104 protein-coding genes, 1 tRNA gene, 3 pseudogenes and 1 riboswitch (2 of these 109 only partly in view) are annotated in these 115,343 nt (G+C 39.5%); of the genes and pseudogenes, 13 read left to right on the top strand and 95 right to left on the bottom strand.

The annotated features are described in order from the left end of the window. Both QUF94_RS22235 and QUF94_RS22240 read left to right on the top strand, forming a co-directional pair. Positions 1-830, top strand: the 3' portion of a protein-coding gene (locus QUF94_RS22235; RefSeq protein WP_289317755.1) for a cytochrome P450. The gene continues 571 nt to the left of window position 1, outside the view; only the last 830 of its 1,401 coding nucleotides appear in the window; its start codon lies off the left edge, out of view; its stop codon occupies positions 828-830. Between the two features lie 97 nt (positions 831-927). Beyond that, the gene (locus QUF94_RS22240; protein WP_289317756.1) at positions 928-1,101 is read left to right on the top strand and encodes a hypothetical protein; all 174 of its coding nucleotides are present in this window, start codon (positions 928-930) and stop codon (positions 1,099-1,101) included. Between the two features lie 73 nt (positions 1,102-1,174). Here the strand turns inward: QUF94_RS22240 and QUF94_RS22245 are convergent. After that, positions 1,175-1,264, bottom strand: a pseudogene (locus QUF94_RS22245) (YjcZ family sporulation protein); the annotation flags it as partial. Positions 1,265-1,688: 424 nt separating this feature from the next. Between QUF94_RS22245 and QUF94_RS22250 the strand changes: the two are divergent. From QUF94_RS22250 to QUF94_RS22260, 3 genes are all read left to right on the top strand, one after another. Continuing rightward, on the top strand, positions 1,689-3,020 hold the full coding sequence (locus QUF94_RS22250; protein ID WP_289317757.1) for an amino acid permease: 1,332 nt from the start codon (positions 1,689-1,691) through the stop codon (positions 3,018-3,020). Between the two features lie 376 nt (positions 3,021-3,396). Next, a complete protein-coding gene (locus QUF94_RS22255; RefSeq protein WP_289317758.1) occupies positions 3,397-4,074 on the top strand; it encodes a FadR/GntR family transcriptional regulator in 678 nt (225 codons plus the stop codon). A 56-nt stretch (positions 4,075-4,130) separates the two neighbouring features. Beyond that, entirely contained in the window at positions 4,131-5,315 is a 1,185-nt protein-coding gene (locus QUF94_RS22260) for a CynX/NimT family MFS transporter (RefSeq protein ID WP_289318473.1), read from the top strand. Between the two features lie 750 nt (positions 5,316-6,065). Here the strand turns inward: QUF94_RS22260 and QUF94_RS22265 are convergent. The 20 genes from QUF94_RS22265 to QUF94_RS22360 all read right to left on the bottom strand — a co-directional run bounded on the left by QUF94_RS22265 (position 6,066) and on the right by QUF94_RS22360 (position 29,516). Continuing rightward, entirely contained in the window at positions 6,066-7,592 is a 1,527-nt protein-coding gene (locus QUF94_RS22265; RefSeq protein WP_289317759.1) for a BglG family transcription antiterminator, read from the bottom strand. Positions 7,593-8,417: 825 nt separating this feature from the next. Further along, complete coding sequence (locus QUF94_RS22270) at positions 8,418-8,630, bottom strand: hypothetical protein (protein ID WP_289317760.1); 213 nt, start codon at positions 8,628-8,630, stop codon at positions 8,418-8,420. A gap of 74 nt (positions 8,631-8,704) precedes the next feature. Continuing rightward, the gene (locus tag QUF94_RS22275) at positions 8,705-8,884 is read right to left on the bottom strand and encodes a hypothetical protein (protein WP_289317761.1); all 180 of its coding nucleotides are present in this window, start codon (positions 8,882-8,884) and stop codon (positions 8,705-8,707) included. 126 nt (positions 8,885-9,010) lie between these two features. Further along, the gene (locus QUF94_RS22280) at positions 9,011-10,171 is read right to left on the bottom strand and encodes a DegT/DnrJ/EryC1/StrS family aminotransferase (RefSeq protein ID WP_289317762.1); all 1,161 of its coding nucleotides are present in this window, start codon (positions 10,169-10,171) and stop codon (positions 9,011-9,013) included. Positions 10,172-10,183: 12 nt separating this feature from the next. Further along, a complete protein-coding gene (locus QUF94_RS22285; RefSeq protein WP_289317763.1) occupies positions 10,184-10,807 on the bottom strand; it encodes an acetyltransferase in 624 nt (207 codons plus the stop codon). A 140-nt stretch (positions 10,808-10,947) separates the two neighbouring features. Next, on the bottom strand, positions 10,948-11,532 hold the full coding sequence (locus QUF94_RS22290; protein WP_289317764.1) for a sugar transferase: 585 nt from the start codon (positions 11,530-11,532) through the stop codon (positions 10,948-10,950). A 226-nt stretch (positions 11,533-11,758) separates the two neighbouring features. Continuing rightward, complete coding sequence (locus tag QUF94_RS22295; RefSeq protein ID WP_289317765.1) at positions 11,759-13,570, bottom strand: polysaccharide biosynthesis protein; 1,812 nt, start codon at positions 13,568-13,570, stop codon at positions 11,759-11,761. Between the two features lie 26 nt (positions 13,571-13,596). Continuing rightward, a complete protein-coding gene (locus tag QUF94_RS22300; protein ID WP_289317766.1) occupies positions 13,597-14,328 on the bottom strand; it encodes a tyrosine-protein phosphatase in 732 nt (243 codons plus the stop codon). Between the two features lie 57 nt (positions 14,329-14,385). Next, positions 14,386-15,027, bottom strand: a complete 642-nt coding sequence (locus QUF94_RS22305) for a CpsD/CapB family tyrosine-protein kinase (RefSeq protein ID WP_289317767.1) — start codon at positions 15,025-15,027, stop codon at positions 14,386-14,388. A gap of 89 nt (positions 15,028-15,116) precedes the next feature. Then, positions 15,117-15,812, bottom strand: a complete 696-nt coding sequence (locus QUF94_RS22310; RefSeq protein ID WP_289317768.1) for a YveK family protein — start codon at positions 15,810-15,812, stop codon at positions 15,117-15,119. Between the two features lie 59 nt (positions 15,813-15,871). Beyond that, positions 15,872-17,227, bottom strand: a complete 1,356-nt coding sequence (locus tag QUF94_RS22315) for a nucleotide sugar dehydrogenase (RefSeq protein ID WP_289317769.1) — start codon at positions 17,225-17,227, stop codon at positions 15,872-15,874. Between the two features lie 635 nt (positions 17,228-17,862). Continuing rightward, a complete protein-coding gene (locus QUF94_RS22320; RefSeq protein WP_289317770.1) occupies positions 17,863-18,375 on the bottom strand; it encodes a DUF4352 domain-containing protein in 513 nt (170 codons plus the stop codon). A gap of 210 nt (positions 18,376-18,585) precedes the next feature. After that, entirely contained in the window at positions 18,586-21,594 is a 3,009-nt protein-coding gene (locus tag QUF94_RS22325) for a toxin Cry1Ac domain D-VI-related protein (protein WP_289317771.1), read from the bottom strand. Positions 21,595-23,027: 1,433 nt separating this feature from the next. Then, positions 23,028-23,582 carry a hypothetical protein gene (locus QUF94_RS22330; protein WP_289317772.1) on the bottom strand — a complete coding sequence of 185 codons (555 nt, stop codon included), beginning with the start codon at positions 23,580-23,582 and terminating at the stop codon, positions 23,028-23,030. A gap of 19 nt (positions 23,583-23,601) precedes the next feature. Continuing rightward, positions 23,602-24,750: a galactonate dehydratase gene (gene dgoD / locus QUF94_RS22335; protein WP_289317773.1), complete on the bottom strand. Its 1,149-nt coding sequence runs from the start codon at positions 24,748-24,750 to the stop codon at positions 23,602-23,604. A 33-nt stretch (positions 24,751-24,783) separates the two neighbouring features. Next, positions 24,784-25,410: a bifunctional 4-hydroxy-2-oxoglutarate aldolase/2-dehydro-3-deoxy-phosphogluconate aldolase gene (locus QUF94_RS22340; protein ID WP_289317774.1), complete on the bottom strand. Its 627-nt coding sequence runs from the start codon at positions 25,408-25,410 to the stop codon at positions 24,784-24,786. 23 nt (positions 25,411-25,433) lie between these two features. After that, positions 25,434-26,387, bottom strand: coding sequence for a sugar kinase (locus tag QUF94_RS22345; protein ID WP_289317775.1), 954 nt, complete (start codon positions 26,385-26,387; stop codon positions 25,434-25,436). Between the two features lie 17 nt (positions 26,388-26,404). After that, positions 26,405-27,169 carry an IclR family transcriptional regulator gene (locus QUF94_RS22350; RefSeq protein WP_289317776.1) on the bottom strand — a complete coding sequence of 255 codons (765 nt, stop codon included), beginning with the start codon at positions 27,167-27,169 and terminating at the stop codon, positions 26,405-26,407. Positions 27,170-27,686: 517 nt separating this feature from the next. Then, complete coding sequence (yhbH, locus tag QUF94_RS22355; protein WP_289317777.1) at positions 27,687-28,856, bottom strand: sporulation protein YhbH; 1,170 nt, start codon at positions 28,854-28,856, stop codon at positions 27,687-27,689. A gap of 480 nt (positions 28,857-29,336) precedes the next feature. Further along, positions 29,337-29,516, bottom strand: a complete 180-nt coding sequence (locus QUF94_RS22360) for a hypothetical protein (RefSeq protein WP_289317778.1) — start codon at positions 29,514-29,516, stop codon at positions 29,337-29,339. A 116-nt stretch (positions 29,517-29,632) separates the two neighbouring features. Here QUF94_RS22360 and QUF94_RS22365 point away from each other — a divergent pair, with 116 nt between their 5' ends. After that, positions 29,633-29,842, top strand: coding sequence for a hypothetical protein (locus QUF94_RS22365; protein WP_289317779.1), 210 nt, complete (start codon positions 29,633-29,635; stop codon positions 29,840-29,842). A gap of 183 nt (positions 29,843-30,025) precedes the next feature. Here the strand turns inward: QUF94_RS22365 and QUF94_RS22370 are convergent, their stop codons facing one another. The 4 genes from QUF94_RS22370 to QUF94_RS22385 form a co-directional block, all read right to left on the bottom strand. Continuing rightward, positions 30,026-30,577: a GNAT family N-acetyltransferase gene (locus tag QUF94_RS22370; protein ID WP_289317780.1), complete on the bottom strand. Its 552-nt coding sequence runs from the start codon at positions 30,575-30,577 to the stop codon at positions 30,026-30,028. A 215-nt stretch (positions 30,578-30,792) separates the two neighbouring features. Further along, positions 30,793-32,688, bottom strand: coding sequence for a PrkA family serine protein kinase (locus tag QUF94_RS22375; RefSeq protein WP_289317781.1), 1,896 nt, complete (start codon positions 32,686-32,688; stop codon positions 30,793-30,795). A 540-nt stretch (positions 32,689-33,228) separates the two neighbouring features. Continuing rightward, positions 33,229-34,863, bottom strand: a complete 1,635-nt coding sequence (locus tag QUF94_RS22380; RefSeq protein WP_289317782.1) for a glutamate/serine transporter AimA — start codon at positions 34,861-34,863, stop codon at positions 33,229-33,231. 171 nt (positions 34,864-35,034) lie between these two features. After that, positions 35,035-36,024 carry a glutaminase gene (locus QUF94_RS22385; RefSeq protein WP_289318474.1) on the bottom strand — a complete coding sequence of 330 codons (990 nt, stop codon included), beginning with the start codon at positions 36,022-36,024 and terminating at the stop codon, positions 35,035-35,037. Between the two features lie 384 nt (positions 36,025-36,408). Between QUF94_RS22385 and QUF94_RS22390 the strand changes: the two genes are divergently transcribed. After that, a complete protein-coding gene (locus QUF94_RS22390; RefSeq protein WP_289318475.1) occupies positions 36,409-37,671 on the top strand; it encodes a sensor histidine kinase in 1,263 nt (420 codons plus the stop codon). A gap of 4 nt (positions 37,672-37,675) precedes the next feature. Further along, positions 37,676-38,623, top strand: a complete 948-nt coding sequence (locus QUF94_RS22395; protein ID WP_289317783.1) for a response regulator — start codon at positions 37,676-37,678, stop codon at positions 38,621-38,623. A gap of 84 nt (positions 38,624-38,707) precedes the next feature. On the opposite strand, the gene QUF94_RS22400 is transcribed toward QUF94_RS22395, so the two are convergent. The 8 genes from QUF94_RS22400 to queG all read right to left on the bottom strand — a co-directional run bounded on the left by QUF94_RS22400 (position 38,708) and on the right by queG (position 46,396). Beyond that, complete coding sequence (locus tag QUF94_RS22400) at positions 38,708-39,655, bottom strand: FecCD family ABC transporter permease (RefSeq protein WP_353957690.1); 948 nt, start codon at positions 39,653-39,655, stop codon at positions 38,708-38,710. 56 nt (positions 39,656-39,711) lie between these two features. Further along, entirely contained in the window at positions 39,712-40,722 is a 1,011-nt protein-coding gene (locus QUF94_RS22405) for a FecCD family ABC transporter permease (protein ID WP_289317785.1), read from the bottom strand. Between the two features lie 67 nt (positions 40,723-40,789). Further along, on the bottom strand, positions 40,790-41,710 hold the full coding sequence (locus QUF94_RS22410; protein WP_289317786.1) for an iron-hydroxamate ABC transporter substrate-binding protein: 921 nt from the start codon (positions 41,708-41,710) through the stop codon (positions 40,790-40,792). Beyond that, positions 41,661-42,509, bottom strand: a complete 849-nt coding sequence (locus QUF94_RS22415; RefSeq protein WP_289317787.1) for an ABC transporter ATP-binding protein — start codon at positions 42,507-42,509, stop codon at positions 41,661-41,663. Before QUF94_RS22415 ends, QUF94_RS22410 begins: the two co-directional genes overlap by 50 nt. Before the next feature lie 298 nt (positions 42,510-42,807). Then, positions 42,808-43,557: an oxygen-insensitive NADPH nitroreductase gene (gene nfsA, locus QUF94_RS22420; protein ID WP_289317788.1), complete on the bottom strand. Its 750-nt coding sequence runs from the start codon at positions 43,555-43,557 to the stop codon at positions 42,808-42,810. Positions 43,558-43,647: 90 nt separating this feature from the next. Further along, positions 43,648-44,136, bottom strand: coding sequence for a tRNA (uridine(34)/cytosine(34)/5-carboxymethylaminomethyluridine(34)-2'-O)-methyltransferase TrmL (gene trmL / locus QUF94_RS22425; protein ID WP_289317789.1), 489 nt, complete (start codon positions 44,134-44,136; stop codon positions 43,648-43,650). 67 nt (positions 44,137-44,203) lie between these two features. Continuing rightward, positions 44,204-45,061, bottom strand: a complete 858-nt coding sequence (locus QUF94_RS22430; RefSeq protein ID WP_289317790.1) for an amidase domain-containing protein — start codon at positions 45,059-45,061, stop codon at positions 44,204-44,206. Between the two features lie 195 nt (positions 45,062-45,256). Next, a complete protein-coding gene (gene queG / locus QUF94_RS22435) occupies positions 45,257-46,396 on the bottom strand; it encodes a tRNA epoxyqueuosine(34) reductase QueG (RefSeq protein WP_289317791.1) in 1,140 nt (379 codons plus the stop codon). A 106-nt stretch (positions 46,397-46,502) separates the two neighbouring features. Here queG and QUF94_RS22440 point away from each other — a divergent pair, with 106 nt between their 5' ends. Beyond that, complete coding sequence (locus QUF94_RS22440) at positions 46,503-47,171, top strand: B3/B4 domain-containing protein (protein ID WP_289317792.1); 669 nt, start codon at positions 46,503-46,505, stop codon at positions 47,169-47,171. Between the two features lie 223 nt (positions 47,172-47,394). Here the strand turns inward: QUF94_RS22440 and tsaA are convergent, their stop codons facing one another. The 6 genes from tsaA to mgtE form a co-directional block, all read right to left on the bottom strand. Beyond that, positions 47,395-47,865 (bottom strand): tRNA (N6-threonylcarbamoyladenosine(37)-N6)-methyltransferase TrmO, encoded by a 471-nt coding sequence (gene tsaA, locus QUF94_RS22445; protein WP_289317793.1) that lies wholly within the window; start codon positions 47,863-47,865, stop codon positions 47,395-47,397. A 429-nt stretch (positions 47,866-48,294) separates the two neighbouring features. Next, positions 48,295-48,368 (bottom strand) — tRNA-Gly (locus tag QUF94_RS22450). A 184-nt stretch (positions 48,369-48,552) separates the two neighbouring features. Beyond that, a complete protein-coding gene (locus QUF94_RS22455; RefSeq protein ID WP_289317794.1) occupies positions 48,553-48,966 on the bottom strand; it encodes a YbjN domain-containing protein in 414 nt (137 codons plus the stop codon). Between the two features lie 166 nt (positions 48,967-49,132). Continuing rightward, positions 49,133-51,085: an FUSC family protein gene (locus tag QUF94_RS22460; protein ID WP_289317795.1), complete on the bottom strand. Its 1,953-nt coding sequence runs from the start codon at positions 51,083-51,085 to the stop codon at positions 49,133-49,135. A gap of 482 nt (positions 51,086-51,567) precedes the next feature. Continuing rightward, entirely contained in the window at positions 51,568-52,596 is a 1,029-nt protein-coding gene (locus QUF94_RS22465) for an NADP-dependent oxidoreductase (RefSeq protein ID WP_289317796.1), read from the bottom strand. 565 nt (positions 52,597-53,161) lie between these two features. Further along, positions 53,162-54,517 carry a magnesium transporter gene (gene mgtE / locus QUF94_RS22470; protein ID WP_289317797.1) on the bottom strand — a complete coding sequence of 452 codons (1,356 nt, stop codon included), beginning with the start codon at positions 54,515-54,517 and terminating at the stop codon, positions 53,162-53,164. Between the two features lie 251 nt (positions 54,518-54,768). Then, a riboswitch (M-box (ykoK) riboswitch) is annotated at positions 54,769-54,934 on the bottom strand. Between the two features lie 1,735 nt (positions 54,935-56,669). Here mgtE and QUF94_RS22475 point away from each other — a divergent pair. Continuing rightward, positions 56,670-56,798, top strand: a complete 129-nt coding sequence (locus QUF94_RS22475; protein ID WP_255256698.1) for a hypothetical protein — start codon at positions 56,670-56,672, stop codon at positions 56,796-56,798. Here QUF94_RS22475 and QUF94_RS22480 read toward each other — a convergent pair. The 12 genes from QUF94_RS22480 to QUF94_RS22535 form a co-directional block, all read right to left on the bottom strand. Next, complete coding sequence (locus tag QUF94_RS22480) at positions 56,785-56,925, bottom strand: hypothetical protein (protein ID WP_289317798.1); 141 nt, start codon at positions 56,923-56,925, stop codon at positions 56,785-56,787. The two genes, QUF94_RS22475 and QUF94_RS22480, sit on opposite strands and share 14 nt — an antisense overlap. A gap of 222 nt (positions 56,926-57,147) precedes the next feature. After that, positions 57,148-58,635 (bottom strand): sodium:solute symporter family protein, encoded by a 1,488-nt coding sequence (locus QUF94_RS22485; RefSeq protein WP_289317799.1) that lies wholly within the window; start codon positions 58,633-58,635, stop codon positions 57,148-57,150. Then, entirely contained in the window at positions 58,632-58,832 is a 201-nt protein-coding gene (locus QUF94_RS22490) for a DUF3311 domain-containing protein (RefSeq protein ID WP_289317800.1), read from the bottom strand. The genes QUF94_RS22485 and QUF94_RS22490 overlap by 4 nt, the downstream gene beginning before the upstream one ends. 12 nt (positions 58,833-58,844) lie before the next feature. Next, positions 58,845-60,032 (bottom strand): M20 family metallopeptidase, encoded by a 1,188-nt coding sequence (locus QUF94_RS22495; protein WP_289317801.1) that lies wholly within the window; start codon positions 60,030-60,032, stop codon positions 58,845-58,847. A gap of 219 nt (positions 60,033-60,251) precedes the next feature. Beyond that, positions 60,252-61,550 carry a helix-turn-helix domain-containing protein gene (locus QUF94_RS22500; RefSeq protein ID WP_289318476.1) on the bottom strand — a complete coding sequence of 433 codons (1,299 nt, stop codon included), beginning with the start codon at positions 61,548-61,550 and terminating at the stop codon, positions 60,252-60,254. Positions 61,551-61,952: 402 nt separating this feature from the next. After that, positions 61,953-62,774, bottom strand: coding sequence for a nickel import ATP-binding protein NikE (gene nikE / locus QUF94_RS22505; RefSeq protein WP_289317802.1), 822 nt, complete (start codon positions 62,772-62,774; stop codon positions 61,953-61,955). A 33-nt stretch (positions 62,775-62,807) separates the two neighbouring features. Continuing rightward, positions 62,808-63,635, bottom strand: coding sequence for a nickel import ATP-binding protein NikD (nikD, locus tag QUF94_RS22510; protein ID WP_289317803.1), 828 nt, complete (start codon positions 63,633-63,635; stop codon positions 62,808-62,810). A gap of 18 nt (positions 63,636-63,653) precedes the next feature. Next, on the bottom strand, positions 63,654-64,484 hold the full coding sequence (nikC, locus tag QUF94_RS22515) for a nickel ABC transporter permease subunit NikC (protein ID WP_289317804.1): 831 nt from the start codon (positions 64,482-64,484) through the stop codon (positions 63,654-63,656). Beyond that, positions 64,481-65,425 (bottom strand): nickel ABC transporter permease subunit NikB, encoded by a 945-nt coding sequence (gene nikB, locus QUF94_RS22520; protein ID WP_289317805.1) that lies wholly within the window; start codon positions 65,423-65,425, stop codon positions 64,481-64,483. Before nikB ends, nikC begins: the two co-directional genes overlap by 4 nt. Positions 65,426-65,445: 20 nt before the next feature. Continuing rightward, positions 65,446-67,068, bottom strand: a complete 1,623-nt coding sequence (nikA, locus tag QUF94_RS22525) for a nickel ABC transporter substrate-binding protein (protein WP_289317806.1) — start codon at positions 67,066-67,068, stop codon at positions 65,446-65,448. 102 nt (positions 67,069-67,170) lie between these two features. After that, a complete protein-coding gene (locus tag QUF94_RS22530) occupies positions 67,171-67,299 on the bottom strand; it encodes a hypothetical protein (protein WP_289317807.1) in 129 nt (42 codons plus the stop codon). Positions 67,300-67,594: 295 nt separating this feature from the next. After that, the gene (locus QUF94_RS22535; RefSeq protein WP_483313669.1) at positions 67,595-68,653 is read right to left on the bottom strand and encodes an alkene reductase; all 1,059 of its coding nucleotides are present in this window, start codon (positions 68,651-68,653) and stop codon (positions 67,595-67,597) included. A 254-nt stretch (positions 68,654-68,907) separates the two neighbouring features. Between QUF94_RS22535 and QUF94_RS22540 the strand changes: the two genes are divergently transcribed. Then, positions 68,908-69,762 (top strand): alpha/beta fold hydrolase, encoded by an 855-nt coding sequence (locus tag QUF94_RS22540; RefSeq protein ID WP_289317808.1) that lies wholly within the window; start codon positions 68,908-68,910, stop codon positions 69,760-69,762. 125 nt (positions 69,763-69,887) lie between these two features. On the opposite strand, the gene QUF94_RS22545 is transcribed toward QUF94_RS22540, so the two are convergent. From QUF94_RS22545 to speB, 15 genes are all read right to left on the bottom strand, one after another. Continuing rightward, a complete protein-coding gene (locus QUF94_RS22545; protein WP_289317809.1) occupies positions 69,888-71,315 on the bottom strand; it encodes an MDR family MFS transporter in 1,428 nt (475 codons plus the stop codon). 61 nt (positions 71,316-71,376) lie between these two features. Further along, positions 71,377-71,949, bottom strand: coding sequence for a TetR/AcrR family transcriptional regulator (locus QUF94_RS22550; RefSeq protein ID WP_289317810.1), 573 nt, complete (start codon positions 71,947-71,949; stop codon positions 71,377-71,379). A gap of 247 nt (positions 71,950-72,196) precedes the next feature. After that, on the bottom strand, positions 72,197-72,289 hold the full coding sequence (locus QUF94_RS28915) for a putative holin-like toxin (protein ID WP_220126990.1): 93 nt from the start codon (positions 72,287-72,289) through the stop codon (positions 72,197-72,199). Positions 72,290-72,623: 334 nt separating this feature from the next. Further along, positions 72,624-73,601, bottom strand: coding sequence for a 5-oxoprolinase subunit C family protein (locus tag QUF94_RS22555; RefSeq protein WP_289317811.1), 978 nt, complete (start codon positions 73,599-73,601; stop codon positions 72,624-72,626). Beyond that, complete coding sequence (locus QUF94_RS22560; RefSeq protein ID WP_289317812.1) at positions 73,602-74,477, bottom strand: 5-oxoprolinase subunit B family protein; 876 nt, start codon at positions 74,475-74,477, stop codon at positions 73,602-73,604. Between the two features lie 18 nt (positions 74,478-74,495). After that, positions 74,496-76,550: a sigma-54 interaction domain-containing protein gene (locus tag QUF94_RS22565; RefSeq protein ID WP_289317813.1), complete on the bottom strand. Its 2,055-nt coding sequence runs from the start codon at positions 76,548-76,550 to the stop codon at positions 74,496-74,498. Positions 76,551-76,902: 352 nt separating this feature from the next. Beyond that, positions 76,903-77,670 carry a LamB/YcsF family protein gene (locus QUF94_RS22570; RefSeq protein WP_289317814.1) on the bottom strand — a complete coding sequence of 256 codons (768 nt, stop codon included), beginning with the start codon at positions 77,668-77,670 and terminating at the stop codon, positions 76,903-76,905. A 5-nt stretch (positions 77,671-77,675) separates the two neighbouring features. Further along, the gene (locus tag QUF94_RS22575) at positions 77,676-79,031 is read right to left on the bottom strand and encodes an acetyl-CoA carboxylase biotin carboxylase subunit (protein WP_289317815.1); all 1,356 of its coding nucleotides are present in this window, start codon (positions 79,029-79,031) and stop codon (positions 77,676-77,678) included. A gap of 34 nt (positions 79,032-79,065) precedes the next feature. Then, positions 79,066-79,311, bottom strand: a complete 246-nt coding sequence (locus tag QUF94_RS22580; protein ID WP_289317816.1) for an acetyl-CoA carboxylase — start codon at positions 79,309-79,311, stop codon at positions 79,066-79,068. After that, complete coding sequence (locus tag QUF94_RS22585) at positions 79,304-80,302, bottom strand: 5-oxoprolinase subunit C family protein (RefSeq protein ID WP_289317817.1); 999 nt, start codon at positions 80,300-80,302, stop codon at positions 79,304-79,306. The genes QUF94_RS22580 and QUF94_RS22585 overlap by 8 nt, the downstream gene beginning before the upstream one ends. Next, a complete protein-coding gene (locus QUF94_RS22590) occupies positions 80,299-81,168 on the bottom strand; it encodes a 5-oxoprolinase subunit B family protein (protein ID WP_289317818.1) in 870 nt (289 codons plus the stop codon). The genes QUF94_RS22585 and QUF94_RS22590 overlap by 4 nt, the downstream gene beginning before the upstream one ends. Positions 81,169-81,479: 311 nt before the next feature. Continuing rightward, positions 81,480-82,469, bottom strand: coding sequence for a D-2-hydroxyacid dehydrogenase (locus tag QUF94_RS22595; RefSeq protein ID WP_289317819.1), 990 nt, complete (start codon positions 82,467-82,469; stop codon positions 81,480-81,482). Positions 82,470-82,533: 64 nt separating this feature from the next. Then, positions 82,534-83,379 (bottom strand): class II aldolase/adducin family protein, encoded by an 846-nt coding sequence (locus tag QUF94_RS22600; protein ID WP_289317820.1) that lies wholly within the window; start codon positions 83,377-83,379, stop codon positions 82,534-82,536. Beyond that, positions 83,339-84,778 carry a sodium:solute symporter family protein gene (locus QUF94_RS22605; RefSeq protein WP_289317821.1) on the bottom strand — a complete coding sequence of 480 codons (1,440 nt, stop codon included), beginning with the start codon at positions 84,776-84,778 and terminating at the stop codon, positions 83,339-83,341. Before QUF94_RS22605 ends, QUF94_RS22600 begins: the two co-directional genes overlap by 41 nt. Positions 84,779-84,875: 97 nt before the next feature. Beyond that, the gene (gene speB, locus QUF94_RS22610; RefSeq protein WP_289317822.1) at positions 84,876-85,874 is read right to left on the bottom strand and encodes an agmatinase; all 999 of its coding nucleotides are present in this window, start codon (positions 85,872-85,874) and stop codon (positions 84,876-84,878) included. A 333-nt stretch (positions 85,875-86,207) separates the two neighbouring features. Between speB and QUF94_RS22615 the strand changes: the two genes are divergently transcribed. Next, positions 86,208-87,599 (top strand): sigma-54 interaction domain-containing protein, encoded by a 1,392-nt coding sequence (locus QUF94_RS22615; RefSeq protein ID WP_289318477.1) that lies wholly within the window; start codon positions 86,208-86,210, stop codon positions 87,597-87,599. 48 nt (positions 87,600-87,647) lie between these two features. Here QUF94_RS22615 and QUF94_RS22620 read toward each other — a convergent pair whose 3' ends face one another. From QUF94_RS22620 to QUF94_RS22705, 18 genes and pseudogenes are all read right to left on the bottom strand, one after another. Beyond that, the gene (locus QUF94_RS22620) at positions 87,648-87,770 is read right to left on the bottom strand and encodes a hypothetical protein (RefSeq protein ID WP_289317823.1); all 123 of its coding nucleotides are present in this window, start codon (positions 87,768-87,770) and stop codon (positions 87,648-87,650) included. Positions 87,771-87,870: 100 nt separating this feature from the next. Continuing rightward, positions 87,871-88,304 (bottom strand): annotated as a pseudogene (locus tag QUF94_RS22625) (BclA C-terminal domain-containing protein); the annotation flags it as partial. 129 nt (positions 88,305-88,433) lie between these two features. Then, positions 88,434-89,450, bottom strand: a complete 1,017-nt coding sequence (locus QUF94_RS22630) for a LacI family DNA-binding transcriptional regulator (protein ID WP_289317824.1) — start codon at positions 89,448-89,450, stop codon at positions 88,434-88,436. A 70-nt stretch (positions 89,451-89,520) separates the two neighbouring features. Then, positions 89,521-90,474 (bottom strand): sugar phosphate isomerase/epimerase family protein, encoded by a 954-nt coding sequence (locus tag QUF94_RS22635; RefSeq protein WP_289317825.1) that lies wholly within the window; start codon positions 90,472-90,474, stop codon positions 89,521-89,523. Between the two features lie 23 nt (positions 90,475-90,497). Continuing rightward, positions 90,498-91,706: an MFS transporter gene (locus QUF94_RS22640; protein WP_289317826.1), complete on the bottom strand. Its 1,209-nt coding sequence runs from the start codon at positions 91,704-91,706 to the stop codon at positions 90,498-90,500. Positions 91,707-91,814: 108 nt separating this feature from the next. Then, a complete protein-coding gene (gene fba / locus QUF94_RS22645) occupies positions 91,815-92,669 on the bottom strand; it encodes a class II fructose-1,6-bisphosphate aldolase (protein WP_289317827.1) in 855 nt (284 codons plus the stop codon). A 40-nt stretch (positions 92,670-92,709) separates the two neighbouring features. Then, the gene (gene iolI / locus QUF94_RS22650) at positions 92,710-93,555 is read right to left on the bottom strand and encodes a 2-keto-myo-inositol isomerase (protein WP_289317828.1); all 846 of its coding nucleotides are present in this window, start codon (positions 93,553-93,555) and stop codon (positions 92,710-92,712) included. 4 nt (positions 93,556-93,559) lie between these two features. After that, positions 93,560-94,438 (bottom strand): sugar phosphate isomerase/epimerase family protein, encoded by an 879-nt coding sequence (locus QUF94_RS22655; RefSeq protein ID WP_053533868.1) that lies wholly within the window; start codon positions 94,436-94,438, stop codon positions 93,560-93,562. 47 nt (positions 94,439-94,485) lie between these two features. Then, positions 94,486-95,517 carry a bifunctional inositol 2-dehydrogenase/D-chiro-inositol 1-dehydrogenase gene (iolG, locus tag QUF94_RS22660; RefSeq protein ID WP_289317829.1) on the bottom strand — a complete coding sequence of 344 codons (1,032 nt, stop codon included), beginning with the start codon at positions 95,515-95,517 and terminating at the stop codon, positions 94,486-94,488. A 48-nt stretch (positions 95,518-95,565) separates the two neighbouring features. After that, positions 95,566-96,978, bottom strand: a complete 1,413-nt coding sequence (locus QUF94_RS22665; protein WP_483313670.1) for a sugar porter family MFS transporter — start codon at positions 96,976-96,978, stop codon at positions 95,566-95,568. 22 nt (positions 96,979-97,000) lie between these two features. Further along, the gene (gene iolE / locus QUF94_RS22670; protein WP_289317831.1) at positions 97,001-97,888 is read right to left on the bottom strand and encodes a myo-inosose-2 dehydratase; all 888 of its coding nucleotides are present in this window, start codon (positions 97,886-97,888) and stop codon (positions 97,001-97,003) included. A 17-nt stretch (positions 97,889-97,905) separates the two neighbouring features. After that, entirely contained in the window at positions 97,906-99,816 is a 1,911-nt protein-coding gene (iolD, locus tag QUF94_RS22675; protein WP_289317832.1) for a 3D-(3,5/4)-trihydroxycyclohexane-1,2-dione acylhydrolase (decyclizing), read from the bottom strand. A 32-nt stretch (positions 99,817-99,848) separates the two neighbouring features. Next, on the bottom strand, positions 99,849-100,826 hold the full coding sequence (gene iolC, locus QUF94_RS22680; RefSeq protein ID WP_289317833.1) for a 5-dehydro-2-deoxygluconokinase: 978 nt from the start codon (positions 100,824-100,826) through the stop codon (positions 99,849-99,851). Between the two features lie 22 nt (positions 100,827-100,848). Beyond that, positions 100,849-101,664, bottom strand: coding sequence for a 5-deoxy-glucuronate isomerase (iolB, locus tag QUF94_RS22685; protein WP_289317834.1), 816 nt, complete (start codon positions 101,662-101,664; stop codon positions 100,849-100,851). Positions 101,665-101,735: 71 nt separating this feature from the next. Next, on the bottom strand, positions 101,736-103,205 hold the full coding sequence (locus QUF94_RS22690; RefSeq protein WP_289317835.1) for a CoA-acylating methylmalonate-semialdehyde dehydrogenase: 1,470 nt from the start codon (positions 103,203-103,205) through the stop codon (positions 101,736-101,738). Between the two features lie 975 nt (positions 103,206-104,180). Beyond that, positions 104,181-104,500 (bottom strand): annotated as a pseudogene (locus tag QUF94_RS22695) (antibiotic biosynthesis monooxygenase). Positions 104,501-104,679: 179 nt separating this feature from the next. Further along, positions 104,680-104,808 carry a hypothetical protein gene (locus tag QUF94_RS22700; RefSeq protein WP_260359184.1) on the bottom strand — a complete coding sequence of 43 codons (129 nt, stop codon included), beginning with the start codon at positions 104,806-104,808 and terminating at the stop codon, positions 104,680-104,682. A gap of 291 nt (positions 104,809-105,099) precedes the next feature. Continuing rightward, complete coding sequence (locus QUF94_RS22705) at positions 105,100-105,279, bottom strand: IDEAL domain-containing protein (RefSeq protein ID WP_289317836.1); 180 nt, start codon at positions 105,277-105,279, stop codon at positions 105,100-105,102. A 440-nt stretch (positions 105,280-105,719) separates the two neighbouring features. Here QUF94_RS22705 and QUF94_RS22710 point away from each other — a divergent pair, with 440 nt between their 5' ends. Further along, positions 105,720-107,018, top strand: coding sequence for an MFS transporter (locus QUF94_RS22710; protein ID WP_289317837.1), 1,299 nt, complete (start codon positions 105,720-105,722; stop codon positions 107,016-107,018). Positions 107,019-107,107: 89 nt separating this feature from the next. Here QUF94_RS22710 and QUF94_RS22715 read toward each other — a convergent pair whose 3' ends face one another. From QUF94_RS22715 to QUF94_RS22765, 11 genes are all read right to left on the bottom strand, one after another. Further along, positions 107,108-107,803 (bottom strand): YjjG family noncanonical pyrimidine nucleotidase, encoded by a 696-nt coding sequence (locus QUF94_RS22715; protein WP_289317838.1) that lies wholly within the window; start codon positions 107,801-107,803, stop codon positions 107,108-107,110. Positions 107,804-107,900: 97 nt separating this feature from the next. Beyond that, the gene (locus QUF94_RS22720) at positions 107,901-108,032 is read right to left on the bottom strand and encodes a hypothetical protein (protein ID WP_289317839.1); all 132 of its coding nucleotides are present in this window, start codon (positions 108,030-108,032) and stop codon (positions 107,901-107,903) included. Between the two features lie 37 nt (positions 108,033-108,069). Further along, positions 108,070-108,789 carry an anti-sigma factor gene (locus QUF94_RS22725; RefSeq protein WP_289317840.1) on the bottom strand — a complete coding sequence of 240 codons (720 nt, stop codon included), beginning with the start codon at positions 108,787-108,789 and terminating at the stop codon, positions 108,070-108,072. Next, entirely contained in the window at positions 108,790-109,344 is a 555-nt protein-coding gene (locus QUF94_RS22730; RefSeq protein WP_289318478.1) for an RNA polymerase sigma factor, read from the bottom strand. Between the two features lie 78 nt (positions 109,345-109,422). Continuing rightward, positions 109,423-109,893, bottom strand: a complete 471-nt coding sequence (locus tag QUF94_RS22735; protein WP_289317841.1) for a COG4315 family predicted lipoprotein — start codon at positions 109,891-109,893, stop codon at positions 109,423-109,425. Between the two features lie 21 nt (positions 109,894-109,914). After that, positions 109,915-110,652 carry an extracellular solute-binding protein gene (locus QUF94_RS22740; RefSeq protein WP_483313695.1) on the bottom strand — a complete coding sequence of 246 codons (738 nt, stop codon included), beginning with the start codon at positions 110,650-110,652 and terminating at the stop codon, positions 109,915-109,917. Positions 110,653-110,995: 343 nt separating this feature from the next. Continuing rightward, the gene (locus QUF94_RS22745) at positions 110,996-112,099 is read right to left on the bottom strand and encodes a GerAB/ArcD/ProY family transporter (protein ID WP_289317843.1); all 1,104 of its coding nucleotides are present in this window, start codon (positions 112,097-112,099) and stop codon (positions 110,996-110,998) included. 189 nt (positions 112,100-112,288) lie between these two features. Further along, positions 112,289-113,389, bottom strand: coding sequence for a GerAB/ArcD/ProY family transporter (locus QUF94_RS22750; protein WP_289317844.1), 1,101 nt, complete (start codon positions 113,387-113,389; stop codon positions 112,289-112,291). A 57-nt stretch (positions 113,390-113,446) separates the two neighbouring features. Further along, complete coding sequence (locus QUF94_RS22755) at positions 113,447-113,650, bottom strand: hypothetical protein (RefSeq protein WP_202315416.1); 204 nt, start codon at positions 113,648-113,650, stop codon at positions 113,447-113,449. A gap of 14 nt (positions 113,651-113,664) precedes the next feature. Continuing rightward, positions 113,665-114,915, bottom strand: coding sequence for a Ger(x)C family spore germination protein (locus tag QUF94_RS22760; protein WP_289317845.1), 1,251 nt, complete (start codon positions 114,913-114,915; stop codon positions 113,665-113,667). Further along, positions 114,912-115,343, bottom strand: partial view of a spore germination protein gene (locus QUF94_RS22765; protein ID WP_483313671.1) — the 3' portion only. The gene runs 1,161 nt beyond the window's last position; 432 of the gene's 1,593 nt are visible here — the last part of the coding sequence; its start codon lies beyond the right edge, outside the window; its stop codon occupies positions 114,912-114,914. The genes QUF94_RS22760 and QUF94_RS22765 overlap by 4 nt, the downstream gene beginning before the upstream one ends.

Here is a 115,343-nt window from a genome sequence, read left to right on the forward strand (position 1 = left end):
TCCGTATGCCATTATGGGTGCCAACTAAAATCAACCGTCAATATAAAAAGGCGATACAAAGACTTGATAAAGTGATTTATGGAATTATTGAAAAACGGAAGAACGATACAGGAAAACACGAAGACATGCTTGGAATCTTGATCGATGCCCGAGATGCCGAAGACGGATTAGGAATGACAAACCATCAGGTACGTGATGAGTTAATGACTATTTTTCTTGCCGGTCATGAAACTACAGCAAATGCTCTTTCTTGGGCACTGTACGCACTTTCACAGCATCCTGAAGTTCAAACTAAACTCTTCTATGAAGTGGATAGCATAATTGGTGCCCGGAAACCCGAGCCTGACGATTTCATGAAATTACAATATACTCAAAAGATCATTCATGAAACACTTCGCATGTACCCGCCACTTTATATCTTATCCCGGGATGTGTCGGAGGATGTTGTAATAGGAGGATTTCACTTTAAAAAAGGCGAGATGATCCTAATAAGTTCTTATTTGATGCAGCATAATCAAGAGTATTTTGATCAACCTGAATCTTTTATTCCTGAACGATTTGATAACAACTATTTGAAAAGCCTGCCTGCGTTCGCTTACTTTCCCTTTGGCGGAGGGCCGCGGGTTTGTATTGGCAATCATTTTGCCATGATGGAAGCGGTGCTTGTCCTGGCCTGCATTGCTCAACGATATAGGATTAAGATTGCACCTGACCATCATGAAGTAATCCCCCTTCCGTCCCTTACGCTCAGACCTAAGAGTGGGTTGCGCATGGTAGTAGAAGAAAGAAATGCAGAATCCTTCGAACCCGGAGCATCCTTCATCAAATGAATATGAATTATCCCCCATGAACAAGACATTCATATCAGTAAAGCCTAGGAATAACTCCTTTATGAGACTGGCCCTTTTTGAAAGGAGGGAAGAAAAAATGTATATGCTCCATTCACCAAGGATGGGTATCATCCACACTGAATTACAATATTTAGGGATGGCCTCGCAGGTATATACCGGTTATTTGGAATTTCTAAGGGAAATTGAACCGGTACAAGAAACCGAAAACCTACAGCCGCTTCCTCTCCCCTTTTTATATGAGAACGGGTAGTCTCATTAGCTAGCCTGCTCCAACACCTTATATGTCATAGAAAAACCGACCTATCAATGTCGGTTTTTTGTATTCAGCAGTATGTTTCCATAACCCGGGCACCGCCCGCAACCAAAAGGATAAACAAAACGACTATAAAGGCGAAATCTCCGCCAAATAGAAAACCGCAATCACAGCCTTACATATATGAACATTTCCTAATTCGTTTTTATAGAAGGACTTGAACTGGTTAAAACATCTTATTCACCATCAAACAAAATGACAGTAATCATGCAATATAACGCAATTTTGTTTGCTCGTGGCACTTGTTTAATTCAATCATTTAACTTCCGATCATTTTTTATTAAATGCCTACATCTCTTCAGGTTAATTTTTCATAAAATCCAAATACTTTTAAGATAATAAAGGAAATTCTTTCTTTACTGTTAAAAAATAATTTTCCGTTCCCCTGCTTAAATTGACATTTTCCCGAATCGTGATATATTAATATAGTACTTTAGTGCGTAAAAGCGTTCATTAACAGAAGAACTTTTAATTTTACTGAAATTAACATTTTATTAAAATAGCGAAAGAAAGGCATGAATAAAATGGAAAAGACTCATCAAGATTTAAAAAAGGGTTTATTGCCTAGGCATGTCCAGTTTATTGCTTTAGCCGGAATGATAGGGACAGGGATTTTTAAGGGGAGTTCAGATACATTAAATATGGCAGGTCCAAGTGTCGTGATAGCCTATTTAATAGGGGGACTTTTGTTATTTATTGTAATGGCGGCACTAGGAGAGATGGCTACCGCTTTTCCTAATTTGAATGTACAGCATCTCATAAATAAAGCTTTTGGGTTTCAACTATCCTTCATTGTCGGATGGCTCTATTGGTTTAACTGGATTATCGTGATCATTGTAGAAATAGTCGCAGCCGGGAGCTTTCTACAATATTGGTTTCCTTCAATACCATTATGGCTGTTAAGTATACTTTGCGCTTCAGTAATAATAGGAATAAATTTGTTTCAAGTAAAATACTATGGTGAACTCGAGTTTTGGTTTGCAGGTATAAAAATAATAACTTTAATTGCTTTTATTATTTTAGGAGCTTTGATCATGTTAGGACTTTTTCCTAGTTCGGCTTCTTTTTCTAATTACACGGAACATGGGGGCTTTTTCCCCAATGGAATTGACGGAATGTTAAGTGCACTTTTGGTTGTAATGTTTTCATATGGGGGTGCAGAATTAATAGGTGTAGCCGTCACGGAAACAAAAGATAGTCAGCGAGTCATACCAAAAATCATTAAAGGAACTGTATGGCGGGTGATTCTTTTTTATGTCTTCCCAATATTTATTATTTGCGGGGTTATACCTTGGAACCAAGTAAGCACTGAAGTAAGTCCTTTCGTACAGGTTTTCAGCTTATCAGGTCTTCCCGGAGCAGCTGATATTATGAATTTCGTCCTTTTAACAGCTGTCTTATCAGCTGCAAATTCAGGGATATACGCTACCTCAAGGACACTGTTTACTCTTTCCCAGAACGGCGAAGCCCCTAAGGCATTTTTAAGGACAACTAAAAAGGGAATCCCGCTTAATGGTATATTTTTAACTACATTATGTATATTGGCTGGTGTGTTTTTATCATATTTGACACCTGATCTGATATTAAGCTACCTTATGGCCATCCCTGGCTTCACAGTTTTATTATTATGGATCAGTATTTGTTCCGCACAATTGAAGCTGCGTAAACAATACAAAGGCAAATCAGGTTTCCGAGTAAAATGGTACCCATATACAACCATATTAGCTATCACAGCCTTGAGCATCATCTTTTTAGCATTCATCTTTAATAAGCAAAACATAATCGGGACCACTGTATGTCTTGTAACTTTGGGAATATTTATCCTTCTCTCTTTTATTGTCAAACAAAAAAAATAGAAATATTATTAAAATCCCCGAATCTTATTATCTGGGATTTCAGACTGTAGGCAAACTCGATAAAATCGAGTTTGCCTACAGTTTTTTTAAAGTTTGTACAATTTGGACGTTGATTGGAACTACAGGCACTCGCTTTCCGCGAGCTAGACGAGACCCTGCAAGCGCTTGCGTCGAGGAGGCTTGGCAGACAGTCGGCGGATTTCTGAAATCAACTGGCATTTTTTCTATTGTCCTAATAAGACCTTTTGTCCTTTAAGCAGCTAAAGTTAAGGATGGAAATAAAATTGGTTAAAAATACTCCCTATGCTCCATTTTCAACATACATATGTTAAAATAACCAATGAACCAATCATCCTACAAATTTGAGGTGTAAATATTGACCATATCTAAAACAAATCGCTTATCACTTGTAGAGCAAGTGGTTTCCCAAATTGAATCCTTAATCCAATCAGGCGAATGGCAAATTGGAAAGCAGATTCCACCTGAAATGGATTTGATCCAACAGTTCGATGTAAGCAGAAATACATTAAGAGAAGCTGTACGATCACTTGTTTATGCTGGTCTTTTAGTAACGAAACAAGGAAAGGGGACATTTGTAAGGTCATCAAGTACCTTGGGGGCTGCATTGCAAAGAAGGATTCAGCAGTCAAGTTTATTGGAAACATTAGAGGTCCGTCATGCCCTTGAAAGAGAGGGAGCCCAGTTAGCGGCATTAAGACGGAACCAAGAAGATATAGAACGATTGCGGTTTTATATAAAAGCATGCTGTGAAGCTGCTGAAGCAAAGGATATCAAGGCTTACGAAGAAGCGGATATACAGTTACATAAATCGATTATGGGTTCATCACATAATGATTTATTGATTGATTTATACGAACATATGGAAGACTCCCTGCATGATTCCATCCATCAGATAGTCGAGATGAGTTCTGATGCGAACCTTCATTTGAACATTCATTGTAACCTAGTAGATGCCATCATCGAACAAGATGTGAACCGGGCAATCGAAACAGTGAATGAATACATTGCACAATTCAAGAAATCTTTAGAGTAAGTAAGGAGGAGATTATGGGCATTCATCAAGCGGCAAATCAACTAGAACAAACCAAAATGGATATTAAACCCAGATTTGGACTACTCATCATCGGGATCATTCTCCTTGGGGCCAATCTAAGGGCTCCCTTAACATCGGTTGGCCCCCTTGTCACTTCGATCCGTGATAATTTGGGGATATCCAATACACTATCAGGTTCATTAACGACATTACCTTTGCTTTCTTTCGCATTACTATCTCCATTTGCACCTAGGATAGCACGGCGTTTTGGAATGGAGCTCACCCTTTTCCTATCTTTGATATTATTAACTATCGGGATTGGGATACGCTCCGTTGGCGGAGTGCAGACATTGTTCATAGGGACCATTTTAATCGGGTTAGCCATCGCAATCGGCAATGTATTGTTGCCCAGTCTGATTAAACATAACTTTGCCAGGAATATCGGTTTGATGACAGGGACTTATGCAGTGTCCATGAATTTATGTGGCGCAATAGGTTCCGGGATCAGCATTCCCATTGCTTCTTCATCAGGATTGGGATGGGCTGGTGCCCTTGGATGTTGGGGGATTTTATCTCTTATTACAATTTTCTTTTGGATGCCGCAATTAAGACGGCCATTCAAGTCAGGTAAGGATGTACAAACGGCTCAAAAGTTTAAAAAGATTAACTTATGGCGTTCTGGTTTAGCCTGGCAGATCACTTTTTTCATGGGATTGCAATCGTTTATCTTCTATACAGTCATTACCTGGATGCCGGAAATCCTGGAGCAAAAAGGCCTTAACGCTGATGAAGCTGGTTGGATGCTATCCATCATGCAGCTTGCCGTCATTCCTATAACATTCATTGTGCCCATTTTAGCTGGCCGCTTACAAAGTCAGCGTCTGTTAGTGGTCCCACCTGTCATCTTCCTTATTACAGGGATATTCGGCATATTGTACGGCAGTACTCTATTCATCCCGGTATGCATGATATTGATCGGGATTGGAGTCGGTACCATATTCAGTTTATCCATGATGTTCTTTAGTCTTCGAACACAAAATACCCATGAAGCTACAGAATTATCAGGAATGGCTCAATCATTCGGGTACCTCTTATCTGCCATTGGACCAATTTTATTCGGATTGCTTCATGACGTTACACACAGCTGGACAATTCCCTTATTAATGTTGGTAGTAATATCTGCACTTATATTTATTGTTGGAATGCGTGCAGGGAAAAATGAATATGTTACAACTCAATAAATTTCGTTAAAACAACCTTAAAAAAAGAGAACTGTCACACATTATTTGAACAGTATAAAAAGTTCCTAAAGGAAATGGCCCAGGTATTGTACCTGGGCCATTTCCTTTAGAAAGCCCCTGATAGCGACGGTGGTTCAAACTCTTTCCTCCGTTACAGCATTGCACTACAGGTTCATGATTTGCTGCCAAATCGTTAAAGTGACCACATCAATAAAGAGACCCAACCTTTCAACGGACACCCAGCATTTTGATCTAAAATTACACTTGTGGATGACCTTAGCAAATATGTTGGAAATATCACTAACCCTTTTAGGTCCGAATATTTAATTAAAGAAGGAATGCAGCCTATAGTTGAGCTTATTTTACCATTTAACATCATTTCCAAAATTCAAGCTGGGAAGTAGGGAAATGTTTTCGATTCGTTCACTTTCTGATCTCAGATATCGCTTCCGTGATAAAGGTATCAAAGGGTATCCATTCGTGTTTTAAAATTTTGAAAATAAGAGAATGATCTGTGGTTTAAATTGGGAAGTGAATGCTTGGCGTTTTCGCTTTGGTCATTTGGTGCTCCCTTATCTATTGTAAATGATATCAACCCTTAAACTTCTGTCAGATAAGTAATGCTTTTCACCTTCCCCCTTTGGAGAAAAAAGAATGACCAAGGCTTAATGACGAGGTAGTTTATTAGCTGCATATTACTGTTCAGGGGTAAAAGGACATAGTGATGAAATTAAATGTTGAAGACTAACCTCAATCAATATCTTCTTCAAATGGATATAAGATATTAGGGTTTAAACCATACCTATCAATAAAATTCTTTCGAGTGAACATCTTAATTTCTTTTAATTCGGAAGGAGTTGGAAATGAAGAAACTTTATAAACAGGAATGTGCTCAATATTAATTAACTGCCCTAAATCCGTGGTTATTAAAATATCAAAACCATTTTTTCTGAAAAGTGAATCTATATCGGAAAAATCCATTACATAAATATTAAGCTGGTTCCCAAAATGATGTTTTAATACCTCACGAATATAATCCTTCTCTACATATGAACGACAAATTAACGCTGTCTCTATAACCATCTGGTTTTTTTTTCTTAAGATTGAAGCTTGGACCAACATGAATATTTCTAATACTTCTATATTTTCAAAAGAAATAGTAAATTCTCCCGAGATATATTTTGCTATTTCTTCAATAATTCCGAATAACGTGTTTTTTTCAAAATAAGGAACGAATTGTAAAATATTATTTATTCTAGTATCTGTTTTTAATTGAAAATCAAAGGAGATCCCTCGAAGAGTTTGCGCAAATTCATACATGAAAATATCGTCCTGAGAAACATCCAACCCAATTTTTTTAGATAAATTACTTAGAAATTGACTTAAAGGCTTACCGCTATCCGAATTAAGTTTGGAACGAATGTACCGAAGCTCTTGGGTACGGTTTAAAGACATTTCTTCGCTCATTAGATATAAAGAAAGAAATAAAATTTCTCGAATCTGTTTCTCCCTATTTGGACATTTTTCCATGAACTTGAAAAGTTTCTTTGATATTTCAAATGCTTTGGATGTTTCATTTTCATCGATTACCACTTTTGGGAATGTCACAAAACTATTATGTGTTATGCGAATGTTAGAGATATGAAGGATTATCGCTAGCCTTTGTATTGCACCCATATGCAAAGAAGTTGAATGTTCCTTCAATAGCTCCAATAGAGTGTCTTGAAACTCCTTAAGATCAAAAGATGTAATAAAGTCATTCAAATTGCCCGACATATACTCTACATACTGCATGATGAATCGCCTAACCTTTTTTTCATCCCCAACAATTTTAAACGGACTATTCGATAATTGAACTTCGGCACTTTTTAATACTTCTTCTATTTTCTCTAACTGGCGGTACACTGTGGAGCGACTAATATGTACTTTTTGAGTAATGTATTTTATCGTTACTCCATTGTTAAAAAGAATTAATTCCAAGGTTTGAAAATAGGTATTTTCGCTTTTAAGATGAAACCAAAGTTCTTCCAAGGTGCCGTTTTTAGGTTTCAATAATCTTACGCCCTGAACTTCATTCTTTTCAATTTTCCATTCAGGTGGAAGATTGGAACTCATATGTAATATATCCCGCCATAAAGTGCTTTTCGAATAACCTGTTTTTTTTGATAGTTCGTTTAAACTACACCAGTTATCCTCATAAAATAAATGATACAGCAGTTTTGAATAACGGTCATTAAATCGATTCATACAATCACCTTTAACTTTATTGATTTTCATATATTCTTATTATAACTATCGATACATACGATTGAGTATTAATACCTAATTTTTATAAACCCCACACATATTTTCAAAATAACAGAAAACACACACTACTTACTACCCAAATTTACCATAACTTTATTCCAGCGTCGTTTCATATACGGTACAGGAAAATCAATTTTTGAAACTTATCCGGGCTTGGAATCCCATATAGGTATCAGTAAAACACTCTTTCCAGTTGATAACCTGCTCGAAATTGACTCACTTTTAGATATTTTTGAGCAAAAGCATGACATCGAATACTATCCCAAGCTCTGTACAGTTAAGGAATTAGAAAGGTAATGAAAATATCCTATTACGAATAGTGGTTATATATAATTGGGATTAGTAATAAAATTCCAAACTAGCAATGAAGCATTTCATTTTAGAAACCATCTATTTTGCAAAATTTACATACAATGGATCTTTTTTAAAATATCTGTATGTTCTTGACAAAAAAACATCCTTCTTTTATCGAGGATTTGTAGAGTGACACTATTAAAAGAAATGCAGTTCCTCCTGGTGAAAATTATTTTGAGGGAGAAGAATATGATTATGCACAGGTTAAATTCCCCATCAAGATTCAATAAAATATCGATAGAAACATAGTCTTTTTATGACCCTATAGTTGATGCGGGTAAGTCATAACATTGGAATAAGCCTAATTAAAGCGGTGAATAGATAAAAAACAAAGGAAAGAAAAAGACTGTGGAGAGTTTCCCGACAGCCTGACCAACATCCGGAGTGGTGTGTCAATTTCTATTCTATTTTAGAAACAAGAAAATAAAATACAACCCTTACTCATCGATAGTCATAATGGGGCACTTTTTGTGAATTCTCTGCATAATCAGGATTTGTCTTCTTCAGATGAGATATATGTGCCAATTCGAATTTCCCATGCTTACAATCAAGTGAAAGAAGCTCGACTTTTAAATCATTTCTATAGATGTAAATAATTTTATATTCACTTGATTTATAATTCACTTTATCACCGATCTTCATAGGCACGCTCATTTCTATCATAGATTTAAACAGGCTTCCAAAAATGAAACCTTTTTTCCGAAGGAAAAGATAATATCAGGGACTATTTATCCAGAATCTTCATTATTGAAAACGATGGTATGAAGCTCTATGGCTTTTATATTTTCAACTAGTCTTTTTCTTGTTTTTTCAATCTCTCTGCAATTCAAACCATTTCGTTTATGTTTATTGGATAAACAAACTAACTTGTCGATATCTTGATAAATCTGTTTAAAAGTAATTCTCATATTTTGTTTGGCCTCCTTTTCATTGTAAGGAAGTTTAAATACTATTAAAGCGGGCTTAGTTTATCTCAATGTAAAATGTATGTCACGGTCCTCTAATGATTTGACTCGTATGACACGACGAAAAACTCATCGAGCTATTTTGGACGGTTCAATTACTTCCTTTACGATTTTCACAACCCGCTCTTGATCTTCTAATGTCATGCTGGAACCGGATGGTAAACATAGACCTTGTTCAAATAACATAGTTGAAATGCTTTTATCGCCGCTTTCTGTAAAAAATGCTGCATCTTTAAAGATGGGCTGTAAATGTAATGGTTTCCAGACAGGCCTTGATTCAATATTTCTTGCTTCTAACGCATTAATCACATCACTGTAACGTACTCCAGTGATTTTGTCGTCTATTGTTAAGGCCGTCAGCCAGCGATTCCCCATCGTATCTTTTAGCTCTGGCATAAAGGTGATGCCAGCTATGTTTGCCAACGACTTTTTATACCGATCAAAGATTTTTCTCCGTGCTTTTACACGCTCATCCAATACATCCAATTGGGCACGACCAATTCCAGCTAGAATGTTACTTAAACGATAGTTATATCCAATTGCGCTATGCTGATAGTGAATGGCTGGGTCACGTGCTTGAGTAGATAGATAGAGAGCTTTATGCAAAAATTCTTCGTTATTTGAAACAAGCATACCCCCACCAGAAGTTGTAATGATTTTATTTCCATTCAACGAATAAATCCCTATATCACCAAACGCTCCTGTTTGCTTCCCCTTATACGTACTACCAAGGGATTCTGCGGCATCCTCAATCAAAGCAACTTTATATTTCCTGCAAATGTTCTTGATTTCATCCACCTTTGCACTCTGACCAAATAGATGCACTAAAATGACAGCCTTTGGAGTTTCCCGTTTTTTCCTAGCGTCTTCAAAAGCCATTTCCAATGCTTTAGGAGACATATTCCAAGTATCTGATTCAGAATCGATAAAGACAGGCTTCGCCCCTTGATATACGATAGGATTTGCACTGGCTATAAAAGTTAATGAAGAACAGAATACGGTATCACCACTGGTGACTCCCAATACTTGCAATGCCAAATGAATGGCTGCTGTCCCTGAACTTACTGCCAATGCCCCTTTAGTGCCTGCATATTTGGCAAATCCTTCTTCCAAAGCATTTACGTTCGGTCCTAGAGGCGCAATCCAATTTGTCTCGAACGCTTGGCTAACGTACATTTGTTCATTCCCACTCATATGAGGAGGCGAAAGATACAATCTTTTATACTCCATCCCACACACTCCTTATTTTATTATCCTTGCTGGGGACCCCACAGCGATAGATGCATGAGGAATGTCTTTAATAACGGTCGATCCGGCCCCAATCGTACACCATACACCTATCGTGATGTTTGGTATGACGGTGGATCCAGCTCCTATCATGGTTCCAGTTCCGATCCTGACAGCTCCAGTCAGGGTTGCACTAGGAGCTATATGGATAAAGTCATTAAGCTGAGTATCATGCTCAATGACAGAAGACGTATTAACGATGACGTGATTCCCCACTCTCGCGCCCGCGTTCAAGACGACATTCGGCATAATGACTGTTCCTTTTCCTATCGATACATTTTTACCCACTACAGCAGTGGGGTGAATGACTGTCTCATAATCCATTACATCCAAATTCAGCTCGTTTACGATTTTTAACCTTAAATCATTCCTGCCTATCGCAATAATTACCTTACATTCAAAATGGATACACAAGCTTTTAGTGCATAAGATGGGGCCAAGATATATATTTCCCTTTTTTTTCAGCACTTCGTATTGGTCATCCAAAATAGCCATGAGCCGATACTCACCCGTTGCTTCAATAATATCTTGCACAACTTTTGAGTGCCCACCTGCACCGATTATTACGATTTTCTTCAATTTAAATCACTTCTCACTTATCTAGTTTAGTGTTTCTTTAAGAAAAGTATCTACAGGAGTTAGAGGTTTACTGGTGTTCCCTCCAAGTTCAATACATTTGAATTATTTTGGTATATGGTCAATCAACTTCATTCATCCTATTATCCAACAAATTTTCGGGTTGTCACATGCCCTTCTTGGGTAATGGCTTCTTGTTTACATACCTTAATCAATGTAAGATATATGATCTTCATATCCAGTAAAAAGGATTGATTTTCTACGTACCAGACATCAAGCTCAAACTTTTTCTCCCACGAGATTGCATTGCGGCCATTCACTTGTGCCCAACCTGTCATTCCTGGACGGACATCATGCCTCCTTGCTTGTTCGGCAGTGTATAATGGGAGATATTCCATTAATAACGGCCGTGGACCTACAAAACTCACATCGCCTTTGATAACATTAATCAACTGTGGCAATTCATCTAAACTTAATTTTCTAAGTAATTTCCCAAAATCGGTTAATCTCTTCTCATCAGGAACCAAATCCCCTTTTTCATCTTTTTCATCTGTCATCGTTCTAAACTTGTACAGATAAAATGATTTACCATTAAGGCCTGGGCGCTCCTGCTTAAAAATAACAGGGGAACCTAATTTCAAACGGATGAGGATGACGATAAGCAGCATAAGAAGTGAACTGGATATGAGCGCCAGACAAGATATCAATAATTCAAAAGCCCGTTTCATTTTTTCCTCCTAAATCATCATTGTGGATCGTTACAAGTAAACAAGGGAAATCTCAGATAGCATTACAGCATTTAATTGCTACTCTTATCGCATTTCCAATCGTTTTTTCTATTATTCTTCATTTCTCTTCACTTCTATTACATTCATTGGATAACAAGGTTGCTAGAATGTTAACACTCGCCTTACCTTCTCTAGTAATTGCTAATCATCGGGATATGAGTCATTGTCACGGAACGGGAATTTTGTTATTCGTCCTATAATTTGCTAAATTCAACACTCTTTCTTTTAACGTTTCTTCGCTCAAGACATCGTATGTTGTGATAATATCCTTTATTGCATTCCAATTTACCTCTCTTGGTTTCCCAATATGAATTTTTGGATAGATCTGATTTAAATAAACCTCATCTTCCCCAAGTAGTTCTTCGTATAATTTTTCACCTGGCCGAATTCCAGTATAGGTAATCCCAATGTCTTCAACATTGTAACCTGACAGTTGGATGAGCTTTTTAGCAAAATCGACAATTTTGACAGGTTCACCCATATCAAGTACAAATACCTCTCCGCCTTTGGCCAGAACCCCTGCCTGAATGACTAATCTAGAAGCTTCGGGAATGGTCATGAAATAGCGAATCATGTCCGGATGAGTAATTGTCAAAGGTCCCCCTTTTTTTATTTGTTTTTTGAAGAGTGGGATGACGCTGCCATTACTGCCAAGGACATTTCCAAATCGGACCGTTACAAATTTTGTATGACTCGACAAACTCTTATGCTGGATCATCATCTCTGCTAAACATTTAGAGGCACCCATTATACTTGTCGGATTTACGGCTTTATCCGAGGAAACCATGACAAAAATATTCACCATGCCAGCCTCCGATGCCTCCGCAACATTAATCGTGCCTATGATGTTATTTTTCACCGCTTCTTTAGGGTTGGATTCCATAAGTGGCACATGTTTATGGGCGGCTGCATGATAGACGATGTTAGGACGATGTTGATCGATGACCTGAAACATCCTCCTGCGGTCCTGAATATCTGCAATTTCAGTCACAATCTCAATTGTACTTGCATAGGCCTCCAGCAACTCCAACTCAATCGCGTAAATGCTGTTTTCACCATGTCCAAGCAATATAATTTTAGCTGGATTATATTTCATGACTTGACGGCAGATTTCTGAGCCAATTGAACCGCCCGCACCTGTTACTAAAATAGTACTCTCAACAATCTTTTCCGAAATACCTTTATCATCAAGTTGAACGGGTGAGCGCCCCAATAAGTCCTCCATCTGGATATCTTGCAATTCATTAATAGGAACCTTTCCCTGAACAATCGCTTCAAGGCTAGGGACAATTTGAGTCTTTACACAAGTTTTGGTGCATTCTGTAAAAATTGAATCTATTTCCTCCCTTTTCAAAGAAGGAATCGCAATGACGATATGCTCGATCTTATATTCCTCAACCACTTGAGAAATATGTTTTGTTACTGCTACTACTGGTATGTTGAAGATTTCTAAACTTAGCTTCGTTTTATCATCATCAACGAATGCAACTGGGACTAATTCTATATTGCTGGATTTTAACAACTGACTAGTTATCATCGTCCCAGCAGATCCGGCTCCAACGATCAACGTTCTTTTTTTATTCGGTGATTGCTTAATGTATCGATCAAAATAAACCCTCCATGCCAAACGTGAGCACCCGATCATGGCCATATAAAGGATCCATGTAATGAAAAGTTCTCTTATATATAGAAAATCGGTAAAGTACAGCTGAAAGAAGGTAGTAATGGTAATAGCAAATGCAGTCACTTTGAATATATTAAACATTTCCCTGATACTGGCGTATTCCCAAGCCTTTTTATACTGTTTCAAATAAGCAGTAAAGAAATAATGACACACAAGCAAAATAAGCGTACTATTCAGTGCAAAAGCCGGTATTTCATCATATGGATGTAATAACCAATAACTTGAAAATACAGCTATCACAACAATCATGGCGTCCAGTATGACTAATGTGAAAAGCCGGTTATAATATGTCAAATCTACTTCTCCTCATATAAATATTTTTAATCAAACAAGAGTTCCTTAACTTTCATCCCGTACAAAACATTCTCGGCATTTTCATTAAAGGCCTTCACTACTTCTTGTCCAAAATTCTTTTCAATCATCTTCTGTGCTTCCATGATTTGAAAACCTCTGTTTCCAACATTATGAGCATCTGAAGCAATAAAATGAGTAAGACCTGAGTGAACTAAAAATTTTGAAAATCTTTTTGTTCTCCATCCGAATTTACCTGTGATGCTCCCTGCTGTTATTTGTGAATACGCCCCCTTCCAAATTAGTTCTTTTAGAAGTCGCGGATTTTTTAATATTTCCATATTCCGCTCTGGATGAGCAATGATCGGTGTCATTCTTTTCATTTGAAGATCATAGATTAATCGTTCCGTATATCTTGGCACATGGTTTGAAGGAAGTTCGAGAAGGATGTACTGCGAACCATTCAAGCCCATGATTTTATTATTATCATAATCATCCATAAGTTCATCGGATATCCTGATTTCCTGCCCAGGCCATACTTTTAGCGGGATATTCAGATCATCAAGTACTCGGTTTATTTTTCTAGTTTCCTCCAAGACTTTTTCTTTATCATTTTCATATATCCCCCTATTATAATGAGGGGTTGCAATGATATTGGTGATTCCTTGTTCTACGGCTTTTCTCGCCATTTCTATACTTTCCTGGATATTTCCAGCCCCATCATCGATATCGGGTAAAATGTGACTATGAATATCAATCATTGGTATCCCCTCTTTGGCCTAACTACTAATGCTAAATCAAATTCCAAACTGCTTATTTTATTTACCATAGTAGTAGTATTCGTCAGGATGTTTTTGTTTTTTCTTATTTAGGATTCCGCCTAAAAGCTTTGCATTGGCATTTTCAAGTAATTCCTTCGCTTTTTTTGCTTGCTGTATTTCAGTACTTCCGCTGCTAACCACTAAAACGGCTCCGTCTGTCATATTCGCTAGTATTTGAGCATCTGTAACAGCATTAACAGGCGGCGTATCCAGAATAACCAAATCATAATTCATCTTTACTTCATCCAACAATGTCACCATTCCGTTTGACCCAAGCAATTCCGATGGATTAGGAGGAATGGGTCCACTTGTCAACACATCTAAATTTGGGTATATGGAAGGTTGTACAGCATCATGTAATTTGTTTTGCTTTGATATGACATTCGTTAACCCCAGGTAGTTCTCCATGTTAAAGTTAGTATGAACACTGGGCTTTCTCAAATCCGCATCTATGATGAGGATACGTTTCCCTTGCTGTGCAAAAACTGCTGCGACATTAATTGAAGTGGTTGATTTTCCTTCACCTGCGTTTGCTGAGGTGAAAATCATGGATCTTATGTCTTTTTCCACAGCGGAAAATTGAAGATTCGTTCGGATCGTCCTATACTGCTCTACAACCGGAGATTTCGATTTCAACATAGAAATACTGCTCCTTTTCTTAATCTCCGTCATTTTATGCCGTTCATTGCGTGTCAAGCTTTTCACCTCTTGAGGTTGTGATTATCAATCTATTTTTTTCGTTTTTTTTTATTTTCCATTAAATTAACGATGCCTAGCATCGGCATCTTTAAATGATCTTCAATATCAGATTCAACCTTGATTGTATTGTCTAAAAATTCGATCAAGAATGTAAGAACTAAACTTATAACCAACCCTGCAAAACATGCGAAGATCATATTCGTGATCGGATTCGGTTTTATGGGTGAGGAATTATCTCCTATAGTTGCATTGGATAAGACATTGACATTATCCACATTCATTAGCGCTTTTATTTCATCTTGGAAGATGTCCGTAATTGTACTGGCGACATTTACAGCAAGTTTAGGGTCCGTGCTTTCAACTTTAATGGTAAATATTTGTGAATTACCCTTACTGACGATTTCGATTTGTTCCGATAACGCTGAATTTGAAATGTCAAGATTCAGTCGATTTTTTACTTTTTCCAACATCATTGGACTTTTGATGATCTCTCCGTAAGTCTCAATCAATTGAATATTGGTTTGAATCTCACCTATATTGTAAAGTTCTGTACTTTCCTTGGTTTGATTGACCAAGATTTGTGTAGAAGCTTGGTAAACAGGTGAAAGAATAAAAAAGCTAACGATACCCGTTATTGCCGTAATAAGGGTTGTGATGATGAAAATGAGTGCCATGCGCTTTTTTACCATTTGAAAAATATCGTTTAAATTGAGTGTCCCACTCATTCAATCAACTCCAATCCATCCTTAAACCTTTTTCGTTTGTTCACATATTTTTTTTATGCCTATAATTTTGCAACCTTATCGGACAGCAGACCATTTTCCTCCATCACATTTTTGGAATCGAATATTAATGACGCATTATCATGGACACTTTTCCAGTCAAAACAATTATGTGGTGTTCCAATGACAACAATATCGGCTCTTTGAAGAATGGCAGCATCGTATTTTGCCACCGGTTGGATTTGATCATTGATCCGGATTTCCTTTGCATAGGGTTCGATGACAGTTAGTTTCTGGACTTTATTTTGTAACCTTTCAAGTAAGCGAACGACCGGGCTCTCCCTTAAATCACCAATATCACTTTTATAAGAAGCACCTAAAACCACAACATGTGAGTGTTTCATAAGCTTGTCTTTGGCTGCAAGCAGTTCAAGTATGCGGTTATATGAATAGTGAACCATCCCGTCATTAATATCCCCTGCCAGTTCAATCATTTTTGTTCGATGACCATGTTCTTTTGCTTTATAGAGCAAGTAGTAGGGATCGACCGGTATACAGTGTCCCCCTACACCAATACCTGGGGTGAATTTCATGAACCCGTATGGTTTCGAGGAAGCTGCATTGATCGTATCCCATATATCAATTTCCAATTCTTTGCACAGAACTGTCAATTCATTGACCAAAGCCATGTTAATCCACCGGAATGTGTTTTCAAAGATTTTGCTTAATTCTGCAACGCGGATCCCTTTTACACGATGGGCGTTTTTCCCGATAAACATGCATGCTAATTCTGTACAGTTTTCCGTTATCCCCCCGACAACCTTTGGAGTGTTGCTTAAGTTGAATTTTTTATTTCCTGGATCAATTCTTTCAGGCGAATAAGCTACAAAAAGGTTATCCCCAATCACATATCCTCTATCTGTTAATGGTGTACAGATATATTCTTCTGTCGTTCCTGGATACGTTGTACTTTCTAAAATAACCATTGTTCCTTCCTTCACATGTTCAGCTACAGCTTTTCCTACATCTTTCACATACGAAATATCAGGTTCTTTCAAATTATTGACAGGGGTCGGGACACAAATCAAAAGAACATCCATCTCTCCAACCTGCTTCATATCCATTGTTGCAGTAAATTGCTTTTGGTATATCAATTCACTAAGCTCGTCATTATCTACATCATTGATATAATTAATTCCGCTATTTAAACTTTCCACTTTTGACTCGGAGACATCGAATCCAGTCACCTTATATCCTTCAGCTGCATAATGACAAGCTGTTGGAAGACCAACATATCCCAATCCAATCACTCCGACTTTAGCCGTCTTTTTCTTTAATTCTCTCCGCAGATTAGATTTGTGCGAGTATGGAGCATTATATATTTGTTGTTTTCTTTCATGAGTTATCGCTGTTATCATGATTCAACTCCTCCATTTCATTTATAACTTAACGATTTTTTAAAACTAACACTCCATAATGTCCATTCACGAACCAAACCATTACACGGAATAAACTCGCAAACTTCTAATATTAACGATTTAAGTCAGCAAAACCGACCAGATACAACCAATTTATTTTATGGTCGATACACATACTAGAAATTCTTGAACATCCGTTTGTAAGTTTCGTTTCCCATTATATTTTTCGTTAGCATTAATAAATTATCATATTTACTTTTAATCCTAGTTCCAGATTTCGAATGAATCGTTCTGTTTTTGATTCATCTACCCTTTATAACCTGAATAACCATGTTTTTTTCATGATAAATAAAACTCACACCAACAGCTGGGTTATGCGTAAAGATTAAGAGTAGCCTGCCTTTGCCAACACGTATTTTAGCCGAGTACACTTCTACATTTAGAATAGGCATGCCCTTCCAAAAAAATGAAAATATATTAACAAGCAAGCAGATAGGAAACAATCAAAAACTTTCACTACTCCATTCTCTTGATCGTTTAAGGAAATACAAAAATTCCCCGATTAATTGGCCTTTATCACGGTGCCATTACTCGGGGGAATTCAAATATTTTAGCCAGGCTTATAATAACACTTCCTACTTTTCAGGAGCATCAGCTGTCATGTCAGTCACTTGGTTAATGATCCATTCCTGCTTATCTTTAGTGTCAGTATTTTCATACTGCACCTTAAACGGTCCCTTACCTTCTATCACATAGTACCCATTTCCTTTAACACTTTTGCCAGGTGACAGTTGTGTCCCCAAATTATCGCCCGGATAGATACTTAGTTTTTTATTTTCTTTATTCCATACCGACATTTCAAAAACGTCTACAAATCGTTCTTCTGCCGTTTTATTAGTCGCCTTCAGCTGTATCTGTAAAACTTCTTTTCCTTTTTGATCTGGATGTTCAAGCTTCAAAGCCTTTTCAATCCGAATGTTTACGCCAGATACGGCTTTCTCTTGTCCTGTTTCGTCCTTAGTGGAAGAGTTCGTTTGCTTTTGCTGTTCATCCTGAACAACCTTTTCTCCTGACGTACAGCCCGTCAAAAATATAGTTAAAGTTAATATACAGATCCAAATACTATTGAAGCTTCTCTTTAATATCATAATGTCACCCCTTAATAAATATATAAATCCTTTTTAAAGAGAGATTCTTCATTATCTTTTCTCCATATTTCTCACTCTCTCATTCACAAAATTGGATCCTTATTTACTTGAAACGAAAAAAATACTCATAACACTTTAAAAAGCTTTTCAAACATGTAAGAAGGACCCACTTCCTATAGGAGAGGCCTTCTTACATCATTCTCACAATGATTATTTGACGATTGTTTTTACTACGTCTCCTCCAACTACTAGTGGACCATAATCAACTTCTATGACATCTCCTGCTTTTAGCCTCCGGTTTGCTCCATTTTCATCGATGATAAATCGGCTGTAAATTTGGTAACTTCCATCCGGATTAATGTAACCTGCCCCGGTTTGAGTTAGGGAAACCGTTCTCTGTGCTATTCCATTCACTAGCAAACGGAGACCCTTAGTTCCCTCCGCTGCTTTGCCTGTAATATAATCTGCATTGGGAGCCACTGCATTCACCTGTAGTTTTTCAACTTCCTTGACTACCGTAGTATGAGCTTGTAAGTTCGATGGAGTCCGCATACCGTAGTCAACCGTTACGACATCGCCTACTTGTAGGGTTTTATTATTTCCCTTCTCGTCCACTCCTACGTACTTACTGTATATACTGAATGTTCCATCTTCATTGACAGGTGCCGTACGCAGTGCTTCGCCATTTACCAGTAAGCGTACGATCGTTGCCCCTTCAGGTGCAGTTCCTGTTATAACCTCTGCATTTTGGTACACAGTATTGAGCTTAACAGGTTCACTCGGCATAAACTGTACCACCTTAACAGATGAACTCCCGCTGATATTTCCTGCCGCGTCTGTAAGGGTGACTGTTATTATCGTATTAACGGGTTGATTTGGAATAGAAACCTTGAATTTCCCGTCTGGACCTACAACCCCAGTATATTTCTTGGAATTAATGATGACAGTCACATTTGCTTCAGGTTCACCGCTTCCTGTTACTTCTTTACTGTTTGTTGTAACTTCATTTAGTTTCGGTGCATTCGGAGCCGTTATATCTTTATCCAATAAATCTTCAGCTTTGTTCAGTAAATCTTGCAGACGGTCTTTTTCTGCACCTTCAGGAAGCTTATTAACCGCCTCTTGGGCTTCGTCAATCGCCCCTTGATCCGTCGTTCCTTCCAATGTATCGAACTTATCGTCCGTGAACAGATTCTCCACTTTGTCCTTTGCATCCGCTAAGTCTTTTTCTGCTTGTTCTTTTTTGTTCAATAAATCTTGCGCTTTGTCCACCAAATCTTGCAGACGGTCTTTTTCTCCACCTTCAGGAAGCTTATTAACCACTTCTTGAGCTTCGTCAATCGCTCCTTGATTCGTCGTTTCTTTCAATTTGTTGAATTTATCATCCGTGAACAGATCTTCGACTTTGTTCTTTGCATCGGATAGGTCTTTTTCTGCTTGTTCTTTCTTGTTCAATAAATCTTGCGCTTTGTCCACCAAATCTTGTAAGCGATCTTTTTCCGGACCTTCCGGTAATTTATTGACCGTGTCTAGGGCTTCATCAATCGCTCCTTGATCCGTCGTTCCTTTCAATGTGTCGAACTTATCGTCCGTGAACAGATCTTCCACTTTGTTCTTCGCATTTGCTAGGTCTTTTTCTGCTTGTTCCTTTTTGTTCAATAATTCTTTCGCATTGTTCAGTAAATCTTGCAGACGGTCTTTTTCTGCACCTTCGGTAAGCTTATTGACCGCTTCTTGGGCTTCGTCAATCGCCGCTTGATTTGTCGTTTCTTTCAATGTGTCGAACTTATCGTCCGTGAACAGATCTTCCGCTTTTTTCTTCGCATCGGCTAGGTCTTTTTCTGCTTGCCCAGCTTCATTTTTTCCTAATTCGATCTTTTTTGTTTTAGCAAGTTCAATAATGAAATTCGTTGGGTTACCACTAATTGATTCCGCTACGCCATAGCGATATATAGCTTTCCATGTAAGATTTCCACCTGATTTGCCCATATAACTATTTGTAGGATTTTCTGTCGCACTCGTCCAAAGATTCACCATACCCGTATTCATACTCATCGTAAGGGATGTACTTAAATTATTTATTGCTTGTTTTTTTACTGAGGACAATAAAACATTCTCTGGATTAGTAAAATCAATGGTGGATAGTTTATTTTCCACTTGCAAAGCATGACCATCTTCTGTAGTTACATGCAGTTTCGCTTGATTATTGATCTGTGCTGGCCCATAAAGCGAGATCACTGGGTATGAATCCGTACCAGATCTATTTATCTGTACATCTGCACCGTCATCCACGTTAAATGACTTAAACTTTCCATTGACGGTAACTCCTTTTGCCCCATCAAACTTTACCTTTGCATTATTTCCAATGGAAAAACCTCCATCGCCACCTGTTGCATAAAATATTCCATAACCACTATGAAGTGTTTTAATGTCTACATTAGCATTTGGAGCAATCTTAAATTGTGGTTCTGCTGTAATCGACCAAATAAGAGCATAGCCATTATTATGGCTTATATTAGTTTCACCATCAATTTCTACACTTCCAGTTTCCGCCATCTCCTGGGCAGGTGCTGATCCTGGCATTGTATGATCATTAATATAAATGTCGTTAACTCCTTTAAAAATTGCATTCCCGAAACGGTTCCAGATTAATTGTGGTCCACTGTAATTTACATTTTCGAATATTTGCTCTACATTTTGTGTTCCATCATGTATGGTAATGAAACCATAATAGTTCTTTCCTTTAATATCCAAGTTCTTTACATGGACACTTCTTAGTTTATTACCATTGGCATAGATACCATCTGCGGCTCCTAACGCTCCTCCTGTTTCCGATAGTGTATGATTATTTCCTTCAATCACGATTTCCGTTTTTGCCGGGTGAATTTTAATCGCTCCGCTTATGTCTATATCTCTACCTAGATGAATCGTCGATATTCCGTTATCTGCCTCTAAAGCAACCTTTAACTCTTGAAAATTGTTGACGACTGTTTCGTTTGCTGTCATTTTTGTAACGGCTTTACTCGGTGATTGTGTTTCAGTTGTTTGTGTACGCGCTTCTTGAGTTTTCACCTCGGATGCTTGTGCATTCGAAATATCCTTATTCTTTGGTGTGGATAGTTCTTCCGCAAATCCTACACTTGGTATTAATAGAGAACTTGCTAATAGAAATGATGTTGTCATAACGTTAATAGGTTTTAACATTTTATTTTTCTTCATAAATTGAACGTTCCTCCTAAATAAATATTAATTTTTATTACAAGATTAATATTACTTTTTTTCAAGGAGTACCTCGTTCCAATAATGATCCATTAAAAATCATTTTAGGAACCATATTAGGGCATTAACCGTCAATTTTTATGTGATTATTTTCATTTATGGTGATGGTGTGATCCTGCATTTTATAAAAGAATATCTTCTTATCAAATCCAGCGTTTAAATAACATAAAATCCAAAGCTACTTTTATGGGATACAATTCTTATGGTTACATAACTAAAAATGTGATAAGAGAAACCATTGGTTCCCTCTTATCACATTTTCCCTTGAAAGGATTTATCCTATTTGGTTATTATTTTCATTCCCTGAAGAGTTTCTTCTATTTATCTTGTATCTCATTTTCATAACGTTCCGTCTGCATACATGAACATATATATCATCCAGCGCACTTGGTACACGCCCATAGGCCTTTCCCCCGTATTCCTCTTACATACCACTTTTACTTTTATTCACCCCTTTTTTGTATGGGCACTTTTAAGAAAGAATAGTGACGTAATTAAAATGAGGGTGATTTTCAGCGTATTTATTTCTTGTTCATTTAATAAAAGGTACATCAAAAATAAGACTAAAAAGGCTTGAATAAAATAGATCCTATATTTCAATAGGGTAGACCAAGTTTGTGACACCGATAATAAAAAAAAGTTAAATTGCTTCGACATCATCTTTCTCCTTTATCATGATGTTGATTTTATCTAGATTTATATTCTGGCATCATTATATACAAATAGGTGAGTGTCGCTATTTCATAAAGTAAAAATATTCGTTCAGAAAAGAAATGCAGTTCATTTTTCATAAATGGAATCTTGCTGTGTTTGATTTAATAGATTTTCGAAAATGCTGGTGAGAGCGGCTAATTATTCTTTTCGCACAGAAGCATTAAATTTTGAATGAATTGGCATGGGGATATAAAAAGGACGAGAGGGAATCGCAAATATAGTAGCTTCTGAGGAACAGAACCTATTAAAAGGATCAAAAAAAATATTATAAATTCAGGAGAAATTAAAAACAGCCTGCCCCTTGGAACAAAGGGAACAGGCAGCCTGAGTGTTTATCCAGGCACAATATTATGGATACGCTCAGAGAATTGGGCCTTCTTTTTACAATGGGGGTTTGGGGAAGTGGCCCTCACTGCTATTTCATTTTATAATATTTACAAAATCATATCGTTTCAAAAATGAAATGAGATAAATCATTTTTTATATTATTCCTCCCGTAAGAAATCATCATGGCAGGTGAAGAAGGATTGGAACGAAGTGGCATGAACGAAATTTTCACCAGACCCCGCCATCCACCTCCACTAAAGGGAAAGCGCAGCACCCCTCACGAACAAAAAAATTAGCAATCCAAAATGGAATGGATTGCTAATTCCTATCAATCACCTGACACTCTTACTGCTTGAAACCTTGTGTTTTCCACACATTTTCTCAATAAGTCGATTCAAGATTAATAGAGCGATCGGGTTATGCTCGATTTGACTGACAAGTTTCCAGGTAACCGTTATGATCGACCCTTCGCCCATGTCTTGTTTGATAACGGAGCCGCCATTTTGCCCGAGCCATCCTTGGAAGTAACCAGAAATGATATCTACACTCTCCGAAAGCAAGGGATTGCCAAACATGTTCACGGTCTGCACCTTTTTGTAATCCTTGAAAGGAATCACATAATCCGGAATTAATCGTTCGAATTCCCATCCGATTTCAGGTTGGATCGGTAACCCTCCAAACCAAGCAGTGTCCACATAATTCATTGAAGAAGCACGGGCCCAGCTTTCCCCAATATCCAGCTGACGAAAGGAATAATGGGCTTTATTCTTTACACCATCCCCCTCTTCCGCGAAGAAGATGACTTGACTGCCCTTCTTGGACTGAGCAAGGATCTCCTTATCAAGACTATTAGTAAGAATCAGATTCACTTGAGTTATTTCTTCCACCAAAAGGACCGCAGACCTTTTACCACTCTGCTACACTTCCGTCTTTGTGTCTCCAAACCGGATTTCTCCAGTTATGACCAATCTCAGCCATTTTTCTTACGTGATCTTCGTTAATCTCAATACCCAGACCGACTCCGTCCGGAATTTTTACAAACCCATCCTCATATTTGAATACTTGGTTATCCACGATGTAATCTAGCAAATCACTACCTTGGTTATAATGAATCCCTAGACTTTGTTCCTGGATAAATGCGTTATGACAAGTAGCATCGACTTGCAAGCAGGCAGCTAATGCTATCGGTCCCAATGGACAGTGAGGAGCAGCTGCCACATCGAAAGCCTCCGCCATGGATATGATTTTCTTACATTCGGTAATTCCACCAGCATGTGATAAGTCGGGTTGGATGATATCGGCATATCCATCAGTCAATAACTTTTTGAAATCCCACTTGGAGAACATTCTTTCACCTGTCGCAATCGGGATCGCGGTATGATTGGCGATTTCACGCAATGATTCATTATTTTCCGGTAATACAGGCTCTTCAATGAACATCGGTCTGAAAACTTCCAATTCTTTTGCAAGAATTTTTGCCATTGGCTTATGCACTCTTCCATGAAAATCAATACCAATTCCTACATATGGTCCCACTGCCTCACGTACAGCTGAAACCCGAGCTAACACTTGATCAATTTTTTCATAGGAATCCACATATTGCAGTTCCTCGGTACCATTCATTTTCACTGCTGTAAATCCTTTAGAAACAACTTCCCTGGCAGCTTCGCCGACATCTGTCGGACGATCCCCGCCGATCCATGAATAAACTTTAATCGATTCTCTTGCTTTTCCTCCAAGAAGTTGATGGACCGGTGCATTATGATATTTCCCTTTAATATCCCAAAGTGCTTGATCAATTCCTGAGATTGCGCTCATTAAGATAGGACCGCCACGATAGAAGCCTGCTCTGTACATCACATTCCAATGATCTTCAATATTACGCGGGTCTTTTCCAATAAGGTTTTCCATTAATTCATCAACAGCGGATTTTACCGTTGCGGCTCTACCTTCAATTACCGGTTCTCCCCAACCAACGATTCCTTCATCTGTTTCGATTTTTAAAAATAACCAGCGTGGTGGTACTTGGAATAATTCATAGCTTGTGATTTTCATAGTGAATCTCTCCTTAAAAGTTTTATAGTTTTTTTAAGAACGAATGGCTGAGACAAATGCTTCTGCTTTACGGGTTAAGTCCTCTAAGTATTTCTCGTTGACTTCATGCTTTGTGTCGGCCAGCGCGCTTCCAATTCCGAAGCCGACCGCTCCAACTTTTTGGAATTCAGCGATATTTTCTAACGTAACGCCTCCTGTTGGCAACAGTGGGATATGTGATAAAGGACCACGAATATCTTTTATATAACCCGGGCCGATGCTTGCTGGGAATACTTTGATGATATCGCCACCGTTTTCATAAGCCGTTAAGATTTCTGTTGGTGTAAAGGCACCGGGAATACTCACTGCCCCATATCGTTTGGTCATTTTGATCGTTTCCAAATTAACCGTTGGGGATAAGATAAACTTCGCACCAGCAAGGATCGCTGCCCGTGCCGTTTCCTGGTCCAGTACTGTACCGGCACCAACCACCATTTCATCGCCAAACGCTTCCGAAACGAGTTCGATCGAATGTAAGGCGTTGGGAGAATTCAGCGTGATTTCTATTAATTTAACGCCACCGTTTCTTAAAGCTCCTGCAATTTTCACCGTATCCCCAGGCTTTGAGCCACGGACAATGGAAATAACCTTGTGTTCTAAAATAGTTGAAAGCGCATTCATCTTTTAACCCTCCTTCTTGCTGTTTAGCGGATGACGTCATCTTTGTCAATACGGTTCATATATTCTTCCAGTGCTTCTTTATCTGGAAGACCCTCGATATCCCCGCTGACCGTTGTGACGATTGCTCCGATGGCACAGCCTCTTTTCACCGCTTCTTGAATGGACCGTTCATCCAGTAAGCCCGACAGTACACCGGCAGCAAAACCATCTCCCGCCCCAATCGGGTCGAGCACAGTTTTGACCGGGTAGGCCTCCACATAACCAGAATCTTTGGGGGTTGAATAGTAAGCTCCTTTTTCACCAAGCTTCACGACCACCATTTCCGCCCCTAAGTGCTTACATTCTGCCGCGATTTGCTTACAATCCTTTGTTTGAAATAAATAGTCACCTTCCGAAATACCGGGTAAGATGATATCAGCCTTCGCGACTATTTCCAATAACATGTCTTTTCCTATTTTTTCATCTAGTAACGTTTTTCGTATGTTTGGATCAAAAACGATTTTCACTCCATTTTTTCTAGCAATCTCGATCGCATGAAAGACGGTTTCTTTGCATGAATCACTAAGCGCCGCGGTAATGCCTGTAATATATAAGATCTTCGCTTTCGCAATGTAGCTTTCTTCCATATCAGCAGGAGTCATTTTACTGGCAGCTGAAAATTTTCGGTAATAGAAAACCTTTGAGCTATCGACAGTTGTTCGTTCTTTTAAAAACAGCCCAGTGGGAGCGCTTTCATCTTCTTTTACAAAAGAAGTATCCACTCCTTCACCACGCACACTTGCAATGATTCTTTTTCCAAGTTCGTCCTTACCAACTCTGCTCATCCAGCCTGTTTGATAACCAAGCTTCGCCAGGCCGATCAGTGTATTGGTTTCTGCCCCGGCTACCCTGGAAGAATAGTTTCGGTTATATCTTAATTGACCCGTTTCTTCAGGAGAAAATAAGATCATCGTTTCTCCTAAACTTACAACATCCATACCTGTCCCTCCTTCCATTAAGGTTGACCTTGACCTACCTTGTAGCCAATACTGGTGGACACTTCTTTTGAAGTGAGCAACAATTTTTCTACAATTGTTTCCCTTTGCTTGATCATTCTTTCTTTAGGTCCTGCCACACTGATCGCTGCTTGAATGGAATTATCCGCTCCATATATCGGAGCCGCCATACAAAATAACCCTTCTTCATTTTCCTCATCATCGATGGAATGACCCAACTGCTTAAAGATATCAAGCTGCTGTTCCAACTCTTGTCTATCGGTAATCGTGTGACCCGTAATAGGAAGTAATTCCGTGCTGTCCAGAATTTGATTTTTTTGTTGTTCGTTCATAAATGCCAAAAAGGCCTTTCCAAGTCCTGTACAATATAATGGTTTATGATTTCCCGGCTGTGCAGTGGTTCGAATGGAACGATTGTTATCAATCTTCGCCACATACACCAAGTCCTTCTCCGACAATAACGCCATAAATACAGTCTCTTGTACATCCTCCATCAACCTTTTTAAATAAGGTAACGCCTGTTTGGAGATATCTAACGACTCCAATGCAGCGCTTCCAATTTGGATCAACTTTGGTCCTAACTTATATTGGTTAAAAGAATCCAGAGAAAGATAACCTTCCTTAAATAACGTACCAATCAGACCAGATGTACTGCTCTGTGGAAATGATAACTTCTCGCTTATTTCCTTAATCGTTAAACCATCTCGATACTGGCTTAATAATTCAAAAACTCTCAAAACGCGTTCTGCCGATTTAACTGACATCTGTTGTTCACCTCTTTCACTAAATCACATATATGATTTTAAATCTTATATGTGATATGTACTTTCATACTATCATATTGAAAAATAAATGCCAACCAATTCAGTAATTATTTGGTTTTTTTGCATTTTCCAATTAAGGTTATATCGCCCTTGAGGGTTGGTATCATTGTTGGTTTACCAGGGAGTTTCCTGAAAATGGGCTTCGTATTATCTGTAAGGATCCTACCCAGTTGAACGTTCTACTTATTACCAACATGATGAAGAACTTTGGAAAGCGTTTGGACAGCGTGCTGTTGAAATGACGAAACGAATGATCTATGTATAGTGGATTTGAAAAAGCCATTGCTCCTGTTGAGCAATGGCCTTTTTATATGTAATTCGAATTTATGAATCTTAATCAGTATATCTCTGATACTGAAGGAAACTGAATATTTTGAAAAAAAGACGCACAATGTAAATCGCACGCCTTTTTACCTTCAACTATATTGATTTAAAAAAACTCTCCACGTTTCCTTTTTCATGCATACTTCTTACTTTCCTCGTCTTTAAAAAAGCTCTTCATTGCGTGGAAAACGTCAGCCTTTTGCTTAAGGATAAAGTACCTGAATTTTTCATTATCGATATTCTTATACGCTGTCATCAATGTCGAATGACGATTATATTGATTGACTTCACCATACCCGAACATATTGGAAACCTTCATGAGTTCTTCAACAAGCTTAACGCATCGGACGTTGTCAGATGTGAGGTTATCACCGTCCGAAAAGTGAAACGGATAGATATTAAACTTCGCAGGGTCATATTTATGATCAATAAGTTCTAATGCTTTTCGGTATACGGACGAACAAATCGTACCGCCGCTTTCCCCTTTTGAAAAGAAATCCTCTTCCGGAACCACTTTCGCTTCGGTATGATGGGCAATGAACTCGATTTCTACCGTTTCATATTTTGTCCGCAAGAAACGGTTCATCCAAAAGAAAAAGCTTCGAGCCATATATTTTTCCCATAATCCCATACTACCGGATGTATCCATCATTGCCAGCACAACTGCTTTGGAATCAGGTTTCTGGATCTCATTCCAGGTTTTGAATTTAAAATCTTCCTTATAAATAGGGTGGAAACCCGGGTCCCCGCTTAAAGCGTTCCGTTTGAAAGCAGATATCATCGTTTTCTTTTTATCGATATTTCCCATTAAGCCTGTCTTGCGGATATCGTTGAATTCGATATGTTCAAGCGTATGCTCAGCCTGTTCTTTCTTCTGGAGATTAGGCAGTTCCAATTGGCTGAACAGGGCTTCCTCCAATTCCATCATTGACACTTCGGCTTCATAATAATCCTCACCGGCCTTGTCACCTGCACCTTGGCCCTTTCCGGAACCGGCGTCGGACGGCGAGCCATCCCTTGCAACCACATCCCCCACTTTACTGTCTCCATCGCCTTGCCCTACATGTTTGTTTTTATCATAGTTATAACGAATTTTGTATTCATCCAAGGAGCGAATGGGAATCTTGATAACATCCCGGCCATTGGACATTACGATGCTTTCTTCTGAAATTAAATCAGGTAAATTATTCTTGATGGCTTCCTGCACCTTTTCCTGATGGCGTTGTTGATCATCATAGCCTTTCCGATGGAGGGTCCAATTTTCCTGTGAGATAACATATTGTTGATTATTCTCTTCCGACATTCTCTTCCCCCCTTAAAAATGTTTGCACGCTTTTCATCATTCCTTCATATAATAAATTAGTGTGAGAAAGCCCACATCATTCCGGTTTTTCAATGAAAAAATACTGTACGAAAAAACGGATTAAAAGAAAAGTATTACTCTATCTTATGCAGCGGTGCAGGATAATTTACAACAAAATTCAAAATGGATGTTTGCCTACGAACTAGACAAGTCATGACTGTACATTAGAGGCCCTTTTAAGATTTTTTCTAAACGTTACTGCAAAATAGGTATTTCATCAAACCGAACAGACCTGATGTTTTTCAGTCTGTTCGGTTTCTTGTATGCTTCATTTTTTGGATTGGCTAAGGTACATAATCCGCAAAGCAGAGACATAAAAGTACATTTCAAAAAAAGCAATGAAAAACAACAAAAAGGTGCCCCAGTAATTTTCTGGGCACCCCTTTTATATAGATAGATTGATTCTGGTTGTGGTATTCGTCAATCTTTATCTTCCTCTATTTCATGTTGAACTGTACCTGGGCGTTTATCCCACTTTTTCAATTCTTCATTCGTCCTTTGATTTTCCATCTGCTTCCCAAGTTCTTTCATTTCTTCATAATCCTTGGCCATGGAGCTATTTTCCGGAACATGCTCCTTTTTCAATTCTTCTTTACTCATTTTTATCACCTCTACTTATTGATACCCAATATTTCCAAATCCAAAACGTAACATATCTGAAGGGAAGATGGGGTATAGATAAGACATTATGAGCAATCTAAGGAGGTGCAAGAAATATGCAAACAACTACTCTTTATGTAAAGGAAGCAACATCAGAAGGGCCGATATTAAATCTAGAGTCCATACTTTTAAAAACGGAAGGTGTGGAACGTGCGATCATTGATGTTGATGATGGGGAAATTAAAATTGATCATAGCGAAGAAAAACTTTCACCTGACCAACTTATCACACTTATTGAACAGTACGGTTTGAATGTAACTAAATAGAAAACAAAAACTCCGGGCTCCCCTCCATTGAGAAGTGCCCGGCATTTTTTTGTCTTAGGCCCTGTTTAACTTGATTGTTGATTTTCTTAAATTAATAAGGCTTTCGAAATGAAAATCGAATACAAATTTTTCCGAATGGCGAATAAGTAATATTCACCCCCTTTTCTTAACTTCGTATGTTAATTATTGATCATTTTCATTAATAATTCCGTAATATACTAAATCCTCATATTTACTGTCTTTTATGACATGTTCCTTTAACATTCCCTCTTTTTTCATACCAATCTTCTCCATAACTTTTCCTGAAGCAAGGTTCGATAAAAAATATCGTGCAAACACTTTGTGCAGTTTCTTTTCTTCAAACGCAAATTGCAAAATTGATTGTGCTGCCTCTGTCGCATAGCCATTTCCCCAAAATGGCTCACCAATCCAATAGGCTATTTCTCCGTGGTTAAAAATTTTATTGTTCGATAACGCAATTGCTCCAAATAATTCGCGAGTTTCCTTGTCTGTTACCGCGAACTCGTAATTTTTATCAGCCATAAAATTATCGTAATGGTTCCCCATCCAGGATAACGCATCATTTAAACTATATGGATAAGGTAGGTACAATGTATTTTTGTAAATATTATAGTTATTGCAAAGGGTCGCAACCGCTGCCGCATCGGGTGTTTGAAATAATCTAAGGACGAGCCTTTCTGTCGTAATCATTAATTTTTCACGAACATAATCCATTCGATCGACTCCAAATCCTGCCCTTTTCTTAACTAAGGCAACTTGTTTTTCTTTGATTATAGATAACTATTCTACACATATTCCAGAAAATCTTGTTGCATTATCATTTTTCATAATGGAATCGTTGCGTTTGTTTCATTTGTTGGATAAAAGTAACATTCCGAAAAAGTAGGTAAACCCCTGCCCAATAGGGGGCAGGGGCAAAAAAGTATGGATTACCGATTTAACAAGCTGCCCACGTAGCGCAGCAAATCATTGGCTGAAGTGGAATTATATCCGTGCTCATCGATAAGTCTCGTGATGACTTCGTTCACTTTCTTCAGTTGCCTTTCGTCTGGTGTCTTCGTTGAAGTGGTGATCTTAACTACATCCTTCAAATCGGCAAATAGTTTTTTCTGGATCGCTTCCCGTAAACGATCATGTGAATTATAATCGAATCGCTTACCTTTACGCGCATATGCAGAAATTCGAATCAATATTTCTTCGCGGAATGCTTTTTTTGCATTCTCGGAAATTCCAATTTGCTCTTCAATCGAGCGCATCAATTTTTCATCCGGGTTAATTTCTTCCCCAGTCAAAGGATCGCGCAGTCTTGATTTATTGCAGTATGCTTCGACATTGTCCAGATAATTATCCATGAGGATTTTAGCCGACTCTTCATATGAATAGACAAACGCCTTTTGTACTTCATTTTTTGCAATGGCATCATATTCTTTACGTGCCAGTGAAATGAAATTCAGATACCGCTCCCGAAGTTCGTTCGTAATGGACGGATGTTGGTCAAGACCTGCTTTTAATGACATAAGTACATCCAATGCATTAATGGACGGATTTTCCTTACGAATGATCGTTGAGGAAATTCGGTTAATCACGTAACGTGGATCGATTCCGCTCATGCCTTCGTCCTGATATTCTTTTTTCAATTCATTGATGTCAGCGGAATTAAAGCCTTCCACGTTTTCCCCATCATAAAGCCTCATCTTTTTCACTAAATCGATATCACCCTTTTTGGGATCCTTTAGGCGGGTCATGATGCTGAAGATTGCAGCCACCCTTAATGTATGCGGGGCTATATGAACATCGGAAACATCACTTTCTTGAATCATTTTTTCATAAATCTTTTCTTCCTCTGTAACCTTCAGATTGTATGGAATCGGCATGACAATGATCCGGGAATGCAGTGCTTCATTTTTCTTGTTGGAAATGAAAGCTTTATATTCCGTTTCATTCGTATGTGCCACGATAAGTTCATCGGCACTGATCAATGCAAACCGTCCCGCTTTAAAATTTCCTTCCTGAGTCAGTGAAAGCAAATGCCATAAGAACTTCTCATCACATTTCAGCATCTCCTGGAACTCCATCATCCCGCGGTTCGCCTTGTTCAGCTCGCCATCAAAACGGTAGGCACGCGGATCCGATTCGGATCCATATTCGGCAATCGTCGAAAAATCGATGCTGCCCGTCAAATCAGCAATATCCTGTGACTTAGGGTCAGAAGGACTGAATGTTCCAATACCAACACGTTTATCCTCCGAAAGGAAAATACGCTCGACCAAAACATCTTCAATTCTGCTTCCATACTCCTGTTCTAACCTCATAACATTCAGCGGTGAAAGATTACCTTCAATTCGAATGCCATATTCCTCATAAAAATCCTGCCGTAAGTACTGTGGGATGAGATGCAGTGGATCTTCGTGCATCGGGCATCCCTTTATTGCATAAATGGCACCAGTATCTTTTAACGAATAATTTTCAAGTCCACGCTTCAGTAAAGAAACGAGCGTAGACTTCCCTCCTGAGACCGGACCCATCAAAAGCAAGATCCGTTTACGTACATCCAACCGCTTTGCCGCCGGATGAAAATATTCCTCGATGAGTCTTTCCAGTGAATCTTCAAGGCCAAACAACTGGCCGCTGAAAAAATTGTATTTCTTTGATCCATTTAATTCCTCTATCCCCGCATCTCTGATCATGTTGTATACACGTGAATGAGCAGATTGTGCAACCAATGGTGTTTCTTTCAAGATGTCTAAGTACTCTGCGAAGGTGCCTTCCCACTTAAGCTTCTGTTCATCTTCTCTAAATTTTTCGATTTTCTTTAAAATATCCATTTAAGGAACCTCCCCCTGTCACTTTCAGAGAATACTTAAATCTATGCACCAAGTCTGACAAACATGTCAGACTTTAAAAAGTCGCCGGGCATTGTTTCGAATCCCCCTTCACTCTTTTTGTATCTAAAAAGGCTTATTCTTTGAACAATTGATGACAAAACGGCTGACAAGAAAAATTGTGTGCACTCCTGCTAAAAATTAGGGTATACTAAGCCTATACTTAAGTGGGACAATATGGGTAAAGGGAGGTCACAACATGGGCACAGTTATTATCGTTGCAGTCGCTATTACATTTTTAGCCGCTATCTTCACTGCTGGGTATGACGATAAACCAGGTGTGAAATAAAGAATATAAAAGCCTTTCTTAAATTCCAAAAAGGGGACAGCAAATTAAAATTTGCCGTCCCCTTTTGCGTCCAGTCCATATAAATAGAAAAAAGCACTTTCATTATTAAATATCTTTTTAAAATGATTAAAAATAAAAACTGCCATTGATTTCTGCATATCGAAGCCTGAAATCAATGGCAGTGCCTTCATATTTTATACAGCGTTCTTTTTTTCCGTTTGAGATGTGATGTCGTTCTCCATTGATCTCAAGTCGTCGTTTACCTTTTGCCCTTGTTCCAAATATTCTGTTTGGAATCCACTCTTTATTGCCCAACTATAAAACACTAGTGATAAACATGTAATGATGACCATATCCCAACCAAATGGAATTACGTTCAGTCCGCCAAATTTTTCACTGCCTAAGTATGAAATGGTCATCATACAGAGTAAATAAACAACCATCCAAAGCCCTGCTGAAAAGTTTTGACGGAATCCCTTCCATTTTATTTTTGATTGATAATAGAAATAAACGGGAAGACCAATCATAATGATAAATAATACTTGTCCTGTTAGTGGCCATCTTGCCCAATATAGAACTAAAGAAGCAAAAACGAAGCCAAGTGGTGCAATAATACTTAATCCTTTTAAACGTAATGGTCTATACAAGTTCTGACCTGTGCGTCTTAATGTCATAACAGTAACTGGACCTGTAATATAAGAGACTAAAGTCGCAACCGAAATAACCTCTGCCAGTACACCCCAGCCTCTAAACATGAATAAAAATAAGAACGATACGCCTAGATTTAAAAACATGGCTTGACGCGGGATACCATAAAGAGGATGTAGTTTTCCAAACACGCTTGGTAAATATTTATTCTTTTCCATTCCATAAAGCATTCGTGACGTTGTCGCCGTGTATGTTATTCCCGTCCCGGAAGGAGAAATAAAAGCATCCACATATAGTAAAATAACTAACCAGTTTATGCCTAAAACAATAGCTAAGTCAGCAAACGGTGAATTGAAATTCAAATGTTGCCATCCGTTCACAATCATAGACGGATCAACGGCTCCAATAAACGCAACCTGTAATAAAACGTAGATGACCGTTGCAATTAATATGGAACCAATTACTGCAATTGGGATCGAACGTCCAGGATTCTTTGCCTCACCTGCCATATTAATCGGACTTTGAAAACCGTTAAATGCAAAGATAATACCAGAAGTTGCTACGGCAGTTAGTACACTTGCCCAACCATTAGGTGCTATACTTCCTGCAGACGTAAAATTGGATGCGTGAAAACCGGCAAATAAAAGTGATCCAATCGTAAGTCCAGGTATAATAACCTTAAAGACTGTAATAAATGAATTAGCTTTCGAAAACAAGCTAACTGTCCAGTAATTTAATAAAAAGTAGACGATCAATAATACAGAGGCAATTGCCAAGCCTCCCCCAGTAAGACTTCCATTTTCCACTAAACCATGTGTCCACTGTGCCCATTCCCATGGCCATGAGCTCATATATTGAACAGAAGCAATCGCTTCAACCGGAATTACGGAAACGATTGCAATCCAGTTTGCCCAACCTGCAAGAAACCCTAAAAACGAACCATGAGAGTACTGCGTATACTTTACCATTCCCCCAGCTTCAGGAAACATTGCACCTAATTCACTGTAAGAAAGTGCGATAAATAAAATAACGACCATCCCAATAATCCAAGAGATAATGGCTGCTGGTCCTGCAATTTGTGCAGCTCTCCAAGCTCCGAATAACCAACCTGAGCCTATAATAGAGCCGAGTCCCACCATCGTTAACGAAAACGTTCCCATCTTTCGCTGCAAATTATTCATATGTTTATCACCATGCTTTCCAAAATTATTCTTTACGTTTAAAAGTAACAAGATTAATGATTTCTCTTACTGCATTACATCACCTCTTGTTATAGTTTAGTGAATTGATAGGGAAATCTTTAGGATGGTACCCTATATTGATTTTTTATAAGAACAAAATTTTCTTTACTTTCAGAAAATACTTAGATCCCATTCTTGTGCCATTTGTTTCAATAACAAACTACCTGTTACGCTATTCCCATATTCATCTATGGCCGGTCCATAAATACCAATACCGCATCCATCTTGAAAAGGCAGTCCGCTTCTGGCATTTGGAGGAACTAACGCCATAATCCCACCAGATACTCCACTTTTGGCTGGCACCCCAACAAAAGCCGCAAATTTCCCCGAGGCATTGTACATTCCACAAGTAAGCATTAATGCTTTGGCTAGTTTTGCCACTTTTTTAGGGAGAACTTGTTCTTTACGAATAGGATGGTATCCATCTTGTGCAAGAATCAATCCAAACAGGGCTATGTCTTCCGTGGTCACTTCTATGGAACATTGCTTCAGGTAAACTTCCAAAGCTTCCTCAACATCCGATTCTAAATAATTCGCCTCTTTTAAATAGTGAGCTAAAGCTCTATTTCTATGAGAGGTTTGCCACTCAGATTGATACACTTCCTCATTGATTGTCGGGCGCTTCCCTAACAAATTTTCAAATAATGCATAGAGAAATTCCAATTTTTTTTGTGAAGAATCCCCTGGAAGAAGCGACGCTATAGTAATCGCTCCAGCATTTATCATAGGATTAAACGGTTTTCCCGGCTTATGCATTTCTAAACGAATAATTGAATTGAAAGCATCCCCAGTTGGTTCCACATCGACCCTCTCTAAAACATAAGAAATGCCGCAACCCAAGCATGCGGCTATAAAGCTGAGCACTTTTGAAATACTTTGCAACGTGAAAGGGACTTCACAATCCCCTGACTTCATCATTGTTCCACCTGGCTCTAGTATGCAGATACCTAATTGCGATAAGTGTATATTGCTCAATGCCGGTATATAATTGGCGGTTTGTCCTTCTGTTGCATAGGATCTGTAGTGTGCCACCCATTCATCTAAGCAGGCTTGCTTTTGGCTATTAACGTGAATGTCATACTCTTTTGACAATTCTTCAATCACATTCTTCCACCTCATTAGTTGTTTGTGCTTACTTTATTGGATTTGATGAAAACACAATGAAAATCGTTAAGCGCTTTCAAAATATTTCTAACTACCTTTAATTTTAAAATAGGAACTACATAAACATACGAAAACCTACAAATTCTAAAAAATAAAAATCCACAAAAAAAACGTGATTAATTCACATCAACTGTTACCATTATTTGTTGATAGAAAAACAGATTGGTTTTGCCATAATTGGTACTAAGCCGTTTAATCAGGAACAAAGTAAGCGTTGTATTGAAGCCGATGAAACTGTATACTGATTTTTTAAACAAATTGGGAGGTGACGACTTGAATCTCAGTACGTTAATGAAAAAAGAGGTCAATATCCTTATTCTGATGTTGTTAACAGTACCATTAGCAGGCGAATTGAGTTTTTATCCTTTAAATGAAACGTTTCGAATAAGTTTTGGTCCGCCTGCACTTTTCTTCTTTTTACTATTATTACAGAAAACACCTGCCATTTTTTCAGGCATCTTGACAGGAACAATGGTTGTGGTATTTCGAATCCTAATAGACTTTTTCATGCATGATAATTTTTCCTGGACTTCTTCTTTCCAAGTCCAATATCCTAGTTTTTTCTTTTATTTCACCTATTCCTTTCTTTTTTCTTTAGTGAAAATACACCGCTTTCAAAACCGATCTTTAGTTATTGGATTTATTGGTCTCATTATCGAAATATTGTCCGACTCTGTAGAATTATTCTTTCAATATATTGTATTAGAAACAACGATTACGTTAGGTTCACTAAATGAGATGATCGTGATCGCATTCGGACACAGTTTTATCGTTTTAAGCTTTTTTAATATGATGAAACTTTATGAAGCACAATCAAGAGAAAAGCAAATCAGAAAACAAAATGAACATATGCTGATGCTCATTTCAAATTTATATGAGGAAACGATTCATTTAAAAAAAACATTAAAAAATGCAGAGAATATTACAAAGAAATCGTATGATTTGTATCGTGATTTAAAAGAACTGGAAAAAAGGGAAAAGCAACCTGATGTTCCTGCACAGCAATATAGTCAAAAGGCTTTGCGTATCGCGGGTGAAATGCATGAAGTTAAGAAGGATAATCAACGAATATTTGCTGGTCTATCTAAATTGATCTCCAATGAAAGTTTTAAAGATTATATGAATGCTGCTGAACTCTTTCATTTAATTATCCGAATTAATGAAAAATATGCCTTATCACTTGGAAAGGATATTCAATTTGAATACTCATTAGATGGAAATAACCATTCACATTATCATGTATATACCGTATTATCTCTTTTCAATAATTTAGTCGCTAATGCAGTGGAAGCAATTAAAGAAAAGGGAATCATTCGTTTAAGTTTGTGTGAAATTTGCGACAATGTAGAATTTAAAGTGGCTGATAATGGACCTGGTATCCCTCAAAAATATCAGACCGTTATATTTAAACCTGGATTCACTTCAAAATATGATCAATACGGAACACCTTCAACAGGGATTGGACTCTCATATGTTAATGAAGTCGTGAAAGAACTGGGGGGGGATATCCTATTTGAAAATAAGCTTAACGGGGCCCTTTTTTCAATAAAGTTACCAATTCATAAGTTGATTCAGAGAGGATGATTTCATGCGTTTTTTTATAACAGATGACGATTGTGCTATACGTTCAAACTTAAGCCAAATCATTGAGAACGAAGATTTAGGAGAAGTGGTGGAGGAAGCGGAAGATGGAAGTTTATTAGAAGGACATATTTTGAATTTAAAACAAATTGATATATTATTCATTGATTTATTAATGCCAATTCGAGATGGCATTGAGACACTCCGTCATATAAAAAATACATTTAACGGAAAAGTAATAATGATTTCACAGGTTGAATCCAAGGAGCTAATTGGTGAAGCATACTCGCTCGGAATTGATTATTATATTAATAAACCAATCAATCGTATTGAAATATTAACGGTCATTCGAAAAGTTATGGAACGTATCCATTTGGAAAGATCGATCACTAACATCCAAGCCTCTTTAAATAGTGTATTGAGTTTTGAACAGCCAAAAGTTGCTAAATCAAATAATTTCAATGAGAACAGTATAAAAGAAGTGGGCGAATTTCTTTTATCGGAATTAGGAATCGTTGGAGAAAATGGGGCAAAAGATTTAATGGAAATGCTTCAATATTTATTTATGTATGAACGGACTTTTACTTTTAAACAGCATTTCCCGACCCTTAAAGATATCTTTGTGGAAATCACAAAGAAAAAGCTCGGAACATCAGCTGTGCAGGCTGATATTAATCGTGAAATAAAAGCTGCCGAACAGCGAATACGCAGAACCATCAACCAATCGCTGAATCATTTTGCTTCGCTCGGTTTAACGGATTTTTCAAATCCAAAGTTTGAAAATTACGCTTCTAAATTTTTTGATTTCACAGTCGTTCGCCAAAAGATGAAAGAACTGCAAAATGATTCTACAATAGTTCTTACTCCTACCCGAGTAAATACAAAAAAGTTTATTCAAGTATTTTTTTTCGAAGCGAAACGCTTGAATCCAGATGAAATAATTAGATATAGATAACCCATGAATAATAACAAAAAACTACGGAAGTACTCAAAAAGCATAAAATCCCCTGAAAAATTTCAAGGGATTTTAGCTACGTTCTTATTTTTTCAGCAATAAATACATGAAATAAGGAGCACCGATCAATGCAACCATGATACCTGCAGGAATCCCTTCGGGTTCAATTATATTACGGCCTATCGTATCGGCAAGCAACAATAGCCATCCACCGATTAAAATGGCAACTGGAATGAATAATTGATTTCGAGGTCCTACCAATGATTTTGCTATATGCGGAGCCATGAGTCCAATGAATGCAATTCCGCCTGTAACGGAAACGGCAGCTGCGGCAAGTGCGACAGCAGTTATTAGCAATACAATCCGTTCCTTTTCAATCGATACACCCACTCCAATTGCGACCGGTTCACTTAAACCAAGCAGATTCAAACGATTTGCTTTATATAAAGTGAATGGGATAAGGACGATTAGCCATGGCAGAACTGCCCAAATGAAGGGCCAATCCGTGCCCCAAATATTCCCCGCCAACCATTTTGCGATGAAATCGACTTTTGCCCGTTCCGCCGATGAAATGAGGACAATCATCAGGCCTGAAAGCGCCATTGAAAAACCAACCCCGATCAGCACTAACCGAACGGGTTCAAGACCAACCCTTCTCTTAAATGAGAGTATATATATTAAACAGGCCGTCAGTAACGCGCCGATAAAAGCGACAAGTGGAATCATATAAACAAATGAACCTGCGTCAATCGGGAAAAACAGAAAGAAAGCGGCAATGGCTACACCAGCTCCTGAGTTGATTCCGATGATTCCGGGATCTGCTAAATCATTGCGTGTGATTCCCTGTAGAATGGCTCCCGACAGTGCAAGGGCCATACCTGCTAAAAGGGTAATGATGATTCTTGGTAATCGGACGGAAAATAATATGAATTCCTCTTTAAACGTCCCTTGCCCGAAAAGCGTTGGAATCAGTCGCCCAAAAGAAAGATTCGAATATCCCGAACACGTCCCAATAATGATCGTAATGATAATGAGTGCGGATAATGCACCTAATATCCATCGCTGTTTTTTGACTAATGCTGACTGGATCATGAAAATGCTTTACCTCCTTTACGCACGATTAGGAGGAAGAAAGGTAAACCTATCATCGCAACAACCGCTACCACAGGCGTTTCATATGGAGAATTGATAGTACGTCCGATCGTATCGGCAAGCAACATGAAAGTGGCCCCTAAAATCGCGGACATAGGCAGGATGAATCGATAATCCGTACCCACGATAGCCCGAACCATATGGGGAACCATTAACCCGATGAATACCATATTCCCAACAAGCGCAACGGCAGCACCAGCCAGGAGAATGATGACTACGAAGAGTACCGCCTTTATTTGTGTTGTCTTTTGACCTAATCCTACCGCCACCTCTTCACTTAAGCTAAGTATGGTGAGCTGTCTGGAAAAGAGAAAGGAGATCAGGATGCCTATTAAAATGAACGGGACGATTACACGAAGCTGATCCCATGATGTTCCGATATTCCCGCCTGCAGTCCACATCGAAACATCTTTTGATACTTTGAAATAAATGCCGACACCTTCCGAAACGGCAAATAGGAATGCAGAGACTGCTGCACCAGCCAATACGATCCGTAAAGGAGAAAATCCTCCCTTTTTCATCGCACCTATCCCAAAAACCATGGTTGCCCCCACAGCGGAACCTATAAAACACGCAGTCATGATCCCTAAGTTATTAGCTGTTGGAATAAATGCCAAAGTAATGGCCAGACCCGCATTGGCTCCTGCCGTCAATCCAAGCAACCCCGGATCGGCAAGTGGATTCCTAGTCATCCCCTGCATGATGGCACCAGAAACGGCAAGTGCTGCACCAACAAAGATTGCCCCCACTTCACGAGGGAACCGGATTTCCCGAATGATTGAAATCTTTTCACCGGTAGCATTTGATGTCAGTGCTTGGCAGACATCTCTTACGGTAACATCAGCCGCACCAAATGCCATGGAAATAATGAACATGCATATGAATACAGCAATCCCTATCATCAGTTTACATATAAATGGGATGAAACGTTGATTTTCATTAGTCATCTGTCTCTCTCATCTCTTTTTTTATAGAATAAAAGGAGAGGAATTGGAATCCCTCTCCCTCGCTGTATTATTTTCCAAGAAAACTTTTTGAAAAGAAGTCTAATTGGTATTCTAATGTTATTGGATCATTGAAGTAGAATTCTTTCGCATTAGCTTCAAAGAGTTGATTGTTTTTAACAGCAGGAATGTTTTTATACGTATCTGTTTGTTGGAATGAATTGTCCTCATCTTTATTATTACTCAAAATCACATAATCACCAGCATAGTCTGCCAGAACTTCTAAAGATAATGCGAAGTAACCATCTTTCAACGCCGCTTCTTTTACTTTTTCAGGCATTGCCAATTTCATTTCCTGATAAAGGATTTCCGTTCCACGACCCCAATTATCGCCAAATACATAGAACTGTTTGTCAAACTTTTCGAATACCGAAACGGTAGTATCTTCACCGATTTTAGCTTTAATGTCTTCACCGGTCGCTTTTGCACGTTTTTTGAAATCATCCACCCAAGTTTGGGCTTCTTTTTCTTTATTCAAAAGCTTACCAATTTCTATGTGTTGTGTTAAATAGTCCACTTTTCCGTATGTATATGTTACGGTTGGAGCAATTTCCTTTAATTTATCAACATTTTTAATCGTTGATAAACCAATGATTAAATCCGGATTCAATTCGATGATTTTTTCCAGGTTTTCGTCTGTTACTTCCTCGACGTCTTTTAACTCTTTAAAATTCGGGTTCATTTTAGACCAGGAATCAACCCCTACAAGGTTAACATCCAAAGCCATTACATTACCAGCGAAAGTAGATAGTACTAAAACACGCTTAGGATCTGCCGGAACTTCAACAGGACCATTTTCAGATTGATAAGTGATGGTACCTGATTTTTCCTTTTTGGAAGTGGTGCTTTTTTCTTTTTCGGTTGACTCGTTACCACAAGCACTAATAATTAACACTAACAGCAGTATAAACGGGATCATTATCTTTTTCATTTGTTGTCAAATCTCCTTTTAATAAATTGTATGTGCTGCACATTGGTTTGTTCGTTCGTTGATCTCGTCCGATAACCGCATCAATATGGAATACTTCCTTAAGCACTTCATGTGTGATGACTTCTTCACAATCTCCCGCTTTGACTATTTCCCCGTCTTTTAAGGCAATGATATAGTCGGCAAAGCGAGCAGCTTGGTTTAAATCATGAAGAACCATGACAATCGTACGTTCCTGTTCTACATTTAGCCTCTGTAAGAGTTCTAAAACCTCTAGCTGATGCGCCATATCCAAATAGGTGGTCGGCTCATCAAGGAAGATGATTTCCGTTTCCTGGGCAAGGGCCATGGCAATCCAAACACGCTGGCGCTGACCTCCTGAGAGAGCATCCACCGGACGGAACTTAAAGTCTTTCGTGCCGGTCACTTCAAGTGCCCAATCAATCACATCATAGTCTTTTTGGGTTAGACGCCCAAAACCTTTTTGATAGGGAAAGCGCCCATATGATACGAGCTCGCCAACTGTCAATCCGCTTGCACTCTCGGGTGTCTGCGGAAGTATGGCCATTTTTCTTGCAAGGATCTTAGTGCTCTCTTTTGAGATATTCATCCCATCTAAAACAACCATACCTGATTGATTTGGAATGATCCGGGTGATCGCTTTCAAAAGTGTGGATTTCCCACATCCATTTGAACCGATGATCGTTGTGATTTTTTTATCTGGAATTTCCACACTGAGATCTTTTACAATCAAACGTTCACCATAACCAATATTTAAATTCTCTGTATATAGGCGAACCATTTTTTAACCTCCATTTATTGTAAAAAAGGTAAGTAAAAAATCAAATGAAAATGATTATCATTATCCATTACTTAATTACTATAATTCTATCTAAATATATTGTCAATAGTTATTTCATGGGTATATAAGGAGTAATTCTGATAGGATTATTGAGCTGAACCGTTTCTTAGCGACAAATGAAAACAATAAAGATCCCGGAAATATTTCCGGGATCTTTATTGTTTAGCTCATGTTCAGGATTTTGGTAAATGTCCCTTATGGGAACGGTAAGAATATTACTAAAAGGTCATTTCATCGATCAATGTTTCTTAAATCCTTGCTTCTCCACATAATCTTTCATGTATAACCTGCTTTTCTTTCCAAGCATGGCAGCCATTTGCTCGGTCCAGGTGTCTTTTCGTTTACCTTTAGTCCGACGCTCGTAATAACTCGAGATCGTTTCATTGTACTCTTCAAGCTGTCCGATGAATTTCTGCTTATCCTCCTGATATCCATTTTCATGATAGATATTGGACTGCGGCAAACGCGGCTTTTTATCAGAACGGTTTTTCGGATATCCGACCACTAGGGCGAATAACGGAATGACCCGATGAGGTATATTCAAAATCTCTGACACTTCCGGGAGATTATTGCGGATCCCGCCGATATAGCAAATGCCAAGAGCCATCGATTCTGCGGCCAGCGCTGCATTTTGAGCAGCTAGAGCAGCATCAATACAGGCAACCATGAATTTCTCCGTACTTTCAATCGATTCAGTCAGGTCCGTATTTTCCATTTCGGAAACCATATCCTGACGATATAAATCAGCACAAAAGACGAATAGATGCCCATTCTTCTCTACATAAGATTGTGGTCCGGCAAGTTCAGCAAGCTTGGCTTTCTTTTCCGGATCGGATACCCCTATGATTGAATACGCTTGAATGTAACTTGAAGTCGATGCAGCCTGTGCACATTCCACAATCGTACTGATTTGCTCCTCAGACAATAGCTTGTCCTCAAAAGAACGAATGGAACGGTGATCTAAAATCTTCTCAATAATATGATTCAAAGCTCCCACCCCTATTCAATATGTAAAGTGAAACAAAACAACCATCATCGGGGCTGAATCTACCCCGATGACAGTATGCAGTGATGAAACTCAATCTTTTGTTTTCAAATCCAATTCACGGTAATTTTGCTGTCTCAATGCTTCATAAACCAAGATGGCAGCCGTGTTCGAAAGATTAAGGGAACGTACTTTATCCGTCATTGGAATCCTTAGGCACCTATCCATATTTTCATGGATCAGCTCTTTCGGGAGACCTGTCGTTTCACGGCCAAAAATGAAGTATATCTCACTGTCTTGATCACTGTAATCGAAGCTGGAATGCGGCTGCTCCCCGAATTTCGTTAAGTAATAAAATTCACCGCCGGCATTCTTTTCATAGAACTCTTCCAACGAATCATAATAATGGATCTTTACATTCTCCCAATAATCGAGCCCGGCCCTTTTGAGCTGTTTGTCATCCGTTGAGAAACCGAGCGGACGAATGAGATGTAAAGACGTATCCGTCCCTGCACACGTTCTTGCGATATTGCCTGTATTTGCTGGAATCTGTGGTTGATATAAAACTACATGTATTGACACTTCATTTTCACCTCTAGTTTAAACTTCACCTTAATTATAGCATTAAACAAAAAAGACTAAAAACCAATCACCTTCCATCCAAAATCGCAAAGAATTTATAAACGATATTCGGTGTATACCTAGTCGAATCCTCATACGTCCAATACCGGTGTCGGCTGTTCATCGTATGGGCATTCACAAGCGGCATCCCATCCTGATCCTTCGCCGTTACGATCAAGTTATGATCAAACCGCCCATCCCCTTCGAAATCTATACAGAGGATATCACCCAAATTCAATTCCTTGGCCGTCTTCACCTGCTTTGTCCTGATGGCATTCCCGGCTTTAAGCAGATGATATAAAGAATGGGCCGTCGTCCATGTGTAACTCCAGCTTTTCCCTCTTATCCACCAGCCCTTATTTTTGTTTGGCGCCCCCCACATCGGGATTCCTCCCGCATGTAAACATTGTGAAATGTAATTCGTACAATCATCAGTGAATTTATTATAAGCCGGATTGAATTCGTTCCACCAACGCTCGGCATATTGGACGGCCTTCATCCGATCGTACTTATATGCGAGACGATCTGCACCTGGATCAGATTCTGGCGGTACCTCTTCCGTTTCAATGGTGGGAAACAGCTCACGTTCATCCACTATATACCCATTTCGAAACCGAGCCTCCCGTTCTTCCATTTCTTCTTCTATATAAAATGAATCCTCCTGTTTCAATAAATATTGCAGGTGCACATGATAAGTCAGGACAGTATCCATGTCTTCCTTTCTCTTCGAATGAACCTTGCCTGCAGCATTCACCCGAACAATTTCCGCAGCACGGTTCCTCATCAAATCCTTTTTCAGATGTAACTTCCTTTCACTCCGTTCCTGATTATCGGAAGTATAAAACTCCACTCTTTCTTGTAAAAGGCGTTGCAATTGATTCCTCAAGTTCATGCCCTCCTTCTTACCATCTATGCTAATGTGTATGTATGAGGGCATGGACAAAAACACAACTTCATAAAATGAGGGTTTCACCCCTTTCGAATCTTATAAATATATAGAAAGTTTCCTTGAAGGAACTCGGAATATCTTAAGCAAAAAAGCAGCCCCGTTAATATTAACGGGGCTGCTACGTCTTACATATCATTTTGTTTCCAAGGTAAACTGTAGTCCTTTTTCTATTTCCGCCAATACCTCTTCATCCGTTTCCTTCATTCGTGCTTCTTCCAGTATGGAAACGGCCTGCTCCCGACCAATTTTACCAACTGCCCAGGCTGCCGTTCCCCGTATGACGGGCCGCGGATCATCCTTCATGACCAGGATCAATTCAGGCAATGCCGTTTCATCTTTGAAGTGGGCCAATGCTAAAATGGCATTTCGTTGGATTGGTTTTTTACCGCGCCAAGAGCCAGATACATGGCCGTATGTCTCTTTGAATTCCCGATTTGAAATCGTAAGCAGAGGTTTCAACAGCGGTTTTGCTAACTCGGGGTCGGGTTCCATCTCTTCATGAAGATGAAAATCCATTCCTTTGTTTTTGGGGCATACGGTCTGACATGTATCACATCCATACAAACGATTGCCTATTTTCGTCCTAAACTCATCCGGTAGGAAACCCTTTGTCTGCGTTAAGAACGCAATGCAACGCTTGGAATTTAGCTGACCACCCTGAACGAGCGCACCTGTCGGGCAAACATCGACACATTTATTGCATGTCCCGCATTGATCTTCCATCGGTTGATCCGGTTCAAATGGCAGGTTGGTGATCATGTCTCCCAAGTAGACATAAGACCCGTATTCCGGAGTGATGATCATACTGTTTTTTGCACTCCAGCCAATTCCTGCCCGCTCAGCAACAGCCCGATCTGATAATTCGCCCGTATCAACCATTGACTTCGCCACTGCCCCTGGCACTTTATCTTTAATGAAATCCTCAAGTAACTGCAATTTATTCCGAAGGACGGCATGGTAATCCGTTCCCCACGAAGCCCGACAAAAAATCCCGCGTCGCTCACCTTTTGTACTTTGCGGAGCATCCTTCAATTTCGAAGGATACGCAAGCGCAATCGAAATGATGGATTGCGGTTTATCGAATATCAATTCAGGCCTGACCCTTTTTTCTATATCGGCTTCTTCAAACCCTGACTGATAATCCAGTTCCTGTTGACGTACCAGCCGACCTTTCAATTCGGTAAACGCCGTGGCCGATGTAAACCCGATTTTATCGATGCCGATCTCTTTACTATATAAAATCACTTCTTGCTTGAATGTATTCATATCCATATTAATCACCTACGTTCATTCAGTATTCCCATCGAAGCTTGTATTCATTTCAAACCATTGCTATCTATGATAAACTAATTCCAATCATTTTTGGAGGTGTAACGTCTTGGAAATTACCATATCGGCTAATCTTAGCAGCAAAATCCCTGAATTCAAAGTTGGGATCATTACATATGAAAACATCGAAGTAGGTCCCTCCCCGCAAATGGTGAAAGGAAGACTTCAATTATTTCAGGAGGCTCTTTTCTTCGACCTTGAAGAAAAGGAGTTGACCGACTTTTCCGGCATTAAAGAGTGGCGAGAGATTTTCAAGACCACAGGAACCAACCCGTCACGGTATCGCCCATCCGTGGAAGCCCTTTACCGCCGCGTTAAAAAACAGAATTACTTGACACCCATCCATTCAGCCATCGATTTGAATAACTTCTTCTCCCTTTTATATGAAGTTCCTATCGGCATTTATGATGCGGATAAATTAGCGGGTGACATCTCGATTAAGATTGGCGAGGGAACAGATGGTTATGACGGTTTGAACGGCCGCTTGAATTCCATGGAAAATATGATTACATCAGCCGATCATGATGGTGCTTTCGGAAGTCCATACGTTGATTCAGAACGAACGAAAGTCACCGAAGAGACGAAAAGGGCCATCCAAATCATTTATTTACAACCCAAGACTCCAATCACTGAAGCCCATCAGCTAACGAAATCTTTGATGGACATGTTCCTTGAAATACACGGTGGTGAAGGGACTTACTCGATTGTAGAAGGATAATCAAAATTGAACGGAAATAAACCCTTTCCACAATCGGAAGGGGTCTTTTCATAATTTCCAAGGAACTAGCTAGTATCCTTTTATTTACCCTCTCGTCCACCCCGATAAAGGAGTATCATGATTCCTGAATGGAAGAGCATATAAGAATGATTGAAATAGCAAGATTAGATTTGGACACAGTTAATGTAAGCCAACTACTTGAAATTAATTTCATACCATTTTGTTAACCATTACTATAATAGTTTTTCATTACCTCTTTTGACCAATTGGGTTGTTTCACTTGGCCAATCGGGCCAAATTCAGACATATAAGGTTTAATATCCAATACTGGCGTTCCATCAATGGCATCCAAAGCCCTCACAGTTATCTTTAGACCCTCTACTTTTAACAATTCACATCTGGATACACCAAGCTGATTTGGCCTTGCTTTGGCCCTTTGAGAAAAGATACCTACCTTTGGCCAATCAGTTCGATTTCTTGGATGCCTGGCATTGAACTGAATTTTGTCTGGGTCCACTTTATTCATATAAAATATGACTTCAATATGTGAAAATTGTTCTAATCCAAACAGGCAATCTTCTTTGAATTTGGATTCATCCATAATTATCTCAGAAATTACTTCTCCCCAATAATCATCTTCCAAATTAACTCTATTATTTTGGATTAAACCTATTGGTTCTAAAAGTAGTGACATTTTCGCTTCCCCCTCCATATTCACAATTCAAAATGGATCCATTGAACAAACTTCCCGAAATTCTCCTCTAACCATTAAAGGATCAGGATTTACGCGAAAACATGAAATATATTTACTCTCATTATCAATATTACAAGATTGGGTAATCGCATTACAAATATTTCCTCCAATACCTTTTATTCAAAGAAGCAATCACAACAATAAACGTTTGTTTGGACAAAAAAAGCACACCCTTGTTCAAACTGATTCTACTACCGTAGTTAATCAGTTTGAACATGAGTGGGCTGCATGCATCAAAATAGCCACCCTCCTGGATGGTAATTTTGGACAATAAAAAAATTCCACTGTAAACAGTAGAATCCTAGTTATAATATTTAAACGCAAAGCTTCGTTCTCCAGGTAACGAAACCCTACGTTATGAGTATGTATTGGAGCGGGTGAAGGGAATCGAACCCTCATCATCAGCTTGGAAGGCTGAGGTTTTACCACTAAACTACACCCGCATAATCCTTGTAGAACTTTGTCGAATTACCAACAAAATTAATTATATAGTTTAATGTGAAAAAATGCAATAGTTCTTTTTAAAAAAATTTAAATTAATGGATTGTAACGATAATATATTCATTCACTTTAGTAAAGATGTTAAAAAGTCCCCTGATTCAGAGAACTTTTTCATCCTATATTATATTATGACCATATGACTTCCATTAACCGCGGATAAACCTGCTGTGCCGTTTCAAGCAGCATGATTAACTTCCTGAACGCGAGATCCGGTACGATATCCCCCTCGATGGAGTATGAATACCTAATGGAAATCGTCCCATTTTCTTCATAAAGCTTTGAATACCTAAAATTAGCATTATATTCATTCAACAGTGTATGTACATCCTGTTTCTTTTCAGGATTCTTCAACTCGGCGACATTAAAGCAAAATAAGTCCGCCACATTTTCATCTTCATTGAATGCAAATACTAAAAGGACCTTCCACCCGTCCTTTAACTTTTGCTCAGCTCTAAAAAAGGTGGTGCCATCTTCATTCAACTCATTCATATAGATTTTCTCACTAGTTAAAAAATCACGAAATTTAGCAACGTTTGACATGGTTCATCACCTTTCTCTATGTATTTACATTTTATAATGAAAATTGGCATTTTTACAGATTTTTTTACAAACATTCCAATTGCATCCTATTAACAGAGGCGAAGAAATCACTCGTTAAATGAATGGGAGCCAAATATGAACTCCCTTATTAGAATCAATAGATTGATTAGCCAGTTGCTTCTCCGCAAAACTGAAGCGCTTCTTGAAGGTCCAAAATTTCCCGGCGGATTTTTGAATATCCTTCAATTTCAGGCACTTCTTTACTAGTATGTGATCTACCTTTATCTGCCGCTATCGCCATAGTTTCGAAAACATACAGCAACTGAGCGAGCTTTCTCTCTGATAGTACTGGCCGTTCAGAGGATTTCAAGCTGGCATTTAGATAATAGCCCATCTGTTCTATCGAAAATATAACGGGCCAAAGAGATTCCAGTCTAGCCTTGTTTTTGAATATCTCACCAAGGGATGCATTGTAGACCGTTAATAGATTCACCATATTTGTTTGCATTTTGTTCCTTTCGCTGCTTTCATCAATTGCAAGGTCATTATCTTTTTCAGAGAACGCCATCAATAATAACCGCCCCTGGCTTCGAATCGTTTTGGCTATCAAATGATTGAGAAGACTGGATGCCGAACGACTTCCGAGCAACAGCGACCCAATAAGACCTATCAAGCTTCCAACGACGATATCGGTTATCCTTACAGTCGCAAAAAAACTGAAATCATAACTTTGAGATGAATATTCGGCCATGATCAATGCTGAAGGGGTAAAAAACATCGCCGCCAATCCATAATTCCGAACGATGAAAAGCTCTGTAATGAATGTCAAACATAAAATGATCAGAACGATGATGAACTCTTTATGAACGGCTGCTAGAATTAAACTTGCTATCAGGAGTCCGATGACCGTCCCGAAAGTCCTTTGGACCGCCCGATGGAATGTGGCGATGATGGTCGAACCCGACATAACGGCCGCACAGGATAAGGGAATCCAGTACGAACGGTTAAAATCGGCGGAATAGGCGATGATGGCAGCAATGGTAAGGATTGTTCCATATCGAACGGAAGAGAGGAAGACAATTGAATTCTTATCGAACGCCCCAAGAAAAATGGTTTTTAAAGAAGGCTTTGAGATGGTTGCTGCTTGATCGATTTTCTTGACGGGTTCATTCATGATGGCATCTGCATTATAAATCTTCATGAATAACTCTTCCACCTCTTCAGTCATTTGGTCAGGTTGAAGGATCTTTTTTTTATTCTTTGTTTTAGATGCAATTGAACCTGCCAGGGCATGAACGGATTGACCTAATTCTTGCGGCAGTACGATATTTTTGTTCAAGGAAATTTCCAGTGCCTCCAAGAATATGGCATTCGCATGTTCATTCAATAAGAACAACCGCTTTAACTCATCTGAACTTCGCCTGTTTGAAAACCCGGCTAACAGTGTATCTTCAGCGAGTTTCATCGCCATTACCGTTCCCTGTCTTGCTTTATTGAATTTCACGGTTCCCATGGAATCAAAGAATGCCCCCAATTCTCTGTACACCTTTCCCACCGCAAGCGATTCTGGTCCATGAGGGTTGAAAAACCAGCCTAACATACAGATTATCCAAGATAGTGCCCCACCCATTAAAACGAGGCCCCCACGCAACGGGGCCAAACTTTGATCAACTGGCATACCTGTCGCAAGTGCAAAACTCAAGACGAAGAATACCGCCGAAGGACCGGTAATCTTTAATGCACCAAATAGAAAAAAAACACTCGCCCCGATGATTCCCATCATTATGGCTGTTCCCAATTGGTATGGAGCCAAAAGCGTCCCTAAAACAACAGATAAAGCAAGACCCACCATCACAAAGAAAATCTTTTTAGCTCTTTGGTGATACGGTTGGTTAAAAACGTATAAATAAGTGAAACCTCCTATCCCTGCCAGTAAACCGTAAGCTAAATTTCCGAGTAATAAACCAATGAAAACAGGTAAGGCAGCAGCTATGCCTGCACTTAGTGCTTTTATCCAAGGAAATGGATTCTTTTTTATTTCAAAAGCCTGTTTAAATGTCGTATGTATCGCATCTAATTTCAGAGATTCGGAAGAGGACCTGTGCTTATTTTCAACCATTTTCAATTTATCCTTTCATTAATGATTCTATTAACTCTGCAGTGAAAGCTATGTCTGATGAGGTGACTTCTAATAATTAATATCCTTCATATGGATAAAAAGATACCACTAAAGGTAATGAAGGATTATCAGTTTGTAGACAAAAGGGGTTCTATCTAAATTTTAAAACAAAGTAGATTGGAGCGGGTGTGCGAGACTCCTGCGGGAAAAGCGCGTCCAGAGGATACCCCGCAGGCGCAAAAGCGCCGAGGTCGGACCGCCCGCGGAAAGCGAGTGCCTGGAGGCAAAGTTCAAATTGTACAAACTCTAAAAAAAATGTAGGCAAACTCGATTTTCATCGAGTTTGTCTACATTCTGGGATTATATCTTTTTATTAAAAGGAAAACGGCCTTTCCCCGATTGAATATCGAAAAAAGCCGCTTTTATTATAAGCTGCTTTAAAATCACAACAAAGGCCTGCCTCCGCCGTATTTCCATAAAACTTATAGTTTAGCGAATTCAGGTTCCGCTACTTTTACAAGCTGTTTACCGAGGTTCGTTCCTTTAAACAAACCTAAAAATGCATCTGGTGTGTTCTCGAACCCTTCAATAATCGTTTCCTCATACTTCAGCTTTCCTTCTTGGAGCCATTTTCCTAAATCCGTCGCACCCTCTTGGAATCTATCGGCATAATTTCCAACTGTGAAACCTTTCATAAGTGCACTCGTTTTGATCATCGCCGATTGCAGACGCGGTCCTAGATCTTTTCCTTCTGCATTATACGAGGAGATCGCTCCGCATAATGGAATTCGGGCATTCGGATTCAAAAGTGTGAAAACAGCATCGGACACCTCGCCGCCGACATTATCGAAATAAACATCGACTCCATCAGGAACAGCATTAGCTAAATCTGCAGTAAAACTATCCTTTTTATAATTTACGGCACTATCAAATCCGAGCTCTTTCGTTAAGTACTCAAGTTTTTCATCTGAACCTGCGATGCCAACAACTTTCGCACCTTTAATCTTAGCGATTTGTCCAACTACTGAACCAACAGCACCAGCTGCCCCGGAAACCACTACAGTTTCACCATCTTGTGGCTTACCGATATCAAGCAATCCAAAGTAAGCTGTTAAACCGGTCATTCCAAGAATCCCTAAATGAGTTGTGACCGGAGCCACCTTGGGATCAATCACGCGGATTTCCTTTTCAGTGACAACTGTATATTCTGCCCAGTCGATATTCCCAACAACCACATCCCCTTGTTTGAAGGAATTCGATTTGGACTCTACAACTTCAGCAACAACGCCACCCGTGATGACCTTATTCAATTCAAATGGAGCAATATATGATTTGGTCTCCTGCATTCTTCCACGCATGTATGGATCGACGGATAAATATAGCGTCCGTACTAATATCTCATTATCTTTTGGTTTGGGAACTTCACTCTCAACAAAGTTAAAATCCCCTTTCGAAGGCATACCTTTTGGACGGTTTGCCAGGGTGATTATTTGTTGTTTGGTTTGTGTCATCATTCGTTCCTCCTTGGTTTTGAATACGTAATTTCGAAAAGAAGCGTATCACCGATGAAGTTCGTAGGTCAAAGAATATGACTGCCCATTGCTTCCATAACACTCTTTATGTAGCCTTTACTGGAAATCCTAAAATTGCTATGACCTATTATGTCCCATGTTTTTCATTCATATAAAGGTCATGAGCATAATGGCTGAATGAACAAAGGCTTGGTTAATAACCTTTGAGCAAATAAAAAAACCGTTTATTTTGGTCTACATTATGAAACATACAATCCATATTTTAGAGTGACCGTAAAATGAAACAAGAATTAAGGAACAGTCAGGGATAAAAAATATATCCAAGATTAAACTTGGATGACATAGAGAGCGGCAAACTTATCATTTTTCTCGCATATGGAATTCTACAATACATGGATCTCTTCCAAGAAAAATTCAACGGCCTTTCCCCTATTGAATACCGAGAAAAGGCCGCAGCTTGAAATACTCTTTTTTATTGTACACTCGACAGGGGTACTGCCCCTTCTTCTTATGAACTGGTTTAATAAACTAACTCGTGGATAGTCTACATCAATTTTGAAATGAACATTGTTGCAATTCCAAAGTAAATAAGTAACGAGAGTATGTCATTTAGTGTTGTAATTAATGGACCCGAAGCAACTGCAGGATCGATGTTGAATTTATATAATATCAGAGGAATAATGGTCCCAGCTAAAGTCCCAATAATCAGTGTCATGACTAATGAACTTCCAACCACTAATCCCAGAACGGGATTACCCTGCCAAACATAAGCTATGATGGAAATTAAAATTCCACAGGTAACACCTATTATCAATCCAACTTTAAGCTCTCGTATAATAAGTCTGGTAACCACTCCCTTATCCGTGTCACTAGTAATCAGGCCTCTTACAACAACAGCTAAAGATTGAGTACCTGTATTTCCAGTCATCCCAGCAATCATCGGCATAAAGAAGGCAAGTGCAACAACTTTGGACAATGTTTCTTCAAAGCCGCTTATAATGGTTCCAGACACTAATCCGATAAATAAAAGTAAAATAAGCCAGGGTAGCCGACGATATGCGGCCACGTGCGCCTTCGTGTCAAAATCTATGGATTTACCAGATGCCGAGAGTTTTTCAATATCTTCATTCGCTTCCTTAATGACAACATCAATGATGTCATCAACGGTTACAATTCCTAATAACTCATTATTTTTTTCAACAACAGGAATCGCTAAAAAATCATAACGCTCAATAACACCGGCTACCTCTTCTTGATCTTCATAAGCAAATACGGAGATAACCCGGCTGTACATTATATCTTGAATTTTTTCAGATTCATCATTTATTATTAAATCCCGATATGAGACAACACCCACTAATTTTTTATCGTTATCTATTACATAAAGATAGTTAATCGTTTCCGAAAACTCCGCAAAGATTTTAAGCTTTTCAACTGATTCACGAACCGTATAATGTTGGGGGATCCATACAAAACGGTTCGTCATTATTCGTCCTGCCGTTTCCGGGGGATAATTCATGATATTTTGAACGATTTTAGATTCTTCTTGTTTCATACCTGAAAGAAGTTCTTCAATTTTTTCAGGGGATAGGTTCTCTAACAATGAAGCTAGATCATCATTATCCATTAAATCCATTACATGGCCGGATTTCTCAATTCCTAATTTACTAAGAATCTTTAATTGATGTACTTTTTCAAGTTCTTGAATCAGTTCAGCAATTTGTTCTGAATCAAGGAACAACAAGAAACGTGTATGATGTTTTTCTGGGAGTCCCTCGAATATTCGAGCAATGTCATATGGTTGGAGTTCTTCTAATATTGCTTGAAATTCTTTCTTTTTTCCTTCTTTTAAAACTTTTATGATTTGTAAAGTTATTTGGTCTTCTGTCAGGACTTTCATTTTGCCCTCAACTCCTTTTAGGGGAGTAAAAAAATATTATTATTCCCCTTCAAAATCTTTGTGTTCATTCAATTTTCATTAAGCTTGGAGTATATCGCCGTGAGTGGTGACCCACAATCCTAACCTCCAGGAAAAAATAAAAACACCTCCATTACAAATGAAGGTGTTAAATACGGTATATATGCGTACATTGCCTGGAAGACAAATACAAACAGCCGTAAATGGCTGAATGACAAATACATAGCATAAATCCAGTTCCTCCATTCGTAGAGCTTTAGCACTGTGTGGCATAGGACAAAGCCAGCTACATTAAAAACCACCTTATGTCGATGGTTTCTGTTGACCCATTGGCGTCTTTCGACATTTTTGGGCAGTAGCGTATCTCCTACACAGGAGCCTCACCTAACGAGGATATTTAATTTACACATCCACTCTAAAAGAGATTCTATTAGATGTCAATGTTTGATTTATAGTACGCCTCCTATGGATGGAAATCAATTGGCTATAAGATTATTATCAGAATTATTGGGATTTTGTAGTGAAATACACTAATAATGAAGACGGAAGGAAGTGAAATTCAAGAAAAATTGAGAATGAATGAGTTACTGAAACAAAAATCAGATTGCATCATTGGATTTTATCAATGTTACACTAAATGTACTCAGTAGAACATCTTCTAGTGTCTAATTATTTTAAGATCAACGAGCTACTGTTCCGTGTCCTTAGTTCTGCAACCTATCATCAATACAAAAGCACTTACGATAATACATATTATCGACAAAAGTCTTTTCATTTGAAAGCCATTGAAGGTAGGTGGGAAGGAGATATAAAGATTCCAAATCAACCGTTTCCAAAGCGTTACATAAGGAAAAAGGAGATTCTGAATTACTTATACTCGAAAAGATTAAAACCAAGAGAACTGAAGAATACACCTTTCGTCCCGAGCATTATTAATTTTTGGGAGCAACGCGCTTATCGCGACTTTCTACCTAGTTTTTCTCAATTAGATTCCGATAGGTTGGGGAAATTGATATCGCTTTCGGTAAGGCGGTGATCACCGTAAATGGAACAGGACTCATGGACTGTAGTCGTGAGCTGTACAGCGTATCAGGTCATTTAATGCCGAAGCTACACATCATTCTCAAAATGGCACGAAAAATATATTCTATCGAGGTAATGTTGCAAATATTGTCCACTTAAAATAGCCCTCCTTCATTTACATGATGCTATTCACCTTGGCGAACGATCCCTTTTCAACAAAATTCACTTCAAATAAAACACTGTTAGGTAATCTAACAAAGTGGGAGATATTGTATAAAATCATTAGTATAATTGATGAAATTACATTAAGAAAGGAAAGATCATTATGCAAATGTTTATACATGCTTTAAAAAAGAACACTACATGTATCTTTGAAATCATTTATCTGTATATACTGTTCTTTTTTTCAGAACTACAAACTACTACTGCAAGCTTATTAAAAATAAAGTAGCGATTTATGTAATTAATACCTCTTGAATAAACTTATGATAAAAGATCCTCTAGTTCCGAACATTCCCTAACGATAATTTTATTTCATCTCCAAAGTCAAAACTTTCAACAGTCAAAACAGCCATTTTTCACACTTTGTATGTCCGATCCCTCAAGGGCGAATTGACAATCTCTTTGCTGGATCCAGATCAATAAGCTTGGAAATCCGACTAGCGTTTTTAATAAATTGACTCAGCCCCTTTTATCAACAGGTAATAATTCTATCCATCATCCCAATTGAACTACCGCTTACTGGCCGTGAAACAGTGTGGAAGAAGTGTGTATCCACACTGCATCTCACGGTTCATGTTTTCTTCTTGTTGTACTACATCTTTGAGTACGACCTGCAACGCTTACTAATAACTTAGAATTCCCCTGCTTCAGCTTACTACCCCTCTTTAGTAAAATTTTAAGTACAAATTACATATCATAAAATGTCGCCACTCTGTTCAAATTCATCAACATAAACTATATGCCTATATCCTGGAGGGTAATTTTCGGTTTTTATCTTTGAAACAATGGTTTGAATATCGCTTGGATAAAGATGTACTTTTCAATTGAAAAACATAAGTTCATCAAAAAGGGACAAACTGTATTTGAAAAAAGAAAGGAGATGTGAGACATGACAAAAAAATTTAATAAAGGCAGCCGTAATCAAAATTCACCGCAATTACATGGACAAGCTCCTGTTAGTGGTGACAACAGTAAAGGAAATAAAAGAAATAAAGATCAGAGCTCTAAAACAGAGTAATTAAATGAAACAAACCGGCCATATTCTGACCGGTTTGTTTCATTTGTAGATAATCTTCTTTGTTATTGTTTAGAAAGCGATCTAAATGATCTATTTCCTTCAAGTTGATGATTAATTTGGTTCCCATGGATTCTCACCAAAAAGGGAGACTCGCTGAATTACCATGTGCACTGGACACCCTTTGATTTCAAAAAAAGTCCCATTCTGTATCAGTCTACATAATCAGCGTTATCCGAACTGTAAATATAGGACGGTCGGTTTTCATAAACTTATCTGATATGAATTACTCTGGAATAGTTAGTATTCATGTTGATTGGCTATTTGATTCATTTTGTATTAAAACCTTGTGCTATACTGTTTTTGTCTCCAAAACATCATTATCCTTATGAGTATAAGTAATGTTTTTTGTCATCAGACTAACCACCACTAATACTGCAATGTTAACAAATAGCGCGATAATTCCGACATTCAGGTCTTTAATTGCTTGAGGAAGATAAGGAAACAGTTGACCAATTTTTATGTTCCCTAGTTCCATAATAGAGACTAGCACGCCTCCTGTTATAATCCCGGCGAATGCTCCTTGTTTGGTTACAAAATTCTTTCTCATCAAACTTGCGAAAAAGGCAGGAGCAAGTTGTGTGATAAAATTATAGGCGATTAAAGCAAGACTAAAAAGGGAATTTCCACCTTTAAAGGTCAAGTAAATCCCTACGAGCGAAATTAGTGGAACCAAGTATTTAACCAGTTTTGCAATCTGATTTTCCGTTGCTGATGGAGTGAATACGCTATATACATTTTTTGCGAGCAATGTTGATATTGACATCAACAGCATAGAGCTTGGCACTAAAGCGGCTAACACGCCCGTTCCACCAATTAAGCCCACAAACCATGGATCAAAATCCTGTTTAGAAAGTTGCAGCAAGATAAGATCGGCTTCGCTGCCTTTTAATCCAGGCGTCTGTAAGATAGCTGCAAATCCGACAAAAAAGGCAAACAACAAAATCAATTGGTACATTGGCATTAGGATTGCATTTTTTCTTAAAGCTTTTTCGCTAGAGGCGGCATAAATAGGAGAAAACCCGTGCGGCCACATATAAAATCCAATCGAACTTAATATAACGGTTGATATATACCACGAAACGCTCATTCCTTTATCCGGAAGTATGGTAAAGTTCGGCTTTGCACTTTCAATGGCCTCATACATAGGTTGAATACCGCCATAATAATGAAGAGGGAAATAAACTCCTAAAAATACGACGATGCCAAGAATCAGAATGTCCTTCAAAATAGCTGTCCTGGCAGAACCGTTAATACCGGAGACCATTACAAAAATGGTTACACCAATTGCTCCAACCCAAATGGCAGCTGTAGAGGAGATTGCGCCATATGATGTTGCAGAAACGATATACCCTAACCCCTTCAATTGCAGGACTAAGTAGCAAGTACAAGCTATAACACCAATAACCGCAACAAGCACACCAAGATAAGGACTTTGATATTTTTTTACAAAAAAATCAGATTGGGAAACTAATCGGTGTTTCTTTGCATACCTCCAGATAGCAGGAAATGTCCAGTAGGAGATAACTGTTGCCAGGCAGCCGTAGGATACGATACTAAAGATAGAACCCCCTTCCCCATAAGCCGAACCACTTGCCCCTAAAAAGGTAAAGGTAGTATACATTTCACCTGCGGACAAGAGGAAAATCAGTAGGGTTCCCATTCCGCGTCCTCCAACCGACCATTGCTCTAAGTTCATTTCTTTCCCTTTTTTAGCCTGAATACCAATCAAAACAGAAATGACGAAAAAAAACAGGATGAAAAACACGGCAATATTCATTTTGAATCTCCCTCCTGATTAGCAGGATCAAATAGATAGATAATCCCCATAATACCTGTGGTTAGCACAGACCAGAGTACAATCCAAAAGTGAAAAAATGGCATTCCAAGTACATAGGGAGTCACTTTATTTGTAAACAAAGCACCTACAATAAAGCCAAGAAACGGGATAATTCCGAGCCAGTATATTTTTTTCAAACGCTCAACCCCCTAGTATGATAGATTTAACACTTTAAAAGTCCCGTGAACAAATAACTTCACCCCATATTGTAAAGCCTGTTCATCGAAAGTGAATTGGGGATGATGGTGAGGATGAATAATCCCTTTTTCTTCATTACGAGCTCCTATTACAATATAAGATCCCGGAACTACTTTTTGAAAAGCAGAGAAGTCTTCACTTCCCATAATTGGCTTTAAAATCTCTCGACTTTCTTCACCAAATACTTCACAGACCGTTTCGTCCATCAATCGAGTTACGTCTTCATCATTAATGGTCGGAGCATAACCGAACTGATAATCGATTTCATAAGTAGCTCCATGCGCTTCAGTAATTCCTTTTACAATCCGTTCCATAAAGGTTGGAATCTTTTCCCTCAGTTCCGGATTAAAGCTTCGAACGGAGCCTCCAATACTTACACTACTTGGAATAACATTAATCGCACTTCCCGCATGGAACTGAGTCACTGAAATAACAAGAGCGTCCTGTGCATCTTGATATCTCGAAACAATGTGCTGGAGATTTGATACCACCTGAGTTCCAATTGCTATGGGATCAATGGTTAGTTCGGGCTGTGAGGCGTGCCCCCCCTTACCCACCACGGTAATGTTAAAAGTATCGGCTCCAGCCATCATCGGACCGTAACTCAAACCAATTTTCCCTAAAGGAAGAGTCGACAAGAGATGAGTGCCAATGATCATATCTACTCCATCAAGCACACCGGCCTCCACCATCTCTCGGGCTCCACCCGGCGGCAGTTCCTCAGCATGTTGAAATAAAAAACGTACCTCCCCTTTAATTTGATCCTTTAACTGGGTAAGAATCTTTGCCGTGCCAAGCAGCATCGCCGTATGTCCGTCATGTCCGCAAGCATGCATCACTCCTGAATTCTGTGACACAAAGTCAAAATCATTCTCTTCTTCAATTGGAAGCGCATCCATATCTGCCCGCAGTGCAATAACCTTCCCAGGCTGCCGGCCAATCAAACGAGCCATTATACTCGTTTTTGTCGGACGTGAAATTTCCAATTCACCAAAAGTTTGTAGCCTTTCATAAACAAATTGTGCTGTTTTTCCCTCCTGAAAAGACAGCTCAGGATACTTATGTAAATACCTTCTCCAAGCAATCACTTCATCTTTAACAGACTCGATCAAATCATGAACCATTATAGTTTGAGACATCCACTACAACCCCTTTTTCATTCAATTTACATAACAACCTCTAATTTAGGATAGTTTAAGGAAAAAATTCCTTAAATAGAGTATAATCTCACTCGGTCTTTATTACAATTATTTTTTGAAAATTCCAAACTGTTTTTTACACTGCAACTAATTGTAGAATTTTTTTATTGCGACATGAAGTGGAAACAAAAAAGCACCCAAATTATGGGTGCCTGTAATTTATAATAATTGATAAATTTTACTCGGTCTTCCTCGGGTGGCGTTAGCCTCTTCACCAACGCATTGTGCCAAATCAACTTCGCACATATCGGCAACAATACGCCGTACATTGCGCTCTGTCATCTCAAGATGTGTCGCTAATTCCTTTGTTGTAAACTCACTCCAGCCCATTCTTTGAACGAGAGCCGATATCTTTTTATACGTTTTAACACTGATATTCCCCTTTTTCAACTTTTCGATAAGGAGTTTATTATGCGTCCGGGCAGCATATTGCAGTTCTTTCTTTTTGCCTGGTGATTCGATAATCTTACCATCATCTTGAATAATCACAATTTCACGCTTCTTCATCTCTTTTGAATGTTGAATAGCACGAAAAGCATTAATTTCCGCCGAATAGGCAGTTTCGCCGAAGCCAATACCAACGGCAACGGTTGTATCAGCTTCAAAAGCCAATCTTTGAATGGTATCTTCGAGCGTAATGATTTCTCGTTCAATTACGCCGCGAGAACTAAAGATCATGTATCTTCCATTCCCTTTCTCTGAAAAGGAACCATTTATTTTTTCACCAAGTTTAATTAACATCTCTTTTAGCCTAAGCTCCAAGTACTGTAAATGATAAGGAGTTTTCATTTCCTCTGCCACTTTGTCAAAGTGTTCAACTTCAATGATCTCCACTCCGATTTGTGTATCCTTAAAGTAGGCAGTCTTTACTTTTTCAGAAAGAATTCGAAGCGTTTGCCGCACTTCCATCTTACTCATCGACATACGGTAGGCTGGAATGCCATATTCCCTTAAAGCTTCACACACAGACGGAAAACAAGAAAAAGCGCCTTCTGTCTTTCCCTCATTCCATAAATTCAAGTGAAAATGAACCAATTCTTCCGTATCAGCATCTGTCTCAAACACTTTCGTATAAATCTTTTTGGTTTTTATATTCAACTGTGACAAAGCTTCTTCGCTAATATTATTTGAGGACATAGTGTCGATACTTAGATGCTCAATGATTTTCCCTTGTTCGTAGATCAACTCTAAAAAGGATTTATAAAAACCTGATTCCGTAGCAGGAACATGGACCATTATTTTATCTGTACCTAGTGTTTTTTTTGCAATTTCATAGGGCAGTGGACCAGAAAAAAGCCATGCATGTACGTGAGAATCATGTTCTTTCACAATATTATCCACCTCTTCGGTCTTTACATAAGGCAATGAGATGAATTCCAACTCATGTTTATATTCTTCTGCCAAAACTAAAATTTGTTCTATAGAAGTTTCTAGACCGACTAGTCCGATTTTATACATCCAGTAATCGACTTCCTTTATCATCTGTAATATATTCATTGTTCTTTGTAGAATATTCTAGTTTAACGTAAGTCATGTTAGTGTAATGCTAATTCTTCTGCTATCTAACTTTTGCTCAATTTATATTGATTCCTGTTTAATAGTTGTTTTGTTACTCTTGATCATATCAGAAGCAAAAAGAAAAGTATGATAGAAATGAAATATATAGCTGTATTCACACCGCCGACTTTTCCCTTTTATACCATTTTATCATGCAACATGAAGGAAAAATACGTTGTATACGCTATTCAAATGATCCACAACTACTTTTGAATTCCAGCACATATAATCCATTTTTACAAACAAGAGCCTCGATTTTCAACTGAAATCGAGGCCTTCCAATCAATAAATATAAATTCTAGACTAGGTCTTGTTAATCCTCGTTGGAAGAGAACGAAAACGTGGATGCTCGGCAAGGATAGAACCCCTCATCTGTTTGACGACAGGATGTTCTGACGAAAAAAACTGATTTTTAGAATCGTAAAGCTCGATTAATTCTCCTTTTTCCAGTACACCCAAAGTATCAGCGATTGAATAGGCCGCTTTAATATCATGTGTAATAAAAAGATAAGATAAGCCGAAGTCTTTTTTTAACTCACTTAATAATTCTAAAATTATAGTTTGATTAACCATATCCAGACTACTTACGGATTCGTCTAAGACGATTAGCCTTGGCTTAAGAGAGATTGCTCTAGCAATATTAATTCTTTGCAATTGTCCACCGCTAAATTGGTGTGGGTATTTTTTCAAATCCCTTTCACTTAGGCCTACTCTTTCCAATAACTCAATCACGGTTCTTTTTTGTTCGGCTACGGTTAGTTTTTCATAGTTTTCTAATGGCTCGCCTATAATATGCTCGGCTGTCATTCGTGGATTGACAGATGAATACGAATCTTGAAAGACGACTTGTAGATCTCGGCGTATCTTTTGTCGAATATGCTTATCAGCAGTATAAATATCATGCCCTTGAAACAGAACTTGTCCTTGCTGTGGACGTTCTAAGCCAAGAATCACTTTTCCTAATGTGCTTTTTCCAGCTCCACTCGACCCAAGTAGTCCTAAACATGTTCCTTCGTCAATAGAGAGGGAAATGTCAGTGAGTACTTTTTTTGAATGGTCTTTCCATTTAAAAAACGTATGAGAATTATAGCTATGAGTTACTGCTTTTACTTGTAATAAACTCATTTGTTCACCCCTCAAAAGAATGCAATCTATATATCACAACATATGGGTGATAGGTTCTTCATGATTTAAGATAAGGCGGGCATTTAGCAGTTTCTTTGTATACTCATGCTGTGGATTATCAAATAATTCAAATACATTTGCAGTTTCTACAATTCTGCCATGTTGCATAACGACTACATCATCTGCCATTTCAGAAATGACTCCCAGATCATGAGAAATGAGTAAAATGGATGTTCCATATTCAGAACGAATTTTATCCAAGTGGCGAAGTACTTGTAATTGGTTATGAACGTCGAGTGCAGTTGTCGGCTCATCAGCAATAATAACGGAAGGATTTAAACATGCTGCCACCGCAATCATCACGCGTTGAAGCATACCTCCACTTAATTGAAAAGGGTAGCTTTTTAATAGTTTCGCTGGATCTGGCAGGTTTACATTCTGCATCGCAGCGATGGCAAGCTCTTTTGCTTGTTTTTTATTCAATGAGGTATGAGACCTAATCGTTTCGATAAATTGATTGCCGATTGTAAAAACAGGCGTAAATGAATTCATCGGATTTTGCATAATGAAGGCAATATCCTTGCCACGAATTTCACGTATTTCTTTATCGTCTAAACCATTCAATTCTCGTCCTTGGAGGGTAATGCTTCCTTCAATCGTCGTTGTTTTCCGATCAAGAAGCTGCAGAATGGACATACTCGTAACGGTTTTACCACTCCCACTTTCCCCAACAAGCCCCAGTACCTTCCCTTTTTCCAGTTCAAAATTAATATCCTGAACGAGGGTGGAAGCACCATCTTTTGTTTGTACCTGTACATGTAGATCGCTCACTTTTAATACATTCGACCGTTCTGTTCTCAATCTTCTCATTCCTTTTTATTAACGACGTTTGACTCCAAAACGTTCTGATAGCGCTTCGCCTAATAAATTAAAGGTGACGACAACGAGCATAATCATCAAACCTGGATATAGCATTAATTCTGGATTCGTCCGGATATACGATTTCCCCTCATGAATCATTGCTCCCCATTCTGGAGTAGGGGGTTGCACACCTAAACCTAGAAACGACATGGCGGATATATCCATGATGGCCCAACCCATTTCCAATGTACCCATAACAGCGAGCGGAGGGAGAACATTTGGAACAATATGTTTCTTTATTATCTTCCATTGTGAAGAACCGCTTATTTTAGCTGCCGCAATATAGTTTTGTTCTTTCAGACTAAGTACCATTCCTCGGAAAATTCTAGCATAATACACCCATTGCACAAGCATCAATGCTAAGATGACCTGTTTAAGGCCAGGTCCCAATATACCAACAAGTCCAAGAATGAGCAAAAGATTCGGAAATGCCATAACACCATCACAAAGTCTCATTAGCACCTGGTCCACCCATCCACCTTTATAACCAGCAATGGTTCCAATAATCAAACCGATGCCTAAAGATGAAATAAAGATTAATGTGGCAAATCCTAACGAAATGCGAGCTCCATATAGGATGCGTGATAACGTACATCTTCCTAAATGATCAGTTCCCAATGGATACTCAAAGGAAGAGGGCTGTAGTTTATTAGCTAAATTGACAGCAATGGGATCATTAGGTGCAATCCAAGGAGCCAAGATGGTTATGATAAATAGGAAACTCAATATTATCGAACAAAGGACAATCACTTTCTGACTTCTCATCATAATGCGAAGACTTGTTATCATTGACGTTGCCCTCCTTTTCTGGAGATGCGTGGGTCGATGCACATTTGAATAAGGTCAACAATCAAGTTGCTAAAAATGAATAGTCCCGCTGCTAAAAGCACATAGCATTGAATGACAGGAACATCCCGATTAAAAATAGCTTCAATAAAATAACGACCAAATCCTGGCCAGGAAAAGACCGCTTCGACGATAATGGTTCCAGTCAGTAGCTTTCCTAAATTCATCCCTAGTCCCGTAATCATAGGAGATATGGCTATTCTCAATACATGTTTTCCCATAATCACTTTTTCATGAATCCCTCTTGTACGAGCAAAAAGGATATAAGGTTCCTGTAAATTTTCAAGAACACTGGCACGTAACAATCGAGTATACAAGGCTATTAATGGCAAAGCTAAAGTAATGGAAGGGAGAACCAGATGTTGCCAAGTCCCGATTCCTTCAACAGGAAATAGGTCGAGTTTAACAGAAAAGAAAAAAATCAATAAATAACCAAGCCAAAAAGAAGGGATGGATGCCCCGAAAAAAGAGAGAAGTCGACTAAAATGGTCAATACCACTGTTTTTCTTTATACCTGCCAAAAAACCAAGAGGGATACTGACCAGGACCGCTAATATGATGCTACCTAAAGCTAACTGAATGGTCGCTGGCATTCGATATGTAACCTCGTCCCAAACAGGTTTATTCGAAACATAAGATATGCCAAAATCAAATTGGCATATCTTAATGATAGAGTTTACATATTGAACATGGAGGGGTTGATCTAAGCCAAACTCATGTCTTTTCTGAGCCAATATCTCATCTGTAGGTTGGATGTGTGCTGCAGATAAATATGCCTCAGCTGGGTCCACGGGTGAAAGGTGAATCATTCCAAACGTTAGAAGAGTGGCCAAAAGAAAGATGGGAATGATGGCCATAATTCGTTTCAAGATATAAGTTCCCATGAAAACCCTCCTGTATCTGACTACTCGATGCTAATTCCTGTGAATGGATGTTCATCTCGGTTAGCAGGGAATGTGAAATTTGATACATCTTTTTGATAAACAGCTATTTTCTTAATATAAGAAATAGGTACAATAGCTCCTTGGTCTTGCAGTGATTCCAAAATAGTCGAGTAAAGTTCTTGACGTTCTTTTTCATCTGTTGTTCCAGGAACATCAGCAATTTGTTTTAACAACTTATCTCTGTTCGGATAAGATGAAATGGCTTCGTTAAATCCAAATCCTTCTGAACCAACGATGTTTACGAAAGTATGCGGATCATAGGGTGCGCCATAGTTACTAAAGAAATTCAATTCAAATTCATTAGCTTTGAATCTTTGAATTTGTACCGTAAGCTCAACTCCAACGATATTTAATTTAACACCCAGTGCCGCCCACTCAGATTGTAATGTTTCGGCCATTGCTTTTTGAATCGATTCTGCAGAGTCGTACATTAACTCGATTTCAAGTGGTTTTCCGTCTTTTTCACGAACGTTTTTTCCTTTTGGCAGCTTCCATCCTGCTTCATCTAATAAAGCTTGTGCTTTTTCAACATTATAATCAATCGCTGTTACATCATTGTCTGAAGTATAAGGGAAGTTTGTCGGTAAAATAAAATCTGCCTTCTCTTCCAACCCAGAAGTAACTCCGTCAACCATTGCCTTTTTATTAAATCCATATTGTAACGCCTGACGAACACGTAAATCTGAAAGCTGTTCTTTCTTCGTATTCATAACTAGTTGTCTTGTCGCAACCGGATCAGAAACACTAGTCTCATAGGTACCTGTTGTTTCTAATTGTTTGAACGAATCTAGACTGATAACGCCTTCACCATAAATAAGGTCTAGGTCTCCTTTTTCAAAAGCAAGAACTCGGGTTTCAGCATCAGGAATGATCTTGACTTTGATTTTCTTTACTTTAGGGAGTTCACCCCAATAATTTTCATTGCGTTTGAAAATAGCATATTCATCTGCTTTATATTCTTCCAAAATCCATGGGCCTGTACCGACTGGTTTTGTAACGCCTTTTGAAGTGTCACCATCTTTAGGGAATCCAGCATCACCTAAGAAACGGACTGGACGAACGACGGCTAACTCTTGAATAGTAGGATAATATGGCTCCTTTAATGTTAGTTTAAACGTGTTTTGGTCAATTACTTCCGTTTGATCCACTTTCGGAATAAAGCCCAACCAACTATGTAAATCAACATTCTTCAATATAGCATCAAAGTTCTTTTTCACAATTTCAGCATTAAAGCTTGTACCGTCAGAAAATTTCACATCTTGACGTAGGTTGAACGTATATTCCTTCCCATCCTTGGAAATTTCCCAAGATTCAGCTAAATGTGGTTTCAGCTCGCCTCCATCTTGGTAGCTAACCAAAGGTTCATATACCATCGATTGAGCGAATAATTGAGAAGGATTATAGACATGCGGATTCATTTCACCTATATCCCTAGGCCAAGCAAAAGTAAGCATGTCTTTACTGTCTTTATTTGAAGTTGAATTTTCTTTGGATTCATTTGTACATCCAAGTAAAAGCGTTGATAAAATTAAAACGATGGCAGATATAAATAACACTTGTTTACTGTTTCTTCTTTTTGACATAACATTGGTGCCTCCAGTACCATATTGAGAATCATTTTCAATTCTAAAGAGTAACTATATTATTGTCAATATAATGTCGAAATTCTAGAATAATATGTTTTGTTAGAAACATAGAACCTCAATATCCTTTTCATTTATGAATGATGATGCTGCTCCAAATAATATATATATGAATTCAATCTCGCTTTGGAGAGTCTTCATCCCTTGTTGAAGTTGTCCTTTTTTCAGCATATCCCCCCACCCTACCAAACCTTCTTGCAAAAGTTGATTTCCCGACACCCGCGGACACTCCGATAACCACGATACATTCCATTGATATACCAGCTTCCTCACCTTATATATTAAAATGACCAGTAAGCTTACCAAATACATATAATCTTTTTAACATCCTTCTCCCTCTATTCACCACTTTATTTCCATAAGAAAAGGCGACCCTTCTTAATGAAGAATCGCAACAGTTATAGAAAAGGATGTATGGTTACTGCGGTGTCCTGTCATGAACAAGCCTGCTTATTATTTTCCTCTATTAAATCAGTTGCCCTAAATGTTTCTTTGCCTCGTAATCAACGAGTTTTTCATCCTGCTTAATTCGTGCCAGATAATCCGGATTGGCGATAAGCGGACGTCCGATTGCCGCAACATCAATGATGCCTTTTTCCAGTGCGGCTTCTGCTGTTTCAGGATCAAGCCCTCCCACACCAACTATAATTCCATCCCAGTGGCTGCGTACCAATTCATGCATGGTCAATCCTCTTGCAATCGGTTTGGTGAATTCCATCGTGGACGGGTGAATCATTTTGACTCCTGTTTCTTTAAACGCTTCAATAAATGTTAGAATCGCTGTTTCAGGATCTTCCCACATGTAAGACGGCTGGTCAATTTTCAAAGCCGAGAAACGAATAAGGGTACGGTTCACTCCAACCGCATCAATAACCGCTTTTAGCACTTCCTTCATAAAGGTCAGGCGCTGTTTTAAATCACCACCGTACCGATCGGTCCTTTTATTGGAGGTGTCGGAATTGAACTGGTCTATTAAGTAGCCGTGTGCACCATGAATTTCAACGCCGTCAAAGCCAGCATCCATCGCATTCTTAGCAGCTTGTTTATATTGGTTCACCACTTCTTCAATATCCGTCTCTGTCATTTCTTCAGGAGTATCAAAAGGTTTTCCGAATCGTGAAACCTTTCCTTCAGCAGCGATAGAAGAAGGAGCCTGCGGAGGAAGTCCTCCTGCAATTTCATGGTGGCTTGCACGGCCAACATGCCAGATTTGCGCTATGATCGTTCCGCCTTCAGCGTGTACAGCTTCCGTTACTTTTTTCCAACCGTTGATTTGCTCTTGTGTATATATTCCGGGAACTCCAGGATTGCCCTTTGCCCTTGGTGAAATCACTACACCTTCAGTAATGATAAGTCCGATTCCATCTTGAGCCCGTTTTCGGTAATATTCTACGGTCAGGTCATTTACAACACCGGTTTCGTTATCGGCAAACGACCGTGTCATAGGAGCCATTGCCGTTCTTGTTCTTAAGTTCCATGCACCTATTGTTACAGGTTCAAACATTTTAGTCTTTATTGTATTCATTTGAATTCCTCCTGTTAACCGTTTTATTGAGCTGACTTTTAGTAACTATTATTGTGTAAGATTATCCGATAAGTGGTTAATTTTCAAATAATTCACTCTGATCTTCATAGTTTTTGATAAAATATGGTAAAAAGGATCAGTAAAAAACATGGTATTCTTGTTAACTTTTAGATATTAAGGAACAGGATAGCACAAGAATGTTTAAAAGGACTGGACATAACCTTATTAAAAATTAAAAAGATGGGGTGTTTTTTATGTGGAAACGACAAATGGTTGAAACAAGCCGTGGAAAGTTCGAGGTCTTTGTCCAAGGAGAAGGTGAACCTGTTTGTATCACTCATTTATATAGCGAATTTAATGAACTTGGCTATTATTTTGCTGATAATTTTGTAAGTGATTTTAAAGTTTATCTTGTAAATTTAAAGGGAGCGGGAAACTCTTGTAATGCAGAGTCAGACGAAGAAATGAGTATGGTTCAATCAGTTATGGATCTGGAAGCTATTAGGGAAGCATTAGTATTGGAGCGATGGAGTTTTGCAGGACATTCAACTGGAGGAATGTTAGGGTTGGTCTATGTAACATCATTTCCTAATACCCTTTCAAAGTTAATGGTCGGAGGGGCTACTGCTACAAAAAAATATATGGAACACGAAGGAAGTATGTATAGCCCCAGTAGTTCACTTAACAAGAGGTTGAAAGAGATATTCTCTATTTTGAAGTCTCCGGATACCACTATTGAGGAAAGAAGATCTGCCAATAGAGAATGGACAGATATGTCTTTATACAATATTGAAAAAAAAGCTGAATATTTCCAAAAACCTTCCAGTGGTAAAGTAGTACATAGAAGGTTAGATTACTTTTCGATTAATGACCTACCTAATTTTGATTTACAAAAAGAACTATCAAATGTTAGAATTCCCACCATTGTTTATTGTGGACGACATGATGCACAATGCCCTTTAGTCTTCTCAGAAGAAATCAATGCTGGATTGATGGATTCGAAACTTTATATCTTTGAAGAGAGTAACCACTTCCCTTATTTAGAAGAAAATGCGAAGTTCCTTAATATGGTTTCGGACTTTCGAAGAATAGAATACAAAACAGTGTAACTAATGGGGCGTAAAAAATTATTAAATTCTTTAAAAACACCAATATCCTTTTTCGAACAAAAAAGCCAGACAGAGAAAATCTTTTCCCTGCTGGCTAATTTATCTTTTTTCATTATTATATCTTATCAGTCTCGTGCTGTTCTGATAAAAAACGACACGATCAAGCCAATGATTGCTAGGACAAGACCGAAAATGAAGGCATCTTGAACGCCTGCAGTCAATGAGCCGCTAATGGCAGATGGATCGAACGGATCTTCTGCATTTGCCATATAATTTTTTTGTGATGCTGACATGATGGTAATGGCAACGGTTGTACCGATGGCCCCCGATACTTGTTGCAATGTATTCATTAGAGCCGTTCCATCCGGATAAAGATTTTTCGGCAGTTGATTCAGCCCATTTGTTTGGGCAGGCATCATGACCATCGAAACACCGATCATAAGGAGAGTATGCATGACGATTACCATAATGATCGATGTTTCAGTCGTTACGTTCGTCAAAGTCCATAACATGGCAATCATGATAATGAAGCCTGGGATCACTAATCCCCTTGGTCCAAACTTATCAAAAATGCGCCCCGTAACCGGCGACATGATACCATTAAGCACTCCACCAGGTAAAAGTACGAGCCCAGCAGAAAACGCAGCTAATGCAAGCCCGGTTTGCAAGTATAACGGTAAGAGAATCATGGATGACATGATGATCATGAAGGTGATGAAGACGGTTATTAACCCTAACGTGAACATCGGATATTTAAAAACGCGCAAGTCAATCATCGGTTTATCCATGTTGAATTGTCTTACAGCAAACAGGAACAGCGCTATAAGGCCAACAATGATCGAGGATAGAACTATCGCATTACTCCACCCTTGCTCTCCAACAATACTAAAGCCATAAACAATTCCACCAAAACCAATGGTCGATAAAATAATGGATGGTACATCGATTTTAGGTTTTGTGATTGTTGAAACGTTTTGCATATACTTGAGACCGAATAGTAAAGCGATCACAAAGAACGGCAAAGACACCCAGAAAATGTAATTCCATTTTAGATTTTCAATAATCAAACCTGAAACTGTCGGACCGATTGCTGGGGCAAACATGATCACCAGCCCCATCAACCCCATCGTCGCTCCCCTTTTATGAATAGGGAAAATCAATAAAATGGTATTGAACATGAGAGGCAATAAAAGACCCGTTCCGATTGCCTGGACGACACGGGCTAGCATCAAGATGCCGAACCCAGGTGCAATTGCTGCAATGAGCGTCCCAATGATGGAGAACACCATTGATGCAATGAATAATTGACGAGTGTTGAACCACTGAATCAAGAGTCCCGAAACGGGAACCAATATCCCCAATGTCAATAAGTAACCCGTTGTCAGCCATTGCACGGTGGAAGGACTGACATTGAATTCCTGTATTAAATCCCCCAACGCCATGTTTAATGCCGTCTCGCTGAATAACCCAATGAACCCCGCAATTAAAAAAGCAATTAAAATGGGGGTCGTTCTAATGACTGGGTTTTGTTGCTGTGTTGCATCTGTAGACATAAAATGATTCCTCCAATTACTAACTGTTCGACCTAAGCTTAAAATAATTTTTCCGTATGACTTATTTATTTATCAGCAATAATGGTATCTGTTCCGCAATGGCTTGGAGAGGTTCCCCGTTTTTCGCCGTTAAGGCTAAAAGGATACCGCCTTCAATTAAAGCATTAATTACGATACTCAATTCTTTTGCCCGTTTCTCACTGAATTCCGCCTCGAGTAATTTCTTCACATATATGGATTGCCAATCTTCTATCGCTTCTTGACAAGCCGTTCTTATCTGCTCACTCGTCGTATATGTTTCCGCTGCAATCGTCCCGATTGGCAGTCCTAATAGATTTTCACTATCACCAAAAACCTCGGATAAATGAAAAATATGAGCCTGAATGGCTTTGATAGGGTCTTCTATTTCATCAAATCCCCGTCGAATTTCATCTATCACGAATTCTTTTGTATGATTAATCGCCTCTATCGCCAATTCCTCTTTGCCTTTCGGAAAATAATGATACAGCGAACCTTTTGGGATACCACTTTCCTCAATAATGTCCTTAAGCCCTACACCATAATATCCACGTATTCGAAAAAGCCGGGAAGCAGCTTCAATAAGAATGTCTTTAGAGTTTCGTTTTTCTGCCATAGCTGGATCACTCCTTGCAATTATATCAACCGGTCTATTAGAGACTATACTTGTATATCATTGGTTTGTCAAAAATGACAGCCTATGAATGGAATATGCTATTGAACTCATTGAAAACAAAAAGAACACCTCATAATGGTGTTCTCTACAAGTTTTTAACAGAAATCAATACCTTTTATATAGAATCCGGTATTATTTTCAAACGCTCCCATTATTAATCCATCACACAGGCCTGCCTTCATTATCTTCAAGGATTCTTGTCATGATTTTTGAAATCAAGAATAGCAATTACAAACATGCCAAAGCTTAGCATCAGGGAAATAACTTCGAAAGTACCCATTCATACATCGCCTCCTTATATTCAGCTTTTCCTGATCAGAGATTGTCCTATACAAGAAAACATAAAGTACTGGCATTTCAACGGTATAGTGCATTAATAATAAAAAAAGAGCAAACCCAGTAAGAGTATGCTCTCGTAATAATCATGTTTCTTGGAATCGAAAGTACATATTTATTGGAAGTCGACTTCAATCTAAACTCTTTATTCACTAGAAGCTCTTGATTTCCGCTTCTGCTATCGAGTGTTTTTTGAGCCTCTTCATATAATACTCAAACACTTTGCTTCTGTTATAGAAATGAGTTTTATTATTTTGGTACAAAGTTTAAGTCATTACTTAGCTTTTAAGAAGGCTGAACAACTTTTCCGTATTTTTCCTTCTTTCCACTCTCGCTTGGATGGCCTGATCAATGGTTACCGTGATAAAGTGACATTTCGATAAAGGTCTAGATTGAGAAATTAAATCTAAATCTTGGCTTATGACGGTACCTATTGTGACAAAACCACCACCTGTCATTGCATCATTATGTAAAACAATCAGTTCTTCCTCATTTGTAAACATAATAGAGCCTATAGGATACGCAAAATCAACTACATTCGAAAAACTAGTTCCTGCACCAAATGGTGGATATTGCTCAGTGAATGTCACTCTTGGGCCAGTATATCGGTATGCGACCCGGTTGGATTCATGCGAAACAATCCATTCCGAATTGAGGAAAGTTTTTAACCCTTGATCGCTCAATAAGTAACCCGATAACCCCATCGTGACACGTAATTCTTGAAAGTCATTAAAGGTTGGGACGAATTCTAGTGGAGCAGATTTACCAATTTGTTTTGAAGCTCCCGGCAATGGCTCATTAATCTGTATTCTATCGCCTACAGCCAACTTTCTGCCATCAAAGCCCCCAATCTGGCTTAGTTCATAGGTTGATTTACTACCTAAAACATCTTGAACCTTTATGCCACCAGAGATACTTAAATAGCTTTTCACCCCCTGTTGGCAAGCTTTTATCGTTAAGATGTCTCCATCTTTTACTTGGTGGGTTTCCCAGAAAGATAATCGTTGGTGATTTAAGTATGCTTCCATTGGAGCACCTGTGAGGGCAATAATTAAATTTCTATGAAATTCGAACTCTCCCCCTAATAATGTCATCTCAAGTGATGCGAATTCAGCTGGATTTCCTACAAGAAGGTTCCCGATAATAAATGAATATTTATCAGCTGCTCCTGATGGCGGTACGCCCAGATGATACTTCCCGACGCGTCCCATGTCCTGTACCGTTGTCCATAACCCAGGCTCCTTAATTTCTATCATTTAAAAGTCCTCCATGAGCTCATCGATATACTTTTTTCCTTTTTCTATATATTCTAGTGGCGAAAGATCAATTTCTTTTACTTTATTAAGATACGTTCCAGCACGTACATTACTTTCGATCTTATTATATTCAGATTCATTGACAGGACGATACTTCCATATATCCCCAGGTCTTGCCAAAAAAGAAGTCTCTTCTAAATGGTTTATTTTATCTACTAAAGGGATAGCTGATCGTCCTATTAGTTGATAGCTACCTGGTCCATTTACTGGATAAATCACATTGAATGCACCACCTATACCTATGCCTCTTTCCGGCGTTTCTGTACGGGGACTATTATATTTTGGTGCTTGAATGATCTCATTTGGCTGCAATCCAAGCGGAAACTGCCAACCCGTTCCAGGCAGAAATCCAACCATTGTAATTAAATATGGTGTCTCTGAATGAGTTTTAATAAATGATTCTTTGTCTGTAAACCCATTTACTTTCATCACATATTCAAAATCTGTTAAGTCAGGGGCCGGGTGTCTGCTCTTAAAACGCAGGGAATATTCTCTTGACACTGGATCGTCGTACCATGCTGGAATTTCTATTATTCGTACTGATAGATTTAACTTTTCAGGATTGCTTTTCGTTAAATCTATTTCTTTTAAATAGTCCAGTAAATCTCTTGCTGAGACGATGTCTGGGTTATAACGAACTAAATAGGAGGCATTGGATGAAACAATATCAATAATGCCTGGAATCTCTCTTTTTCTCAGCTCCTCCGTCACCGCAATTGCTTTAAAGTTACTCTCAATTCTCATATCACGAGAAATTTCAGCATATATGTATTCGTCTCCTCCAAAATTAAAATGAGTTTCAGGCAAATTAAACAATAATTGTCGCCCCCTTTGTTATTTCAGCTTTTTCATCCGCCTGCTTATTGTCGCAGGACTAACACCTAGTACCTTAGATAATTTATCGGCAGTGCCGTATTTTTGCATCCCTCTTTGAATAAGTTGAGTTTCTAATTCTTCTACTGCTTCTTTAAGCGGCATTAATTCTAAAACTAATAGTTGTTTTTTCTTTTTTTGAACTTCCCCGTACAAAAATTTCAATGCATGCTCCCGTTTAACCCATTCTCCCTCGCCCAATAACGTTAATCGCTCCACTATATTTTGAAGTTCCCTTACATTTCCTGGCCATGAATATGTCTCTAAGACTTCAATGGCTTCTGGGGTGAAACTTTTCTTGATATCATACATTTTTTTAAATTGTTCCAAAAAATAAATCGCGAGGGGAAAGATATCATCCTTTCGTTCACGTAATGGCGGAATACTAAATGGAATAACATATAATCGGTAGTATAAATCCTCCCTGAATTCACCTTGGTTCACCAACTCTCGTAAATCCTTATTCGTTGCCGTTATAATTCGAACATTTACAGGTATAGGATGGGTCCCGCCAATTCTAGTCACTTCTCGTTCCTGCAACACACGTAATAGCTTCACTTGCATATTTAAAGGGAGTTCACCAATTTCATCGAGAAAAAGCGTGCTGTTATTAGCAATCTCAAACAAGCCTGCTTTCCCATTTTTATCTGCACCAGTAAATGCCCCTTTCTCATAACCGAACAATTCACTTTCAATGAGATTCTCTGGAATAGCACCGCAGTTAATCCGAACAAGCTGCTGATTACTCCGAGGACTGGCTGAATGAATTTGGTGGACGAATACTTCTTTTCCAACACCGGATTCACCTTCAAGTAGAATAGTCGAATTAAATTGGGCTACTCGCTTTATCTCTACCACTAAGCGCTCAATTGTTTTCGAACGATAAACAAGTTGTTTTTCGTTGTTGTTTAAATCATCAGGATCTTGAATAGTTTTAGAACCTTCTTCCGACTGATCTAGAATTGAGGAATTTTCTTGTGTAATGTCCCTTGAAAGGACAACTACTTTTTCTAAATTTCCCTCATGGTATACCGGGGTCGCGACAGACCAGACTCTACTTTTCCCCATGGAATCCTGAATCGATGTAACCTTTTTCTTTTGTTTCTGGCATAGTTCAAAAACATTAGGCTGAAAAATGTTTTTTCTCGTAAACTCACTTATATGCTTACCAATTATGTTTTCTGGATTATCCACTTTCCAAAAATCGTGAAGAAACATTCCCGCTACTCGAATGATTTTACCGCTTTCATCAATGACGAGTATTTGTTCCTGGGAAGAAGCATATACCGTTTGTAAATCAGAATTCAGATTTCGAACAAAGTCTAATTCTTTAACAGAATCCTCGAAAACTTCACGTGAGAAAAAAATATGTATGAGTCCTTTTATTTTATCTCCCATTTTTAACGGGTAAAAATTCCCAACTGTGCATTTAAAGTTTAGAGAAGCGTTCACACTTATAAGAGTTTCCCCAGTCATTACTTTATCAAGATTCTTATCGATAGTTAAAAGCATTTTATAGTCTCGAAACTGTAAAAATGAACGGTGGAGACCTAAAATACCTTCTGCTGTTTCATTAATATATTCTATTTGGTAATCGATATTTGTTCGGATAATTCCTACTCCAGCTCCTTGTAAAAGTAGATTTAAATCCTTCAAATTCAGCTCACTGATTTTATTCCGTGCATGTTCAATTGTAGTGTAGCCGACAATTTCTCCATTGGTATCTTCCCCTATAATCAGAGAAACGTTATGGAAAAATTCAACTGGCGAAAACTGTGGGACTTTTAAAATATCATTTTTAAAGCTAATAGGCTGTGATAAGTCTTCCATTTGAGCAATTTGGTTCATTAAAATCTCCATTGTACTATAGCCAACTAAACTCCCCTTATCCTTAACAAACACAATATTCGCTTTTTGATTTGATAATTTTCGAATGACAGCTCCAATAGTGCTATGAATGTTAACATATACTGAAATCGGTTTAAGAATATCGTTCCAAATAATCAACTTACTCACCCCTCCCGATAACGAGATCTTTTTTTTATTATACTTTTTATAGGTAAGGATATGTATTCAGAAGTATTTTAATATATATATAATTTTAATTAATAGGTCAATTATATCTTTTGTATAGTATCTGAAGTTTCAACGACATGTGAAAGAACTAAGGCTAGTTTGAGAAGTTTACAAATTAATTGAAGAGTGTCTAGAGGGATACAATTCTTTATATCGGGGCCAAATAGAATGACCCCGGCATACAATACCGGAGTCTTCTACTAGTCGACTAATATACAAATCCTTTTTAAAGAGCATAGTTCAATAATTAGAGCCCCATTACTATACCAATATACATTTTAGGACGAGTACCTTACGAGATAATCTTTTTAATAGGTACAATCTCGACGCCACTCTCTTTTAAAGCTTCTACAACTTTTTTAGCAAGAGCCGGCGCTCCTGGTGTATCTCCATGAATACAAATGGTCTCTGCTTTAATGGCAACATCTTTTCCATCGTGCGTGAAGACTCTTCCTTCTTTGACCATACGAACAACTCGCTGCGCCATTTCTTCATAATCATTGATTTGTGCGCCTGTTCTCGTTAACAAAATGGACCCGCTTTCAGTATGCTCCCGGTCAGCATAAGCCTCTTTTACAACCGGGACACCCATTTTTATCGCTTCTTCCATCACTTCCGATTGGCTAAGCGCAAATATGACCATTTTTGGATCGATTGTATGAATTGTTTCTAATATTACTCGTGCTATAGTCTTATCTTCCATTGCTTTCATAAATAAAGCTCCGTGTGGTTTACAATGCTGGATTTTGACATCTGCAGCAGCGCAGAATTCTCTTAAAGCTCCTACTTGATACATCACATAGTCTTTTATTTCTGAGGGTGTACAGGTCATGAAGCGACGACCGAAACCCAATAAATCAGGAAACCCTGGATGTGCACCAATCCCTACATCATATTTCTTTGCTAGTTCCACCGTTTTTCTCATAACATGGGGATCTCCGGCATGAAAACCACATGCAATATTAGCCGATGTAATGGACTGCATTAATTCTTCATCATTGCCTAATTCATAAAGCCCAAAGCTTTCTCCCATATCACAGTTCAAATCTACCTTATACATTGTTTTCACCCCTTTAGCACTTGAACTTTATTTTCTGCTAAAAATTGAGTTGTATAATTACCACTAATAAACTGGTTACTTTTCATGATTTGTTTGAGAAGCAAGAGATTTGTCTTAACTCCTTGTACGTCAATCTCTTCAAGTACTCGTTGCATTTTTGTGATTGCTTGATCACGCGTTAAGCCGTGAACAATAATTTTACCGATCATCGGATCATAATAAGGGGTCACCGCACTGCCTTCAATGACGCCGAAATCAAACCTTACATCGTTTTCGGGTAATTTCAACCTAGAAATTACCCCTGGACTAGGAAAGAAAGTATTAGGATCTTCTGCATAAAGTCTGCATTCAATTGCGTGTCCTGTTTTGTTTATCTCTTCCTGTGTGATCGTCAGTTTTTCCTTAGCAGCGATTTTCAACTGTAGTTCAACTAAATCCAGTCCCGTTATTTCTTCGGTTATTGGGTGTTCTACTTGTAGACGAGTATTCATTTCAAGAAAATAGAAATTTTGATTTTCATCAAAAATGAATTCCATTGTGCCTACATTTGTATAATCTATTTGTTTTACACCTCGAATGGCTGCTTCCAACAATTCTTTTCTAAGGGTTTCATTTAGAAATGGTGAAGGGCTTTCTTCTAGCACCTTTTGATTTCGGCGCTGGACTGAACATTCCCTTTCAAATAAATGCAAAACATTTCCGTATGTATCAGCAACAATTTGCACTTCAATATGGCGAGGTTTTGATATCCATTTTTCTAAAAAGACAGTACCATCACTAAAAAATGAATTAGCTTGTTGCTTCGTCGCATCAAACACCTTTATTAACTCTGCGTCATCTTGAACAAGCTTCATCCCAATACCACCACCACCGGCGCTAGCTTTTAACATGAGCGGGTAGCCAAGATCGTTCGCAATCAGCAATGCTTCGTCGACTGACTCAATGCTTTTATCCGTACCTGGCACAACCCTCACGCCCGCCTTTTGCATTTGGGTACGAGCTTCAAGCTTACTGCCCATAATATGTATTGTTTCCGCAGTTGGACCGATAAAGACAATATTTTCTTCCTCACATCTTCGTACAAATTCCGGATTTTCGGATAAGAATCCATACCCAGGATGAATTGCATCGGCATGTGTTTCTTTCGCTACCTGAATCACTTTTTCAATATCAAGATAACTCTTTTTCGCTTGAGCCGGACCGATGCATACAGCTTCAGTCGCTTCACTGACATAAGGAGCCTCTGCATCGGCTTCAGAATAAACAGCGACTGTCTGAATGCCTTCCTTATTACATGTACGAATAATTCTCCTAGCAATTTCCCCTCTGTTTGCAATCAGCACCTTTTTAAAATAGCCCATTTACTCTTCCTCCTTCCATTCACATAAATAATTACTATTCAATGATTACCGCTATTTCCTGCCCTGCGTCTAGAAGATCCTCATCCTCAACAAAGAATTGTGCAAGAACCCCATCTGTTTCTGCTTTAATTTCATAAAAGTTTTTCATGACTTCAACCATAGCAAGAACGTCGCCTGTATTAACAGTATCTCCTTCTTTTACGTACACGTCCTTATCAGGTGCGGGTTTGCGATAAAATACTCCTGGGATTGGTGATAGAACTGTTTTTTGTTCAGCCATGATTGATTCCCCCTAATTGTCCTAATACTTGTTTTTTCATTTGATTGATTTTATCTTTGTTTACTTTTCTTGCCTCGAGGGCTTCATTTATGTCAACGGCAACAAAGCGAACCTTTTCATTTGTTTTGATTTGTGCCATTTTGTCTAAATCCGTACTGATAATTGTACAAATCGTGGCATAGCCTCCACCTGTCACAGCATCGTTTAACAAAGCAATCGGTTCCACGCCATCTGGTACTTGGATTGATCCGATTGGATACCCTAGATCCACAACATTTGAAGGATTGCTGCCGGCTCCAAATGGTTGTTGACGCTCTACGAAATTCAAACGCTCCCCTTTAAAACGGTAGCCAACACGGTTTGCTTCCGTTGTAACCGTCCAATCGATAGAGAAAAAGCGTCTTTTACTTTCTTCAGTCAAGCGATAACTGCACAATCCTACAACAACACGAATTACATTCGTTTTTGAGAAAACCGGAATTAATTCATCACTTATGCGTGTTCCAATCGCAATCTTTGATTGGTTTGCATTACCGATTTTCAAAAAGTCCCCAGCTTGAAGTGGCCTTCCTTCGAAACCTCCAATTCCGCACAATGTATATGTGGACCGTGATTCCATAATAAGCGGCACTTCAATTCCGCCAGCTACCGCTAAATACACCCGGGCTCCTTGTTTAACAAAATCAAAGGACAGAACATCTCCAGCCTTAACTTCTAATGTTTCCCACATTGGAACATACTGATCATTAATTTTTGGCGGTATTTCCCCTCCTGCAATAGCAACGGTTACATCATGTTGGAATTCTAAGACTGGCCCCATATAAGTAATCTCGAGAACAGCTGCATTTTCATCGTTCCCAACAAGCAAGTTGCTTGCCCTGTAGGAGTATTTATCCATTGCTCCCGATGGCGGCATCCCCACTTCATAAAAGCCAATTCTCCCATAATCTTGAACAGTAGTTTGAAGGCCAGGGTTAATAACTTTAATCATGCATATAACCTCCTTATCACAGATTCTGAAAACGCATTTGGATTTTCGAGAACATCTTTCGGTCTAAAGGTGATATCCTTCGTCAAATAACGGAATTCCCCATTTTCAACTTGTTTTCGAATATCTTCGTACTCCTCCATGGAAATGCTTCGATATCTAAAAACATCCCCCTGTCTCGGGAAGGTCATTGACTCTTTAAAATCATGTAAACGCTGCTCCTTTTCAAAGATCGGTGCTGCAGCAGTTCCAAACAACTGGTAACCTCCTGCACCTTGAACCGGATAAATAACGGCAAATGAACCGCCGAATCCGAATGCTCTCTCTGGCGTATATGTTCGAGGACGGACATATTTAGGTGCTTCGATTTGCTGCTCGTTTGGAACCATTTGATAGCACCATGGCAAGCCCGGTACAAAGCCTATCATCGACACAAGATAAGGGGCATCTGTAATTGATTTAATTAAATCTTCTTTTGATTGAAAACCATTAGCATGTGCTACATATTCTATATCTGTTGATGTTGGATCCTGATGTCGATCTCTAAAACGCATTAATGCCTCATGTGTCCAAGGGTCTTCAAATAATATGGGTACATCAACTGCACGTGCAGTTATTTCAAAGTTCTCCAATGTAACATCTTGTTCAAGTTCTTTCAATTTTGAAATTAAATTATCTGGATGAATAAGATCTGGATCAAACCGAATCATATATGAAGCATTGGAAGGACAAATATCCAAAATTCCTGATACCTCCTCTTCTCGTAATGCCTTAGTAATGGCCATTGCTTGAAAATTAGTTTCAAGACTCATTCCCTCTTCTAATTCAACAAAAATAAACTCATCACCGCCGTATTCGTAACGGGTCAATGGACTTCACCTCATTTATTGGATTTATAATAAAACATTGCAATTCTCATGCCAAAACTGACAAACATAATATTTATCGATTTTTCAGACTATTAAACTAATAAAACGTCTAGATAGCTTTAGTAATATTTCAATATTGAAATATCTCCTTTCATAAATGCAATATATTAATCGATTACTAGTTCATAAGGTCTAAAATATAAAAAAGACCACAAAGCTTTCTAGGCTTTTGCAGTCTCTCACATTTATGTCCTCATCAACAATAATGAAAACGATCTATAAATTTTTTTCTTACAAAGAGCCCATTACTACTAATAACCCAGTCTTTTTTCCACAACGTTCATTAGTGGTTCACCTTCAGAAAAAAGTTTTAAATTTTTCAGGAATAACTCCATCACACGATCTAAGTGTTTGGAAGAGTTGTAAGCATTATGTGGGGAAACCATGACATTTTCCAGCTGCCAGAAAGGGTGATCCTTAGGTAAAGGTTCTACTTCAAACACATCGAGAGCCGCTCCTGCTATGTGCCCATTGCTTAAGGAATGAATTAAATCTTCATCCACAATCGTATTACCCCGGCCGACATTTAATACATAGCTGCCTTTTTTCATTTTATTTAAGCGTTCTTTATTAAAAAAGTATGAGGTATCTTTCGTAAACGGAAGTGCCAAGACGACAAAATCGGACCTAGAAAGGACTTCATCCACTTGATCCATGCCCATTATCAAATCAGCAGGTTCATATTCGTCGTTCCTCTTGGCGGGATTCCGGCGGCACCCAATAACGGTCATACCTAGTGCTTTACATCTCTTTGCTATCTCATAGCCTATATCACCATACCCAATAATCCCCACAGTAGAATTCTCAAGGTCTTTCACAGGAATTTCAACCCAAGTTTTGTTTATTTGATTTCTGATCATTGCCGGCACACCTCTTGCTAACGAAGATAGCATCGCAATTGTATGCTCGGCTATCGGAACGGATGTGCAGCCTTTGACATTGGTGATGATGACATCGCTGTTTTGTATATCTTCAGTCAGCATGGCCTCCACTCCAGCACTGTCTGAATGGACCCATTTAATCTTTGGAGCTTTTTTTATAATGTTAAGATTATCATGAAGCCCTAGCGTATAAAGGACATCAAACTTCGATAGATCAACCGTTGGCTGTGGTTCAGGTTCGCCGAATTCCCATGGCTCGACAACAACTTCTGAACAAATCTCCTTAAACTCGTTGATGTATTTTTCCGGTATATCGACCCTTATATAAAGTGAAGGTGATTTTTTCTTGGAAGCGGACATTATAAAACCTCCTCAAGAACCTATGTTAAATGTGAATGCAATCATACCATACAGTGCTTTATGATCACTTCAAGAAATCTGGTTGCTCTTTTCTGATTCTGTCCCAAAGAGGCTGAAAACTCAGCCATCCCTCATATTCCGTTCCCGTTTGTTCTGCCGTTAGCTTTGCATACTCTTCTTCAATAAAAATGGGCTTACCTACAGATTCAGCCATTATCTGTGCTTGACATGAACGCTCCATCGTTATGAACCACCAAGCAGCTGAATCTACAGATTGGCCCACCGTTAACAATCCATGGTTGCGGAGGATGACAGCTTTGTATTGACCTAGAGCCCTGGCAATGCGTTTCCCTTCTTCAGATGCATAAACCACACCAGTAAAATCATCAAATAATGCATGATCATTGTAAAATTGGCAGGCATCTTGCGTAATCGGATCTAACAGTCTCCCTAAAGAAGACCATGTCTTTCCATATACCGAATGAGCATGTGCCGCTGCAATGGCATCCGGTCGTGCTTTATGAATTTCCGAATGAATGGCAAAGGCAGCACCATTTACTGAATGTTCACCCTCTACAATTTCACCTTTATGATTTACCAATATCAGATCTGAAACGGAAATTTGACTAAAGTGCATCCCAAACGGATTGACCCAGAAATGGTCTGTATATTTAGGATCACGGACCGTAATGTGGCCAGCTATCCCTTCATCGAATCCAAACTTTGAAAAAAGACGGAATGAAGCTGCCAACCGTTCTTTCCGGTGATTGCGTTCTTCTTCCATAGTATTGAATGTTGCGGGTTGCAGGGAAATTGTCTTTGTCATCTTTCTTTCCTCCTCGATTCTTTTTCCTTTTTTTGCTGACCAATCAATTAGCCATGGTATCCATGTCAGCTTTACCCTTTCCATCTTGCTTGACTTCACTTTTTTTCTCGTTATTTTTATTGGAACTTAGGAAAGTAAGTACAGTAATGACGACAAAACTAGTAGCAAGCCCGTACAGAATTGGTTGTGTGGAGGAAGGTCCATTAATCACCAATCCCACAATAATAACGACCATGCTTGCCAGAATGGAGTAAAATGCAGCCGTAGCCGTGACCCTCTTCCAAAAGAAGCCAAGGATGATCGGAAAGAACACAGCACCGGATAAAATTGCGTAAGCTACATCCAATGCAACTAAAATATCTTGAATCCATATTGAAACGATTATGGTCAATACACCAATCGTTAAAGTTGTAATCCGGGATGTTTTTAAAAATTGTCGTTCACTCATTCCGGGACCGATATATTTTTTTATGATGTCATTAACAACTAGAGTGGAAGAAGCAAGCAACGTTCCTGAAGCTGTAGACATAAGGGCAGATACCACACTCGCAATGACAACCCCCAATAGACCAGCAGGTAAAGTTTCCATCGCTATACTAGTAAATGCATTTTGTGGATCTCCTAAATTAGGAAGGATAATAAAAGCGCACATTCCAATTATACTGATTGCAATCGCATAAAAAACACTATATATTCCTGCTCCAACCGTTCCGCCACGAGATATCGCTTTGGTTCGTGCGGTAAAAAGACGCTGCCAAATATCTTGTCCAACAACAACCCCTAGAGTAAATAATAAGAAGTATTGAAAAATTGTCTCTCCGCCAATATTTCCTAACTCGAAATGTGATGCAGGGAGATTTTCCTTAAGCGAGCCCCACCCTCCTGCCTTAGAGACGCTCATTGGAAGCATGATAAAGAAAATACCGATCGTCATGATGACAAATTGCACGACATCAGTCATGGTGACGGACCACATACCCCCTAATATTGTATAAAATAAAACGATTCCGCCCCCGACTATCATGGAAACCGTTAAATTCCAGCCAGCCAAAACATGTAATATCGTCCCCATCCCAATCACTTGTGTTACAGTCAGCATGAATGTATAGATGACAGAGACCAGGGCACTGATCAATCTTGTTTGAGAATTGTAACGCTTCTCAAGCATCTCACTGATCGTCAGCACTTTTAAATCAAATATCTTATTTGTTAAAAACAACCCGATAGCGATAATGCCGAGACCGATCATCACCACTAGCCAAATACCGGATATCCCAAACTGATAACCTAACTTTGCTGTTCCTAGAGTAGAAGCACCCCCTAATATCACAGCAGCTAAACAGGATAAATACATAAAATGACCCAGATTACGCCCTGCTACAATGAAATCATCTGCTGTTTTTGCCCGTTTGGACCCGATTACTCCCACAATGATTAAAACAGAAAAATATAGAGTCATGATCGATATATCCAAAATATGCATTTACACATCTCCTTTTGGGGTTGTTTTGTTTTTATCGCTTTATAGAGGGAGGGAAGGAGGAAGTATACCATTCCTTCCTTCCATTTAAATGAAGAAACTAGTTGTTAAGCTGCGTTTCCAAATCTCCAACTCTCTCTTTTTTCTCCAGTTTCCCTTTTTTTGCGAGAGCGATGAGTGTGATGAATTCATAGACAATATTAGCGGCTGCGGCAGCCGTGACTTGTCCGTGATCGTATGATGGTAAAACCTCAACGAGATCGAATCCTACAAAATCTATATTCGTCAAACCTCTCACAAAGGCTAAAGCATCATCAATGCTGGCCCCTGAAACTTCCGGGGTCCCTGTTCCAGGTGCATAAACGGGATCTAAAAAATCAATGTCAAAAGATAAAAACACCGGACCCTCCGCGACACGCTCATGAATGACACCTAGCATCTTTTCAACCCCGATACGTTTATAATCGTTCGTCGTATAAACGCCCAACCCTAAATCCCGGGCATCCTGAAGATCTTCTGGTCCGTACAGACCACCCCTCATACCAATTTGAAGAGAACGCGATACATCGATGAGGCCCTCTTCTATTGCTCGGCGAAAAACGGTTCCGTGATTATACTTTTGTTCAAAATAACTATCCCAAGTATCGGAGTGAGCATCGAATTGAAGCAGGGCAACTGGTCCATGTTTTTTTACGATTGCACGTAACTCCCCGAGAGTAATAGAATGATCGCCTCCTAATGAAATGGGAATGATCCCTTTTTCAATGATGGGGGTAAGCTCTTGTTCAATCTTTTTATAAGTCTCAGAAATATAGCCAGGAATGATCGGAATATCTCCATAATCAATTCCTGATATATAATCAAAAATATTAATATCCTGTTCTGGATTATAAGGACGTAAAAGGATTGAAAAATCGCGAATGGCTTCTGGTCCGAATCTCGCACCCGTCCTAAATGATTGCCCGGAATCAAAAGGAATTCCCGTAATGACAAAATCCATATGTTCATCTACCTGTTCAACAAATGGAAGCCGCATAAACGTACGTACTCCGCAAAAACGGGGTGATTTGAATGAGTCTTTCGGTTGATACTTCATCATGTAACATCCTCCTAAATTTTCACTATTATTTTTCACTCCATGGCATTGCACGATGCCATATAAACTTCCACCTTTTTATTCATTAATAGAAGAATAGAATTGTATAACACCCTTGTTTTAAAATTATCTTCTTACCTTTTACATAAGCAAGATTCACGCCAACTATTTAGCTGCGTTTTATAAGGCTTTTCGTTATTTCTGTTTCATCAAATGATTAATAACTTAATCATTTTCTTATTTATTGATTTAATTTTTGATTATTTCGACTTTTTGATTTATATTTTAATTAAAAGCATCCCAAAACCCAAAGGAGCGGAACCCATGTACGACGATATGCTGGAGGAAGAACTAAATAAGATTATTGAAACATCGAATAATAACATTCTCATTACCGATCAAGATGGAATCATTTTATATTCCAACCCAAAGCTTTGGGAGATTTATGGTATGGAAAGTGACTCTTATATCGGTACCTCCGTCTATCAATTAGAAAGTGAGGGCCTTCTCACACCTTCCATCAATGCGATTGTTTTAAAAGAAAAGAAAGCGAAGCGGATAATGCAAAAAACAAAAACCGGTCATGTTGTCATGTCGACTGGCTATCCCATTTTTAATAAGGAAGGACTTCTCGTTAGGGTAATCAGCTATGGTCAGGATCAAACCGAGATCCTGCAATTGCAGGATCAATTTGAGCAATTACAACGAAAAGTAAAAGGCTATCAAACGGAAGTCGAGGATTTAAGAGAAAAGGAACTTGATTACCATTATTTGATTGCTAGAAGTAATGAAACGAAGCATATTTTAAAAACGATCCATAATGTTGCAAAAACCGATGCCACGATACTCTTATTAGGACCTTCCGGGGTAGGGAAAAGCACTTTTGCCCGTGCTGTTCATGACCAAAGCAACCGAAAGAAAGAACCTTTTATCGAAGTGAATTGCAGCACGATACCTGATAGTTTGTTTGAATCAGAAATATTCGGCTATGAGCCGGGATCATTTACAGGGGCAAGTAAACAAGGGAGGCAAGGCCTGATTGAGCAGGCTGACAGCGGAACTCTTTTCTTGGATGAAATCGGGGAACTCCCACTGGCCATGCAAGCGAAATTACTGAAAGTATTACAGGAAAAAAAGATAAAGCGCATCGGTGGAAAAAAAGAAAACCACATTAACTTCCGCCTGGTTACAGCAACTAATCAAGATTTGAAGGAGATGGTAAGTCAAGGTAAGTTTAGATTGGACTTATTTTATCGTTTGAATGTGATTCCCATCCAAATTCCGGCACTACATGAACGTAAAGAAGATATACCTCTCTTAATACAGCATTACTTACAGAAAACCAATGAAAAATACCAGAAATTCAAAAAAATCCATCCATCGACTTATGAAGTTTTGACCCATTATCATTGGCCCGGAAATATACGAGAATTAGAAAACTTAATTGAACGGTTAATCCTGACCATTGAAGAGCCAAATATATTTCCCGAACACCTTCCCCAATCCATCACAGGGCAAATAGAACAGCCGGAAGATTCCACCTTCTTGGCAATCGAACAGGAATTTGATGAGAATTTCGATTTAAAGAAGACACTGGAAAAGGTTGAAAGGCAACTGATTGCAAAAGCATGGAAAAAATGTAAAACCACATACGAAATGGCAGAACATATGGGCATCAGCCAGCCAACAGTCATCTATAAATTAAAGAAATACAAAAAGTACTTGTAAATTCATCTGGATTAAAACCCGTTTGCAACCATGAATGGTCATTAGCCTTTAGTAATGGATGCCGTTCAAGCTAAGGGCGCTTTTGAAACTATATATGCAAGCACCAAAAATGATCAATTCGAAATGAAACCAATGATGATTATCGACAATAAGTCCAATAAAAAAATCCATAATACATTCAATCAATAAAAAAAATCCACATTCAAGATGAATGGGATTCACAAATATCATTTACGTTCCATATTTAATGTTAAAGATTTGTGGACTTAGATTAACTCAAACGAATGATGGTCAGTGAAGCTCCTGCAGATCCTTCCCCCATTAAGACAACGGTGGCAATTAAACCAAAAATCTGAAGAGAGATCGTATCACCTGCTGATAAATTTACAATCACATCATTATTATAATTAGAAATCGCGACAGCCGACGATATTATGGAGCTAGGAATAGGCGTGGCACCATTTAAAATCAACTTCGAACCAGCAAGAAGTCCAGCGGTTGTATTTATTTGATACGTCAAATAATAACGACCAATAACAGGAACGGTAAACACAGTATTAGCTCCATTAACAGTAAATGAATCTAAATTTTGGTTGCTCGGAAGCGGAACGTTGGTACCTCCCAGTACGATAGAACCGTGCTCCCAGCTGTATTAGAAGCAAACATGGAATTAGACGTCACACTCGTTCCCGTAGGACCTGTTGATCAGATTTATGGGATGGAATCAAATGTGTTGAGTGAATGAAGCAGGTTCTTAATTATTTTCAAAATGCAAAAAGGCCCCCATAAAAGGAAGCCACTCATTTACTAACATAGCAATCTTGCCAAACATTTTTACGCATTCAAACTTTTTTCCAAATTGGAACCGCAAGATTCGCGGATGATCAACTCATCCTTCAGGACGAATTTTTTCTTTTCAACGGTTCCGCCTTTCATTAAGGTCAGCAATAAGTTTGTTGCTTTTTTCCCTATTTCGTACTTAGGCTGGTCAATGGTCGTAATATGAGGATGAAAAATGGATGCTATTTTCAAATTATCAAAACCTACGACAGCAATATCCTTGGGAACGCTCAACCCATGATCCTGGATCGCTTTTACTGCTCCCAGCGCCATTTCATCATTAAAAACAAACACTGCTTCAGGCCTTTTTTCCAGCGATAATAGTTTCAACATCTGGTCATACCCTGAGTCAATGCCATAATCCCCCCCTTCCTGGATTAATTCCTGGTTGACTTTCAAGTGATGATTCTTCATTGCCTGCTGGAACCCCCCTAAGCGATCCCGGCTAAGGATGATATTCATGGGGCCTGTTATATGAGCAATTCGTGTATGTCCAAGCTTGATTAAATGTTCCGTTACTTTTCTGGCACTGCTTACATTGTCGATCGATACAGTTGGAATGTCCAGTCCGTCCACGTATTCACATGCCAGTACAATCGGGAATTGATTTGAGAGATTTTCCAGGCTTTCTCTGTTCATTCTAGCGGTAAGGAGTACCGCTCCATCCGCCTGCTTTTTGTATAGCAAATCGATGTATTCCTTTTCCCGTTCAATGTCATTCTCGGTATCTCCCAATATAACCTGATAGCCATTTTCTACAGCAGTATGCTCAATGCCCCGAAGCACTTCGGAAAAAAAGGGTCTTGTTATATCCGGTACGACGACCAGAATGATCTTTGTCTCTTTCGTCCTGAACTGACTGGCAATCATGTGAGGCTTGTAATTCATCTCTTCAATCACCTGCAGCACCTTTTGTTTGGTATCTTCACTTACTAAATCCGGCTGTCTGAGCACTCTTGAAACGGTTGCGGGAGATACGTTGGCCAATTTCGCCACATCGCTCATTTTCATTCTATTATCTCCACCTGCCTATTTTCTATTTTGTCATTTTCATTAAGTCCATTATAAAGTAATTTAGACTTCATGTTAAAATATCGAATTCCCTAGGCAACGTTTCTTTCAAAACATTCATGGATTTTTTCACGCCTGTTAATGGTGCCATTGTTAAATCTTCCATTTCGAGAACGATCGGTCCTTCATAACCTATCATTTTAACGATAGTAAAAAACTCTTTCCACCAGCCACTGTCGTGACCATATCCAAGTGCAACGTAATTCCATGATCTTCCTGCGTATTGGTTCATTGGTTTTACATCAATCAATCCCTGGACATCATATATCCCTCTTTCTAACCGGACATCTTTTGCGTGAATATGATAAACTGCGCTTCCTAATGTCCTTAAAGCCGCGATGGGGTCACCGCCCATCCAAAATAAATGACTCGGGTCAAAATTCATGCCGACCATATCACCGACTTCTTGCCTTAATTTAAAGAGTGTTTCAGGATTGTAAACTAAATTGCAGCCCAGATTTTCGATGGCAACCTTTCGAACTCCATGTTCTTTTGCCGTTGTCACCGCTTTTTCCCAATAAGGGAATGCTACCTCATTCCACTGCCAATCAAGCATCTCAAAATGCGAGGGCAAAATGGGATGTGTCAGCCAATTGGGCGTCCTGTCACTTGGTCCGCCGCCAGGGCATCCCGACATCATGACAACCGTTTCGACACCCAAAAGCCCTGCTAGCTGAAAGGTCTTATCCACAACGGATTTATGTATGGTTCCTTCTTCTGATGGGTCAAGCTGATTGCCAGAACAATTCAACGCTGCAATGCTCATCCCCCTTATATTTATTTCATTTAAAAACCGCTTTCGTTTTGTGGGACTTCCAAGAAGTTCATCCAAATCGAGATGTGGCGCCCCCGACCAATTGCCGCATCCAAGCTCGAGTGTCTCTATTCCCAGATCAATACACGTATCCAGCATCTCTTCAAATGGCATGTAACCTAAAATATCAGTAACTAAACCAACCTTCATAAAGTTTTCCTCCTCTATTTAAACTAGACATCCCGTACATGCCGCTCAGTCAATTCTCTGTTCAGTTTCTTTCCTTTATGGCGGCTCCATAAAATCATAAAGAACACAGCAGTTGCACCAAGTGAACCCGAAAAATAAAATCCTGCAGAAATACCTAAATGTGAAATCAATACTCCCGCAATAAAAGGTCCCGCAAACATACCAATCGCGTAAATTGCTTGATATGCACCCATGGCCGTTGCCCTTTTTTCAAGGGGAATCGACTCCACCGCCATTCCTAAAAATAATGGAAAAAGAGTGCCTAATGAGAATCCATTCAATCCTTGAATCAGAAAAAGCATCCCTTTTGTATCTATTAATGGCGTACATGTTGTGAAAATGGCCGTTAGTCCGAAAGCTAGTTTCAGTAACCTCCATTGTCCGAATAATGGTACGAATATCTTTCCGCTAAGCATGGTGGCAATGGCATGAGGAATCATGAATGAAAAGATGACCATGCTGATCTCATCAGTCTGGAGACCAAGCTTTAAAGCAAATGTCGGAGTGAAGCCGAACATTGTCGTGAAGATGATGCCATGTGCGAGAATGGATAGAAATGATACTTTTAAAAGCGCCGGTTCAAGCATAACTGATACGAGTTCTTTCAATTTAATAGGCTCTTTCAGAAAATCTTCGTTCGATTCGTAAATAAAAAGTGAAAGGACGATACCAACGAAACCGATAATCCCGCCCATCCAAAAAGGTGCTTGCCATCCCCATTGATCGACAATGTATCCGCTGACCACCATTCCAAGCAGCTGTGCCAGAACCACAGCTAACGAGATACTGCCCATCGCTCGGTGAAGATCACGTTCTGAAAAATAGCTGGAAAATAAAATGGTGAACGCTACCCAAGTTGCGGCGGCAACTCCAGCTAACGAGCGGGCCAAAAGGATCCAGCCTAAACTATCGGCCCAAGCAAAAGTCACACAACTCAACGTACTCACGACCATTCCAAAGATAATAAAAGGTTTTCTTACTTTTATGAGGTCGGAAAAAATTCCGAACGGAAGCCTGAAGAGAAATTGCATCAGCCCATAACTGCCTAATACCATGCCGATAAATGTATAATCCCCTCCAATCGTCTCAAGGTAAGGAGACAAAATGGGTATATAAATGAAATTTGAAAACCAAAAAATAAATGAGAGCACTAAAAATAAAAATCTATTTCGTGCGGTATGTAACAAAGTCATTGCAACACTTCCTCTGACCAGCGAACTATTTTTCAGCAAGGGCACCTCATTCAAAAAGTGAATATACAAAAAGGTGCCCGCAACGTAATTGGGAACACCTTTACATACTTAAGCCTTTCCAATTGTATTGAACTCTGCCATTTTTCTCTTCACGACGGAGATGATAGCTTCTTTCGCTGGTGTGATGATGGCGCGAGGCTCATATACTTTTCCTTCAACGGCCAATACTTCCCGAATCGTTTTTGCCCACACTTGTATGCTTTCGGTATTGACATTTATTTTAGCGTGTCCAAGTTCAATTGCTTTTTTGATTTGGTACAGCGGAATACCAGAGCCTCCATGTAAGACAAGAGGCACATTCGTCATGTTCGAAATTAATTCCATTTCCTCAAAACCGAGTTTAGGTTCTCCTTGATATGGACCATGAACGGAACCCAAAGCAGCCGCTAGTGCATCAATTTCCGTTTCTTTTACCATCCTCGTGCATTCATGGGGATTTGCATATTGAATACCTCCGACGAGGCCATCCTCCGTCCCACCGACTGTCCCCACTTCCGCCTCAACGGAAACGCCGTTCTTTTGGGCATAGTCGACAACCATTTTGGTGATTTCAATATTTACATCTATTGAATGATGGGAGCCATCGATCATGACCGATGTAAAACCCGCATCGATCGCTTTCTTGCAGCGTTCCACATCCATTCCATGATCAAGATGAAGGGCAACCGGAACCGTAATGTCCATTTCTTCCATAAGGCTTTTTACCATAGCCGCAATCGTTTTAAATCCTCCAAGATAATCAACGAGCCTGTCTGATGCCGCAAGTATGATCGGCGCACGTTCCTCATTGGCAGCCTGTAAAAAAGACTGGGCGAATGCCAAACCATTAATATTATATTGACCCACAGCATAACTTCCTGCTTTTGCTTTCAAAAGCATCTCTCTCATTGGTACTAAAGGCATAATTCCATCACCCCCCATTTCCCGAGATTACCATGTTTACTCACACATTCTGGAGTACAAAGTATTTCGAGATAGCTTGAATTGTCGTTTCTTTTGCAGTCTTAATGGCTTCTTCAGCATCGAGTTCATAATATTCAGGACGGAACAATTCAACAGATACAACGTCAGAATAACCAATTCCCTTCAAGATGAATAATATGCTGTCTAAATCTATGGCACCATGCCCAGGCCACACCCGGTCTTCATCCGTCAAAAAGCCGATTGGAAAATCCTCTGTATCATCAATGTGTAAAATGAAGATTTTCGACCCATCCGCTTTCTTCAAGTCCTCCAAACTGGAACCCATAGCATGGAAGTGAAAACAGTCCAGAACCAAGCCAACATTATCACGATTGACTGTTTCTACAATATCGTATGCCTGACCGAATGTATTCACAGTACATTGTGGATGCCCGACAAATTCGACAGCAATTTTAACGCCAAACGGTTCAGCGATTTCGGAAAGCTCCGTCAATACTTCCACACAGCTGTTTTTAATATCTTCTTTCAATATTTTCGCTTCCGTTACAAGTGGAACCGCCACCACATATTTCACACCCAATTTCTTCGCCATGATCATCATGTTTTTAAATTCGGCTATTATCGCCTTATGGCCGTCTTCATCTCGGTTATTAAAGAATACGAGCGCGTTGAAGGCAAGTGGTTTAATATGATTTGCGTTAAAAAATTCTGCTAAATCTTCAATAGAGTGCTCTTCCAAATACTCAGGCAATTTATCCATGGTACGGATTTCGATATAATCGTAACCATGTTTTTCACAGTGTTTGAGATCTTTGACCAAGTTGGAATTTTCAAGTGTTGTCGCTTGGTTGAAACAAAGTTTCATTCTGTCAGCCTCCAATTCTTTCTGCTAAACCCAATCCGTCTCTCATTTTTTGAAGCATAAGCTTACTTGACCAGTCTGCTTTGTCGATCCAAGCAAATACTGCATTTGTCGCGATGCCGTCAAAATTCATTTCTTTCAGTTTTTTGAAGATCGTATCAAAGTCAACTTCCGCTTCGCCGATGTTCAAATGCTGGTGGACGGTTGCCTCAACACCTGGAGGATTGACGATATAACGGAGTCCGTTGGATGCTTTATGATTGAATGTATCTGCAAACAAGACATGTTGCAGGCGATCCCCGGCAGAATCGAACATAGGGGCAATATCGCCTTTGCCATCATCATAGAAAAATGTATGTGCCGTTGAATACACAAGGTTGATCCATGGACGGTCAAGGGCACGAATCATATCCATCGCTCCCTCATGCGTTTCGATGAAATCGAATGGGTGTGCCTGTAAATTCAGTTTAACGCCTTCCCTTTCAAACACCGGGAGGAGCTCATCCATTGATTTAATGAATTTCTCTTCACAGATAACTTCATTGAATTTAGATCCGTTAAATTCACTATTCATCAAGTCAACATCCAATTCCACTGCCACTTCAATGGCACGTTTCCAATTACGGACTGCGGCCTGGCGCCGTTCCTCATCAGGACCGGCCCAGTAGTAAAGCGGAAGCAAGGATGATATCTTCACACCTGCGTCGCTACACCAGCGTTTCAAATTCTTAATCTGTTCCTTATCCACTTTAGGGTATTTATAGAATGGACAAAAATCTTCCCTCGGTGACAGTTCGATATATTCATAGCCTAGTTCCGCTGTTTTATCGACCATTTCTTTTAATGATAAATTGGCATACATCGTAGGATCCAAAGCTAGTTTCATTGGTCTTTCCCCCTATAATTCTTTTTTCGTTTCAATGCATGGTACGTTCACTGTACAGTGATTTTCCCTGTATAAAAAACGGGCTTCTCTTCTAAATCAACGGATTCTTTCTGTCCGGACTCTTGTGCTTTTACACAAGCATCAGCTGTTACAGCAGCAATGTATCCGTCCCATGAAGTCGGACCATTCGGCTGACCTGTCTTTATAATGGAATCTATGAAATCCTGTAATTCTATGTCATATGCATCCATAAAACGATCTTTCCAATCTACCAAGATATCCGTGCTCCGTTTTGCGCTTTTCCTTGTCACGATGCTCGCTGGTTCAGGAAGATATGCAACACCGTCCTCACCAATGACTTCACATTGGATATCATAGCCATATTTACAATTCACGAATACTTCAGCTTGAATGACAATCCCGCTCTTCGTTTCCATTATGATGAGTTGGGGATCTTTTAAATTAGCATGCGCGCGGCTTGCTTTCTTCGGGTAAATGACTTGAACTGATTTGTAATCATCGCTGATTAACCAATGCAATACATCAATTTCATGAATCAATGTGTCAACGACTGCCATTTCCGTCGTATATTTTTCATCCACTTCTGGATTGCGGTGTACGCAGCGGACCATGAGCGGCTCGCCAATTTCATTTCTATCAATGGCTTCTTTCAGTTGTATGTAACCGCTATCATAACGTCGCATAAAACCAACTTGCACCAAACGCTTCCCGTGTTTCATTTCCGCTTCGGCTATTCTCCTGCAGCCTTCCGCCGTTGTTGCCAGTGGCTTTTCACAGAATACATATTTGCCAGCCTCAATCGCATTCAATACGTTTTGCTCATGTGCAGGGCCCCAACTCGTAACAAGCACAGCATCCACATTTTCGGAGTTTACCAGTGATTGGTCATCCGGATATACAAGTGCCTCAAGTCCGTATTGATTCACGACCTGCTTTGCCGCCTCTTGATTCACATCGGTTACAGCCACAATTCTCCCTCCGGATAATTTGTTTGCAATTCTTTTAATATGCTCCCGGCCGATGGCACCCGTTCCTATTACGCCAAAATTTAATGTCATGATCATATTCCTCCTATTATACGTATCTATATTTTCTCTCTGTAACTCTTATATTATTTTTGTCATTTCCTTAATAGGTTCTTTTCCATGATTGCGGAAGTTTTGTTCAAGCTGTTCAAGTGTAAGTCCTCTTGTTTCCGGTAGACATTTTTTCACAAAGATGATAGCCAACATGCCTAACGCGAAAAAGAAATAGAATGTTGTGGACAATCCGACTTTTTCAAGTAAAACAGGAAATGTTAAGCCAATCAGAAAGTTCACGACCCATAGAAAAAATACGGTGACACCCATACCGAGCCCACGTACTTGAAGCGGGAAGATCTCTGAAAGCATCAACCAGGTAACCGGTGAAATGGCTCCCTGCTGAAAGGCAAGGAAAGTGACTGTCAAGGACAAAACGATATAAGGAAGGGCAGCCGTCCCTTCAAGAAGGGAAGATAAGACGCCAATCAGCAGCAATGTGGTCGTAGTCCCGATCAAACCGGTTAAGAGCATTGGACGGCGCCCGATTTTACCAAGCAGCCAAATACCTAAAAACGTTGCCAAAACAGAAATGATACCGTTTGCAATATTCCCGATCAAAGCAGCTTTTGTCTCAAACCCTGCATCCTTTAAAATTTGGGTACCATAGTACATGATAGAATTAACGCCCGTTATTTGCTGAACGATGGCAATCCCGATACCAAGAAAGACGATTCTCCGTATCCATGGGACGGTCAAATCTTTATATGTAGCTTTTTTAACATGGTTCTCCTCATCGAATGTCGCTTTGATTCCCTGAAATTCCGATTCTGCCTCATCCATTTTACGTATTCTTTTCAAAACCTTCAGGGCCTCTTCATTTTTGTTCTTGGACACAAGCCACCTTGGACTTTCAGGCAACCTGATCATGCCAAAGAAAAGAAGTATGGCTGGAAGTGATGCTATTGCCAGCATGTAACGCCAAACATGTGAACTGTCACCCATCGTTGTCCCTAGAATGGCATTGAAAATGAATGCAAGCAGCTGTCCGCTAACAATCATCAATTCATTTTGGGTGACGATCCGGCCGCGTCGTTCAGCAGGAGACATTTCCGCCAAATAAGTAGGAACGGTTACTGACGCCCCGCCTACCGCTAGGCCGAGTAAAAAACGGCAAGCAATCATGACCGTAACATTCGGTGCAAACGTGCATCCAAGGGTGGAAAAGAAAAAAAGTACCGAAAGAAAAAGAATGTTTTTTCTGCGGCCCGCATAATCCGAAAGCCTACCTCCCAGAAACGCTCCAAGTGCCGCGCCTAAAAGAAGTGAACTGGCAACAAGTCCTTGCGTAAGTGAATTGAGGTTAAGTTGATCCGCTTCGGACATGAACGGCAAGGCACCATTAATGACACCTGTATCATATCCGAACAAAAGACCGCCTAACGTCGAGAAGATAATAATCTTGCGTAAGAATGCCATTTGATTTCCATCATTACTCAAATTAATCACTTCTTTCCGGTTTTTAATCTTGAACGAGGAGCAGCCTTTCATTTATATACTTGCGAGCGATTAATGCGTATTCCAATGGATGGGCAACGGACGGATCTTGTTCCGCTTCTACTACAATCCAGCCTTTATAATGATTTTCCAGTAATGTATGATAAGCTTCCACAAAGTCAATGCAGCCGTCACCAGGCACTGTGAACATGCCGGCTAAAAAAGATTCTTGAAATGATTTCCCCTCTTTCCGGCACTGCTCCAGCACGTTATGCCTCACATCCTTGAAATGAACGTGCCCAATGCGGTCGATATGCTTTTGCAGAAGGGACATGCAATCGCCATCCGATACATAAATATGTCCAGTATCATATAACAGATGCACCTTCTTGTCGGTATTTTCCATAAGGCGGTCAATTTCACTCAGTGTCTGGACCCCTGTCCCCATGTGGTGGTGATACACCAATTTTAAGTTGTAAAGTCCAGCAATATCCCCGAGACGGTTCAGGCCCGTACACAATATTCCCCATTCTTCTTCAGTAAAGTGGGGCTTTTCCTTAAATACATCGTACCTTCCGCCTTGGATACTGTAGGTCTGTTCGGATACTACCGCTACATCGCCATCGACAGCCTGTAAATATTTGCAATGTTCATGGAAATCCCGTTCTGCTTTTTCGATTCCATCACGAACGATGAAACTGCTGAACCACTGACCGGCTATTTTTAAGTTCCGAAGCCGCAGCTCTTTATTCAGGACCGCCGGTTCCGGGAAGAAACCGCCTACTTCGGTCCCCTGAAATCCTGCCACGACAATATCGCTTAAAAGGTGGGATAAGGTGTTTTCAGCTCCTATTTCCGGTATGTCATCATTACGCCAGCCAATTGGGGCAATCCCCCACGAAATCTCCTGCATTTTCCGACTTCCCCCTTTTAATATTGTTTGGCCTTTTTTAATTTCTCTTGTCTCGCTTCATATGCCCTTTGTATACTTTTCCGTTCCGAGACCTCTGCCACGCCAACATTCCACCAGGAGTCATAGCCATCCGTCATCGTTTTCGGCAGAACCTTCATTTCTATTAATGTAGATGCCGATTGTTTCTTTGCATCTTCCAATGCAGCTTTTAGCTCATCGACAGTATTGGCCCTGTAAGTTTTGGCTCCGTACCCTTCCGCCACTTTTGCGTAATCTATATTCATGACTTGGTTATCATGTGTTCTGAACTCACAGCAATATGTTCCGCTGCCATTCTCCATTTGCAGATTGTTGATGCAGCCAAAGCCTGAATTATCAAACAATAATATGTTGATTTTATGATTATATTGGATGGCTGTGATCAATTCCGAATGAAGCATCAGAAAACTGCCGTCCCCTACCATTGCATAGACTTCCCGGTCTGGATGGGCAAGCTTAGCTCCTAATGTTCCTGCAATTTCGTAGCCCATGCAGGAGAATCCATATTCAAGATGGTACGTGTTTGGCACGTTTGAATGCCAGAGTCGCTGCAAGTCACCCGGAAGTGATCCGGCTGAACCGACCACCACACTTTCCTGATCGACCGTATCGTTTATTGCGATCATCGCAGTGGATTGGGCCAATTCAGTTTTCAATGCATCCGAGTATTCATTCAAGACTTGCTGTGAAAACTGGCTTTTGATTTCAGGCATGAAATTTTCACGGCTGAAAGTGACTTGACTTAAACGGGTCCGTTCGGAAAGCCACTCCGCCTTCCATTCTCCAAGCATTTCCCCATATTCGGTTTCATAGCCCACTAGTAACGCTTCAAGGTTCTCGAGCGCCACTTTTGCATCGGCGACGACTTGAAATCCATCTAATTTATAGGTTTGAAGGCGGCTGACGTTAATGTTCAAAAACTTTGTCCTTTCAAAATCAAATGCAGTTTTGGAAGAAGTCGTAAAGTCCGTATAGCGGGTCCCGACACCAATTACGAGATCTGCCTGGCGGGCAGCCTTATTGGCAGCCATCGTACCGAGAATGCCGACTCCGCCCAAATTCTTAGGAAAAGATGATTCCACCGTCGATTTACCTGCCTGTGTTTCCACAAGTGGAATGTTATGCTTTTCCGCCAGCTTCATCAATATATCCCGAGCTCCGGAATATCTTGCTCCGCCACCGACGATGATGATCGGCTTCTTACTTGCTCTAATTCTATCGGCCGCTCCTTGCAGTTCCCGATCAACCGGAGCTTTCCGATCTAAATAATGGACGCGTTTTTCAAAAAAATGTTCATCGAAATCGAATGCTTCCCCTTCTACATCCTGTGAGATGCATATCGTCGCTGGCCCGGCTTTCCCGGGATCGGTCATCACCTCGAAGGCCCGGATCAGACTGGACATGAGCTGCTCAGGGCGAGTGACGCGATCCCAATATCTTGATACTGCAAGAAAAGCGTCATTTGTGGTGATGGCCGTACTATGCTCATGCTCAAGTTGCTGAAGAACCGGATCCGGCTGACGTGTCGCAAATGTATCAGCAGGAAGTAAGAGGACAGGAATATTGTTGGCAAGTGCAGTCCCCGCCGCAGCTATCAAGTTTGCCGAGCCTGGCCCGGCAGATGTAGTGACTGCATAAATTTTCCTTCGCAGCATTTCCCGGCTGTAGGCGATTGCTGCGTGTGCCATCCCTTGCTCATTCTTTCCTTGAATCACTTTCAAGTGGCCAGCGTCCTGTTCGAGTGCCTGACCAATACCAACGACATTCCCATGTCCGAATACATTAAATATACCTTCTACAAATGGAGACTCCTCACCATCAACATGAATGTACTGCTGATTTAAAAACTTGATTAATGCCTGGGCTGTAGTCAACCTCACTGTTCCCATCTTCAGTTCACCCCTCTATGTAGATAAATTCCTTACACGCGTTCGGCAATCAAACCTTCGATTTCTTCTGCAACGGGCATCGCCTCGGATGAGCTGTGCTTGCTTACTACTATGGAAGCGGAAGCACTGCCAAACTTCAAAGCGCTTTCAATCCCTTTGCCGCTCACTAACGCATATAAGAAAGCGGAAGCATATGAATCCCCTGCGCCGAATGTTTTCAATACTTTCGTTTTATAGGACTTCGCTTTAAAAACTTCGCCTGATTTGGTATAGGCATATGAACCCTCGACGCCATGTTTGATGACCACCAGGTCTGCGGAATGTTTAAACAAGTAACGGACGGTTTCTTCATTTGTACCTTTTTCGGTATTTTCCATTACATCATATTCATCACGCGTGCCAATCAAAATGTCTGATTGCTCTGCGACCAACGAATAGTAAACGGAGGTTTCTTCAATGGAACTCCATGTATAAGGACGGTAATCCAATTCAAATACGACTTTTACATCATTTCTTTTCGCAAGGCTGACGGCTTTTAAAACTGCCTCACGTGATGGGCTTTTTGCTAAAGCCGTCCCTGAAACCAATAGGATCTTTGATTTTTTGATATATTCTTCATCCACTTCCGAAGGTGCTAAATGAAGGTCGGCTACATTATCCCGATACATCAGGATACTGCATTCTTCAGGACTTTTAATTTCCGTGAAGGCGAGTCCCGTTTTATGCCCTTCTTGATCGATTACCATATTCGATGTATCAACACCTGCCTCACGCATATAACGCTCGATGAAACGGCCGTGCTGATCATCTGCAAGCTTACCGATGAATCCGACTTCCAAGCCTAATTTTGCACTTCCGATGGCAACATTGGCAGGTGAACCGCCCACGTATTTTGTGAATGTCATGGTCTCTTCCATCGGACGGTTATATTCATTGGCATTCAAGTCGATGCAGGCACGGCCTATGGCAATCAAGTCAAATTCCTTATCGATATTAAAAGTATAGTTCATCCGGTTAACAGCTCCTTTTCCTTTAACGATTCAGTATCCACTCATGATCGGGATCATTGTAGAATTTCCATGTCCTTGTCGGACCGGCCATGACATTCAAGTAATAAGATTCATAACCGTCAGGCACCCCTACCGGATGATAACCGGCCGGTACAAGTACGACATCACCGTTTTCGACGGACATGGTCTCATCGATCGAACGGTCATCTGTATATACTCGCTGAAATACGAATCCCTGAGGCGGGTTCATTTCATGATAATAGGACTCTTCCAATAATGACTCATTTGGTAAGTTATCCCGATCATGTTTATGCGGAGGATAGCTCGACCAGTTTCCACTTTCTGTATATACTTCAACCACCAGAAGGCTATTCGCATACGGAGCTGAATCCGGTAATATATTATGCACCATCCGCTTATTGTTCAAAATGCCCCTATGTTCCACGTCAACATCTCCCGCTTTAATCCATTTAGTCGGAAGCTGCTTATCAGAAGGTGAATAACACAGCGCCACTCTGGCCTTGGTTATCGCTTCCAATTCAAAACCTCTATCATTTGACACGTAAATGCTATCGGTCGGCACTTTATCAAAAACACTATCGCGTGTACCCAAATCATGGTATACATCTTCGCCTACAGCCACATTGATTTTTCCCGTAAGAGCGACAATGCAGCATTCTTTCTTGATTAGTAATTCTGAATATTCAGCACCCGGAGTCAACTCCACTATTTTAAATTCAACAAATTCTAAAGGGGAATTTCTTTTCGTAACCGCTTGAACGACTGTAACACCTTCAGCGACCTCTTGTTTTTCCGGTTTTTGAAGCAGTTTACTCATATGTACCTCCTTGTTTTTCAAAAAATCCGGCCCGTATCCAAACGGGCCATCTTGCAATGTCTTTTTCATTCTTATTTCACGTAGCGTGCAGTCACCATTTTTTTACGTGTATAGAACTCCACACCATCGGTTCCATTTGCATGCAGATCACCATAAAATGAATCTTTGTATCCAGAGAATGGGAAGAATGCCATGGGTGCAGGAACACCCACGTTAATGCCCAACATCCCGGCATGAATCGTTTCACGGAATTGGCGTACATCGGCAGCACTGTCCGTATAAAGGCAAGCCCCGTTTGCCAATGCTGAAGCATTGGCAATCTCAACGGCTTCCGTTAAATCTTTGGCGCGGACAACGGAGAGCACTGGTGCAAAAATTTCATCTTGCCAGATTTTCATTTCCTGCGTCACATGATCAAAAATCGTAGCCCCGAGGTAATATCCATTGCCGCTTGCTGCCTCGTCTTTACGACCATCGCGTACAAGGGTCGCACCTTGAGCTATTCCTGATTCGATGTAATCGATGGTCCTCTTCTTAGCCCCTTCCCGGATTACCGGTCCAAGAAAAACACCGTCATCCAGACCATTACCGATCGTAATGGCATCAGCTGCCTGTTTCAATTTTTCAACTAACTCGTCCGCTACACTTTCGTCTACAACAACAACCGCAGCGGCCATGCAACGCTCACCGGCCGAGCCAAAAGCCGCACTTGTTATTTCCTTGGCCGTCATATCAAGATTGGCATCTTTCAAGACAATCGAGTGATTCTTCGCTCCCGCAAGAGCCTGGACGCGCTTCAAGTTAGCCGTGCCTGTTTTATACACATATTCTGCCACTGGCTGTGAACCGACGAAGGAGATAGCTTTCACATCTTTATGCTCCAGAAGTCCATTAACCACGTCATGTGCTCCATTAACAATGTTCAGTACTCCTTTAGGAAGACCTGCTTCCTCAAACAGTTCAACAATGCGTGCAGCAAGCAAAGGTGTACGTTCAGATGGCTTTAACACGAATGTATTGCCACATGCGATCGCAAGAGGGAACATCCAGCAAGGGACCATCATCGGAAAGTTAAATGGGGTGATACCGCCGATTACACCAATTGGGTAGCGGTACATACCCGATTCAATGTTTGTCGCGATATCCGGAAGCTGTTTGCCCATCATCAGCGTAGGTGCACCAGCCGCAAACTCGACACACTCGATGCCCCGCTGAACTTCACCAATCGATTCCGATAAGCTTTTACCATTTTCGATAGTGACCAGTTTAGCAAGTTCTTCCCAATTATCCACAAGGAGCTGCTGATATTTGAACAATACCCGTGCCCGTTTCGGGACGGCAACCTGCGACCATTTTTTAAACGCCTCATTCGCCACTTGAACCGCACGATTCACATCTTCCCTAGTTGAAAGTGGCACCTCGGCAATCGCCTCACCAGTTGCAGGGTTGAACACGATTTCCGTTTCCTTTGAAGTGGATTCAATCCACTCACCATTTATATAATTTTTTAATTTTTTCACCTCATGTGTTACTGATGACATGTCTTTTCCTCCTTAAAATAAAGTAATTTGTTTAATCAATAAGCCATTTCTAAAAAGTATAGGTATCGACGCTAATGAAATCGATTTCATTTGACTTTTAAAGAAAATCCATCCAGGTTTCTTTCTAGGATCAATCAGTTTTTCTAGCTCAATCCCAATATCAAATCCATCAATGAAATCGATTTCATTTCTTATTCTGGAGTTCCACCTGAAGGAAAAAGGTAAAGACCAATCCAGGATAACGAATATCTAATCATCCTTAAACATGAAATAGTTCATCACTATTCGCATCAATTTCTGAATAAAGCTTGGATAATCGCGTTCCGGGATGAAATCGATTTCATTTACTTTATAAGGAAATACTACAATGAAATTTTCTCCCTGTAAACACTTTTTTGATTTTTTATAATATTCTTTCTTCTTTGCACTTCAATACATTGATGGCTATGGAAATGGGCTTCAATATTTAGTTAAAAGCATTTCCTGGGAGAATACCTCTTCGTCGTAATTGACATCCCAGCTAAGGCCGGTCTTGCTCCTATTTAAATTAACCACTACTTTAATGGTATTTTTAAATATTATTATTTATAAATCTAATTGACTTTACCATAGGAAATCCAGCTATCCTTAGAACTACATCCCTTATAAATTCATATATATAAACATAATAAACGACCTTCCTGCTCTCCCCTTTTCTTCACATTTCCGTCAATGTCCCATTCTAAAAAAACAAAAGATATTTTACTATATCAACAGAATAGGAATATATAACCTAATCCGTGATGAGTTCATCAACAAAAAAAGGCACCCATAATGGGAGCCTGAATTTTAGTGAAGGTAAGCTATTGTATGTGAACGGCAACCATTCCGCATCCCTATGCGCCTCGATAGTTGAGAAATGGGATATTCCACCCAGTAACTTAAGAAATATCTTTTCCATTGTACGGAAATTAAAACAGGATAGCTTATAGTCTGTTATTTCACTGCCTTTTTAATAGCTTTCACTTCATATAATGATCCTTCCGAACTGACGATATATTCAGGTTTTGGTTTCCCAAGGTTTGCTTTATGGCCTTCGATATGGGCTTCACTCTTTCCCATTGCTTCCAATGCGCCTCCGACTCCCAATTGATCATAACGATGACCTCTTCATCCCCGCGTCTCACTTTTTTCACCATTACACTTAAATCGATGAACCCTTCCTGCTTTTCTATGATCCCTTCCCCACCGAACCGTTTTACCACTTGTTCTGCATTACCTTCCTTAACCACCGTTTTTCTCATTTGAACGAACAATATGAACCCAATTCCAATCGATATACTTATAATCAATCATTTTAGTCGATAACGATTCTCATTGTCAATTATTGAGACTTTGACTTAAGGGCGCTACTTAAAACTCTAAATCCCAAAAACAAAATAAAAAATGAATCAGGAAGTTATGTAGATCTTCCTGATCCATTTTTTATTGTCATTTACCTTTTATCTTTAAGACTTTTGGGAACATAGTCATTCAGTTTGTTAAATAAAGAAGTAATGTAGGAGCTGAGTTCGAATCGATCCTCCTGAACAAATTCAACTAACGACACTCCATTCTTTTTCATATCTTTTCCCCCTTTTATTTTTTAATCCCGGTGCATAAATTTTCAGCCACTAATACTTGTGAATCCCGCCATTAGCGTACTTAATATCTTCTCTCCATCGGTTTCTTTATTTGATTATACAAGAAAGCGCTTACAATGTGAAATATTATAATACCATAGATTGCTATTTACTTAGAATGTTCCAGATAAATAAAGTTTCATCTTCATCATATTTATATTATCAAGCTGTGCTGGCTTTTAGGTGTACTTTCTATATCATAACTACTTGTCTTGTTCACAGTGTATAAAATCTCAGGAAATGCCCTTCAATATTTCAGTTAAACGTATGAACTCTTCCTTATCCCGATTCTTTAACGAGTCATCGATTTCTTTTTCGATTTGTGCTTTCCGGTAATCACTAAGGGCCTTTTTCAAAACCATTTCAGCCATCTCTTCAGGTTCAAGCGATGTTCCTGGCAATTGCTTCTCCATACGAAACCAACTCCTTAACCTTTTTTCTATTATACTAAATAACTTGGAGATTATTATTATTTATTAAAAACTTATCCTTTCCTCTTTTTTATTTCCTTATCCACATGATTTCCACTTTGCCACTCTTCTATACATAAAAAATAGTTAAAACTTTTCCATTTCATTTCGCTTAAGTCATTTTATCCGAGATGGTCGAATCGCTTATTTCCATTACTTTAGAATTAATTATATTCCAATACAGGTGATGGAAGCTAAGATATTCGCTTCATTTTTTCAGAAAAGTCAGAAATATATTGACCGATATGGATAAGCTCTCTAAAATAATCTAAATAATCCAGTTTTTTACTTATATTCATTAACCATCATTTTTGTTCATTTCGTCTTTATTTATTGTTGAAAACAATTTTGATGAAAAACTATGCATTAAAGGAGCATTTTCCATGAAAAAAAGTCGAGTTCTTTTCGCTAGTTTAGCTGGTTCCGTTATTGAGTGGTATGATTTCTATTTATACGGTACAGCAACGGGCCTAGTTTTTACAACTCTATTCTTCCCAAATCATGATCCTGCCATTTCACTTCTTCTCGCCTTTGTCACTTTCGGGGCTGGTTACGCAGCCCGTCCAATCGGAAGTATCCTATTCGGTCATATGGGTGATCGCATCGGACGGAAGGCTGCACTCATGTTCACCCTTATTGGTATGGGAGGGAGTTCAATGCTTATCGGTGTTCTGCCCACATATGCCCAGGTTGGGTTGGCCGCCCCAGCCATCTTGGTGGTGCTGAGGTTGATTCAAGGAATTTCCTTGGGAGGTGAATGGGGTGGAGCCATCCTATTGGCAACGGAATCTGCTCCAAAGGGTGTCCGTGGGTTATATGGATCCATTCCCCAACTAGGGGTCCCCATCGGTTTGGTTGCCGGTTCGTTCAGCCTAACCCTTATAAGTTCCTTGACAACCGATGCCCAATTTTTATCTTGGGGTTGGCGGATTCCATTCCTTTTAAGCGGTGTACTGATCGCATTGGCAATCTGGGTAAGGAGTGGCATTGAAGAAACGCCTGAATTCCAGCAGCAGAAAGATAGCGGTGATCTTGCGAAAGTTCCCATTATTGAAACCTTGAAACACGATTGGAGAAGTGTGCTGCAAGTGATCGGACTAAAAATTGGCGACGGGTTCTTCAATGTATTCATCATGTCCTATGTTCTCGTCTTTACTACAATGTATTTTGGTTATTCACAAGATTCAGCCCTTACCGGGTTAACGATTGGCTGTGCTACAATGCTAATTACCATTCCTGTCATTGGTTACATTTCTGATTTTATCGATCGAAAAATCATCTATTTTGGAGGACTGATTCTCCTTTTCGTCTTGGCCATCCCATATTTCACAATGATTGGGCAAGGGGTCGGCTGGTTCTACTTTATGCAGGCAGTTGTGCTCGGCGTCATCTGGGGAGCCATTTTTTCTACACAAGGAACATTATTTTCGGAGCTCTTTCCAGCAAAGGTCCGTTATACTGGATTATCCGTCGGTTATCAGGTCGCAGCAGCCATTGCAGGTTTCGGTCCGCTCATCTGGACCACCATGGCTGAATCATATGGCCCATCCCCTTTGGTATTTGGCGGATTCATGATGGCAGGTCTCGCAATTTCCCTGGCGCTTTGTATATTATCACCTTATTTCAGCAGAAGGATCGTAAAGGATCAAACACTCAAACCACAAGATCTGGATTTGAACTAATTCTAAATCCCTAGCTAAAATAATAACAGAGGCTGCACGTCCTATCACTTGGACAAGCTGCCTCTGTTTTTTAGAATGTGGATAACTCTCTAAACTTCCTTACTTCCAATAATCTCCAAAAGATCAGTCAGCTTCCGGATTTCATAGGTGGGCTTGATTCCCAGATTATTACCCTTTTGCTGGGGATTGTACCAGCAGGTATCCATTCCATAATTCAATCCGCCCTGTATATCTGATGTCAAGGAGTCACCCACTATCAACGCTTTCGATTTATCTGTAATCTTTAATTTGGAAAATGCATAATCAAAAATCCCTCTATCAGGCTTCTGAAACCCAGCCTCTTGGGAAACTATCAAAGTTTCAAAAGTATTGCAAAGGGGTGACCCCCCGATTCTTGCTGTCTGCACTGTCGTGAAGCCATTTGTTATAATAGCCAGCCGGCATCCTCCAAGCTTCTCGCAAACCTCTACAGCACCGGGCATTAGGTGTATTTCCTTTCCCAAATGTCCCAGATACGCACGGCTGAACACATCCGCATCGATATCAAGCCCATGCTTGAGGAACAACCGCTTGAACCTTTCCACTCCCAGATTTGATAAATCTATAAGCCCCTGTTCCAAATCTCTCCATAATTCCTCACTGATTTCTTGATAGCAACCCGCATAATCCTTCACCCCTGTGGGCAAACCGAACTCTAAAAAGACTTCATGCAGTGCCTTTTTTTCCGATATTCCAAAGTCTAGCAATGTATCATCAACATCAAATAAGATAATCTCGTATTTCATCGCTGCCTCCATAATCATAATGAACATCATCTGTATTACTATTAATAGTATCATTAGAATCGGAATGAAGATCCACTTCTTAATGAACACTTTGTTATTAATGGCCATTATTCGAACAATTGAGACAATCCCTTTTGTAAAGCTTCTTTTCAGGAAGGGGCTCTTTTTGTTCAGGATCTTTATTTTGTTTTCCCATCGTTAGACCTATTTCGGCTTGAAGACCCTTCATACGCAGAACTTCCCCTTTGCAGGAAAATCTCTTATTTTTATGATCCAACTATTTTTTCGCCTCTCGGCTTTGTACTATTTGAATCCGGTTCTCTTGTGATGCCAATTTTATTGAATTGATCATTAATGGACAGTTTGTAAGTCAACGATCCTGTGCCGGTTTCATCAGGCTTGAAAGTTCCTGCATTTGTCCGTTTTCCATCTTTCAGCAACCACACCTGATACACCTCGGACTCTTTAAGGCTAGGCAAATTCTGAATCTGAACGATTAACCTCCTATCTTCACCTTGCTGCAAAATGTATGCTTCTCCATCCGTATTCATCTTTACAGCCGTCTTATCAGCGGGCTGCAAAGATAGTGACGTTTTAACCTCCATTGGCAGATTGATGGCCGCAAGTTCTTTTTTTAGTTGAATATTGGAATACAGCAGCACAAACGCCAAAACTAGTGTTGCCAGCAAGAGACCCGAAGTTACAGGGGTAAACTGCCTAAAGAAAAAACTGCTCCAATTCTTTTCCTTGCGCACCGGAACTTGATCATTAGGTTCAAAAACAAAATTCATAACCTCTGATTTCAGAGAAGAAGAAGGTTCCATTTCTTCGAAATCCCATTTCAATGAATTCCAGGCTTCCGTCATTTGTTCATACTCCTTAGTGCATTCAGAGCATTGAATTAAGTGTTCCGCGAATGCCTTTTTTTCTTTTTCTCCCAGTTCACCAGATAAAAATGAAAGCAGGTTGGCGCACTCTGTATTCATTTACAAACCACCTACTTCCAAGTACTTTTTCAACTGTTTGAGCGACTGATGAAGCCTACTCTTGATGGTACCTATCGGTTCGTTTTCAATTTTGGCGATTTCCGTTAGCGAATACCCTTTCCAATACAGTAAATCAATCAGTCTTTTTTGCGGCTTGCTTAACTTACTTTTTGCATTGGCAATTTCACTGGATAACAGCCCATTTTCTATATCATTATTCGGATCTTCCATGTCAATTGGATGGTTCATGTCCATTTGTTTGTTATTACGAATATGTACACTGTCTTTACGGACATAATCCACACACACATTCCTTGTAACGGTCAAAAGCCAGCTTATAAAGTGCCCCTTTTCGGAATTATAAGTGCTTTTTGTGGTCCAGAGCTTTAAAAAGACCAACTGCACAATCTCTTTTGTTTTTTCAGCATTTCCATTTGTGAATTTAAAAATAAAACCATAGATTAATTTAATATGCCGGTCATAAAGTTCTTCCAGAGCAGGACGGTGCTTTTTCATTACTAATGCCATCAATTCCTTATCAGGTTTTTCTTTCAATCGCACCTGCAACTCCTCACCAAGTAAATTTGGAAAACGAATAACAGGAACGACCCCCAGTGGTCGTTCCCTTTTTTCTTATTTTGGAAAAGCCGTCTCATTATTTACAATATACCAAACATTTTTCACACCTTCACCATTGACATCTCCCGCTACCTTATCATTCACGAAATAGTAGAGTGGAAATCCTTTGTACGTTACCTGCTCTTCCCCTGTATCTTCCCTTTTAATGGTTCCAAAGTCTTTTTTCTCAAATCCTTTAGGGACAGCAAAATCGCTTTCCATGAACGGCGGCCATTTTTCCAGACAATCACCCATGCAATTGCTTTTTCCTGATTTATCATTCTTGAAAAAGTAAAGTGTCATTCCCTTGGAATCAGCCAAGTATTCGCCTGTTGGTTCACTTTCCAATAATTTTAGGGTTACTGCTTTTTCATCGGCTGTTCCACTAACCACTTGATCATTTTGTGTTGAATCATTAGCTTCATTTCCGCATGCCGCCAAAACTAGGACCATCATAAAAACTGAAAATACCATCCACTTTTTCATAAACTCTCACTCCTCGTCAATTTACTTCCATCCCCATTTTTGAAATACTTGATGGGATTCTTCCGTTTTAAGATAATCAATGAATTGTTTTGCCTTTTTCTTGTTTTCACTCTTACTTGTTATGCTTACCGGGGTTCCTCTATAGAGCTTATCTTCCTCAGGGAGTTGAACCAGGTCCGTCACATCAGCCAGACGGTAATGCCAGGATTCATATGTAATCCAGGCATCTAATTTAGAATTTGCCTTCCATAGATCAATAGCTTCTGCACTGGACTTCACTGAAATGTCAATATTCCTGCTAATTCCAGGAATAAGTCCTTTTCTTCCAGCCAAATCTTCCCATAGCCCCAGTTGCCCGGCTCCATTAACATCTACAATCTTTACGCCCTTCTTCGTTAAATCCTCCAATGACTGTATATTCTTTGGGTTTCCTTTTCTAACCAGAATTCCAGCTGACCGTGTATACAATTCTGTACGATTTTTTTCATCGAGGACCTCCGGATGATCATGCATAAATTCTGTTAGCATATATTCGGACCCTCCGTAAATGATATCCGCATCCTGTTTGGCTTGATCAATCCATTTTTCTTCGGGTCCCGCTGTTACTTCAACTTTTATCCCCGTTTCTTTGGTGAATTGTTCCGCCACTTCCTTAATAGGTCCAAGAGGTCCACCTGGTCCATATACTTTTACGACGTCGTTGACAGCTTGCCCCCGTTTCGAACCCATTTCCGGTGAAAATCCTAACAAGACTACCATCAGTGATATCCACCCAACAAAAATGACCTTTTTCACGTCTTTCTTCTCTCCCTTCTAAAAAAACCTTTGTACTATAGATAACGGGACAAACCCCAAAACGGTTTGAAAAAATTGTTAATTATTTTTATCCTGCTGCCAAAAACATTTGATGATCTTCAGCTTTTCTCTTTTTTCTCAACAAAAACACCCCATTCTAAAAAGTATCTTTTTTCGAATGGGGCATGGCATTAATTAATTACTTGGAAAAGTAAAATTTGTTTTATTTTCGGTTCTTTGGATTCAGGCCAACTAGTGTAGGACAAACATACTCTTTCAATTCTCTTAAACCAAGTGACAGAAAAGGTTAGCTTGAATTGCTTCCCTTTCTCTGTCTATTTCTTTTACCCACAGCTATCACCAACAATAACAGAGGAATCAACGTTTGCATCAAAATTCCATGAAAAGGGAAGGCGATGATATCATATCGACTGACATCCATAGAGCTAGGATACGACCAAAAGCTGAATTCTACAATCAAAATCCCTATCGGCCATACAACAGGACGATAGTCAGAGAGATTCAGCCACTGCGCGGTACCCAAAGCAGCCGCATAATAAAACACAGAAATCTTGACAAACGCTCCTACTATCCATACGGCCATGATGGCGGACTCCAAATGTTCAAAAAAGTCGGCCAAACTGATGTACCGAGATACATTCATCAAGGGATAATTCTTTGTGGCTGTTGTTGATCCGAGTACAAAAAGAACGATAAGATTCACCACAACTAATGTCATCATCACGGCAAACACAGTCATCATCCCATATTTCATTCCTTTTTTCATATCCGCTAAAAAAGGGAGGAGAAAAATCATCAGAAAAAACTCGCTGAACCATCCACCTGGTACAATCGAACCCTTGATTGGAGGCATAATTCCATTCCCCAATATCGGGAATATATTCTTAAATTCAAGATCAGGGCCCAGTAAGATAATTAAGATGAGGATTGGAATGATAAAAACGGGAACAAACAATTGGGCAGCTCTCCCCATCACCTCTATCCCTCCGCGTACGATAAAGGCACAGAGGAGTATCATCGATGCCATGATCACGCTAATCGGGGTTTTGACCAGAAAAGAGTCGACAATATATTCTCCGTAACTTCTTAGGATTTGCCCTGTAATCGGGATATAAAAAAACAAGAATAAAAAACCGAGAATTTTCCCCGGAATCCGACCGATGATCTGTTCACTGAATTGGATAACCGTTTGTTTCGGATAAAGTTTGTGCAGTTTATAAGTGATATACACCGTCGCATACCCGATGAGAGACGCCAAAATGGGGGAAAGCCATAAATCAGTTTTGGCATATTTCGCTGTGATGCTTGGAACACCGAGAACAGCCGTTGCCACAATCGTTGGATACATCATGAATGCCATCTGTAGAGATGAAATTTTACCTTTCTCCATCATCTTCCTCCTTTCTGTGATAGTATGTAAATTTGAAATCACGTAGCCCACTGATAGATTTACTTTTTTATAAACTCTTCAAACGGCTAAAAAAAGAGATGTAATCCATTCAGTTGGTCCTGCCCTCTACGTGAGTACGAACATGGATAGCACCTTTTCGATAGGATATTTAGGATAAAAAATGCCCAGTCAGCTGGTTTCGGTTCCTTCACGATTTCTTTTCCTTACAACAGCAATCACCAACAATAACAGAGGAATAATCGTTTGCATCAAAATACTTTGTAAAGGGAAGACGTTGATATCATTACGACTGACATCCACAGAGCTAGGCAACGACCACAAACTGAATATGACAATCAAAATCCCTATCGGCCATACAACAGGACGATAGTCGGAGAGATTCAGCCACTGCGCTGTTCCTAAAGCAGATGCATAATAAAAAACGGCAATTTTCACAAACGCCCCCACTATCCATACCGCCATGGCGGCGGATTCTACATGTTCAAAAAAGTCGGCCAAACTGATGTATCGAGATGCATTCATCAGGGGGTAAAGCTTTGTGGATGTGGTTGACCCAAGTACAAAAAGAACCGTAAGATTCACCACAATTAACGTCATCATCACGGCAAACACAGACTTCATACCGGATTTCATCCCTTTTTTCATATCCGCCAAAAAAGGAAGAAGAAAAATGATCAGGAAAAACTCGCTGAACCATCCCCCCGGTACAATCGCACCCTTGATTGGGGGCATTATACCATCCGCCAATACCGGGAATATATTCTTGAATTCAAGATCAGGAATCAGCAAGATGATTAAGATAAAGATTGGAAAAATGAAAACAGGTACAAACAATTCAGCAGCTCGCCCCAACACTTCTATTCCCCCGCGTACGATGAACGCACACAGAAGCACCATCGATGCCATGATCACACTAATCGGGGTACGTACCAGAAAAGAGCCGACAATAAATTCTGCGTATCCTCTAAGGATTAGCCCCGTGTTCTGGATATAAAAAAACAAGAGTAAAAAACCGAAAATTTTCCCCGGAATCCGACCAATGATCTTTTCAGTGAATTGGATCACCGTTTGTTGTGGATAAAGTTGGTGCAGTTTATAAGCGATATACACCGTAAGATACCCTATGAGCGCAGCAAAAATGGGGGACAGCCATAAATCAGTTTTGGCATATTTCGCTGTGATGCTCGGAACCCCGATAATAGCCGTTGCCACAATCGTCGGATACATCATGAATGCCATCTGTAATGATGAAATTTTCCCTTTCTCCATCTGCTTCCCCCTTTCTTTAATAGTATGAATTTAATCCCGCAACACCCACTAATAGACTCACTTTTCCATAAACTCTCCAAATGGCCTGAAAAAAGCTTCGATCCATTGAGTGGGTCCTGACATCTGTGGGAGATTGAACATGGACAGAACCAAGCCAGTGAGGAGCAGTGTAAGAAATGCCATTTTATCTTTCTTAGGATTTTGTTTCATTTTCGGCCATTCAAACAAAATGATTAAAGCTACAATCACGGTTGTACACAAAAAAGTCCCCCATCTCACTTGTCCTTCACCTCTTTCTCAGACAAACCCGCCGGTTTGTTAATATAGCCCTGTCTTCGAATATGGGCCGCAACATCGATTTCCACTTCCATTTCCGCAAATATCTCATCCCAGTGGTTATCGACCTTATTAAACTGTTTAGGATATTTCCGATAGAAATCTTTACCTAACCCTAAAATGTCCGCTTTCTTATGCTGAGTATTCAGAAAAGCCATCTCGATGCGTTTTTCTATATCTTTTTGAAATGCTCGTTCTGCAGCTTTTAAAGACTTAGGATTTGAAAGGTTTAAATTCGTTCCATTTTGTATAACAGCTCCATCTGTATTTACCTTCACCAATATTTTCCATTTTTCATTGATAATTTGCGGAATGATCTTGACTTTGGCTGACACTGGACTTAAAGATATCTTCCCTTTCATCCCTTTGGGTTTTATGGTCACGGTATATGATTCCACTTCATCCCTTAACCACAATAGCCCTCTTGTTTCTTTTTCCGTCATCATCCCAGTCATTTTATCTTTTTTGAACACGGCTGTTCCGAAAATGTAAGGAATCCCCTGTAATTTCGTTTGCCCTTTCGCCGGCGGTAAAATTTTAACGAATGGAAGTGCGGCCGCTTGAGGTATACCCGTTAACATTTCATCTAAATCCTGTAGTGTGACCAGCATCCCAATATGTAAATCAGATAGTTCTCTAAGCACTTCCCCTGAATAGTTTTCCAGGGGTGGCAAAGATTCAAGAATAGGCTTCGCTTTCCCTTTGCTGACATACACATTTGCTTTCTCTCTTGGCTGCGGATGGCGCAGCAAAAAATCCAGCTGCTCTTGAATTCCTTCCTTCGCTAACTTTTCACCGAATACAAATACTTTACAATGTCCCCAAAATACTTTTCGCGGAAGCTTGCTTTGAAGCTTGGACAATGCATCTGAAATATTGGAGCCTTTTTCATATCTCACCAATGTCGTAACCGCACCCCCTCCTTGACTGGCCCCTCCTCCTTGACCGCCGCCTCCACTACTTATTGAACTTGGAATAAAGACTTGGACGGATAGTTCGATTTGATTATTATCCTTCTTATCGATGGCGGCTGCTGTGACAATCGCCAAATCAGTGATTTCTGTTCGATCCCAACAACCGCTTAGAAAAGGGGTCGTTCCACTAATACCGAGCAAAAGAAGGACGCTTTTCATGAAATGACGCCTCTTTACTTTCTCCAATATCCTTGTTTGCCTCCAGCCATTATTCACTCCGTTTCACTCCCCCTTTTTGGATTTGGTACCTGTTCCGGCGCTTGACGGTATACATTAGAATCCCCTGTGAGACGCGGGCGTGTATCCATCTTCCACCAAGGAGCTCTCCACAGCACATCTTTCAGCTCTTGACCTTTTAACGGTGCCAGTGGCGATAAGTATGGAACGCCGAAGGAACGCAAGCTGCATAAGTGAATGGCTATAGCAATAAGTCCCATCATGATACCAAGCAGTCCTAATGTACCAGCAAGCAGCATCATTGGAAAACGCAGCATCCGGAAAGCAATTCCGGCAATATAACGAGGCATCATAAAAGAAGCGATTCCCGTAATCGCAACTACAATGACCATTGGTGCTGAAACCAACCCCGCTTGTACGGAAGCTTGACCAATCACCAGCGCTCCAACAATGCTGACAGCAGAACC

It is taken from the genome of Peribacillus sp. NJ4 (assembly GCF_030348345.1).
In the GTDB taxonomy this organism is placed as follows: domain Bacteria; phylum Bacillota; class Bacilli; order Bacillales; family DSM-1321; genus Peribacillus.

Bases quoted from the DNA above. Each gene is read 5' to 3' on its own strand.
- iolG (WP_289317829.1), bottom strand. From the start codon at position 95,517: ATGACATTAAATTTTGGCGTAATAGGAACGGGTGCCATCGGCCGGGAG.
- QUF94_RS22540 (WP_289317808.1), top strand. From the start codon at position 68,908: ATGTGGAAACGACAAATGGTTGAAACAAGCCGTGGAAAGTTCGAGGTC.
- QUF94_RS22635 (WP_289317825.1), bottom strand. From the start codon at position 90,474: ATGAAGGTTGGTTTAGTTACTGATATTTTAGGTTACATGCCATTTGAA.
- yhbH (WP_289317777.1), bottom strand. From the start codon at position 28,856: ATGTCGGAAGAGAATAATCAACAATATGTTATCTCACAGGAAAATTGG.
- QUF94_RS22460 (WP_289317795.1), bottom strand. From the start codon at position 51,085: ATGGTTGAAAATAAGCACAGGTCCTCTTCCGAATCTCTGAAATTAGAT.
- QUF94_RS22345 (WP_289317775.1), bottom strand. From the start codon at position 26,387: ATGGATGTTGTAAGTTTAGGAGAAACGATGATCTTATTTTCTCCTGAA.
- QUF94_RS22480 (WP_289317798.1), bottom strand. From the start codon at position 56,925: ATGGGAACCAAATTAATCATCAACTTGAAGGAAATAGATCATTTAGAT.
- QUF94_RS22615 (WP_289318477.1), top strand. From the start codon at position 86,208: ATGCTGGAGGAAGAACTAAATAAGATTATTGAAACATCGAATAATAAC.
- iolB (WP_289317834.1), bottom strand. From the start codon at position 101,664: ATGAGTAAACTGCTTCAAAAACCGGAAAAACAAGAGGTCGCTGAAGGT.
- QUF94_RS22530 (WP_289317807.1), bottom strand. From the start codon at position 67,299: ATGCTGAAAAAAGGACAACTTCAACAAGGGATGAAGACTCTCCAAAGC.
- QUF94_RS22725 (WP_289317840.1), bottom strand. From the start codon at position 108,789: ATGAATACAGAGTGCGCCAACCTGCTTTCATTTTTATCTGGTGAACTG.
- QUF94_RS22475 (WP_255256698.1), top strand. From the start codon at position 56,670: ATGACAAAAAAATTTAATAAAGGCAGCCGTAATCAAAATTCACCGCAA.
- QUF94_RS22710 (WP_289317837.1), top strand. From the start codon at position 105,720: ATGAAAAAAAGTCGAGTTCTTTTCGCTAGTTTAGCTGGTTCCGTTATT.
- QUF94_RS22305 (WP_289317767.1), bottom strand. From the start codon at position 15,027: ATGTTGAAATCGAAATCTCCGGTTGTAGAGCAGTATAGGACGATCCGA.
- QUF94_RS22340 (WP_289317774.1), bottom strand. From the start codon at position 25,410: ATGAATGCGCTTTCAACTATTTTAGAACACAAGGTTATTTCCATTGTC.
- QUF94_RS22495 (WP_289317801.1), bottom strand. From the start codon at position 60,032: ATGTCTCAAACTATAATGGTTCATGATTTGATCGAGTCTGTTAAAGAT.
- QUF94_RS22350 (WP_289317776.1), bottom strand. From the start codon at position 27,169: ATGTCAGTTAAATCGGCAGAACGCGTTTTGAGAGTTTTTGAATTATTA.
- QUF94_RS22405 (WP_289317785.1), bottom strand. From the start codon at position 40,722: ATGACTAATGAAAATCAACGTTTCATCCCATTTATATGTAAACTGATG.
- QUF94_RS22395 (WP_289317783.1), top strand. From the start codon at position 37,676: ATGCGTTTTTTTATAACAGATGACGATTGTGCTATACGTTCAAACTTA.
- QUF94_RS22700 (WP_260359184.1), bottom strand. From the start codon at position 104,808: ATGAAAAAGAATGGAGTGTCGTTAGTTGAATTTGTTCAGGAGGATCGA.
- QUF94_RS22630 (WP_289317824.1), bottom strand. From the start codon at position 89,450: ATGAAAATGAGCGATGTGGCGAAATTGGCCAACGTATCTCCCGCAACC.
- QUF94_RS22555 (WP_289317811.1), bottom strand. From the start codon at position 73,601: ATGATAGAAATTAAGGAGCCTGGGTTATGGACAACGGTACAGGACATG.
- speB (WP_289317822.1), bottom strand. From the start codon at position 85,874: ATGATGAAGTATCAACCGAAAGACTCATTCAAATCACCCCGTTTTTGC.
- QUF94_RS22605 (WP_289317821.1), bottom strand. From the start codon at position 84,778: ATGCATATTTTGGATATATCGATCATGACTCTATATTTTTCTGTTTTA.
- mgtE (WP_289317797.1), bottom strand. From the start codon at position 54,517: ATGAAAGTCCTGACAGAAGACCAAATAACTTTACAAATCATAAAAGTT.
- QUF94_RS22745 (WP_289317843.1), bottom strand. From the start codon at position 112,099: ATGGAGAAAGGTAAAATTTCATCTCTACAGATGGCATTCATGATGTAT.
- QUF94_RS22550 (WP_289317810.1), bottom strand. From the start codon at position 71,949: ATGGCAGAAAAACGAAACTCTAAAGACATTCTTATTGAAGCTGCTTCC.
- QUF94_RS22280 (WP_289317762.1), bottom strand. From the start codon at position 10,171: ATGGAGTATAAAAGATTGTATCTTTCGCCTCCTCATATGAGTGGGAAT.
- nikA (WP_289317806.1), bottom strand. From the start codon at position 67,068: ATGTCAAAAAGAAGAAACAGTAAACAAGTGTTATTTATATCTGCCATC.
- QUF94_RS22655 (WP_053533868.1), bottom strand. From the start codon at position 94,438: ATGAAACTAGCTTTGGATCCTACGATGTATGCCAATTTATCATTAAAA.
- fba (WP_289317827.1), bottom strand. From the start codon at position 92,669: ATGCCTTTAGTACCAATGAGAGAGATGCTTTTGAAAGCAAAAGCAGGA.
- QUF94_RS22390 (WP_289318475.1), top strand. From the start codon at position 36,409: ATGTTGTTAACAGTACCATTAGCAGGCGAATTGAGTTTTTATCCTTTA.
- QUF94_RS22580 (WP_289317816.1), bottom strand. From the start codon at position 79,311: ATGGCTGAACAAAAAACAGTTCTATCACCAATCCCAGGAGTATTTTAT.
- QUF94_RS22300 (WP_289317766.1), bottom strand. From the start codon at position 14,328: ATGATTGATATTCATAGTCACATTTTACCCGATATCGATGATGGGGCT.
- nikB (WP_289317805.1), bottom strand. From the start codon at position 65,425: ATGGGAACTTATATCTTGAAACGAATTATGGCCATCATTCCCATCTTT.
- QUF94_RS22570 (WP_289317814.1), bottom strand. From the start codon at position 77,670: ATGTATAAGGTAGATTTGAACTGTGATATGGGAGAAAGCTTTGGGCTT.
- QUF94_RS22690 (WP_289317835.1), bottom strand. From the start codon at position 103,205: ATGTCATCAGTAACACATGAGGTGAAAAAATTAAAAAATTATATAAAT.
- QUF94_RS22720 (WP_289317839.1), bottom strand. From the start codon at position 108,032: ATGAAGGGTCTTCAAGCCGAAATAGGTCTAACGATGGGAAAACAAAAT.
- QUF94_RS22545 (WP_289317809.1), bottom strand. From the start codon at position 71,315: ATGTCTACAGATGCAACACAGCAACAAAACCCAGTCATTAGAACGACC.
- QUF94_RS22260 (WP_289318473.1), top strand. From the start codon at position 4,131: ATGGATATTAAACCCAGATTTGGACTACTCATCATCGGGATCATTCTC.
- QUF94_RS22275 (WP_289317761.1), bottom strand. From the start codon at position 8,884: ATGAGAATTACTTTTAAACAGATTTATCAAGATATCGACAAGTTAGTT.
- QUF94_RS22600 (WP_289317820.1), bottom strand. From the start codon at position 83,379: ATGGAAAGGGTAAAGCTGACATGGATACCATGGCTAATTGATTGGTCA.
- QUF94_RS22585 (WP_289317817.1), bottom strand. From the start codon at position 80,302: ATGATTAAAGTTATTAACCCTGGCCTTCAAACTACTGTTCAAGATTAT.
- QUF94_RS22640 (WP_289317826.1), bottom strand. From the start codon at position 91,706: ATGACTTTGTTACATACCGCACGAAATAGATTTTTATTTTTAGTGCTC.
- QUF94_RS22750 (WP_289317844.1), bottom strand. From the start codon at position 113,389: ATGGAGAAAGGGAAAATTTCATCATTACAGATGGCATTCATGATGTAT.
- queG (WP_289317791.1), bottom strand. From the start codon at position 46,396: ATGGATATGAATACATTCAAGCAAGAAGTGATTTTATATAGTAAAGAG.
- QUF94_RS22250 (WP_289317757.1), top strand. From the start codon at position 1,689: ATGGAAAAGACTCATCAAGATTTAAAAAAGGGTTTATTGCCTAGGCAT.
- QUF94_RS22375 (WP_289317781.1), bottom strand. From the start codon at position 32,688: ATGGATATTTTAAAGAAAATCGAAAAATTTAGAGAAGATGAACAGAAG.
- QUF94_RS22485 (WP_289317799.1), bottom strand. From the start codon at position 58,635: ATGAATATTGCCGTGTTTTTCATCCTGTTTTTTTTCGTCATTTCTGTT.
- iolC (WP_289317833.1), bottom strand. From the start codon at position 100,826: ATGAACTATACTTTTAATATCGATAAGGAATTTGACTTGATTGCCATA.
- QUF94_RS22240 (WP_289317756.1), top strand. From the start codon at position 928: ATGTATATGCTCCATTCACCAAGGATGGGTATCATCCACACTGAATTA.
- QUF94_RS22465 (WP_289317796.1), bottom strand. From the start codon at position 52,596: ATGACACAAACCAAACAACAAATAATCACCCTGGCAAACCGTCCAAAA.
- QUF94_RS22265 (WP_289317759.1), bottom strand. From the start codon at position 7,592: ATGAAAATCAATAAAGTTAAAGGTGATTGTATGAATCGATTTAATGAC.
- QUF94_RS22315 (WP_289317769.1), bottom strand. From the start codon at position 17,227: ATGATAACAGCGATAACTCATGAAAGAAAACAACAAATATATAATGCT.
- nikC (WP_289317804.1), bottom strand. From the start codon at position 64,484: ATGATAACAAGTCTTCGCATTATGATGAGAAGTCAGAAAGTGATTGTC.
- QUF94_RS22415 (WP_289317787.1), bottom strand. From the start codon at position 42,509: ATGGTTCGCCTATATACAGAGAATTTAAATATTGGTTATGGTGAACGT.
- QUF94_RS22620 (WP_289317823.1), bottom strand. From the start codon at position 87,770: ATGGATTTTTTTATTGGACTTATTGTCGATAATCATCATTGGTTTCAT.
- QUF94_RS22595 (WP_289317819.1), bottom strand. From the start codon at position 82,469: ATGTCCGCTTCCAAGAAAAAATCACCTTCACTTTATATAAGGGTCGAT.
- QUF94_RS22715 (WP_289317838.1), bottom strand. From the start codon at position 107,803: ATGAAATACGAGATTATCTTATTTGATGTTGATGATACATTGCTAGAC.
- dgoD (WP_289317773.1), bottom strand. From the start codon at position 24,750: ATGAAAATCACAAGCTATGAATTATTCCAAGTACCACCACGCTGGTTA.
- QUF94_RS22290 (WP_289317764.1), bottom strand. From the start codon at position 11,532: ATGAAACGGGCTTTTGAATTATTGATATCTTGTCTGGCGCTCATATCC.
- QUF94_RS22535 (WP_483313669.1), bottom strand. From the start codon at position 68,653: ATGAATACAATAAAGACTAAAATGTTTGAACCTGTAACAATAGGTGCA.
- QUF94_RS22455 (WP_289317794.1), bottom strand. From the start codon at position 48,966: ATGTCAAACGTTGCTAAATTTCGTGATTTTTTAACTAGTGAGAAAATC.
- iolI (WP_289317828.1), bottom strand. From the start codon at position 93,555: ATGAAACTTTGTTTCAACCAAGCGACAACACTTGAAAATTCCAACTTG.
- QUF94_RS22320 (WP_289317770.1), bottom strand. From the start codon at position 18,375: ATGATATTAAAGAGAAGCTTCAATAGTATTTGGATCTGTATATTAACT.
- QUF94_RS22270 (WP_289317760.1), bottom strand. From the start codon at position 8,630: ATGAGCGTGCCTATGAAGATCGGTGATAAAGTGAATTATAAATCAAGT.
- QUF94_RS22500 (WP_289318476.1), bottom strand. From the start codon at position 61,550: ATGTATAAAATCGGACTAGTCGGTCTAGAAACTTCTATAGAACAAATT.
- QUF94_RS28915 (WP_220126990.1), bottom strand. From the start codon at position 72,289: ATGGGTACTTTCGAAGTTATTTCCCTGATGCTAAGCTTTGGCATGTTT.
- QUF94_RS22380 (WP_289317782.1), bottom strand. From the start codon at position 34,863: ATGAATAATTTGCAGCGAAAGATGGGAACGTTTTCGTTAACGATGGTG.
- QUF94_RS22325 (WP_289317771.1), bottom strand. From the start codon at position 21,594: ATGAAGAAAAATAAAATGTTAAAACCTATTAACGTTATGACAACATCA.
- QUF94_RS22360 (WP_289317778.1), bottom strand. From the start codon at position 29,516: ATGAGTAAAGAAGAATTGAAAAAGGAGCATGTTCCGGAAAATAGCTCC.
- QUF94_RS22735 (WP_289317841.1), bottom strand. From the start codon at position 109,893: ATGAAAAAGTGGATGGTATTTTCAGTTTTTATGATGGTCCTAGTTTTG.
- QUF94_RS22365 (WP_289317779.1), top strand. From the start codon at position 29,633: ATGCAAACAACTACTCTTTATGTAAAGGAAGCAACATCAGAAGGGCCG.
- QUF94_RS22410 (WP_289317786.1), bottom strand. From the start codon at position 41,710: ATGAAAAAGATAATGATCCCGTTTATACTGCTGTTAGTGTTAATTATT.
- nikE (WP_289317802.1), bottom strand. From the start codon at position 62,774: ATGAGTTTATTACAAGTAAAAGCAGTAACTCATAGCTATAATTCTCAT.
- QUF94_RS22705 (WP_289317836.1), bottom strand. From the start codon at position 105,279: ATGGAGAAGCAATTGCCAGGAACATCGCTTGAACCTGAAGAGATGGCT.
- QUF94_RS22575 (WP_289317815.1), bottom strand. From the start codon at position 79,031: ATGGGCTATTTTAAAAAGGTGCTGATTGCAAACAGAGGGGAAATTGCT.
- iolD (WP_289317832.1), bottom strand. From the start codon at position 99,816: ATGGGAACAGTGAGGTTGACTACAGCCCAGGCATTAATCAAGTTTTTA.
- iolE (WP_289317831.1), bottom strand. From the start codon at position 97,888: ATGCAGGAGATTTCGTGGGGGATTGCCCCAATTGGCTGGCGTAATGAT.
- QUF94_RS22370 (WP_289317780.1), bottom strand. From the start codon at position 30,577: ATGGATTATGTTCGTGAAAAATTAATGATTACGACAGAAAGGCTCGTC.
- tsaA (WP_289317793.1), bottom strand. From the start codon at position 47,865: ATGTCACTACTTTTAGAACCAATAGGTTTAATCCAAAATAATAGAGTT.
- QUF94_RS22740 (WP_483313695.1), bottom strand. From the start codon at position 110,652: ATGGTAGTCTTGTTAGGATTTTCACCGGAAATGGGTTCGAAACGGGGG.
- QUF94_RS22310 (WP_289317768.1), bottom strand. From the start codon at position 15,812: ATGAGTGGGACACTCAATTTAAACGATATTTTTCAAATGGTAAAAAAG.